A 115,343-nucleotide genomic window follows, 5' to 3' on the forward strand; every position below is an offset into this window, starting at 1 on the left:
CAAACGAGGATATCGATGAGCACTCCAGATTTTTCCACTGCAGAAAATAATCAAGAACTGGCGCAGGAAGTGACCTGCCTGAAAACGCTGCTGACGCTGATGCTCCAGGCAATGGGCCAGGCGGATGCGGGTCGGGTGATTATTAAAATGGAAAAACAGATCACGCAGATGGAAGATGAGGCTCAGGCTGCCGTATTCTCCAGCACCGTTAAGCAAATTAAACAAGCTTACCGCCAGTAACAGTCAACCGGCTGTGAGTTCAGCACAGCCGGTCCCCACGTCTGACACGCAGAACACCCTACCTGCTCAAATTAAACCGGTCGCCACCGCGTAACAGGCGATTTGCGTTTTATTTGGCGCATTGAATTTTCGTTGCATATTTTTTTGATGGAAATTAACGGTATTTTCTGAGATAGAGAGAATAATCGCCACTTCAGCCGATGTTTTTCCCTCCGCCGTCCATTTCAATATTTCCAGTTCACGGCGACTAAACTTCATTTCCGGCGGCATGACCATCGCATCTTCCAGCCGCAGTAACGTCAGCAGGCTCAGCTCGGTCAGCGTTCTTAAGCGCATCTCCTGCTCGTCTTCATGAAACGGCCCTGCGCTACGGCTGCGGCCGGAAACGGACAGAAATCCCTGAGCATGATTAGGCAAGGTCAGACACTGGGTAACCCCCTTGTTCAGCCCATGATCTCGTGCACCATCCCACAATTCCGGCGTATCACGAAAGAGTCTGTCATCCCACGGCAGATGGCCACGGAGAAAGTTTTCGGGACGCAATACCGGATCGATAGCAAAATAATTCTCAGCCTGGTAGTGTGTCATCCACGCCTGCGGGTAGGTCGATTGCAGCGTAATCCTGGGCCGGGTAAAAGGCACGGGGTGGCGTACGCAAAGCGCAAAATAGTCATATTCCAGCCCTTCCGTTTGTTGTTGCAGGAGATTATAAACTTCCCCTCCCGTGGTGATTGACTGAAATTGTTGCAGCATTTCCCGCCGCCAGCTGAAAAAATCAATGTCCCTCATAACCGACCAAATAACTCCTGAGTAATAATCATTATTAGAAATACAGAAAACTAACACATAAATCTTATTTATATGTATAAAATATCGTATGCATCGCACTTATTAGACCATGACTGGCGCTCCTCACCCGTTACAGGAGAAAAGTATGTCGGATCCTTTATCGCTAAACACGATATATTCCCGGCTATGGCAGGCCTTTAGTTCCCACCCGGCCCCGGAAGTCGAATTTACCCAGGCGGGGGCGCTGCATTCCTGCTTTGCCGTCACCGATTTTGCCTCAGCGTCTATCGCCGTCGCCGGCGCTCAGCTGGCACAACTCTCAGGTAATCCCTCGCCGCTCCGGGTCGACCGGCGCCTCGCTTCTTACTGGTTTAATCATAGCCTGTATCCTGTAAACCGGCCGCCCCAGTCGCTGTGGGATCCCCTGGCCGGCGACTACCCGACTCAGGAAGGCTGGATCCGTTTGCATACCAACGCAGCCCACCACCGCCGGGCTATGGCACGTGTTTTAGGTGAACACGACTCCCGGGCTTCTCTGGCATCAGCGGTTCGCCTGTGGCAGGCTGAAGCGCTTGAAGAAGCGGTCGTCGAAGCAGGCGGTTGTGCGGCGGCAATGCGCAGCGCCCGACAATGGCAGGCGCACCCGCAGGGCGTGGCGGTCAGTCAGGAACCGCTGCTCATCGAAACACCTTTACCGCCAGGATCCCCCGTCGACTGGCGTTTGGCTCGCAGCAGACCGCTGCTTGGCATTCGAGTACTCGATCTGACGCGGATTATTGCCGGACCGGTGGCCACCCGTCTGCTCGCCGGCCTCGGAGCGCAGGTGCTGCGGATCGATCCGCCAGACTGGTGTGAGCCGACGCTCGCCGAGGAAATCACGCTCGGCAAGCGCTGCGCACGACTGAATATTAAAACAGCGATCGATAAGCAACGTTTAATAGATTTGCTCTGTCAGGCTGATGTTATCGTACACGGCTACCGTGCCGATGCGCTGGACACCCTGGGATTAGATAGTGAGACGCGGGCTCAACTCAGACCAGGGCTGGTCGATGTGTCGCTGAATGCCTGGGGATGGAGCGGTCCATGGCGCAACCGCCGCGGTTTTGACAGTCTGGTGCAGATGGCCTGCGGGATTGCCGCAGCCGGTCAGCGGTGGCGGCAGGCGGATAAACCGGTGCCTCTGCCGGTTCAGGCCCTGGATCATGCTACCGGTTACTTAATGGCTGCCGCGGTACTCAAAGGTCTTTATCGCCGCGCGACCTGCGGCGAGGGTTATCGCGCGCGCCTGTCGCTGGCTCGGGTGGCGGCATGCTTAATGCAGTATCCCACGCCAGACAGCCCCCTCTCTTTTCGTGAACCGCAACGGGGCGATTTCCAGCCGGCGCTGGAGTGGTCAGCTTTCGGCCTGGGCGAACGTCTGCGCTTTCCGTTACAGCTGGCGGGAACACCGGTGGTCTGGTCGCGGCCGTCCTCGCCGCTGGGGACGGCCGCCGCGAGCTGGTAAAAATTACTGCATCAGAAATTTTTCAAGGAACTGGCGGGTGCGCGGCTGCTGCGGGTTGGCAAACAGCGCTTTCGCCTCGCCCTGTTCGACGATACGCCCCTGGTCCATAAAAATCGCGCGGTCCGCGACATCGCGGGCAAAGCTCATTTCATGAGTCACGATGACCATCGTACGCTTCTCCTGCGCCAGCTGGCGAATGGTGTTCAGCACCTCGCCAACCAGCTCAGGATCGAGAGCCGACGTCGGCTCATCAAACAAAATCACATCCGGGCGCATCGCCAGCGCACGCGCGATGGCCACACGCTGCTGCTGACCGCCGGACAGACGACGAGGATAGCTGTTTTCTTTACCGCTCAGCCCCACTTTCGCCAGCAGCTCCCGGGCGCGAACAATGGATTCGTTTTTATCCTCACCCTTGACGATAACCGGCCCTTCAATGATGTTTTCCAGTACCGTACGATGCGGGAACAGGTTGAAACTCTGGAACACGAACCCCACATGCTGGCGCAGGCGGCGAATCAACCCTTTTTGCTGGCTGAAACTGCGCGCGGTATCAATGGTCACATCGCCCACCCGGATGGTCCCGCTTTCCGGCTGTTCCAGCAGATTAATACTGCGCAGCAGCGTCGTTTTACCGGACCCGCTGGGGCCGATGATCGCCACCACTTCCCCCTCCTGGACATTGAGGTCGATACCGTGCAGTACCGTCTGACCGTGAAATTTTTTCACCAGGTTTTTGACTTCAATGGCACTCATTTTGGATCACGCTCCTGGCGATTCAGCTGGTTTTCAAAATAGTTCTGCAATGAGGACAGCACCGTCGCCATCACCCAGTAAATCAGCGATGCGGCCAGATACATGGTGAACACCTCCAGGGTGCGCGAGGTGATCAGCTGCGCCTGACGGAACAGTTCCGGAACCTGAATGGTAGCCGCCAGCGAGGTATCTTTTACCAGACTGATAAAACTGTTGGAGAGCGGCGGCAGCGCCACGCGCGCAGCCTGCGGCAAAATCGCCCGGCGCAGAGTTTGCCACGGCGTCATACCGATACTGGCCGCCGCTTCCCACTGCCCTTTGTCAATCGAGGCAATCGCCGCACGCAGCGTTTCCGCCGCGTAGGCCGCGGTGTTAAGCGACAGACCAATCATCGCCGCCGGGATCGGGTCAAGCTCAATACCAAACTGCGGCAGACCGTAATAGATCATAAACAGCTGGGCAATCAGCGGGGTACCGCGGAAGATGGAGATATACATTCTCGCCAGCCATTTCACCGGCCACAGAGGCGACATCCGCATCAAAGCGAGGATAAAGCCCAGCACCAGGCCAAAGAACATACCGCCGATGCTCAGCTGTAACGTAAACACCGCGCCTTTCAGCAGATAAGGCGCGGAATCGATAACCAGTTGGATACTCTCTTGCATTCTGTATGTTCTGCTTTAGATATGGGGATGATAGGCAAACAGCGCCGGCGCTCCACCCGTGTGGATAAATAAAATCGGCCCTTCATCCTTAAAGCGCTTCTGATTAATGCCGTCAATCAACCCGGCCATCGCTTTGCCGGTATAAACCGGATCCAACAGAATGCCTTCCAGCTGCGCCAGCAGCTTCACGGCTTCCATTCCTTCGTCGTTCGGCGTGCCATATCCCGGCGCAAAATAGTCATCCCACAGCTTAATCTCCGCATTGGCCTGCAGCTCCAGGCTGTTCGCCACCGCCTGCTGAAGCGCGACGACTTTCGGCAACTGATCCGCCACCTTGCGTGATACGGTAACGCCAATCAGCTCAGCGCCAGGCATCAGCTGTTCCAGTCCTACGGCCAGCCCGGCATGGGTACCCGCGCTCCCGGAGGCGACCACCACGGAAGAGAGTTCGACGGCGCCTTCGCACTGCTGGGCGATTTCGAGGGCACTTTCGACATAGCCCAGCGCGCCAAGCGCATTGGAGCCCCCCACCGGAATAACGTAGGGCCGATAGCCCTGCGCTTCAATGCGGGTTGCCAGCTCTTCCAGCTGAACATCGGGTTGGGTCAGCGCATCGCACATCTCAACCTGAGTATTAAACAGATCCAGCAGCAGGCGGTTACCGTTGGTCAAATAGTTCTCGGCGCGAGTGCCGATAGGGTTTTCCAGCAGCGCCACACAGTGCAGACCCAGTTTTGCGGCCACCGCCGCCGTTTGACGAACGTGGTTCGACTGAATCGCGCCGGCGGTGATTAACGTATCCGCGCCTTCACGCAGCGCATCTGCCGCCAGAAACTCCAGCTTACGCAGCTTATTGCCGCCCATCGCCAGCGGGGTCACGTCGTCACGTTTAATAAAAATCTCGCGGCCCAGATGATCGGACAAGCGCGGTAGATATTCCAGCGGCGTCGGCGCGCCAATCAATTCCAGGCGCGGGAAGCGCGTTAAATTTTGCAGTGACATGGTACCTCCTGACTGAGTTATCTTTATTATGCACACACTGGCGTACGAAATAAAAAAAGGCGCTATCAATAGCGCCTTTTTTCACCGCCAGCCGTTACATCGTCACGTCGGCGCCAAACCATTTTTCCGACAGCGCTTTCAGGCTGCCATCTTTCTGCATATCAGCAATAGCGCCATCAACCGCTTTCAACAGGTCTTCGTTGCCTTTACGCAGCGCCACGCCAGACTCCTGGCGGGAGAACGCTTCGCCGGTCACCGCCAGGGTATTGCCGGTTTTCTTCACCAGATCCAGCGCCGCCAGGCGATCGACCAGAATCGCGTCAATACGACCCACGCGCAGATCCTGATATTTAGTCGGGTCATCATCATAGGTACGAATATCTACGCCCTGGACGTTCTGGCGCAGCCACTCTTCGTAGTTGGTACCCAGACCGACGCCGACTTTTTTGCCTTTCAGGTCAGCCGCGGTTTTGATAATGCCTTCGTTGCCTTTTTTCACCAGCGCCTGAATACCCGACACCGTATAGGGGGTAGAGAAGTCATACTTTTGCTTGCGCTGATCGGAAATGGTGACCTGGTTAATCACCACGTCAATACGTTTGGAGTCGAGGGAAGCCAGCATGCCGTCCCATTTGGTCGGTTTCAGATCGGCCTTCACGCCCAGATGTTTCGCCAGCTCATTAGCAAAATCAACCTCGAAACCGGTCAGCTTACCGTCGTCGCCCTGATAGCTGAACGGCGGATAGGTCCCTTCCAGGCCTACGCGCAGCGTCCCGCGCTCTTTAATCTGCCCCAGCAGATTTTCCGCAGCAAACGATTTTGCGCTGACGCCGGCCATTAAAACTACAGCCATCGCGCCCATCAGCGCCTGACGACCCAGAAGTGCTAATTTCATAGATGCCCCTGATAAGTGATATTTTCCAGTAGTGTAAGGCGTTTAGTTTCGCTCACCAACACCTATACGCTACATCTTATTCCGAAACATTATATACGCAGCGATTTAAGACATAGCGAAAAGAGAACCAAAATTCATCGGATTTGCTGGAGATATCTCATACTGCAAAGGTCAGCTTGATGACGTCTGGAGCATGGAAGATGAAAAACCCCACGTTACTACAGTGCTTTCACTGGTATTACCCCGCCGGCGGCGAGTTGTGGCGCGAGGTCGAAGCCCTGGCCCCGAACCTGAATGAAATTGGCATTAACATGATTTGGCTACCGCCGGCTTACAAAGGCGCGTCCGGCGGTTACTCCGTCGGCTACGACAGCTACGATCTGTTTGATCTCGGTGAGTTCGACCAAAAAGGCTCCCTTGCCACGAAATATGGCGATAAAGCCCAGCTCCTTGCCGCCATTGCGGCCCTTCACCAGCACGATATCGCGGTGCTGCTTGACGTGGTGGTCAACCACAAGATGGGCGCAGATGAGAAAGAGCAAATTCGCGTGCAGCGCGTCGATGAGCAGGACCGGACGCAAATTGCTGAAGAGATTATCGAATGCGAGGCCTGGACACGCTACACCTTCCCCGTCCGGGGCGGGCAGTATTCTCAGTTTATCTGGGACTACAAATGTTTCAGCGGCATCGATCACATCGAGAATCCCGACGAGGACGGCGTTTTTAAAATTGTTAACGATTATACCGGCGAAGGCTGGAGCGATCAGGTCGATGATGAAATGGGTAATTTCGATTACCTGATGGGCGAGAATATTGATTTCCGCAATCATGCGGTCGCCGAAGAGCTGAAGTACTGGGCCCGCTGGGTTATGGAGCAAACCGGCTGCGACGGTTTCCGTCTCGATGCGGTTAAACATATTCCCGCGTGGTTTTATAAAGCGTGGATCGACCATGTCCAGGAAGTGGCGACAAAACCGCTGTTTATCGTGGCTGAGTACTGGTCGCATGAAGTTGATAAGCTCCAGCAATATATCGAGCGCGTCGACGGTAAAACGATGCTGTTTGACGCCCCTTTGCAGATGAAGTTTCACGAGGCGTCACGCCAGGGGCGCGACTACGATATGAGCCAGATTTTTAGCGGCACGCTGGTTGAAAGCGACCCGTTTCATGCCGTTACGCTGGTGACCAACCATGACACCCAGCCCTTACAGGCGCTGGAGGCCCCCGTCGAACCGTGGTTCAAACCGCTGGCCTATGCGCTCATTCTACTGCGCGAAAACGGCGTTCCCTCGGTTTTTTATGCCGACCTCTTCGGCGCCAGCTATGAAGATACCGGTGGTGATGGCCAGACCTATGCCATTGAGATGCCGGTGATTGAACAGTTGCATGAACTTATTGACGCCCGCCAGCGTTTTGCTCACGGCGTCCAGACGCTGTGGTTCGATCATCCCAACTGTATTGCGTTCAGCCGCAGCGGCACCGATGAAGATCCGGGATGCGTCGTTGTATTGTCTAACGGCGATGAGGGAGAGAAGCTGCTGACGCTGGGTGCCAACTATGGCAATAAGCGCTGGAAGGATTTTCTGGGCAATCGTCAAGAGGTGGTGGAAACCGACGACGAAGGCTGCGCCACCTTTACCTGCAACGGCGGAAGCGTCAGCGTTTGGGTCATTGAGGAGGTGCTGTAGTCGTTGGAAGCACGCGGGCTGAACGTCGCCTCAGCCCGCAGCGGCATTAGTTCACGCTTTTCCCTGCCGCGGCTTTTTTCCACGCCTGCTCGCACTCGGCGGTCAGGCGGTCAACGCGGGTCAGGGTCATGCGATCGTATTGCAGCGTGTTACCTGAACGCTCAACAGGATACACATCAAGTCTGGAGGTGACGTTATAGACCTGCTCATCACGCAGCATTAATTTACCCGGCGTGGCGATGACGCGCTGCCACTGGCGACAATCGAGGGTATCGCCATTTTTCGTCACAATCAGGCTGGCAATCGCGTCCGGGCTCATCATTTCGCTCTGCGGGCCTTTTGACTGCCAGTATCCCTCTAACCCGGCGGGCGCTGGCGCTTTGACGACGGTATCGTAATTATCAACCTGGACACATCCCGCCAGCATCAACAGCGCACCGGCAATCACTAACTTTTTCATCATCCATCCCACAAACCGATAAAAAAGTATTGTGGCATTAAAGCGTTAAGCCCGCCACCCCTCCCGCTGACCCGCGTCAAACTGGCCAACATGACCCTACGCAAAACGCCACCGTCGCCCTCGGAAAAAATGCCGCCGCATTATTAATTAATAACGATAATGAAGCAGTGATGACAAAATGCTGGCTATTTACGCAATCAACATAAGGAAAATCCTAAAAATATTTATTATTTGGGGCCCACGCTCTCCGGGAAAGCGGCAATTTTGCTTTTAATTCCCTCACATAACCCGGACCGCACATTACTTTGGGAGTATTCCTGGCAAATTATGGGCAATATTACGGAATAGTTTAGACTCTCTGATGGTTCCTGTGCTGAACCGGGTTTTTATTACCCACTTAAATGGATTTCATCGCACTTGTCGGCGAGGGATAAATTGTCGTTACGTGTTGATTGAGGATGGGTCATGTCAACGATTATCATGGATTTGTGTAGCTATACCCGACTGGGATTGTCCGGGTATCTGACAAGCCGGGGAATAAAAAAGCGCGACATTAGTGAAGTACATTCTGCGGAATGCCTGAAAGAAGCCTGTGAATTCATGCATCCGGCAGTGGTATTTATCAATGAAGATTGCTTTATTCATCATCCGGACAGCAATCAGCTTATCCGGCATATCATTAACCAGCACCCTGGGACGTTATTTGTTATCTTCATGTCGTTAGCTAACATTCATTTTGATCACTATCTGCTGGTGCGCAAGAATTTACTTATTAGTTCCAAATCGCTGACACCAAAAGACCTTGATGAAATTCTGGGTAATCGTCTTAAATACGATAATTACAGCAGCGCCCGCATCAATATACCGACACTTTCGCTAAGTCGTACCGAATCGAATATGTTGCAGATGTGGATGGCGGGCTATGGTACGGCGCAGATTTCAAGCCAAATGAACATCAAGGCGAAGACGGTTTCGTCGCATAAAGGAAATATTAAAAAGAAAATTCAGACTCACAATAAACAGGTGATTTACCATATCGTGCGCCTGGCGGAAAACATTACCAGCGGAATACACGTTAACCTGCGCTGAACCATGCGCAGGCAAAACTGGCGGTGCTCTCCGCCAGTTCAGATGCCTCACGAACTAATCTTCTCTCTCAACAAAGATCCCGTCCGGATGCCCTGCTTCGTTAAAAAACCAGATCCCCAGCGGGTAGTCTTCCAGCGAAACCAGATACATTGTCCCTTCACTAAACGACTCTATTGCCAGAACTACACCCGATCGACGTGGGCCACCGTCGGTCTTCACCGTGACACGATCGTTCACCTGCATAACTTATCTCCTCTATTTTTGAGCCAGTGTAGAACAAAACTGCCCGCTGTGCAGCGCCCTGCCCGGTGAGTGGCGTTTTTATAGACCATCCGCCATTGCGGCTGCCCCTGATGCTGCGCCGACCATCCTCTGATTTTATGCCTATACTTAAACAGGCACGATCTGAGCCAAGCGAGGTAGCCATGATGAAAACCGCCAAAGGTAGTGGATATGAGGGAAGTCGCGGGGTGAATGTCGATGTAGATGCCCTGCTGGCGGCGATTAATGAAATCAGCGAGAGCGAGATACGGCGTTCGCGGGACGATCCGCATCACGTCAGCGTTGATGGCCGCGACTATCACACCTGGTGCGAACTAGCGGAAGCGTTTGAACTCGATATTCATGACTTTAGCGTCACGGAGATCAACCGCTAGGTACAGGTGAAAAAAATCCCGACTCGCAGGAGTCGGGATGAAACTTGCTAATGCAAGAAGCACTTGAAAATTCGTTACACCGGGATATCCGTTGCGGGAAAACATTATCCTCAATTATTTTGCATGACAAGAGCTATTCATGAAGAAAATAATTGAGAAATGGGATGAACTTTCTGTCACTCACCCAGGATGCTGATGGCGCAAGGGTTTATTGCGTTCTTTTTCCCCCGATCGCTCACTGACCTCGGGTGTTTTTTTAAGATAAATCTCATTTCCCAAAAGCGACGCACTACAGCAAATCGGTAAAGCAGACCTGGTTGCGTCCATTTTGTTTGGCGAGGTAGAGCCGGTGATCGGCCGTTGACTGCAGGTTTTCAAAATTAAACCCGGCAGAATCATCGCTGCTGCTCACCCCCAGTGAAGCACTGATCCGCAAACTGGTGTCGTTGCAGAGGAGAATTTCACGGCTGTAAATGCGGATGCGGATACGTTCGGCGATGGCTGTCGCCATCTGTAAGGTGGTGTCAGGCATCACAACACAAAACTCTTCACCGCCGACACGTCCAGCCAGATCGCCTTCACGGATGTTGCTGGCAATGGTACTGGCAACCAGCGACAGCACGCGGTCACCCGCCTGGTGTCCATGCTGGTCATTCACCTTCTTAAAGTAATCGAGATCGAGCTGGATCACCGAGATCGGCCGACCTGTCCGCTCGCACATTCTGGTGGTGGCAATCGCCCTTTCAAATAAGGCGCCGCGATTCAACAGGCGGGTTAACGCGTCATGCCAGGCCTGCCACTCCAGCGACTTTTGCAGAACACTCATGTTGCGCACCATCCGCAAAATCACCTGCCAGGAGATGAGCAGCATCAGCGTAAAGAGTAGCCACATCAGCGTCAGCGCGATAGTAATGGTCCCGAAAGCACCGCGCACGCCTTCCTGGAGCGTATGGATTCTCAGCAGCATGCCATCAAAGTTGTTTAATTTCTGCCAGCTGATATAGCGCGTTAATAAGCGAATCCCCCCCTGGTTTTCATGCAAAAACGCGTAGCTAAGCATTGCCCGTTCACGGGCAGACAACAGGCTCAATACATTCCCCGACGCTGAGGAAGCTATCAGGTTCAACCGACTGTCATACAGCTGGTATTCCCCCTCCTGGCCTCCCTTAATAGCGCTGACCAGAAACGCTTTCATCTCTCGCACCGAAAAATCCATCGACAGCACGCCGAGCCAGTCATGTCGGAAATCAAGGGGAATAGAGGCCGTCACCACCGAATCATCGTTTTGCGCGCGCTCATCGAAAACGGTCTGCCAGATAACCCCGCGATCGGGATTGTTCCGCTGCGATTGCCGGATAAACCACGAGGCGGCGATCGCATGGGTATAGAGCGTCTGGGCCTGTACCGCGCTCTTTGGCAATTCGGTGCTGGTAAAAAAACCGCTGCGCGAAATGTACAGCATGCGTTCGTTAAAGCCACGATTATCGTTGACCAGACGCAGGAGATACCCCAGCTCCAGAACCGCCATCAGCTCATTACCGGTCAGGGCATCGTTACGCGAGAGCGCGCTCTGACTGTCGACAAAGTCATCGGAGACGCCATACACCGGGAGAGTACGCCGGTTATGTAACGCCACGGACCAGATAGGTTCATGGCGTTTGCTCATGTATTCCTGCTCTGCATGACGCAAAATCTCAAAATCCAGCGGCGTTTCAAGCGCCGACTGCATCCCGTTGCGGAAAAACACCATTCTGTCGATGTTGAACAGCAGCAGACTGTCCATTTCATGGGCGACGTTTTCAAGATTGTTGCGCTGGTTGGTAACGTAGGCCCCTTCCAACACCATCACTTCACGCCAGATCAGGAGCGTAGAAACAAAAAGTACTGCGACAAAACAATAATTAACCACATGTCCCGGGCTAGAAACACGGCGAAGTTTTCTTACCCACTGTGGTTTATCCATTGTTCTCTCGCAGTACCATCAAAACAACAAACGTCATCAACGCTCCCTGTTGGTTAAATAAGCAGTATAACGACAAAGCGCCCGGCTTTTGCCGGGCGCTACAGGAGTCAGGCACTCTTCTGTCGCTGCCCTTCCCCACGAACTAACTCATCTTCGCGGAACGCCTCGCGTTTAACGACATAACCGTCATACCAACGACATTCAACCATTCCGCTGGCGAAGCCCGTCACAACCATGCGCGGCCCTCCGCTCTTTCGCCTCACTTCATCACTGACCAACAATACCATTTTTTAGTCCGTCATCTGGGAGAAACTGTTTCACCATAGACGAAGCTGAGCGATTTTGCATAATCAGCGGCAGATTTTACTCCGCCGTAGCGCGAAACCCGGTGATAACCTTCACGCCAGCCAGCACCACCGCGCCGACGATAAAGCCTAGCACCAGGTTGACGCCGGTCGGCAGCAGTGAGGCAATGAGAGCGGACTGCTCCCCTGCCCAATGTTCAACCGCATGATGAAGGGGCGCGATGCCGTGTACGATAATGCCGCCGCCGACCAGAAACATCGCCAGTGTCCCGACGATGGAGAGAAGCTTCATCAGGCGCGGCGCAACCGCCAGTAACCCGTTACCGACCCAGCGCGCCAGCGCGCTGCTCTTCTTCACCAGCCAGTAGCCCATATCATCCAGCTTCACGATAATCCCGACCAGGCCGTACACGCCAACGGTCACCAGGATCGCAATCCCGGAGAGAATCAGAATCTGATTGAGCAGCGGCGCATCGGCCACGATACCCAGCGTAATGGCCACGATTTCAGCGGACAGAATAAAGTCTGTGCGTATCGCCCCTTTCACTTTATCACGTTCAAATGCCAGCGGATCTTGCTGCGCCAGCGCCTCCAGACGCTGCTGACGGGCCTGCGGATCTTCCTTGTGTTTGCGCGCCTGCAGGCTGTGCAGCACTTTCTCAACGCCTTCATAGCACAGGAATGCGCCGCCCAGCATCAGCAATGGCGTAATCGCCCAGGGAATAAACGCGCTGATCAGTAAGGCCAACGGCACTAAAATCACTTTATTGACGAACGATCCCTTTGCAACGCCCCAGACAACGGGGAGCTCACGATTGGCCCTAACGCCCGTCACCTGCTGGGCATTAAGAGAGAGATCGTCTCCCAGCACGCCGGCCGTTTTTTTCGCTGCCAGTTTCCCCATCATGGAAATATCGTCCAGCAAGGTGGCGATATCATCCAACAGCGTTAAAAGACTACTTCCTGCCAAAATTGTATTCCTTCATTTATTGAGGGTTAATCCCCAGGCGCTCCGGCTGCAGCCTGAACGCTTAGCGACCATGTCCGCATAAGTATGAGGTAAAAGTGCTTTTTCGCCCAGAGGTGCACAGAGTCAATATAAATTTAACAATTATCGATCAATTAAAGCACTCGCCAGCGCAGTAGTTTTCACGTTTACTATATGTCTCCTTTCTATCTCTGTACCGTCGTGAGGACGTATGTCTACCCGCCAGCTTCTGCCCCTTATCGGAGCCCTGTTTGCGCTTTATATCATCTGGGGATCGACCTATTTTGCCATTGCCATTGGTGTTGCCAGCTGGCCCCCGTTGATGATGGCCGGTATCCGCTTTCTCTCCGCCGGCGGGCTACTGCTCGCTTATCTGCTGGCAACCGGTCACTCGCTTCCGCCGCTCCGACCTCTGCTCAATGCGGCACTGATCGGCATCCTGCTGCTGGCCGTCGGAAATGGTTTTGTCACCCTGGCCGAGCACCAGCATGTGCCTTCTGGCATTGCAGCGGTCATGGTGGCGACTGTGCCGCTCTTCACGCTCTGCTTTAGCCGTTTTTTTGGTATCACCACCCGCAAGATTGAGTGGCTGGGGATTGCCATCGGTCTGGCGGGCATCATTCTGCTTAACAGCGGCGGGAATCTGAGCGGTAATCCGTGGGGGGCGCTGTTGATTCTTATCGGTTCCATGAGCTGGGCATTTGGTTCCGTTTACGGTTCCCGGATTGAGCTTCCGACAGGCATGATGGCCGGTGCGATTGAAATGCTCGCCGCGGGAGTCGTCCTGGCGGTCGCCTCCTGGGCGACCGGCGAAACCCTGAGCCAAATGCCGTCGTGGTCAAGTATTTTTGCCGTTGCCTATCTGGCGATTTTTGGCTCTCTTATCGCCATTAACGCCTACATGTATTTAATTCGTAACGTCACCCCCGCCGTCGCCACCAGCTACGCTTACGTGAATCCCGTGGTGGCGGTCCTGCTGGGGACCGGATTTGCCGGAGAGAGCCTCTCGTCCATCGAATGGCTGGCGCTGGGGGTAATTATTTTTGCCGTTGTGCTGGTCACGCTGGGGAAATACCTGTTCCCCGCCCGAGCTGAAGTTACGCCTTGTGAGGTGGAGAAGTAAGCTGTAGCTCACCAATGCCCAGCGTGTCGATCTGCGCGCGGTCACCACCGCCGCAGATCCACTCTTCCAGGCGCTCAGTCAACGCCTTATCGCTCAGCTTTAATCGCCCGCGCAGCGCACATTCCCAGACGATCAGCACCCGCCACCCTCGCTCCTGCAACCGCAGGATATCGCGGCTATCGCGCGCGACGTTCTTGCCGATTTTATCCAACCAGAATTCCGTGCGCGTCGCGGGCACTTTAAACAGATAGCAACGATGGTGATGCCAGAAACAGCCGTGGGTAAAAATCACGCAGCGGTACTCTGCCACGACAAAATCCGGACGCCCCGGCAAAGTCGCATCCTGAACAGTAAACGTAAATCCGCCCTGAGCGAGCAGCGCGGCGAGCCGTTTTTCGATCGCCGTATCGCGCTGGCCAATCGCCCGCATGTTTTTACTGCGCGTGTTTTTATCGTGGACGTCCACCGTCTTGATCCTCGGATTCACGCTGCGCCACGGCCTGCTCGATTCGCGGCGCAAGTAATTTCGCGACGGCCGCAAACACCGGCACCACGACTGAATTACCGAACTGGCGATAGGCCTGGGTATCGGAAACCGGAATGCGGAAGCGATAGCCCTGCGGACTTTCAAACCCCATCAACCGTGCGCATTCGCGCGGCGTCAGCCGACGCGGACGACGAAGCTGATTTTGCGTATCGTCGAAGTGTTGTTCGCCCAACGGGCGATCCCAGCCGCGATCGACCAGAATCTCGGCACCGTCTTTGTAATAGCGCGCGGATAGCGTGCGCGCCACGCTCTGAGGATTGCGTGGATCAACCAGTCCGTAACCAAACCCGTTGCCCAGCGCCTGATGCTTGCGCGCATAGTGATACAGATACTTCCACAGCACCGGCGTCAGAATAAATTTAGCATCCACCGTCGGTTCCAGCAGATCGCCAAAGGTCGGGCGCGCGGTCGGGTAAAATTTTGAGATATCGCGCAGGGTAAAACCGTCGTGCAGCTGGAGATCGCGACGGAAGCCCACCAGCACAATACGTTCGCGGTGCTGGGGTAAGAAATGACGTCCATCGATCACTTTCGGATCGTCGGCGCCGCTGTGGTCGGCATCGGAGACTTCATAACCCAGCTCATCCAGCGTCTGCATGATAATGCGGAATGTCCGTCCTTTATCATGGCTTTTCAGGTTTTTAACGTTCTCCAGTACAAAGATGGCAGGCCTGCGGGCAGCGATAATTCTGACCACATCAAAGAACAGCGTTCCCTGGGTTTCACACGCGAAACCGTGGGCCCGGCCCAGCGCATTTTTCTTCGATACTCCGGCCAGCGAAAAAGGCTGGCAGGGAAAGCCCGCGAGCAGAACATCGTGCGGAGGAATCGTATCGCGAATATGCTGCGCGGCTTGTTCATCGCTCACATCCGGGCGATGGCTGAGGGTAATATCACGAATGTCTTCGTTGAAGCGGTGTTGATTCGGGTCACAATACCAGTTGGCTTTGTAGGTGCGCACCGCATGCTTATTCCATTCACTGGTGAAAACACACTGTCCGCGGATCGCCTCAAAGCCGCTGCGGATCCCGCCGATTCCGGCAAACAGATCGACGAACCGGAAAGCATAATGGGGATGGTGGGCCGGCGGTGGCGGCAGCAGCGTTGCCAGACGGGCATACTCTTTGGCCGTAATACGGTTAGCCGCCCGCTCAACCGTCGCCACGCGTTTTAATATAGCCGGGCTCCAGTGACGATCGCCAACGGCCAGCAGAAATGCCACCAGCATTTTCACATCGTATATTGCCATCAGCTGGCGCAGCAGCGCCTGAGCCTCTTCCCCGGCATGTTCCGGTGGCAACAACAGGCTCTTTTCCTTCGATAAATTTTGCGGCATACCCTCAACCAGCCCGAACAATTTTGCAGAGATTACCATAAATCATGCGGGCAGTTTCAGGCCAGTGGCTCAAAGCGCCTTAAAACCGCCTCATCGACCGACTGCGGGTCGCCGCGAAGCTCAGCGCTAAGCTTGGCCATAAATTGCACGAGGAAGCGCGCATTGTGTAGCGCCATCTCTTTGCCTTTGTCCGTTTGCATCGTCTCGGGTAAACGCAACAGCTTGCACTGGAAATGGTACAGCGCATATTTTTTGTCATCCAGCTTACGCCGGTCAGCAAAGGGATCGTCAGCATCAAACAAGATGTTGTTCAGTGCCCCGGACACCGCGAAGACGCGGGCCAGTCCAATTGCGCCGAGTGCCTCCAGCCGATCGGCATCCTGGACAATTTTCGCCTCTGCGCTTTGCGGGGAAATACCGGCACTGAAACTGTGCGCTTCAATCGCGTGATAAACGGCAGGATAGCGGTCGCACGGAAAGTCCGGGAATGACGACTGGAGAATAGCCAGCGTTTTTTCTGCCGCCATCACCGAGGAGCGGCTGCGCTCGGGATGGTTTTTCGGCAGGCTAATAATGTCATGAAAATAACAGGCGGTCAGAATGACCAGACGATCGACTTGACTCTCTTCAGCCAGCCGCTGTGCGGTTCCCCACACGCGCCGGAAGTGCGAAATGTCGTGCGCCGAGTCGCCCTCGGTGAGATGTCCCGCAAGCCAGGCTTCAAAGCGTTGCTGCCAGTCAAGTTGTTGCATACACGTTCCTCTGAGAGAAGGTCAGCGTTGAGCATAGCAACTTTAATCGTGTTGTTCATGCATCCCGGGGTCAGGGCGGGTGTACCAGGCTATCGCCCCGAGGATGGCGCCGACAACGCTCAGCACAAGAAAACCGAGCAGAGCACCAAGCCACTTACCTGACGTCGATCCCAGATCGCCGTCAATTGTTGCGCCGGGGACACTTTCAATTTTACCAACGACCCACCAGTAGCGCGCCATTGCCCACAGAAAGTAACCACAAAAGGCATAAAAGACCCACAGGGCAAGTTTCCCGCCCGGGCTTCGTTTCGCTTTCTGCTCCATTAACTCCTCTCCTTTAACTGACAACGAAACCGCAGCACATGGCCAAAAAAAAAGTGATGCGCGTCACATTATACTGTGAAAAAGATAACGAAACAGCACCTTCCTCCCATGAACAACCGCGTTTAACCATCGCGAGATAGCGATGCTTTCGCGCCAGCATCTCAGGATTTATTGTTCATCGTCGTAAAGCCGCGACGGAGAATAATAACAAGATACCTGAGGGATATTTTTCCATCGTCAAAACCTGCATCAATCCGAACGCGTATTTCAGCCTGGGTTATTACCCATGAGTTAAATAACCCACCCAAATCATTCAAACAACAATCATAATTCATAGAAATAAAATTAGCGACATAAATATATCAACAGAAACACTTAACTTATTGTTATTGAAAACAATAAACAACAAAAATACATCATTCCAAAATGATAACTTTTTAATATAAAAATTCAAATAGAAACATTTTGTAATATTGGATATAACTTATTTACATTTTTATTTTAAATAAAAGTGAACCTTACCGATAGTATGAAATTGTTTTCTGCAATACTCATCTCCATTCATATTAATGATGATTAAAAGGGAATATATAATGAAAAGAAAAACACTGGCACTTCTGGTTCCGCCATTACTATTGGCCGGAGCAGTTAATGCGGCAGAAATCTACAATAAGAACGGAAACAAGCTCGATTTCTACGGCAAAATGGTAGGTGAACATATTTTCACCGACACCGATCGCAACAACAGTGACAACAACTCCAGGGATACCACTTACGCCCGTTTCGGCGTCAAAGGTGAAACCCAGATTAACAGTGACCTGACTGGCTATGGCCGGTTTGAGTACAACATCAAAGCGGATAAACCAGAAGGCGAACAGGGTAGCGCTACGCGTCTGGCGTTTGCCGGTTTAAAATTCGCCAACTACGGCTCATTTGATTATGGTCGTAACTATGGCCTGGTTTATGACGCGGCGGGTTACACCGATATGCTGGTCGAATGGGGTGGCGATGGCCTGGTGGCGACCGACAACTTTATGACGGGTCGTACCAACGGGATCGCCACCTACCGTAACAGCGACTTTTTCGGCCTGGTTGACGGCCTGAATATCGGGCTGCAATACCAGGGTAAAAATAATAACCGCGATCGTTTAAAAGCTAACGGTGACGGCTATAGCACATCGGTCGATTACAGTATCGATGGATTTGGTTTTGCCGCCGCCTACAGTAATTCAGACCGTACCGACGAGCAGACGGCAGACCGTAAAGGTGAAAACGCAGAAGTCTGGAGTTTAGCCGCGAAGTATGACGCCAATAGCATTTACACGGCGGTGATGTATGCCGAATCGCATAACATGACGCCAATGGCCAACGGCGTTTTCGCCAACAAAACGCAAAATATCGAGGCCGTCGTTCAGTACCAGTTTGATTTCGGTCTGCGCCCTTCTCTCGGCTATGTCTATGCTCAAGGCAAAGATCTCGGCACAAACGGCGGCAAGGATGCTGAAATTATGAATTATATCGAACTGGGTACCTGGTACTACTTCAACAAAAATTTCAATGTCTACAGTGCTTACAAATTTAACCTGATCGATCACAAAGACAGCATCATCACGGGTGCCGCCGAAGACGATCAGTTTGCTGTCGGTATTACCTATCAGTTCTGATACGATTTACGCTTTAAAGCCCGCCGTGTGCGGGCTTTGTTTTTCAGATTCGACTTCTGCTCTGCCCGCCGCGTCTTCCCTTAACGTCAGTAAACGCCCTTCTCTTCTCGATAGTGATGAGGACAGAAATCTTCCGCTCGCAGGAAGCATTCCGATATCATCGAGGTGAGCTCTTCCCGTCAACGAGAAATCAGAGGATGATGATTGATGGACATTCGACGCTCGGTTATACCAACACAATAGAAGTGTGTGACGCGGGTCGTTGAAAGGAATTGTCGTAAGTGTTTGAATAGTGGCGGAGAGAGGGGGATTTGAACCCCCGGTAGAGTTGCCCCTACTCCGGTTTTCGAGACCGGTCCGTTCAGCCGCTCCGGCATCTCTCCGCTGAGGTTGCTATAATGCCAGGTTCTTTGGCACTTTAATAGTTCCTGTCTCTTTAATGATGTTCAAGTGACGACTTTGCGAGCAATATGATGTTTAAATGGCCCTGGAAAGTAGATGAAGAGTCCGGCAACGCAGAAATGCCCTGGGAACACGCGCTTGCCATTCCTGTTTTAGCCAATCTTTCTGCACAAGAACAGCAGGAACTGGTGCAGATGGCGGCACGCTTTCTGCAACAAAAACGTCTGGTTGCCCTGCAAGGGCTTGAACTCACTCCGCTGCAAAACGCCCGCATTGCAATGTTGTTCTGTTTGCCGGTTCTTGAGCTTGGCATTGAGTGGCTGGATGGCTTCCACGAGGTGCTAATCTACCCTGCCCCATTTGTGGTTGACGATGAATGGGAAGACGATATTGGTCTGGTCCACAGTCAACGGGTCGTCCAATCCGGCCAGAGCTGGCAACAAGGGCCCATTATCCTGAACTGGCTGGATATTCAGGACTCTTTCGATGCATCTGGTTTCAACCTTATCGTGCACGAAGTTGCACATAAGCTGGATACCCGCAATGGCGATCGCGCCAGCGGCGTGCCGCTGATTCCGTTGCGCGAAGTCGCTGGCTGGGAGCACGACCTCCACGCGGCGATGAATAACATTCAGGATGAGATCGATCTGGTTGGGGAGAGCGCCGCCAGCATTGACGCCTATGCGGCGACCGACCCGGCCGAATGTTTTGCCGTGTTATCTGAATATTTCTTTAGCGCACCAGAGCTGTTTGCTCCGCGCTTTCCGGCGCTTTGGCAGCGTTTTTGCCATTTCTATCGTCAGGATCCCTTACAAAGATTACGTGAGAATGGCCAGCTGGATACAGACGACGGGCATCTTGTGCACTAAAACAACGAGTTGATTTAAATTTAGCCATTTGAATCAGTGAGTTAATTTTAGTGTTGACACAAAAATGCCAGGCCAGTAGTATGCGCCTCGTTCACACGATTCCTCTGTAGTTCAGTCGGTAGAACGGCGGACTGTTAATCCGTATGTCACTGGTTCGAGTCCAGTCAGAGGAGCCATATTTAAGAAGCCCGCTTAAGAAAACTTAAGCGGGCTTTTTGCTTTTCATTCTTCTTCTGAAGAAAAATCAGCTGCTAATTTTGCCATACTGAGGCTCTGGATGACGGAATACTTCTTTATGCCCGGGGCTGAGAGACATGGCGGGCGGCAGCTTCATTCGCCCGAAATACCGCATCGCTAAGCACCTCTCCATGCATCAGGCTGGTGCATAAAACCCCCATAAAACAATCACCAGCGCCATGAGTACTCACCAGCGTTATCCGCCTGGCGGCTAAAGTCGAGCCCGCAATGCCCGCTTCACAAAACGCGACACCATGTTCGCCGGCTGTGACAACAACCTGAGAGAAACGTTTAGCCAATAATTCCGCAGCTTCCAGGGCTGAGGAAAGGTCGTTCACCGTCACTCCACACATATCACGTGCCTCTATAGCATTAACCACCAGCAACGTGATGCAGCTTTCCAGCTGCGGGCTCAGTTCTCTGGCCGGCGCCGCATTGATACAGACAGGAATCCCCCGCTTGCTGGCTTCGATGGCCGCATACAGATTTATCGTTTCCGGAACTTCGTTCTGGAGAACCAGCATTCCGGCATCTTGCCAGATGTCACCCTGTTGAAAGAGTTTTGCAGGAATATGCTGATTCGCATTTGAGACGACAACCGCACCATAATCACCATCGACATCAGAAATCGCCACGCTCATCCCGGAAGGGATCTCATCTATTGTGGCGACCGATCCGATATTGACTCCGGCATCACAAAGCGTCTGCAGAAGAAACGCCCCTTGCGCATCAGCCCCTACCGCACCAATAAAAATGACGTCCCCTCCCGCACGAGCAGCGGATATGGCTTGATTGCCCCCTTTACCGCCAAATTTGTAAGTGCAGCCCGAGCCCATTACCGTTTCACCTTTTTCCGGACGATGGTGCGCATCCAGCATAATGTCGTAATGAAGGCTCCCCGCTACAACAATTTTACTCATGGTTAATATTCCCGCAGGTCCTGAACCGCATGCTGGGTTTTCATCAAATTCTTCTCCGCCTGCTTCAGATCTTTCTTGGCAATGGCCACAAACAATGCATCCAGAATATTGAGCTGAGCAATGCGTGACGCGGCGTTTTCCCCTAACAAATGCGATCCCTGAGAAGTTGAATTGAGTACCACATGCGCGTTACGCGCAATAGGCGATTCGGCATAATTCGTAATCGCAATCACTTTGGCACCATTGCGTGCCGCCAGTTTTACCGGATCGTTAACGGCACGCGTTGCGCCAGAGTGACTGATTGCAAGTACAGCATCGTCGTCAGATAGCACCGCAGCGGACATCAACATAATATGGGCGTCATCATATACCGTCGACTTAATACCAATTTTTAAAAGCTTGTGGGATAAGTCACGTGCTACCGTGGCGGAACCACCGACAGCATATAAGTCAATATGTCGAGCCTTGAATATAATATCCGCAGCGCGGTCGAACTCTGCAATATTCAGAATAGACATCGTCTCTTCAATAGCCTGAATTGATGTTCTGAATACTTTTGACAACAGTTGTTCCGATGAATCATCAGGCTCAATTTCCGCGTGTAAACTTGCCACCTCAGATTGGTTATAATAAATCAAACCAGTTCTGAAATTTCTAAAACCTGAAAAGTTAAGCTTCTTGGCTATTTTGACAATCATCGCCTCTGAAACATTATTCTCGAGGGCAATTTCTTTTAGAGAAGTTTGCTCAGTAATATCAGTTCGGGCGATGATAGCCTCAACCACACGTCGCTCTAAAGGTGTCAGCTGGGGTAGTCGCATACGTATTTGAGCACCAATGGCTCGTGGATCCTGCTTCATTACTTGCCTCTGGTCGCTCTGTCAATCAACATCGCTATGATAATAATAAGACCAGTCGCAAGCAATTGGTAAAAAGCCTGGATATTAAGTAACGTCAGGCCATTGCGTAGCGCACCAAGAATGATGGCGCCGATAATTGTACCTACTACGCTACCTTTCCCTCCCATCAGAGACGCGCCGCCAATAGCCGCCGCGGCAATGGCATCCAGTTCCCACAGATTGCCAATCGTTGGTTCCGCTGCACCTAACCGACCAATCAAGATCAGTGAGGCCAGAGAGGCCAGGGTTCCTGAGATAACAAATACCGTGACTTTGGTTCTTTTCACCGGCACGCCGGCAACGCGAGCCGCTTCTTCATTGCCGCCGACAGCCAGAATATATTCTCCTAACGGCGTTTTATTCATGACGGTCCACAGTACCAAAGCAATAACGGCAACAATAACGATAGGCGTTGGAATGCCAAAAATTTCACTGTTAATCAGGCTACGAAATTCCGTCGGGATACCAAATACCGGATTGCCGCCGGTATAAATCAGTGCGATAGCACGGAACAGCGACAGCCCCCCGAGGGTAACAATGAAGGGTTGCAATCCGGCATAGGCCACCAGCGAACCGCTAAAGACACCGCAGATAGCCCCAATTCCCAGCGTTGCCAGAATGGCCAACGGCACGGGGACTCCGGCAACCATCATGGTTGCCCCTAAAACCGCTGATAATGCTGCAGCCGGACCCACCGAAAGATCGATACCTCCGGAGATAATCACCAGGGTCATCCCGAGCGCAATTAATGCGTTAATGGATGATTGCTGTAAAATATTCAACAAATTAGGAATAGTGAAAAACACCGGTGATAAAAAAGAAAACGTAATAATGATAATAAGCAAACCAATTAAGGTTCCGGCATCGCGAAGGTTAAATTTAAACGGCAGTGCACGAAGCTTTTCTGGCCGGGAATTACTTTGTGAAATCATGATTATGGCCTTTCAAATTAATAAAGGTAAGAAATTCAAATGGTCTCTTCGACATCTTTAATGGCATAGCGTGCAATATTATCTTCCGTGATGGCGTCACCTTTCAGTTCCTTAGTAATCTTCCCTTCACGCATAACCAGTACTCGGTCAGAAATACGAATAATCTCTGTCATCTCTGAAGAGACAACAACAATTGCCTTGCCTGAACGGGCCAGTTTTTCTATCAGATTATAAATTTCTGATTTCGCCCCAATATCAATCCCTCGGGTTGGTTCGTCAAACAGAAAAACCTGAGCATCTGCGGCAACCCAGCGTCCAATAATAACTTTCTGCTGATTACCGCCACTTAATGTGCCAATCGTTTTATCAATGTTCAGTGGTCGTAGCTTCAAATCGCTCATGACTTCATGCGCAACCCGGTTAAGCTTAACTTTGCCGATCATCCCGGCAATGGTGAAGTTACGCATCGAAGGCAGTGCCATATTCATCTTCACCGCACGCTCTTTGATAATCCCTTCTTTCTTACGGTCCTCCGGGACCAGGCCAATGCCTGCCCGAATCGCGGCACTGACGTTGTGATTACGCACCGCCTGGCCATTAACAAACACGTTACCGCTGCTGCGTTTATCAATACCGGCAATCAGTTTCATCAGTTCCGTACGCCCGGCGCCGACCAGACCCGCAATACCGAGCACCTCACCCGCACGGACGGTGAAACTGGCATCGCGCACAGCGCCACCACGCGAGAGATTCTCAACGCGAAGAACTTCACGGTCGGTCACATATGAGTTGTGCTCAAGTTTCTCAATCTTGCGTCCGACCATTTTTGAGACAATGCTTTCTTCATCCTCATCACAAATGTTCACCACCCCAACCTGCCTGCCATCACGCATAATAGTGGCCCGGTCGCAGACTCTGAAAATTTCGTTCATCTTATGAGAAACATAGATAAGCGATACCCCCATAGACTTCAGATCCGAAATCAGTTCGGCCAGCCGGTCAAACTCTCTCGGCGTCAGACTGGATGTCGGCTCGTCCATGGCGATGATTTTTGCATCGTCCAGCATGGCGCGAGCAATCTCCACGATCTGCTGCTGTGAGACTTTCAGGTTCTTGATCGGCTCATTGGGATCAATTGTCGGATCCAGCTGTTTGAGAATCAGCTTCGCTCTTTCCAACTGAGCGTGTTTATCCACCCATAAACCTTTTGCCCTGGTGAGCGGCCGGCCAAGAAACATATTCTGCGCAACGGAGAGTTCCGGAACATGCTGTAATTCCTGATGAATCATGGCAATACCGGCATGACGGGCGCTGAGCGGATTCTTCATCTGAACGGTCTGTCCGTTCACGCTAATCTCGCCGCTATCGGCCTCTCGTACACCTGAAAGAATATTTAACAGCGTGGATTTTCCGGCGCCGTTTTCACCAATCAGGGCATGAACCTCGCCAGGTTTGACCGAAAAGTCCACGTCCTGTAATGCCGCCGCGTTACCGTATGTCTTACTTATCCCACGCATCGTTAAGCGATACTGTTCCATACACCCTCCGCCTGACTTACTGTTGAGCCAGCAGCTGACGCAGCTTGTCGTTATCTTTGGTCGAGAAGGCATCCGCGTTATCTTTCGTGATCAAGGCCTGAGGTGTAGAGACCACGCGGGAAATTTTCTGCCCGTCAATCAGGCGCAGCATAACTTCCATTGCGACTTCCCCGGTCAGTACCGGGAAGCTGTCCACCGTACCCGTCAGTTCGCCGCGTTTAATCGAGGCATAGGCATCTGAGATACCATCGGTACCAAATACAGCCACCTGCCCGGCTTTATTCAGCGAACGAACCGCTTCCACCACGCCCAGCGCCATGGTGTCGTTATTTGCGTAAAAACCAATCAGATCGGGATGCTGCTGCAAGATTGTTGAGGCCGCATTAAACGCCTGTTCGCGACTCCAGTTCGCCGGTACGCTGGCAACAATATTGAACTTGCCGTTGGCCTGTAGCGTCTCGTTGAAACCGCGGGTTCGCTGGCCAGCGGCATAGACGCCAGGCTGCCCCTCGATCACTGCAACTTTACCGCCCTGCGGATGGTGTTCGATGAACCATTTCGCCACCCGCACACCGTTATCTTTCTGCACGTTCCCGACGTAATACGGTGCATTTGGCATCACCGCATCGTTAACATTGACCACGGGAATTTTTTTGCTGGTGGCACTTTCCAGAGCGGGTTCAAGGTTGATATCGGTCTGAGGTGATACCAGCAGCCCGTTAAAGCCCTGGGAGATAAGCGTTTCCGCTATTGATAACTGACCCAGTTGATCGTCTTCATTGGCGGCAGCCTGATAAGCTACGGTGAAACCATATTTTTTACCGACGTTCTGGTAACCTTCGCCGAGTGAACGCCAGTATTCATTGGTCAGCGTTTTCGATACGCCGCCAATTTTAAGTTTGCTGTCGACTTTCGGCATTGGACCATATTTGCTGCTGAGCTGCGTCCAGTCTGTGCGATCCGGTTCAGTATCCGATTTTAGCGGGGCTAAATCAGCGGCGTAAGCCATCGAGCACAGTAAAGAAGAGGCGAGTACAGAGAGTATGAGCTTTTTCATTTTTCAGCCTTTTATTTTTGCGTCAGGGTATTTTTCTAATGTTTGCTTATTTTTTGCGCTATCTGGCTAGCATAATGTCATTAACTATCCGCTGAGAGGCAACGGCATCCTGGCGGCTAATGGCCGCTGCCAGTTCATCATTGCCGTCCAGTTGTTGGCACAGTTTGAGTAATCGGGTAACGGTCGCAATATTGATTTCAGCTTCACGAACCGGATCCAGGCCACTGGCATCCGGGAATGTGTCAAAGTAATAGGCCCCCTGATACCCATCACGCTGCATCTGCCAGAGGAATTCCAGCGTGGCGCGCGGGTTAACCGAGCCCACCATCAAACCATCATCACGTTTCCCCCAGCCGTCATTGAGATCAAGCCCCAGCAGGCGTGAACGGCGGGCTACCATCGCCGCAGCATAAGCCGGAATTTCATTGGCAAACAGCACGTGAGCAAAATCAAGCGTGATCCCCAGATTCGGACAGCCGGCTTCTTCTACTGCCAGTAAACATGTCGTGGCATTGGGGAAAATACTGTAAGCACGCGGCTCATTCGGTTTGTATTCGATACTGATATCCACGTCCGGCGCATATTCGGCAATTTCACGGACTGCGCTCACCGCATCGTTCCAGATTTTTTTGTAATCCGCCTGGAAGCAGTAATCATAACCATCCTGCCCCATCCACAGCGTCATCAGACGTGATCCAAATTCGCGCCCGGCATCAATCCCGCGTTTTGTCAGCTCAATGGCCTCACGACGGATCTGTGGGTTGGGGTTAGTAAAAGCCCCAATCTTAAATTGCGGTGCATCCCAGCGCATTTGCATACCGTTGACCGCCAGTCCCGCATCCTCAATGGCCTGGCGCAGCGTTTGAATATCAGTCGTGATGTGCTGCGGGTAGTTCAGATCAAGATGGGTTAACCCTTTTACCTCACCGGCACGGGCAATCATCTGCAGCACAGAGGGTTTCCCCTGAAGATCCGGCCAGTAGAGGTTCGCTCCTGAGGCAAAAGAGTTTAAACGCGTGGCAAATTTCAATTCCGACATGGGGGTGGATCCTTCAAACGAGTTTGTGATGTACTTTCCTTCTTCACAATTATTTGTGAAGTTATGCTTTAGACTACACTCCGCCACATAGTTATCAAGCGTGACAATTCGAATAATGAATAAAATGAGAGATGAATCACGAAATAAAGGAGAGTATGTGTCGATGAAATGGGCTTGAGGTGAAGAGCGAAATACAGGCAGTAAGGGTTTACTTCATCAGATGGGTCAGGGAAAAAGACTATATGTTATTGTTTATCATCACATTTAAAGGAGGACAGCGAAACCGGCAGCCCCTGCGGAAGCGTTGCTCTGCACAAGGCAGTACGACCGTTTCCGCTGTGTCAGCGTAAGCACACCCGTTTTATTTTGAGGTTTCCGGGAAGAGATCACTATCGACTCAAAGGGCAATTCAAAAGCACAAGCGTACAGGGATAGTGATACGGGGACGGTAGGTCTTACATGTCTGTCGCCTCTCTTTGACCACGGCATATTTTCACGATAAAAATTAACTCCATTTGTAATGGGGAAAAATCTTATTCGCGGCCACTATTCCCGCTCATCATAAAATCAATTCAATCCATTAATTGATTTTAAAAATCAAATAATTACAAAAACAACCTGGCAAAACTCAAGTGTAATAAAGAGAAATATAATATGTGCGTTTTGTCATAAAATTCAGTTTGTCACACAAAAACAGATTGATAATTCGCGTCACAAAAAATAATGTATTCATGCTTATTAAGGGGTTTATACCGTTTATTATTGGCTTATTTTTTTAATTTCACGCGGTCTGCCTTTCCCGCGTTTTAAATGTCAAGAGGAAATTCACATGCATATCTTTACTGGAAAACGTAATACCCCAGCGCTGGCAATTGACGCGCCAGGCTGGATTATTTTTCCGCAGGCTAACGCCGAAAGTTTCTCTGCTGATTCCAGCATTAACGTGCAGTGCCAGTGCCGATAATCATTAAGGAAAATGACATGAAATCATTAAAAACAGGCCTGCTGGCAACCGCAGTTGCTGGAATAATGGGCAGCGGAACAGCCTTTGCCAATCAGCAAACTGTCGATCAAATCAGTCAACTCAAGATTAACTATACCGTCGTGGATAACCACGCGGCGCTGCATGGCGTTGATTGCGCCAGCCTGGGCGCGGACTGGGCATCCTGTAACAAGGCCACCATCAGGTTAACGAATGATGGCGATGCAATTACGGGTAAAGACTGGGCGATTTATTTCTCCAGTATTCGCCGGATTCTGAGCGTGGATAATGCCCGGTTTAAGGTTACGCATATCATCGGCGACCTGCACAAACTGGAACCTACTGATAAATTTAGCGCATTCCCGGCAGGACAAGCTGTGGACATCCCGATTATTAATGAATACTGGCAGCTGTTTATGAGTGATGTGATCCCGCGTTGGTACGTCACTTCCACGGATGCGCAGCCCAAAGTCATTGCCAGTACCGATACAGAAGATCTCAATCAGATTGTCACACCAATTCGCGGTGATTTATGGAAAAGCACGGCCGCCGACAACAATGTCCTGATGACGGCCGAAGTACGCTTTGAGAAAAACAGCGATGTGAAATTGCTCAACGCCTCATCCCTGCGCGGCCAAATTGTGCCAACGCCGCGGGTGGTTAACGTGCATGATCGGGATGTTGATCTGAGCCACGGAGTTAAGCTGGATCTCTCTGCCCTGCCGAAGCCGTCGGCAGAGGCGATTACCGAGCGCTTCTCCCTGCTGGGCTTGAAAACCGATCGAGGTTACCCGGTGCGTACCGAAATTTCTGCGCCAGCTTTCCAGGGTAAGGAAGCGGTACCGGGAGCTTATACCCTTAAGATTGACGAAAAGGGGGCACTGGTAACCGGTTATGATCGGGCTGGGGTCTTCTACGGCCTCCAGTCAATTCTTTCACTGGTTCCTGCAGAGGGGCCGATGAAGATCGCCACTCTTGAAGCCAGAGATGCGCCGCGTTTCCAGTATCGTGGTTTGTTTATCGATGTTGCGCGTAATTTTCACAGTAAAGCGGCTATCTTGCGGGCACTGGAACAGATGGCGGCGCTGAAGCTGAATAAATTCCATCTTCATCTCAGCGACGATGAAGGCTGGCGTATTGAGATCCCTGGGCTACCTGAACTGACGGAAGTCGGAGGAAAGCGCTGCCATGATTTGACGGAAAAAACCTGCCTGCTGCCGCAACTGGGGTCAGGCCCGGATAGCACTACGAACGGCAGTGGTTGGTTTAGCCGTGCTGATTATATTGAGATACTCAAGTATGCCAAAGCGCGGCAGATTGATGTCATCCCGGAAATTGATATGCCCGCGCATGCCCGAGCGGCAACCATATCGATGGAAGCCCGCTACGATCGTCTGATGAAAGAAGGTAAAGAGAAAGCAGCGAATGAATTCCGTCTACTCGATCCTGACGATACTTCGGTGACTACCGGGGTTCAGTTCTACGATCGCACCGGTTATCTGAACCCATGCTTACCGTCGTCTCGTCATTTTGTCGATAAGGTGATGGGCGAAATCCAGAAAATGCATGAAGAGGCGGGACTACCGCTAACGACCTGGCATTTTGGTGGTGATGAAGCGAAAAATATTTATCTGGGCGCCGGATATACCGATAAAAACAATCCGCAGGAAGGTAAAGGTCAGATTGAACAGCGCAATCAGGACAAACCGTGGGCGAAGTCAGCGGTCTGCCAGGTCATGCTGAAAGAGGGAAAAGTGGCTGATATTGAGCATCTGCCGAGCTGGTTCGCCGTGGAAGTCAGTCAACTGGTCAACCAGCATGGTATTGCGAAAATGCAGGCCTGGCAGGATGGATTAAAGCATGCTAAGGATGCGACCGATTTTGCCACCCAAAAAACGGCGGTAAATTTCTGGGACACCTTGTTCTGGGGCGGTGCGGAGTCGGTTAATGACTGGGCAAACAAAGGCTACGAAGTGGTCATTTCCAACCCGGATTATGTTTATCTGGATCACCCATACGAGGTTAATCCTCAGGAGCCAGGCTTCTACTGGGCAACGCGCTTTAGCGATGAGCGTAAGATCTTTGGATTCACACCAAATAACCTGCCGCAAAATGCAGAAACTTCACTCGATCGGGACGGTAACCCGTTTGAAGGCAAGGCAGATAAAGAGTGGCCGGGCGCGTATGGCCTGTCGGCTCAAATATGGAGCGAAATCGTCCGTACCGACGAAGAGATGGAATATCGCCTCTTCCCGCGGCTGTTCTCCGTTGCCGAACGCGCATGGCATCAAGCGGCGTGGGAGCAGGATTACCTGAAAGGGAAAAGCTATAAGGCGGGCGTAACGCACCATGTTGATGCGAAAGCACAGAATAAGGACTGGATTCGTTTCGCCAATATCCTGGGCAGCCGGGAACTGGCGAAGATGGAAAAAGCCAGTATAGCGTTCCGTTTGCCGGTACCGGGGGCGAAAATCACCAACGGCAAACTGGAAGCAAACACCAGTTTCCCGGGGATGATCATTGAGTACTCCACCAATGGTGGCAGCAGCTGGCAACGTTATGATGACAATGCGCAACCACAGGTGCAGGGCGCAGTGAACGTACGTACTGTCAGCGCCGATGGTAAACGTTTTAGCCGCATCGATACCGTCAGGTAACGGGTTAACCGGTGAGGATACTCACCGGTTTCTTATGCCCTGCTGGTAATCGTGTGGCGTTGTTCAATGCCAATGTTCATCATTTTCGCCCCATTGTCGTAAAACAGGTGAACACAGAAGGGAATAATGTCCAATAGCAGGACGGGATACACCGGTTTCGTGCGGCAATATGCAACGCACTATTCTTCCAGAAAAACTAGCCTCTGCGTACTGTCAATGCCGCAAAAACCTGTTTCCAGTGCTGGTTCATAAATTTCATAAAGCGCCAACAGCCGCTCAAGAGACAATAAACGAATGATGCCTGCCCATTAGGCGATATATTTTGTCACTAATGAAATACCCCCCAGTGAAGTACATTTAATACATGATCAGCTAACGTCTATCTTTTACCCGGCATAACGATTTCACATTTCGTACCAAATAAAAAAACAACATCGCCTTTATCTAATCACTCCATTATTAAGAATCTCACGCATAGTTAACCTTTGTCGTAACGTCGACCACCAACGAAAAACCGCGAAGGCGGGGCAATATGTCTTTATCATTTGTGAAGCCGCGGCAGAACGCCTCAGGATAAGATTTTTTCACATTTTCAAATGCGCACTTCATGTTTCATCAGATTAAATCACTACACAATTCCAGCCCTCAACACCAAGATACTCCGGCAAACTAAAAAGCGCTTTGCGTTTATTTTAGTTGCATTGATGTTGAAATTTAACTCCGCGGTTATTTTATGCGCCAACCCTTAGCATGCGTATAAAACGAAGCGTAATTTCAACATTAACTTTAAAGGAAGAAATTACACTCACCAGCCTAATACATGTAGGCTGATTATTTTTCTAAAGGATATTTTGCAATGAAAAAAAGTTTGGTGTTGATCCCTGTTACTGCGATGTCTCTTCTGATTAGTGCACAGGCGTTAGCTGCTGATAATACCGTCACTTTCCTTGGGGAAGTCACCTCTGAAACCTGTACCGTGGCGATTAACGGCAACAAAGTTAGCCCGGTAGTTCTGCTGCCGAGCGTTAATAAATCCGAACTGCTTACTGCGGGTAGCGTTGCGAAACCAACCACCTTCGACATCAGCGTAAGCGGCTGTACTGGCAATCCTACACAACCAACGACTATTTCCAGCAAATTTGCAGGTAACAGCATCACCGTAGGCGGCAACCTGGGCAACGTGGCAACGGGTACTACTGCGGCAACAAATGCTGAAATCCAGATTCTGGATACCGCTGCAGCGCCAATCAACTTTACGACTCCCTTTACTGCATCTGGCGATCTGACTCTGGCGGCAGCAGCAGATTCTGCCTCTGCGACCTACACCGCGCAGTATATCAGTGAAGCCGGCGTTGCCACCCCAGGCGCGGTACAGGCCTCGATGCAGTACGCGGTTAGCTACAACTAATCAGGCGTTAAAACAGGGATTCAATATCTCTTAATCGATATTTAGATAAATTAAGACCAGGGATGGTCTTAATTTATTCTTTCCGGGTTGTCAGAAAATAATTTCCAACAGGTGACTGATATGTCCCGCTTACAATGGCGTAGCATTTTCTTATTTATATTATCCCTCTATTTTTGTCAGTCAGCATTGGCCAGTGTGGTCATGACCGGCTCGCGGGTAATTTATCCCTCTGACGCAAAGTCCGTTGATCTAAAACTAAGAAATGATGATGATTTTCCTTATGTGATTCAGGCCTGGTTCGACAGTGGCGATCCCTCCTCTACGCCTGAAACAGGAACGGCCCCTTTTATTGTTACGCCGCCAACGTTTCGCATTGCGGCAAAAGAAGGGCAAATTTTACGCGTTTTCTTTACGCAAGATAAACCGTTGCCGCAGGACCGGGAATCTATATTTTATTTCAACTTCCTTCAGGTACCTCCGGCAAACATTGGCGGCGATAAAGGTAGCAAAATCGTTGTGATGTTGAAAAACAGAATGAAAGTGTTTTATCGACCCACGGGTTTAAAAACTAACCCAAAAATGATTTTCGACTATCTGACGGTCAGTAACACGTCAGCAAATAGCATCCGGGTTACTAATACCTCTCCCTATTACATCTCATTAAGCAAGGTGAGCGTTAACGGTGTTAATGCAAAGCATAAACCACCAATGATTGCGCCTTTTACCGCTGTAGACATTGCGCTTAATGCCGGAAAGGTGACTGACAGGAGCGCTAAGGGAATAGAGATCGGTCTGGTTAATGATTATGGAGCAACGGTAAGCCATGTATATCCAATTCAAAAATAAGGAAGTTTATTTTCGTCTTGCATTAATAACCTGCATGATTAAAGCCTCTCTGTTTTCGCATTCGGCCTTTGCAGAAGAGTATCGTTTTGACAACAATTTACTCGCTGGATCAGGGTTTGCTAAAGGTATCAGCCTGGAAAAATTCAACGATACTGAGGTTATCATTGCGCCGGGGCAGCAGAATTTAGACCTGGTACTCAATGGTACTAAAATAAAAAGCCAGGTTCCGGTTAAATTCCAGAAAATCAATCCGACGGACAAAAGTGCGCAGCTGTGTCTTGATGCTGAGCTAATTAAACTGTTACAGCTAAAAATCCAGCCCTCCTCCCTACCCCAGGTCCCGTGTTTATCTTTAGCGGATATTACCCGGCAGGGAAGCTGGCGGATTAAACCGTCAACGCTGTCGGTGGAGTTTTCCATCCCACAAATTATGCTCAACCGCCCGCCTCGCGACTATATCCCGGTTGCCGAATGGGATGCGGGGGCGCCGCTGTTATTTTTACGCCATAACACCAGCTACACCCGCAATATTCTGCGTGACATTCACTACAGCTATCTGTGGAGCATGATCAACGCCGGCGCAAATATGGGGATGTGGCAATTACGTCACCAGGCCAATCTGCGCTACATGCAGAGCAGCACTGCAGGCAATGCCTATAAATGGAACTCGGTGAGAACCTGGGTACAGCGCCCGCTGCCCGCCATCTCCAGCGAGCTGATGGTCGGCGACACCTATACCGACAGCGCCATGTTTGGCTCAATCTCTTTTAACGGCGTCAAGCTGTATACCGATCAAAGCATGTGGCCACAGGGAAAACTGGGCTACGCGCCCGAAATCCGTGGCGTGGCCAATACCAATGCCCGGGTTTTGATCCGCCAGGCAGGCCATCTTATTTACGAAACGCAGGTTCCTCCGGGCCCCTTTCTGATCGACGACCTCTACAATACCCGCAGTCAGGGTGATATTGAGGTGCAGATCATTGAAACCGACGGAAAATCGTCCTTCTTCGTTGTGCCTTATGCTGCCGTGCCGGGCTCCATGCGTCCGGGCAATATGAGCTATCAGTTGGCCGCAGGTAAAGTCAGGAATTATTACTCCGTACAGAATGCTTTCGCCGAAGGCGTCTTGCAGTACGGGGTGAATAACCGTTTTACCGCCAACACCGGCGCGCGGTTCGCCAACAATTATCAGGCATTGCTCGCCGGCGGCGTTTTCGCCTCTGAACTCGGCGCGTTATCGCTCAATACAACCTGGTCACATGCGCAGGTGGAAAACAATCAGTCCAAAAGCGGCTGGCGCGCCGAGGCGGCATACAGCAAAACCTTCCCGAGCAACACCAATATTGTGCTGGCAGCCTACCGCTATTCCACCGCCGGATACCGCGATCTCCAGGATGTTCTCGGCGTGCGGCGCCAGCAACAGAACGGGGCTAATTATTACTCCGACACGCTTAAGCAACGTAACCGCTTCACCGCGACGTTAAGCCAGAACATGGACGAGTACGGTACTCTCTCGCTCAGCGGCAGCAGCACCGACTATTACAACAACCGTTCGCGTATCACTGAGCTACAGCTGTCCTACAACAACATATGGAAAAAGCTCAGCTACAACATCAACGTCGGCAGGCAGCGTTCCAGCTGGAGTAACACGAATTATATCTATAGCGTCAATGACGCTGAATATGATTCCAGTCGTTATCAGAAATATACCGAGAACGTCGTTTCCATCGGGTTTTCCATTCCGCTCGACTGGCGTGACTCTCGCTCAAGCGTGTCGTTCGACATGACGAAGAATAAAAATACCCGCACGGCGATGACCACCCTTTCCGGTTCCGCAGGCGAAGAAAATGATTTCACCTATTCCCTGTACGCCAATCACGACAAGTACACCGCACTGGAACAGGGCCGAAGCCATACCATGCGCTGGGGCGCGAATGTGCAGGAGCGTACCCGTTCAGGAACAATGCGAGCCTCTTACGCTCACAGCGGCAAAGATCACCAGCTGGGTCTGGGAACCGCAGGGACTCTGGCCCTGCACAGCGGCGGCGTCACCTACGGCCCGTACGCCAGTGATACCTTTGCTCTGGTTGAAGCCAAAGGTGCCAGCGGCGCGCGCATTAACAATGCGCAGGGAGCCAGAATTGATGTCTTCGGCTATGGGATTGCGCCTTCTCTGGCGCCATACCGCTACAACACCATCAGCATTGACGGTAATTCCCTGGACCAGGATGTCGAGCTGGAAGGCGGAAACGTACGCGTGGTCCCGGTTCGGGGCGCGGTGCCGAAAGTGGCTTTCAACACCCTTGGCGGTACCCCTGCCCTGATCGCGGTCATGATGCCCGATGGCTCTCCGGTACCGATGGGTGCGGAGGTTCAGGACCGGGATGGGAAAAACATTGGGATGGCCGGCCAGAATGGACAGGTCTATGCGCGCTTGCCCGATGCCTCCGGCACTTTATTCATTCGCTGGGACAGCAAGCAAACGTGCCGCGTCAATTACCAGATGCCCGCACGGAATAAAGCATCAGGCAATAACTTCATCCATTTAAATGGCATCTGCGTACAGTGAGATAACACATGAAATTTCCAGTTATTCAGTTAAAACACGGCCTGATTGCCGCACTCATGATAGTCAGCGCCCCCTGGGCTCAGGCGGAGTGTCGCAGAGTGACCTCAATCGGTACGGGAATCAACGATATTCCTCAGGAAGTTGCCGATATGGGCTACACCGCCACCCCGCTGGTCACGAATGGTAATAACGCCCCTATTTCTTTCGGGGTACTCAGTATCGGCACGGGGTCGGTATCATTAAACCCACCCGGTACGTTACTGGGCACTGCAAACGTGGACGTGATTAGCTCCGGGCTGCATGCCCCCTATGCGGCGAATCAAATTTTATACAAATGCCCTTTGTCCGATGCGGATTCGCTCTATGAAATGTACGCCACGGCTAACTCAAACTTTTATGGTGGGATTGAGGTCAATGATATTGACAGCGGGTATATTACGCCGGCAAAAAATGTCGCTTTTCGTATTACGAACCAGAAAGCAGGGGCGTATTACACAAAATCTTGGCAGGAGCGTAAATTAACCGCCGCGGATTATATTACCGTCGGTTCCACTATCTATGTTCCAGCTTCCGCGTTCAGCAATATCACCTTTGAGCTACTTAAAACCAACGATTCCGGCAATATCTCATATGCTGATCCACGTAACGCATTTAACACCCTGACCCAGGCGCAAGCCACCGTGCGCTTTAAACCGGTTTTCGGTATGACCAGCCCCATCGCGGGGGCGCAGGCAACCAGCCCCTCAGCTTCTGCTACAAACATAGTGGCGGTATGGGGGATGAGAGGAGGGAGTACCACCATCATCCACGGCGAGACCTGCGTGGTCAGTGATTTTGATCAGGTTGTTACTCTTCCCCCGATCGGCGCGGCTGAACTCAACGCCAGCATGACCAGCACCAGCAATTTTAATGTCGCGATTGAATGCGATGCCGGCGCGGTATCCGGGACGGTGACAAACACCACCACACCACCCGTGGCCATGGGGTTTCTGGTCACCCAGCCCACGGCGCTTGCCCAGGCCGCTACACTGGGGCTGAAAAACGCTTCCGGCGGCATCAGTCATTTGCTGGACAATAGCTACGGAACAAGCGGCGTGGCTTCAGGCGTCGGCATCCGCATTTACCCAGAGGGATCGAGTACGCCGCTTACTCTGCTGTCCACCAATACCACCACCGGAACAGGCAATGCCGCGGGCTGGTACGGCTTTAGCGATTATCTGGACAACGTTGGGGCAACGGGTACAGGTGGCAGTCGATATAGCGGATTATTCACCGCTTCTCTTGAGCGGCTTCCAGGGTTACAAGCAACGGCAGGGTCGGTCCATGCGCAAGCACAGATTTTTGTCAGTCTTCAGTAAGACCTGCCTGATGATGACACTCTTGCTGAGTACTGGCTACGCAGGCGCGGTGGTCAACAGCACGCAGAGCCGGCTGGTGTTTAATGAAAACAGTATCGCCGAGACGTTGGTGCTGGTGAATTCAGAAAGAGCGCCAGCGCTGGTTCAGGTCTGGAGCGATGATAACGATCCGCTTGCTCAGCCGGATAACCTCCATACGCCTCTGGTTGTGGTGCCGCCGCTGTTTAAGCTGGAACCGGGAGAATCCCGCAATCTGCGCGTCATGCTCTCCTCGCGTCAGGAAATTGCGGCCGGGCGCGAGCGCGTCTACTGGCTGAATATCTATCAGATCCCGCCGAACACGCAATCTGACGGCGAAAAGGGTAAAAAAATCATTTTGCCTCTACGTATCCGCTTAAAAGTTTTTGTCCGCCCGGCCGGTCTGAAAGCACCGGATGAGAACATCGGAGAGTCGCTGATATTTACGCTTAAAAAAGGCAGTAGCACAAACCGGTCGCTGCTGATTACCAACCCTACGCCCTACAACATGACGTTAGGAGAGCTACGTCTGGGAGGAAAACAGCTGACCACCATGATGATTGCGCCCGGAGCTTCCACCGCAGTGCCGCTTTCGCCAGCGAGCGCTTCAGGGCTGTTGAGCTGGTCAGTCATCGATGATTACGGCAAACAAATCGCCTATACGCGCCAATTATGAAGTCAGGCCTCTCTCCCCCACCCACTATCGATGGCTGGGGGAGAAGCGCAGATGCGATGTAACACGGTTTATTAAATTCGACATAATTATAGTCTCCCATGCAAAACATGACGCTTAACATTACCTACTTTCATAAATATTTCATGACCTATGACCTCATCACCACCTGTTTACAGCGTGAACTGCAAACACATTATTTAAGGCTACATCATTTACCCAATCTGAACGCACTGTTAAGCGCGGTTGAAAATAATAAAATAGATATTCTGCTGATTAATTCATCCTGCCTTTTCGATGGTTTTTTCCACGAAACGGAAATCAGAAAAATGCTTTCCGTTATTTGCCCTCATCAGCGAACGGTGACCGTACTCTTCGCCCAAAATATGAAGCCAGTGTTGCTGAGGAAAATGGTGAGTTCAGGCATGAATATTCTGATCAGCCCCCATGATACTGCTCATGAACTGCTGAGCGCATTGACGAAGGCGATCGCCTCACCTCATGCAGAACCTTATATATCACAGACGATTAAAGAACTTCTGCAACATTCATCGGATGAACTGACCACCAAGGAGTGGGAGGTTCTCAACCTGATCAATCAGGGTTATTCGCTGTCACAAATAGCCTCGAAGAAATGTCGTGCCATGAGCACCGTCTCGACGCAGAAGCGTAAGGCGATGGATAAACTGCATCTCGCAAACGAAAGTGAATTACAGCGTTTTTTACATCAGAACACCTTTTTTAATCACTAAGTCCTGTGGAACACCATGTTTAACAAAATACTTATTTCGCTTATCGTCGGATTATTGTTGTCCGGCAGTGCTTGTGCGCTGTCGCTTCAGCAAGCCCTGCTGGCAGCCAGCGCTTATAACGCCGAATTTAATGCGGCGCGCAGAGCGCATGAAGCTGATGCACAAAAAAAATATCAGGGATTTGCCGGATTACTGCCGGTTGTCACCCTCAACGCCGCCTGGAATAAGACCGATCAGCCGGACGCCGCCTATTCCGCAGGCGTCACCCGGCATAATTACAGTTTTAATCTGACGCAGCCTGTTTTTGACGTCGCCAGATATGCTAACTGGCGGAAAACCGTGGTCATCAGCGATCTAGCCGATGTGAATTACCTGATCGCGCAGCAAAAAATGATCGCTGACGTGGTAACGGCTTATTACAGCGTGGTGTATCAGCGCAGCGTCCTCGAAACCCAGCGCAAAATCCTTGCCGCCTTTGATGCGCGGCTGAAACAGGTACAAAAATCGTTGAAGTTAGGCGATGGAACACGGCTGGATGAAGCGGAGGCGCAGGCTAATTATGACAAAGCGGTCGCTGATGAACTGGCATCCGAAAACACCCTTAATGATGCCAGAGTGACTTTTCACCAGCTGACCGGTCTGGACGCTCGGTACATCGCCGATCGGAGCCTGGACTGCGTTCGCTATGTTGATGACATGAATCCAGAACAATTAAAGCGCACGGCGGCGGCGAGCAATCTTGATGTTCTCGCCGCCCTACAAGCCATTAAAGGCAGCGAAGCCGATCTGGTCACGGCCACTGCCGGCCATCTGCCGGTTGTTACCTTACAGGCCGGTTATGGCAAAAACTGGAGCCGGGCGGAAGACAGTAACGTACTTGATGACCTGTTCGGCACCACCGCCAAAACAGATAACACCACCGTTGGCATCAATATCTCCATTCCCCTGTTCGCCGGCGGAAGCCACATTTCGCAGAGTCTGGAAGCGGCCCATCGCTTTGAACAAAGCAAAGATCTGCTGATTGATGCGCGTCGCAAAGCGGAACAGCAGACCTTACAGGCAATGTCGGGGGTACGAAACGCCCGCTCGCTGATTAAAGCTTACCAGCGAGCGATCGGCTCGGCAGGTAAACGGTTGAACGCAACCCGCTATGGGCGGGAGCTCGGCCAGCGGACGCTGATCGACGAATTTAACGCAGAAAATGAATATTACCAGGCTATTCAGGATCTTGCTCAGACTCAGAACGCGCTGATCCAGTCGATCGTCAACTTAAAATCAGCCACTGGATCGCTGGATTACGCCGCGATGCGCAGTCTTGATTGCAGTGCCACCTAACCGGAGCTTTCGACAATGAATCACGACTTATTTCGTCAGGAATCGCTGGACGCGAACAAAACCAAAGTGTTAGGTCCGGTAGCACTTTACTGCCCTCCTTTCCGCTGGCTGATCGTGGCGATGGTATGCGCCCTGACTATCGTGCTGGTCGGCTTTTGTAGCCTGGGAAGCTACACAAAGCGGGAAACGGCGAAAGGGGTTCTGACACCGGAAAGCGGCATCATGACCATTACCGCCCTGACGGCGGGCACCGTTACCGCCCTCCCCGTCCGTGAAGGCGCTGGGGTAAAAAAAGGCGAACGTATCGCCACGGTGTCTTCCGAAATCTCTACCGCACGCTATGGCCAGACGCGCGAGGCAATAGCCAGACAGCTCGAGATCCAGTCCCAGGGATTGACTCAACAGTTAACCAATCTGGAACAACGTAACGCTGAGGCGCTGAAATCCTTACAAGAAAGAAGCAGCCTGCTGGCACAACAAACGACGGAGCTGGATACCATTTACCGCCAGCGTCAGCGGCAAATTGCGCTGAGCCAAAAGCAGGTCGATAAAATGGCGGCGATGCGCGCCGAAGGCTACGCCTCTAATACCCAGGTCGAGCAGCAGGAGAGCGATCTGCTGGATGCCAAAGTACGATTACAGGACGTCGCCCGTCAACGTATCGAAATCAGGCAACAGCACGCGCAAACACGCCAACAGCTACGTGAGCAGCCTCTGACCTACTTCCAGCAAAAGAATGACCTGCAGCAAAAACTGTCGGATATCACGCAATCGATGATGGAAAATGAATCACGCCGTTCGGTGGATCTGCGCGCGCCGGAAGAGGGTACGGTGAGCGCCGTGCTGGTGAAGCCGGGGCAGATTGTCAGCGCCGGGCAAACTATCGCCATGCTTCTTCCAGACAACGCCCATCTACAGGCAAGGATCCTGCTCAGCAGCCGGGCCATCGGTTTTATCCACACCGGTCAGCGGGTGGTGCTGCGCTATGAATCCTTTCCCTGGCAAAAATTTGGCCAGCACTCTGGCGCGGTCAGCGAAATCTCGACATCCCCCCTGTCACCTCAGGAAATCGCCGGTATCACCGGCAATACCCAGATTCAGGAGCCGCTTTATCAGGTCAAGGTCACGCTCGATAGCCAGTCGGTACAAGCTTACGGCAAACAGATCGGCCTGCGTCCCGGCAGCGGGCTCGACGCAGACTTTATCGTCGATAAGCGCCGTATCTATGAATGGGTTCTCGAGCCGCTGAATGCGCTTGGCAAAATGACCTCTTTATAATTTCAAATGTTAACTCAGGTTGATCATGGATCTCTTTCACAAACTTAATTTGTCGTTTCGCCATAAACTCCCCGTCCTGCGACAAACCCAGGCCGCAGAATGCGGGCTGACCTGCGTCGGTATGATTGCCGGCTATTACGGCTATCAGATAGACATGGTGTCCCTGCGTCATCGTTTTCCCTCATCACAAAAAGGCAGTACGCTGGCCGACGTCATGTCCTTTACGCAAAAGTTAGATATGGGCTGCCGGGCGGTACGCCTTGAGCTGGATGAGCTCAATAAGCTGAAGCTACCCTGCATCCTGCACTGGGATATGAACCATTTCGTGGTGCTGAAAAGCATTAACAAAAATACCCTCACTATTCACGACCCGGCGCGCGGCGCGCGTAAGGTGGCGATGGATGAGGTATCGCGATCCTTCACCGGCGTAGCGCTGGAACTCTATCCTGCCGCCACATTTGAACGGAAGGATGAGAAAAAATCGATCTCGATGCTGAGTCTGATCCGTAACGTCTCTGGCATCGGTTCAGCATTTATCCAGGTGGCGCTGCTCTCGCTGGCACTCGAGTTCTTCGGCATCATTACGCCCTTTTATATGCAGTGGGTCATTGACCAGGTGCTGGTCTCGGCCGATCGGGATTTACTGACGCTGCTTGGCGTGGCGTTCATTTTTATTACGCTGTTCCAGAATCTGATTGGCGCACTGCGCAGTTGGGTAACGACCTGGTTCTCCAGCATGCTGAGCGTACAGTGGTCCAGCAACCTGTGTGCTCACCTGCTGGGTTTGCCGCTAAGCTATTTTGAAGATCGCCACGTAGGTGACATCCTGTCACGCTTTGGCTCCATCGCGAATATCCAAAGCACGCTGACCGGCCGGTTTATCTCCTCTATCTTCGACGGCATCATGGCCCTGGTCACCCTGGGGGTGATATTTGCCTACAATACCTCCCTGACGTTTATCGTTATTGGCCTGTTTCTGCTCTACGCGCTGATCCGCTGGATCTCATTCGAACCTTTCCGCCAGGCGAGTGAAGACCAGTTGCTGGCTTCGGCGCAGGCACAGTCGCAGCTGCTGGAATCCATTCGCGGGGTTCAGGCGATCAAGCTCAACAATAAACAGGATTTGCGTGTTTCAACCTTTACCAATGAAACCGTACAATCCACCAACAAAGGGATTACTACCCAGAAACTCTCTATCGGTTTCAGTACGTTACAGGGCACTATTTCAGGTGTGGGCAAAATCGTACTGATTTGGCTGGCCGCCGCGCAGGTGCTGGATGGCAACTTTACCAGCGGGATGCTGGTCGCCTTTATCAGCTTTTCTGACCAGTTTATTTCGCGATCCGCCGGGCTGATTAACGCACTGATTGATTTCAAAATGCTGCGTTTGCATGGGGAACGTCTCGCGGACATTGTGCTGAGCGAAAAAGAACCGGACCTGGCAAGCAGCGCCTCGCTGCCCGATCGGGAGGGGCCGGTGCATCTGGCCATCCATCAGCTCTCGTTTCGCTATTCCGCCACCGATGGCGAAATTTTTACGGGCTTCAACCTGGAGATCGAAGCCGGCGAATCGATCGCAATTATTGGCCCTTCCGGACAGGGTAAAACGACTCTGGCAAAACTGCTGTTAGGGTTACTTAAGCCAGAGAATGGCAGCATCTGTATCAACGGTATCGACCACAGAAAACTCGGGATGACCCTCTACCGCGATCTGATCGGCAGCGTGATGCAAACAGACCAGCTCTTTGCCGGTTCAATCATCGATAATATCAGCTTCTTTGATGCCAGCCTCGACCGGCTGCGGGTTGAACGCGTGGCCAGAATCGCGCAGATTCACGATGACATAATGGCGATGCCGATGGGTTACAACAGTATGGTCGGCGACATGGGTTCTTCCCTCTCCGGCGGGCAGATACAACGCGTTATTCTCGCGCGAGCGCTGTATCGAAACCCACGGCTATTGATCCTTGATGAAGCGACGAGTCACCTGGATATTGCCCGGGAAAGCGCCATCAATGACGCCATCAGGCATATGAATGTCACTCGTATCATCATTGCTCACCGTCCGGAAACCATTTTAAGCGCAGACCGTATTATTGAGATCCATAGCCGCGGCGTCATTGAAGTGGCAAAGCATGATTTTATCCATGCCATCAAAAACTCACAGTCAGTCCTGCGGGTTTGATTTGTGATTAAAACTGGCAACCCTTCCCCCTTATCCCCATAGCCTTACATACAGGAGAGAATATGGCTAACCGTTTAGTATGCCTTGAAGGCACCGTAGATTTTGAAGAAGAGATTAGAAACCAGGCTGTGAATATCATCTCATTCCACCAGGGGCAGCAAATCACGATTAATCGCGACCGTATGCTGCCCGGCAGGTCTTTCGCTGAGCAAATATCATTGCAACTGGACAATGCTCAAAAAATATTTAAACAATTTAATTTTGTCAAAATGGAAGAATGGAAAGACGACGATGTATTTGGTGAGACAATAGAAATTATATTTACTTTCGTATCAGCAAGCGGGCAACGCGTCTGGCAGGTTACTCTGGCATCCTGCATTGCAGGTCAGGATATTATCAATTTTACCAGCGTATACCCTGACAAAGGGAGCATGGAAAGAGAGATTGTCCGGCTTCATCGTTGCGTGAAGCGCTTCATTTTAAACACCTAGTACTATCGCCTGCTGTTTTTACATGAAAACCAGCACCTTGAAATTACAAAAACCAGTAATGAACCAGGTAAAATAGAAGTAATTCTATTTATTTAAACATATACCATAGGCATAATTCATACATCAGAAATGACCGGCAGAAATTAATGCCGGGATATTTCTGTAATTACACTTTATTTTTAACTAAAGGAAGAAACAAATGCGCGAATTAAACGTAATGGAAATTGATGCCGTCTCCGGCGCGGGTCTTTTTAGCTCTCTGACCAGCGCGATTCTCGGCGCAACGGCGGCCGGGTTTGCTGGCGCGATCATTGGGGGGATGCACGGTGGTGACGGCGGCGGTGTCCTGGGCTTTGGCGCCATCGGCCAGCTGGTGGGGATGATTGGCGGCGGCCTGATCGGCGTCGTTGGCGGGGCCGTCGGTGGCGCGGTGATCGGCTGGGATGACCCGGGTTCAGTGACTTCTAGTGTGCTCCAGTTTGTCAATAACGTCAGCAGTGGAGATTTCATGCGGGCCGCATGATTGCCTGACTAACCACAAGGTGCAGATCATTCTGCACCTTTTTCTTTTCTGCAACGTATTAATCAGCGGCATTACAGATATAGGTAGGTAGCGCTGAGATCATAAAAAGATAGTTGCCATTTTTTTGTTGGTTTATTCGAATATGAAGACTCTTGTCCGGGTACACGAAAAAATCAGGTTGGTACTGACTCAACCAGCCATCGTCCACATTATCATCCGGAAACTTAATATTTTTCTCTGATGTCATATAATAGATATCCTGATGCCGGCGCATGCTAAACGATATTTTACGGTTAAAAATATTCTGCGAATCAGATCGCGCACGGCCATTAATACTCACCACGCCTGCCTGACCGCTAAACATAAAACGGAGTGAAACATCGATATTTTCATTTGCATAATGCTGAGAAAAGCTGGCAACGCAGGAAAAATCATCAGGCCCTTTTTTACTCCATAATGAATAAATGAACACCGCGGCAGTCGCTGCCGTTAATACCGGCAGCAGTACCTTTAATTTACGGCTAATTCTCACTTACTGGTCCTCAAAAAAATAATCAGAAACACAACTATTGGGTTCGTTCATCTGCTTATCACAGCGAATAACGGAGGTTCTCGGCAACAGCGGAAAACGAGTAACGTATACCCAGGGATAATTTGTGCAGTTCTCCAGGAACTGGCTGGCTCGTCTGAGAGCGGAGGAACGCTCTTTATCAGAGATAATGGCGCCCGAGAGATGGATGTGACAACCCTCAATGGTTTTCAGGAAGTCGTAGTGAGAAAAGTACTGGTTTTGCCCCTCAACATAACGACTCGTCGCGATAAATCCTACGCTAAGAATAATGGTCAGTAGCGCCCCGGTCATCACGCCTGGCAATGAGTGACGGCATCCTGTCTTGCGCCTTGTTTCCGGGTGTTCCGGTGGTTGTATTTCTTCGTTCTCGGTTATCGCCGATTCGCCATCAACCTGAATTGATAATGGAGGTTGCGTTTTAAGTGTCCGTTCCTGCAGCGTTTCATCAAAATTGATACCGTTAGAAGGCATAGGGCTGGTTTCAACCTGCTGTTCGGAGGTCAGTTTTTTAATATATACGCCACTGGCCAGCGTTAACCCCACGCGCGAAATCGTCACCACCAGCTCTTCATCAAGGCCCATCTTTTTAAGGCCTTTACGCAGGATAGAAATGTTTTGATAAAATGTATTAGTGGATACCTGCATACCGCATTTTGTCCAGACAATATCCAGGAATTCTTGCTGGGTAACGATACTGCCAATCCGTTCAATAAGAAGCAATAAACACCGACTGGCTGGTGAATTTAAGATAATAACATTGTCATGATTATTAAGGTCGCGCAACGTACTGGTTGCCGGATGAAACTCAACGGTTCCATTTATAATATAATGGTTATGCATACGTTTACGTCAAGGCTCCTGGTAAAATTCAGGCACTGGCAATAATCCACTACGTACAATAACCCCACCAGAGATTGTTTTATTGTTTGGGTAGCGGGTTATGAGACTTCCTGATACAACATGACTAATAACGAACAGATGGAAGCGAGACAACTATAATTAATATAATCTACTATGGATTTAACATATCTTATTCATCAAGAAAACCAGCAATAAAATATGCGCATTAGATTTCCTGCCATCATTAACAAATTAAAGCACGCATTTAATTCTTAATAAACATTAAGACAGTCCCAGTATAATCACAGCTCCGAGGAGCAGACCAACTGTTTTTAACCAATAGATATTCATCATTTGATAGGCAAAACAAATCATCCAAAATATAGTCAGCACTGTTATATTTTATCCAGCAATCGATATAATTCTTATATTCTGATTTATTGAGATAATTTCATAAACAGAATTCATTGATGCTCTTGATTTTAATCATTATTTTTTCACGCATTGATTTAAATCAATTATGACTTATCTAAAAAATTAAATAAATCAATCAGGATTCTTTATCTTTCCTTAAAAAATCATCCACAAATCTCACGCCAGGGCTCGCCCCCACGCTTAAAAATATTCAGCGTATAATGTGCCAGTTGTGATGATTCATAGAGGAGAAATAAGAATATTCCCTGATTTTAAAGGACCTGATGATGAACGAAGATTTTTTATTTTTACTTAAATGAGGGGGGCCTGCAGATTTTCATTTAGCTAACTCATCAGCCAGTGAGTGATGAAGGCCCCCAGTCAGAGGAGCCTGATTTAAAAAGCCCGCTTCAGGAAACTTAAGCGGGCTTTTTGCTTTGCTGCTTTTGAATTCACCCGCAATGGGTTATTTCCACGCCAACGATCGCGCGCCGCTAGCTCCCGATATGGCTTTGGGTGCCAGCCTCGCTAATATTAACCGGCATGCCGGAGCGTCGTTCGAGAGCCTGCTCCGCCCGAATCACATTGACACCCACCCCCTTCACAAACGCCTGAATGCCTGCGGTCAGGGGTAACGGCACTTTTCTGTCCGATTCGTATTCTGCGCGGTTACGCGACAGCGGCTCATGAACTTCAACCCAGCGACTACCGTCCGGCTCTTCGGTAAACTTCACCGGCTGATCGATAATCTGCACGCGGGTGCCAACCGGGACGTTGTCGAACAGATATTTAATATCGTCATTCCGCAGGCGAATACACCCCTGACTGACGCGCAGCCCGATACCAAAATTAGCATTGGTGCCATGAATAGCGTACAACCTGCCGATATAAATCGCGTACAGTCCCATCGGGTTATCCGGCCCGGCCGGAACGAACGCCGGCAGACTTTCGCCTCTGCGGGCATATTCACGCCGCGTGTTGGCCGTTGGCGTCCAGGTCGGCGCTTCCTGCTTACGTTCTACGGTCGTGACCCAGTTACGCGGCGTTTCACGCCCCGCCTGGCCGATACCAATTGGCAAAACCTCAACGGTGTTGCCTTCCGGCGGATAGTAATAGAGGCGCATTTCCGCTACGTTGACCACGATGCCTTCACGAACCGTAGCAGGCAAAATCAGCTGCTGCGGGATCACCAGCGTCGTCCCCGACCTCGGTAGAAAGACATCAACGCCGGGGTTCGCTTCCAGCATATTGCTCAGCCCCTGCCCGTATTGCGCCGCAAAGGCTTCCAGCGGTTGAGTATTATTGTGCGGTACGGTAATCAGCTGCGGGCTTCCCACCAGGCGGCTTCCTTCCGGCGGCAACGGATAACTTACGGCCAGCGCACTCTGGCTTGAGAGAATAAATAAAAAAGAGCAAAACCATTTCACACGCCGCACCATTTATTTCCCTTCCTCAGTCGCGACAATCGTGAATGAATTATAGCGTTTTTCTCACCTCTTCGTGGCAGCGGACCGCTGTTCCTTTATCCGCCACCGCGAAAATCTTTCAAATCTGATAATCAATGGCCGCTTCTTCCGGCTCCATTGCCTGACGTTTAATTTCATCCAGCGACAGCCCGGCGTTGCACAGCTCGATAAACCGCCAGACATAATTGCGCTGCAGTTGCCCGCGTTTAAGCCCTAACCAGACGGTATTCGCATCGAAAAGGTGCCGGGTTTCCAGGCGGGTAAAGGTGTCTGACTCCCGGGCATCGCCCGATTGTTCCGCCACCAGCCCGACGCCGAGTCCCAGCTCAACATAGGTTTTAATGACGTCGGAGTCCTGTGCGCTAAGGACAATATCCGGCATTAGCCCTTTACGGTTAAAGGCTTCATCAATACGCGAGCGCCCGGTGATGCCCTGCCGATAGGTAATTAACGGCCAGCGAGAAATAGCTTCGAGAGTTAAAGGGGTCGTTTGCACCAGCGGGTGATCTTTCGGCACCAGCAGGCTGTGATGCCAGCGGAACCAAGGAAAAGCCACCAGCGTCGGATCGTTACTCAGACGTTCACTGGCGATACCGATATCTGCGCCACCGTTATGCAATAGCGCTTCAATCTCCTGAGGGGTGCCCTGAATCAGTTCCAGCCGCACATCGGAAAAGAGCTCCCGGAAAGCTTTAATCACCGGCGGCAGGCTATAGCGCGCCTGGGTATGAGTCGTCGCAATGGTGAGCACACCGGAGGCATCGTTGGTAAACAGGTCGGCAAGACGGCGGACATTGCTGGCTTCATTGAGAATGCGTTCCGCAATGGATAAGAGCGCTTTACCCGGCTCCGTCATCCCCAGCAGACGCTTACCGCGTCGGATGAAGATCTCGATCCCCAGCTCTTCTTCCAGTTCACGGATATGACGGCTCACGCCCGATTGCGATGTATACAGCATATTTGCGACTTCCGTCAGGTTGTAATCCTGACGGGCAGCCTCACGAATAATTTTTAGTTGCTGGAAATTCACCCTTTCCTCCGGGCTATCAGACATAACATATGCTCTATTGTTAAAGTCTGTCGTCCTTACTAACAAATAATAAAAACCAGCAACTTATTCCTTTCGGGAATATAGATTAACTTACCAGCAACAATTCACGATTTTCCAGCGAAGGACGACTCACCAGCGAAAGCAAAATCTCTTTCACCGCCTGTGCCTGCGGTGACAGACTGCCCTTCGCCGACATATTCAGCGATAACGACAGACTCATCGAGGGCGTACTGATCCGCGCCATCCAGCCGTTTGCCGCTCCGCACAGCGATCGCGCGGCGGACTCTGGCAGGACGGTAACGCCCATTCCACTGGCAATCGCCGCGGTTAGCGTCGTAATGGATTCAATTTCACCGATAATTTTCGCCGACAGACGACGCAGGGTGAACGCTTCCGTCACCCGCGCACGTACCGCGCTGTAATCGCGCGGCAGGAACAGATTCATCTCCGCCACCGCGGTCAGATCGACGCTCTGTCCCGGGCAATCGCGGGTCCCCACCAGATAAAGATCTTCTTTCAACAAAGGCTGGCTGATGATGCCAGCTACCGGCGAACGCTCGTAGAGCACGGCCATATCCAGCTGGCCGCTGAGCAGTTTATCGTTAAGGATTGTCCCGCTACTTTCCTGCAGATAGACCATCACTTCGGGCAGCTCATTGCGCACCGTCTGCAGCAGCGGCATGGTAATGGCAGAAGCCGCGGTCCCCGGCGCAAGGCCAATCGAGACCTGGCCGCTGAGCGTATGACCCACGTTATTCACCGCCAGCTGCGCCTGCTCGCACTGACGCAGGATGGTGCGCGCATGGGTATAGAGAATCTTCCCGGCTTCGGTCGGGGTAACGCCGCGCTTTGTCCGAATCAGCAGCTGCTGGTCCAGTTCGCCTTCCAGGGTCGCCACCTGCTGGCTCAGCGCCGGTTGTGCGATGTGCAAGACTTCAGCAGCCTGGGTCAGACTGCCGATATCGACGATTTTTACAAAATACTTCAGTCGTCTTAAGTTCATTTTGCCTCCTGTAAGGAAAGCCAGTACCAACGCTGGCTATTGAGTTACAGAGGTTTTGCAATTTGCTTGCCAGTTTTTTTGCATCGGTGCAAAGGCCGCTACAGGCGGCGTGATAAGCGATTCTGATAGCAACAGAGTATTTATTTGCCCGGTAAGCGGATTACGCTATGCCCCATTAGGGGTATATATGCACCACAACGGTGCGCATTGATGGAAAACAGCGCAAACGCATCCCGGTTGCTGAAATTGTCAGCAATCAAACAGATTCGGGTGATTCTGCCTTTGACAAGGCCATGTGTCGCCGTTAATATGCGCCCCGTTCACACGATTCCTCTGTAGTTCAGTCGGTAGAACGGCGGACTGTTAATCCGTATGTCACTGGTTCGAGTCCAGTCAGAGGAGCCATATTTAAGAAGCCCGCTTAAGGAAACTTAAGCGGGCTTTTTGCTTTTCTGCATTTATCCCTCACATACTATTTTGTCAGCCAATCCTCAGTGTCTGAAAATGTTCGCCAATAGCTGCTCAGAATAGTGGCAGAGCGGTCTACCGTATTAAGGGTAACCATCCTGACGTAGCAGGCGCTGCTTGCGGAAAGGGAAGCTGGGGCATTCAACAACGACATGATGCTGGCGAGGTTACTGCGCCGCAAAGCACACCGATAAGAGAAAACGGCTTTTTCCTTGCGAAGGATTAGCAATGATCCTGCCAGCAGAAGGCGGGCAGTAACGGACTGTCGATACCCCAGAAGCGAATCCTGAGTATTCTGCCCACCGCTGCCACAAGTGGCTATTCTTACGCGCCGATCGCTGGCAGCCCCAGATTTTCGCGGAGGGTACTGAACTCATACTCCTCGCGGAACAGGCCGCGACGCCTCAACTCGGGGATCACCATCTCAACAAACAGGGAAAGTTGTTCCGGCATCACGGCCGGCATAATATTGAAGCCATCCGCACCGCCCTGTTCCAGCCAGCGCTGGAAATCATCGACGATATCCACCGCGGTGCCCACCAGCACGCGGTGGCCGCGTGAACCGGCCGCAATCGCCGCCAGCTCGCGTAGCGTCAGGTTTTCGCGATACGCCAGATCGGTCAGAAGCTTCACCCGACTCTGATTCCCTTCCCCCGCAGGAATTTCCGGCACCGGGCCATCGAGCGGGTACTGACTAAGATCCATATTGAAACGGGTGGAAAGCTGCCGAATACCGTTATCGATATCCACCAGCGTGTTTAACTTGCGCCACGTTGCGCGCGCTTCTTCCCGCGTGCGGCCGACAACAGGCATCACGCCCGGCAGGATAAGTACATGATCCGGATTGCGCCCCGCCTCCCGCACCTGTTGTTTCTGCGCACGGTAAAATGCCTGCGCCTCTTCGAGCGTAGCGGCAGCCGTAAAGACCACTTCGGCCGTTCGCGCCGCCAGTTTCTGCCCGTCAGCGGAGGATCCCGCTGCGATAATCACCGGCCGTCCTTGCGGAGAACGCGTAATATTCAGCGGCCCCTGTACCTGAAAATATTTCCCCCGGTGGTTCACGGCCTGAATTTTCTCGTCGACAAAATAGCGCCCGCTCGCCTTATCCGGTTGCACCGCCCCTTCCTGCCAGCCTTCCCATAATTTGCAGGTCACTTCGAGGAATTCATGGGCCACCGCGTAGCGCTCGGCGTGCAGCGGCATATTTTCGCGACTGAAATTGCGCGCCACATCGCCAGAAAAAGAGGTCACGACGTTCCACGCGGCGCGACCGCGGCTGATATGATCGAGGGATGAAAAGCTGCGCGCCAGATTAAACGGATCGCTGAAAGTAGTGGAGGCCGTCGCCGCAAGACCGATATGCCGGGTCTGCACCGCCAGCGCAGCCAGCAGCGTCAGCGGTTCAAGGCGCGCCATCGTTGATGGCAGGCGGTAGACGCTGGTTGCCAGCGCATCACCGATAAAGAACATATCAAACTTACCCTCTTCGGCCTTTTTAGCAATCCACGTCAGCCATTCAATATCGGTCGGCGATCCCAGCGTTTCGGTCAACCGCCAGCCGCTGACATGGTGACCAAGCGGCTGTACGAACAGACCAAGGCGCAGCTGTCGGGAAGTGGTGTGGCTCATTATTTTTCCTTCTCAAAAAGTGGCTGTTTCGAGCGTCAATAGCGCATGCTCAACATTTTCGGCAGCAACGGAGAACGGCAGACGCAGCGCCTCGCATGCCGGGAATTTCACCTCTCGGGCAATAGCGGCAAGTGATTGCGCACGGCTATTGCCGATATCGGGCAGCACCCGCGTCGCGTTTTGTCTGCGCACGCTGTTCAGATGCGTCATAACTGCCGCATCGGTACATTCCGTCGTCAGAAAATTCGTCTGCCAGCGGATCCCGGCATCGCGCAGGCTGTTCTCAAGCTGCGGGTTTACCGCTTTCCACGCCTGCGGACTGGTGAAGATGGCAACATGGGTCGTATGCTTGTGGAGAAGTGCTCCCACGCGGGCTCGCAGCCTGGGCTGATGGTGATAGGTTTGCGGTGATGTCATCGCGAACACGTTGCTGGCCTGTTTTTGGATAAAAAGATATATCACAATTTCCCCGACACGCCTTCCGCAATAACCGAAGGCGCGTCTCTGGATATATATTCCCCCTATCCTACGAGAATGAAAAAAAGAAACAAAGTGCTGATTCCATATCCTTATTCACTAATTCGCAATAAGATAGATGAAATTTAGCTATCTCGTTAAAAAACCTTGCATTATGCGCAGGATCAAAGAAATGATACTGCGCTATAGGGCTAATTTAACAATATCAAACCTTCTGAAAATAAAATATTCAGATGGCACAGATGATTACTGAAAATAAATTACCCTTTTAAATAATGAGATTATTATGCCTGCACATCCGATAGATTTTCTTTTACTTGGTAATAATTTTGGCACTGCGGAAATGCGGGAAATCTGGTCAGAGAAAAACCGTCTGATCCAGCAAATACACGTTGAGGTGGCGCTGGCCTTAGCCGAAGGCGAGCTTGGCGTTATCCCTCAGCAGGCAGCACTCGCTATTGGCGAACTGGCTGACGCTGACAAACTCAACATGGAAGAGATCGCCGCCGCTGGCGCGCAGATGAAACATTCGTTGATGCCAGTATTAACCGCGCTCCAGCAACAGTGCGGTACCGCCGGTGAATACATCCATTATGGCGTCACGACGCAGGATATCGTCGATACCGCCACAGTCTTACAGCTAAAACAAACCCTGGACGTTGTAGCGCGCGATAGCATCGCGGTGGCTAACGCGCTGAAAAAACTGGCCCGCGATCACCAGTACACGTTGATGGCCGGGCGCACGCATGGGATGCAGGCGCTGCCCACGACGTTTGGCTTTAAGGTTGCGGTGTGGCTGGATGAATTTATCCGCCATCTCGATCGTCTGGCGGCCATCAGACCCCGGCTACTCACCGGCAACCTCAGCGGCGCGATCGGCACTTACGCCGCGCTCGGCGAGATCGGCCCGGAAGTTGAGCGCCGTGCATTGGCGCGCCTCGACCTCAACTCACCGACTATAAGCTGGCAGTCAGCCCGTGACCGCTTTTCGGAATATGCTTCGCTGGCGGCGCTAATCAGCGGCAGCTTAGGCAAAATCGGCAACGAGCTGTATAACCTGATGCGTACCGAAATTAACGAGATCGAAGAGCCGTTCAGCGCCGGTAAAATCGGTTCAACAACCATGCCACACAAGCGCAATCCGGCGGCGATTGAGGGGTTAGCCAGCCTGACCGCCCCGCTGCTGCACAGCGTCGCTTTGATACAGCAGTCCATGCACGTTGAGCACGAACGCGATGCGATGAGCTGGCGCAGCGAGTGGATTGCGTTACCGGAAATCTCCATTTATCTCTCTGCGCAGTTGCAAAACGCCCTCGCCATTTTATCCGGCCTGACGGTCAACAAAGTCCGAATGGCGGCCAATTTGCAGATACAGGACGGCCTGCTGTTATCTGAAAAAGTGCTGTTTGAAGTCGGTAAAAAGCTCGGCAAACAGAGCGCCCATCGTCTGATCTACGACTGCGCCATGCAGGCCTTTGAACAACAGTTATCTTTTCAAACCGTCCTGCTCGCCCATCCCGCCCTGGCAACCAGCATCAGCGCAGAGGAGCTGTGCAGCTGGCTGGATCCGGCAAACTATCTTGGCTGCGCACCGCAGAAGGTTGATGAAGTCATCCGCTTAGCTGAGCAGTCCGGGCATCTCTCGCCACCGGAGACACACGTGTTATGACCCACCATTTTCGCCGGCTGACGCTGGATGACAGGCACGACTACCTGGCGCTGATGCTCGCCGCCTATGCGCCGATTAAAGCACTGGGGATTCATTTTGATGCCGCCACCGCCGACCTGGCGCGGGTCACCCGGCATCTTACCGACCACGCCGTCTTTGCCCTGTTTGACGACCAACGGATGGTCGCCTCGGTCACCCTGCGTTTCCCCTGGGGCGTGCAGCCTGGGCCGTTCAACCTGCCGCATATCGGCTGGTTCGGTACCCATCCGGAGTTCAGAGGCAAGAATCTTGGCGGGAAACTGCTGAGCTGGCTGGAACAAACTGTCCTGCTGGGGGAGCTAAAAGCGCCCGCCTGTTCGCTCGGCACCGCGGTCAGCCATCCGTGGCTGCGCGATTTTTACGGCCGGCTGGGGTTCGTCCCGATGTATACAACCGACCTAGGCAAAGGCCACATCACGCTGTATATGAAAAAAGTGCTCGATGAAACACAGCACGCCCGCTGGCTTGAACAGCAGCCGCCAACAGGAGTTTGACATGCCCGATCTTACTATCCCCCAGGAACATCAGCCTCTGGCAACCTTCCTGCAGGATTTTCGCCACCATCTGCATCGCCATCCGGAGCTCTCCAATCAGGAGTTTCAGACCACGGAGGACATCAAAGCCGCGCTGGAACAGCGGCAGATTCGCATCCTCGACCTGCCGCTGAAAACCGGTCTGGTCGCCGAAATCGGCGGCCACCGACCCGGCGCCGTGGTCGCGCTGCGCGCCGACATCGATGCCCTGCCGATTGAAGAAAAATCCGCAGTGGATTACGCCTCGCTCACCCCTGGGGTGATGCACGCCTGCGGCCATGATTTCCATACCTCGGCGGCGTTAGGCGCGGCAATTTTACTTAAAGCGCAGGAAGCGACGCTTACCGGCACCGTACGTATCTTGTTTCAGGCCGCGGAAGAGACCGGCCACGGTGCGCCGGCGCTGATCGCCACCGGTGCGCTGGACGATGCCGCCGTGATTTTCGGCATCCATAACGATCCGTCGCTTCCCGTCGGCACGATCGGCAGTAAGGACGGCGCCCTGACCGCCGGCGTGGATCGTTTCGCCATCACCCTCTCCGGTACCGGCAGCCACGCCGCCCGGCCGCATGAAGGTAACGATCCGATTATCATCGTCGGACAGGTTATCAGCGCGTTGCAGACGCTGATCGCCCGCAATGTGCCCTCTGACCATAACGCCGTAGTCTCCATCACCCAGGTGCACAGCGGCAGTACCTGGAACGTGATCCCCGACAGCGCCTGGCTGGAAGGAACGGTACGCACCTTTAACCAGACCACCCGCGAACTGATCGAACGCCGTTTCCGCCAGCTGCTGCGGGGTATCGCGGATGCCTTCGATGCGCAAATCGAGCTCGACTGGCAGCCCGGTCCACCTTCGGTGGTCAATACCGCCAGATGGGTGGATTTCGCCCTCGCCCAGGGCGAGGCATCCGGATTCGAGGCACGGCGCGTCGAAGCCAGCCCGATTGGCGAGGACTTCGCCTTTTACCAGCAGAAACTCCCCGGCGCATTCATCATGGTTGGCTCCGGCGGTCCTTTCGCCCTGCATCATCCCGAGTTCCGCGTCGACGATCGCGCGCTGTTCCCGACCGCTAACTATCTTGCCCGGCTTGGCGTTCAGGCGCTGGAGGCACTCCGCCAGCAGGACACAGGAAAATAGACTATGAGCTTAACTCAGGCGCTGGCTGCCCTGATTGTCGATACATTGCCTTCTGCCGACGCGCGCGAAAAGGCCCGGGCGGGATTACTGGATTTTCTCGCCGTTACGCTACCGGTAACGCGCGGAGATATTGATGATTCCGGACTGAAAAGTTTGCGCCAGGTTTACCGGGCGAATGATGCGCAGAGTCGCGCGCTGCGGCTCGGCTATGCCGGACACACGCTGGATTTCGATGATTTTCATGCCGATTTTCGCGGCCATCCCTCTACCGTTATTCTGCCAGCGCTGCTGGCGCTGGCGGCTGAACGCGCGGATATCGACGGCGACCGGTTTCTCGATGCTTATGTCATCGGGGTGGAAGCCGCCGGGCGCCTCGGGCTCGCTGCCGGGCCCCGGCATTACACCCTCGGCTTTCATAGCACCGCGACGCTCGGCACCATCGCCGCAGCGGCGGCCTGCGCGCGATTTGTCGGGGCTGGTGCACGGGATACCGCCGTCATTCTGGGGATTGCCGCCACCCAGGCCTCGGGGCTACGGGCGCAGTTTGGCAGCGAGGCCAAACCGCTCCACGCCGGACTGGCAGCGCAGGCCGCGGTCAGTGCCACATTGCTGGCGCTGTCGGGATTTCACGGCCAGGCAGATAAGGTACTGGACGCATTTCTCACCGCCTGCTGCGCCGGTGCGCAGCAGGCGGAAAAACTGACTGCCGGCTGGGGGGCGCCGTGGCGCATTGTTCACCCGGGGCTGGAATTCAAACCCTGGCCGACCTGCGGCGGAACGCACGGCGCCGCCGATGCCGCGCGCGCTATTCGCCAGGCGTGGTTGCAGCGGGGAAAAAACATCGCGGGGCTGCAACAAGAGCTGGAAAGGGTCGAAGTCTCTTTCCCACCCGGCGGTGATATTGCGGCCTCAGTGCGCCAACCGACCAACGGCATCGAAGCCCGCTTCAGTCTGGAATATGTGATTGCCGCCAGCCTGCTGCGGGAGACACTGCTGCTGGCCGATTTTTCGCAAGGCGCGCTGGATGAGGAAATTGCTGCGCTGGCGCAGACCGTCGCCCGCCGTCCCGACCTCACCGCCCCGTCAGACGAGCTGAATCCCGCGAATCGTTTTCATCAGGTGACGATATTTCTGCGCACCGGTGAGACGCTACAAAAACGCTTTACCCGCCAGCAAAGCCTGGCTATTCCTTTCGATTTAGCGGGTAAAGTAGACACTTGCCTGTCGCACGCGACGGATACTCAGCGAGAAGAAGTGGTGGCGCTGAGCCGGCTGGAAAGCCGTGACAGTCTGCCACGGCTGACTGATTTACTTTTTACAGAACGGTAGACAGGAACTCCCGGACACGGACGTTTTCGGCATTATCCAGCACCGTTTTACTCGGCCCTGAAGCGACGATTTTACCGCCCTCCATAAAGACGATGTTGTCGGCGACTTCACGGGCAAAACCTATTTCGTGGGTGACGATGACCATTGTTATCCCGGAATGGGCCAGCTTTTTAATCACCTGCAGAACTTCCCCCACCAGCTCCGGGTCCAGCGCGGAGGTGGGTTCATCAAACAGCATCACTTCTGGATCCATCGCCAGCGCCCTGGCAATCGCCACGCGCTGCTGCTGCCCGCCGGAGAGCTGCTGTGGCCAGTCATCCTCGCGGTTGGCCAGTCCGACCTGCCGCAGCAGCGTGCGGGCCTTGCTCAGCACCTGTTGACGTTGTTGTCCCTTCACCCGCAGCGGCGCATCGATAATGTTCTGCAGTACGGTGCGGTGCGGAAACAGATTAAATTGCTGGAATACCATGCCGGTGCGACTACGCTGTTCAGCAATTTTCCGGCTGCTCAACTCATACAGCGCATTGCCTTTTTGCTGGTAGCCCACCAGTTCACCACCGATGCGGATTGTGCCACCGTCCAGTTTTTCCAGATGGTTGATGCAGCGCAGCAAAGTAGATTTGCCCGAACCGGAAGGCCCGAGGATCACGGTCACTGAACCGGCCGGAATATCGAGATTAATGTCATCAAGAACGGTATTTCCCGCAAAACGTTTGGTCACTTTACGAAATTGAATCGCCTCACCCATGGCTGGCTTCTCCTGGATTAAGCCTGACAGCGACGGTGTGCGGTCGGGATTTGCGTTTTGCCTTACGGTGGCTGCTACGGCTGAAATAGCGTTCGACGTAATACTGCAGCACCGAAAGCAGCGAGGTTAGCAACAGATACCACAGCGTGGCGACCAGCAGCAGCGGAATCACCTCATAGGTCCGCTGATAGATAATCTGCGCAGAAAACAGCACATCCTGCAGGGAGATCACCGACACCACCGCCGTGGTTTTCAACTGACCAATCACCTCATTGCCGGCCGGTGGCAGGATCGCGCGCATCGCCTGCGGCAGCACGGTGTGGCGGAAGATCTGCGCCGGACGGTAGCCGAGCGCCCGCGCAGCCTCAACCTGGCCTGCGCCGACGCTCTGGATACCGGCGCGGATAATTTCCGCCGCATACGCCGACTGGTGCATCACCAGCGCAATCACCGCCGCGCTAAACGGGCTGATGAGCGAATTGGCCGACGCGCTCCAGATTTCCCCTACCCACGGCAGCGAGAGCGAGATGGTGGGATACAGCGCAGCGATGTTGTACCAGAGGAACAGCTGAACCAGCATCGGTACGCCGCGGAAAAACCAGGTGTATCCCCAACTGACGGCCACCAGAACCGGATTGGAGGAGAGACGCATGAGCGCCAGCACGGTGCCGCCGGCAAAACCGCAGATCACCGAGATGGCCGTAAGCTGCAGGGTCATCAGTACGCCCTGCAGTATTGACGGTCCGGTAAAGTTTTCGGCGATGATCGCCCATTCAAAGCGCGGGTTGTGCAGCATAGAGTTCGCGATAGCAAACAGCGCCAGCATCACGATCAGGGCACTGATCCAGCGCCCGATATATCTTTTACTGACGATCCGCAGCTCTTCGGGCTGCTGACCGCGGTGGGTATCGCTGCTCATCCGAAAATCTCTTCGTTACGTTTTGACTCTTTGACGGCACCGAAACCAATTGACCATTTGTCGAGGATCTTCTGATACGTTCCATCGTTGATCAGCGAATTGATCGAAGCCTGAATAGCCTCTTCCAGCGGCGACTGTTTCTGCAGCGCGACGGAAACCGGCGCATCATCAACGTGAATGGTTCCACTCAACGCCAGCGTTTTTATCCGGTTGACCTGCCAGGTTAGCCCCTCATACGGACCAAAGAACATCGGCACCCGGCCGCTGACCACCGCCTGGACTCCCGAAGGCCGATCCGGGAAGACCGCGATTTTAATCGGTTTTTTGTCGACATCCGTACAGGCTTTGCTGGCCGCTTCAAGCCGGGCGATTTGCGTGGTGCCGGCGCCGGCGCCGATCTCCGCGCCGCAGACTGCATCAAAGGAGGTAAACGGTGCGATACTGGCATCTTTCCGCGAGATGACGCCAAGGCGCGAAGCGTCGTAATAGCTGACAAAATCAACCTGCTCAAGGCGCTTTCTGGTGGCGTTGATGTTAGACAGCGCTACGTCATAGCGGCCAGATTTGAGGCCGGGGATAATATTGTCGAAACCGCCGGTATCCTGCCAGTGAACAACCACGCCAAGTCGGGCGGCGACGGCATTCATCAGATCGATCTCGCGGCCGGCCAGCGTTTTATTGTCTTCCTGAAAAAAGGTGGTCGGCGGCGTATTGGGATTCGTCCCCGCCACGATATACCCACGTTGAATAATGTCATCCGGCAGTTTGCTTTTCAGGGTTTCATCCACACTCACCTGAAAAGTCGAATAAGAGGGTACATTTTGCTCAGCAGCCCAAACGGTAGATAAATTTCCGGCAATCAGCGCCGGGAGTAATAATTGGAATAACTTCATGGCGAGACCTATTCGTGGTTGCAAAATCCTGGCGAAAAACCGCTTAAATATCGCGGCTAAAGAGACAAGGCCCGTACCGTTTTCATTTCATACTTAAAGTAAAGTTACGTCTGACCTGCCTTAGAACCAATTCTGCAAGGACAGCCCTCTGACTGGCAAATGACAATATCAGCTAAGTTTTTTAAAAAGTTAGCTAAGGGAGGTGTGCTTTAATCAAGCGTAACGGAGCGGCTTCAGATGACAATTTTGTCCTCAAGATCCTTCATCTTTTTGATACCTGAGCCCTCAGCGATCCTCTCTTCGCCGAACGACAGCATGGCAATCTTCCGGTGTTTGGTGAATCGGACTTTACGCCGGGCGATCTTCGCAGGGGACGTCAACAACAGCTCGGAAGATCAAAGGATTCGCTTTGCAGGAATACTGACACTTTGCTTATCGCACGCTGTAACCGGAGAGATCTGAGCCCACTCAATCTCAGCCCTCCTCCGTGACTCGTCGCGCTCCGAACGACAATATGCCGGGAACGAGTCTCCTGGCGGCCCCTCGCGCTTTTTATCCCGAGCAGGGACTATCCGCGGACCCGCGCTCGACAGACCTGTCCATTTTTCATCCCTTCCACGGATAAGCCGCAGCGTTCATCGAATAATGCCCGGGGCAAACATAAGTTTTATTTTAATAATAATCCCCGAAATATGATTTTCTTATTTACACCACAATAATAGCCCGGTGCGGCGCGAGCGCTACCATTAAGGCGTATCATTTCCGTCTGACGAGGATTATGATGATGGCTATTATCATTTCGCTATTCGGTGCTTGAGAGTTAAATGGATCTTATCGGCATTATTATGTCGGCGGGAAAATCCTCCGTTGATGTCGCGCTTTATACGCTATTACCCATTATGGTCGTCATGCTGATGATCATGAAATATCTGGAAGTCCGCGGGGTACTGGACGTTATCGTCCGCTGGGTCGCGCCGCTGCTCAAACCTTTTGGCCTTGGCGGGATGAGCGCATTCGCGTTGATTCAGATTAACTTCGTCAGTTTCGCCGCACCGTTGGCGACGCTGGCCATTATGGATAAGCGTGGCGTCTCAGATCGCCAGATGGCCGCAACGCTCGCCATGGTCTTTGCCATGGGTCAGGGCAACGTCTTTTACCCTCTCACCCCTTTCGGACTGCACTGGATGGCCTCGATTTGCATTTCGATTATCGGCGGTCTGTGCGCGGGGGCGGTCACCTGGCACGTCATCGGACGCCGTCTGTCAGTGATAGAGAATGCCCGGGCGGAGGTGTTACCCAACGCCGAACAAAACAGCCAGGGCGTGATTGCGGTCATTAACAATGCGGGATCGGATGCCATTCGTCTTGCGCTCGGCGCGGTGCCGATGCTGATCCTGTCATTAACCATCGTCGGGGTGATGCAGGCGGCCGGCATCATCGACATGCTCCAGCATCTGCTGATGCCGCTGCTACAGTGGCTGCATATTCCAGTCAATTTTGTCCTTCCTGCGCTGGTCAAATGTATCGCAGGTGGTACGGCCTATTTTGGCGTGGTCTCTGAACTGGTGCAGCAAGGCAAAGTCACCATCAGCCAACTCAACGCCTCCGCCGGACTCTTCATCCAGACCTTCGATCTGCCCGGCATTGGTATATTCCTTGGCGTGAGCTCGCGCTTTGTTCGGCTGTTCCGCTTTGCCGCCCCTGGCGCTATCATCGGTATTCTTATTCGGACCATTATGCACGTGACGATATTCTGAATCTTTTCAGATTAAACGCATCCTAAACCATTAGGCTATTCTTATTGTAAGAAAAAAGGTAACGGGCAATTATCGCCTGAAATAACGCTGAACAGGGAATGTCTTATGGAGTGGTGGGTAAAAAAAGTACAATCATCTAAGCAAACGCAAGATTATTGCGCAGTATTACAAAGCGCACATTTAATGGTTATTGCCGAAATCACCACCCGGCAATGCGCTTTACAGTGCGGAGATAAACTCACGCCGCTGGCAAATGCCCTGTATTGCCTCAATGACAATCCTGCGCTGACATTAAAAGTGATAAAAGCCACGCACTTCAGCAGCGAACGCTGGGCGGAAATCGCCAAATCTGATTAATAAATCAGCGACCGGCCCTTCAGCAACAATATTTAATTCAATCACTTTCACCGCCGAGCGACTGAAATTCCCCTTCGCTCTTTTCCGTCTGTGACATACTATCAAGCATGTCAGCAGACCTGAAAAAAGGAGCAAAGATGAACCACAAGGCCGCCAGTCTGACCCCGGAACAAGCACTGAATCAGCTTGAACTGCAGTATGAGCGTTCGGTCAATGCATTACGTAAAGCCATCGGCGAATATATCAACCACAGCATTCTCCCGGATGACGACGCGCGTGCTAACGGCTTGTTTGTCTATCCGCAGCTGTCCGTTTCATGGGACGGCGCTGACCATAAAGCGCTAAAAACCCGGGCCTGGGGCCGCTTCACCCATGCCGGTTGCTACACCACCACCATTACCAATCCTAAGCTGTTTCGCGCCTACCTGCTGGAGCAGCTCACGTCGTTGTATCAGGATTACGGTGCGCATATCAGCGTCGGGTTATCGCAGCATGAAATTCCTTATCCGTATGTCATCGACGGCTCTGCCTTAACGCTCGATCGCTCGATGAGCGCGGGGCTGACCCGCCATTTCCCGACCACCGAACTATCGCAAATTGGCGATGAAACCGCCGACGGGCTGTTCCATCCCACCGAACACCACCCGCTTTCCCATTTTGACGCCCGCCGCGTCGATTTCTCACTCGCGCGCCTGCGGCACTATACCGGGACACCGGTCGATCATTTTCAGCCGTACGTTCTGTTTACCAACTATACCCGTTACGTTGATGAGTTCGTGAGCTGGGGGTGTAGCCAGATTCTCGATCCTGACAGCCCCTATATCGCGCTCTCTTGCGCCGGTGGGATCTGGATAACAGCCGATACGGAGGCGCCAGAGCAGGCCATTTCCGATCTGGCGTGGAAAAAGCATCAGATGCCCGCCTGGCATCTGATCACCAAAGATGGCCAGGGTATTACGCTAATTAATATTGGCGTCGGCCCGGCGAACGCCAAGAACATCTGCGATCATCTGGCGGTGCTGCGCCCTGACGTCTGGCTGATGATTGGCCACTGCGGCGGTCTGCGTGAAAGCCAGACCATCGGCGACTACGTGCTGGCCCACGCCTACCTGCGTGATGACCACGTTCTGGATGCGGTGTTGCCGCCGGATATCCCGATTCCCAGCATTGCCGAAGTACAGCGCGCGCTGTACGACGCCACCAAGCAAATCAGCGGCATGCCTGGCGAAGAGGTTAAACAGCGGCTGCGTACCGGCACGGTGGTCACCACGGATGACCGCAACTGGGAGCTGCGCTATTCCGCCTCAGCGCTACGCTTCAACCTCAGCCGCGCCGTGGCCATCGACATGGAGAGCGCCACTATTGCCGCCCAGGGCTACCGCTTCCGCGTCCCGTACGGCACGCTGCTCTGCGTCTCCGATAAACCGCTGCACGGCGAAATTAAGCTGCCGGGCCAGGCCAACCGCTTTTATGAAGGGGCGATCTCCGAGCATCTGCAGATAGGCATTAAAGCTATTGATCTGCTGCGTGCGGAGGGTGACCACATGCATTCGCGCAAACTGCGTACCTTCAACGAGCCGCCGTTCCGCTAACCTTCTCCCCTCTTTTCCCGACGCGACGACGGACAAAGAGAAAGCGACAAACCGATCTCACGACCGACCACCGTCAGCCCGCCCACAGGCGGGCTTTCCCCTCAGCACCGGACTTCAGCCACGGTATAACTCATTGCCTTCCGTTATAACGCCTGCGCGCCAAAGCGCGATAACATCGTTTCTTTGTATTGGGAGTGGATATGCGACCACTTACGCTGGCATCACAGGGACTCTTCTCCTCGGTAAAATATGTTCTGACCGATATGGATGAAACGCTCACCTTTAACGGACGGCTTTCCGCCGCCACCTATGGGGCATTAGAGCGGCTGCAATCTGCCGGTATTCGGGTTATCCCCGTCACCGGCGCCCCGGCAGGATGGTGCGATCAGATGGTCAGAATGTGGCCTGTCGATGGCGTCATCGGTGAGAATGGCGGCTTTTTCTTTCAGCGTGCCGCCGATGGCCACGGGATAAACCGCCATTTTTGGCATGCGGACAAGCAGGCCGACGTGCACAAAACACTCACCGCGATTGCGCGGAAAATCGCCGGACAATACCAATGGGCAACCCTTGCGGCAGACCAGCCTTTCCGCCTCTCCAGCCTGGCCTTTAACCTGCCCGCGCATAGCGCGCACATTGACACGCTGCGTGAGTCGTTGCACGAGGCCGGGTTAAAGACCACGGTGAATAACTTATGGGTGCTGGCCTGGTCCGGGGAATACGATAAGTTAAGCATGAGCCGTCACGTCCTCAGGACCTTTTACCATCTGGATGAACGGGCCGGACAGGAGAGCGTCTTTTATAGCGGAGATTCTGAAAATGACGCCCCGATGTTTGCCGGATTCAGGCATACCCTTGGTATGAGTACCCTGCGACATCACCTGGCGGCCATCCCGACGCTGCCTGCGTGGATAAGCGTGGGTCCCGGGGGAGACGGTTTCATCGAAGGGGTGGATAAAATACTGGAGCACAAAAAAGCACAGGCGTCGTGACTTAATGCAGAGGTGTCATCCGCCAGCAGGCAAGAAGAACGCTTAGCTTCCCGCTGAGCGGAAATCGTTTTACTCCGGCTGGTCACTTTGGGGGCAGGTGTCGACACTCTCTTCTAGCCGCCCAGGATCCAGCAGTTGCCCTGTCAGCCGCTGCATATTCTCCTCACATGAGATCCCATCGGGCCGCTCGGCGATGCTGGCGATCAGATTCAGCAGTTCTGCCTTACTTTGCGCAAGCTGCTTTTGCATCAGATCAATCTCCGCTATACGCCCCTGTAGCGACTGTATCAGCGCCTCGTGATCCCACCTTTTCTGCCGTTGCGGTAAAAAGCGGCGAATTTGCTCCAGAGAAAACCCCGCACGCTGCGCACGATCGATAATCTTCAGCAGATCGGCCACATCGGCAGAATAATTTCGGTAGCCATTTCCCTGGCGCGGAGGTGGCGTAATCAGCCCTTCGCTTTCGTAAAAGCGAATCCGCGAGGGGGTTATCCCCGTCACTTTTGCCAGCTCACCGATTCTCATACCTTCCCCCTCTTGACCTTAAAGTTAACTTTAAACTTATACTCGTTAAATGGTCAACAGAGGCATGCTGCCGAATCTGTATGTGGACCGGGTTCAGGATCAGATTATGCCTTTGATGGCTGACTGAACCGGCGCGACATACCGTACAGCATGCCAATTGAAATGAGGAACTGATATGCAAACCATTCTGGGAGCCAGCGGCCAGATTGCCCAGGAACTTGCCCGTGAGTTGAAACGCTCATATACCGATGACCTGCGACTGGTCAGCCGCAGTCCCCGAAAGGTAAACGCCAGCGATGTTACCGTCGCGGCAAATCTACTTGATGCGGAACAAACGCGAGAAGCGGTCAAGGGCAGCAGTATTGTCTATTTTGCCGCGGGGCTACCGACGAACTCGGCCCTTTGGGAGCAACAGTTCCCAACAATGCTGAAGAATGCGCTCGATGCAACTCGCGCGGCGGGCGCCAGGTTTGTCTATTTTGACAATACCTATATGTACCCACAGAACGGCGATCCGCAGACGGAAGAAACGCGCTTCGCCCCCCGAGGGCGGAAAGGAAAAGTGCGTGCGCAGATGACAAGCAGGGTGCTGGAGGAGATGGAACGCGGAGCCATTCCGGTCATTATCGGGCGCGCGCCAGAGTTTTATGGACCGGGAAAGACGCAGAGTTTTACCAACGCCCTGATCATCGACAGACTGAAAACAGGCGAACGGCCACGCGTACCGGTACGTGACGATAAGCTGCGTACGCTCATCTGGACACCTGACGCCAGCCGCGCCCTCGCGCTCCTCGGCAACACGCCGGACGCTTTCGGTCAAAGCTGGCACCTGCCGTGCGACGACGATCGCCTCACTTATCGCCAGTTTGTCACCCTGGCTGGTGAGATTTTCGGCAGAGAGGCGGAGTATTCCGTTCTCAAAAAGCAGATCCTGATCGCCGCGGGACTTTTCGTGCAGAGGGTCCGCGAGCTGCGGGAACTGCTGCCGCGTTATGAGTATGACAATCTGTTCGAGTCGGCAAAATTTAAGCATCGCTTCCCGGATTTCACCGTCACAACGTACCGCGAGGGTCTGGAACAGATCTGCCGGGAATGGCGAAGCCAACGGACGAAAGCCCGATAGCTGCCTGAACCCGGGTTACAGCCTCTGGGGCCTGCCGTCGCGTGGGTATGGGCGACGCGGGATTCTGGTTGGCTATCTGGGACAGCGTCAGAAAAGCAAAAAGCCCGCTTAAGTTTCCTTAAGCGGGCTTCTTAAATATGGCTCCTCTGACTGGACTCGAACCAGTGACATACGGATTAACAGTCCGCCGTTCTACCGACTGAACTACAGAGGAATCGTGTGAACGGGGCGAATATTAACGGCGTCGCCTGGCCTTGTCAAAGGCTGTTTTCACAATTTAAATCGTTTGCCGATTTATTCTCCACTTTGGGCAAAAAGTACCGTTTCGCCCGAAAAAAGGTTATGTTTCGTCGACTTGAATCTTGCTGCGCGGATATTTCCATAGCCAGCGCCCGCTGACCATTCGACAATAGAACAGCACGCCACGCACCGCCCAGTCGAGCACCATTCCCAGCCAGACGCCAATCACCCCCATTCCCAGCACAATGCCCAGGGTGTAACCCGCCACCACACGGCAGCCCCACATTCCCAGCATCGATACCCACATGGTGTAGCGCACATCGCGCGCGCCTTTAAAGGCACAGGGCAGGATCCACGACGTGGCCCAGATAGGCATAAAGAAGGCGTTGAGCCACAGTAGCTCTTTGACCACCACTTTGACATCTTCTTCGCTGGTGTAGAAAGAGGCGATAAGATTGGCAAACGGCGCCGTCCCCCACGCAATCACCGTCAGAACGATGGTGGATAACCAAAAGACGTGCCACGCCTGGCGCTCTGCCTGCCCGATTTGCCCTTTCCCCAACCGTTTACCGGTAATAATCGTCGACGCGGAACCCAGCGCGTTCCCCGGCAGGTTAATCAACGCGGCGACGGAAAAAGCAATAAAGTTGCCGGCGATAACGTTGGTCCCCATCCCGGCAACAAACATCTGCGTCAGCAGTTTACCGCCGTTGAACAACACCGACTCGATGCTCGCCGGGATGCCAATGCCCATCACTTCCCAGATAATCGCCAGGTTGAACGGCTGGAAGTAGCTCTTCAGCGAGATACGCAGCGCCGGGTTAAAACCAATTGCCAGCACCCAGACTATCGCCACGGCACCAATATAGCGGGCGATGGTGAGCCCGAGACCGGCACCGACAAACCCGAGGCCCGGCCAGGAAAAAATGCCGTAGATCAGGATGCTGCTGATAATAATGTTGAGGATATTCATCCCGCCATTGATCAACAGAGGGATTTTGGTGTTCCCCGCCCCGCGCAATGCGCCGCTGCCAATCAGCGCAATGGCCGCCGCCGGGTAGCTCAATACCGTCAGCTCCAGATAGGTCAGCGCCATGGCCTTCACTTGCGCCGAGGCATCACCGGCAACAAAATTAATGATCTCGCTGCCAAATGCATGGATCGCGACCGCCAGCAGAACAGAGAACAGCGTCATAATCGCCAGCGATTGTCTTGCCGCCGCCCTCGCCCGCCGCCGGTCGCGTTTGCCGAGGCTAAAGGCGACCACCACGGTCGTACCGAGATCAATGGCGGCGAAGAACGACATAATCACCATATTAAAACTGTCGGCCAGCCCCACCCCGGCCATTGCCTCTTTTCCCAGCCAGCTGACGAGGAACGTACTCAGTACGCCCATCAGCAAAACGCAGGTGTTTTCGAGGAAAATCGGCACCGCAAGCGGGCTGATTTCACGCCAGTAAAGTACACGATAACTTTTACGCTTTTTGAACCAGGAAGTGCGTCCGAGGACCTGGCTTACTGCGGAGGTGACGTTCAAAGGAGACCTTAGTGAGAAAAGTTGAAACTACATTTCAAATAATGATAGAGAATGATGGTTCCTGCAAAACATTTTTCCTTATTAATTGTCGGTAATAGCAACAAATTGTTGATGGAAGCGGCAGTTGAACCTTTGCGGGCAAATTGATGTTTGACAAAATTTTTTTCGCCGCTAAGATACGACTCCACAACGATTCCTCTGTAGTTCAGTCGGTAGAACGGCGGACTGTTAATCCGTATGTCACTGGTTCGAGTCCAGTCAGAGGAGCCATATTTAAAAAGCCCGCTTAAGGAAACTTAAGCGGGCTTTTTGCTTTCGTACATCCTTACGAATCCTGATACGGCATGAATTCAACAGGTCAGGTGAAAGCGCTTCCCGGGGCGTTGAGACTTTACCCGCCATATCGGCAAACATGGGGAGTCAAATGCGCAATCAGTGGTGGTGCAGTTATAGCAGAGCCAGCGGGCGGTATTTCATAGGAACTTCAGGTGGCGGGATAAGAAAATAGTAAGGTATCGAACAGACTACACGAAGCAAAGGCTACAGATTCGTCACCCGATTATGGCTGCCCGGAAAGCATGTTTAGTCAATAAGCGGATGTCGTCGAAGATGTGCTGAAATAGCGATGAAGGGGTCATATTGCCTGACAGGCATCACTTAAAACACGACATGTTTCCCAGGTCAGAAGAGCCGGAGTCATACCTGGAAAAGCCCGGTTTGCTTTTCTACTGTCAACAAACCAGCCGCTCCTGCCATCGGCAGAGAAATCTCCCCACGGGTACAAACTACCTTCGGCGGCGCGGCTGAAATAGCGCTCCGCCGCCCGCTCCCCGACAACGCGCCAGAATGGATGCCTCGCGGAGTCAGCCGTGTATGTCGCACCTCTTTTCGCTGCGCTCACCGGCCGCAGCGAGATGCAGTAAAGCGCTCTGGAAGGAGGCATTAAACATCGGTCCGTGCGTGAGCCCAGGATAATGCCAGTAGGTCGCGGCCAGCCCGTTAGCGCTCAGGACGGATACCGTCTTGCGCACCCTGCTCAGCACCTCGGTCGCGCCGGCGGCGGCGCTTCTTCCCGACGGATCGTCGCCCTCCATCAGATAGAGCTGCTTGTGACAGCCCCCCTGTTGATTAAGCGATGTCATTCTTTCCAGCAGGACGAAATTGTCTCTACCCAGCGAAGGGCTGGCCGCGTAATAAAAGTGGAAAAAAGAGGAGGTTAACCAGCTGTCCAGCACGAACAGCCCGCCGAAGGAGTGTCCCCAGATGCCCCGTTTATCGGGGTCGATGTTAATGTTTTTTTCGACCGTTGGCGCGATGCGCCCTTCCAGCAGCTGGCGGAACGTCGCGCTGCCGCCCCCCTCGCGCGCATAATGTCCGACGGCAACGGCCCCGCGCTGCTGCTGCGCCACGGGCGTATAGTCGTAGGCTCTGGCGTGGGTGTCGAAGGGCAGCGGCGTCTGGTAGCCAATCGCCACGATCACCGGCGGCGTTTTTTGGGTCAGTTGTTTCAGTAGATCTTCCGACAAACGGTCCATCAACGCATTACCATCCAGCATATACAGCACCGGATAGCCCGATGGCGGCGGCGATCTGTCCGGTACGCCGGTCCAGACCCGGTAGTGTCTTTTGCCATCCGCAGAGTCAAACTGATGCACGCTGAAGTGATAAACCGCAGACCCGCGATCGGCAATATTCGGCCCCAGCGGCTTCATATCCGGTTTCGCCGCGCTTTTTCCGGCGTACAGCAGCGCCATACAGGAGAGCATGCAAAACGCCGAGATGCGCTGAACTCTGTTTCGGGACGGATGATCCTTCCCCTGTTGATACTCTCTCTTCACCTGTTTTTCCCGTATCACTCTGGCGGATAAGCCTTATTCACATAGCGCCATAATGATAATGGTTAGCAATATCATTTTCAATTAGACAAAAAATGACGGCACAGGCGCGCGTGGCACTCGACACGACGTATTGTATCGCCGGTCTTTTTTATTCATTATGCGGCCCATTATCTCCCCCGCCTTTGAGCGTCGGGAGCGGCAACAGTGAGAAACATCGATGATCGATGAAAGTCGTAAAATTCAGTCCGTAGAACGGGCGATGAATCTCCTTGAGATCATCGCTGAGCTGGGTGGCGATGCCCGATTAGTCGATCTGGCCCGCCGGTCGGAACTGCATAAAAGCACGATATACGGGTTGCTGAACACTTTAGCAGCAATGGGGTATATCACCCGTAACGGCACCCGCTACTCGCTGGGTCTACGCTTAAGAACCATTGCTCAGACGCTGATTGATGCCGATCAGGATGTGAAATCCTTTTTCGCCCCCTTGCTACAATACGCGGCGGAGATCAGCGGCGAGGAGTGTTATCTGGCGGTGCCGTGCGGAACGCGCGAATACCTCTACCTGGACGCCATCGATGCTAACGGCCCTCTACCGGTATTCAGCGCGCGTGGTCGCAGAGAAGGCATGACCACCTCAGCCATCGGCAAGGTGCTCCTCGCGGATAAAGCGGAAATTATTCGCAGCCTGCGCCGGGCGGGCGTGTTGTCCGCAGAGCTGGAAAAGGAGCTGCAGGCGATTATCCGTCAGGGCTATGCCATTGATCTCGAAGAAGCCGAATGCGGATTGCACTGCCTGGCGCTACCGCTACGTCAACACGGGAAAATTGTCGCCGCGCTGGGTATTTCCGGCCCCTCTCAGCGCCTGAACGCAGAGCGAATCAGCCATCTCGTCACACAATTGATGCGGTGGAAAGTTTGACATTATCAAACAATAAGCGGATATCTCCCGCCCCTGTTTCTTCACCCCGGTAGTTCTGGAATCATCAAAACACCTGTTAAAACGAGGAGTTTTGAAAATGAAATTAGAGCAACTTTCCCGGGATGTTATTTTACGCGCCTCAACCCTGGCCCGTGAGCGAGGTTTTTCGGTTTCAATTTGCGTCGTCGACGATTCAGGCCTGCTGCGTCAGTTCCTGCGTATGGACGGGGCGGTTGCCGGAACCATTGACGTGTCGATCAAGAAAGCGCGAACCGCCGCCTTGTTCGGCGTCGACAGCATTGACCTTGGCGAACACGCCCAGCCCGGCGGGGCCATCTACAGTCTGGAACACACCAACGGCGGATTAATCAGCTTTGGCGGCGGTGTGGTATTACATGATACGAATGGCGACATCCTGGGCGCCGTCGGTGTCGCTGGCGCCACGGTTGAACAGGATCAGTCTATCGCCCAGGCCGCTGCAGGTGAACGATGAGTCAGAAAACGCCAATACATCCGGGGATTTGGGCCCTGGCGGTGACCTCTTTTGCCATTGGCGTAGCGGAGTTCATTGTTGTCGGGGTTCTTCCGGCCATCGCGCGAGATCTTCACGTCTCTTTGGCCGCGGCGGGTAAACTGGTCGGACTCTATGCGCTCGCGCTGGCGATTGGCACGCCGCTGGCGGTGCTGGGTCTGGCGCGGTTAGCGCGCAAAACGGTGCTGTTGAGCCTGATAACGCTGTTCCTGGCCGGTAATATCCTCTCCTCGCTGGCGGACAGCTACCCGCTGCTGCTGGCAGGCCGGGCCATCACTGCGGTGGCGCACGGCAGTTTCTTTGCCATCGGCGCGACCGTGGCCAGCCGCCTCGCGCCACCGGGGCAAGGCGGACGCGCGATTGCCCTGATGTTTTCCGGCCTGACGTTAGCCATGGTGATCGGCGTGCCGCTAGGCAGCCTGATCGGTAACAGCGTCGGGTGGCGGCTGCCGTTTTACGCTGTCGCCGGGCTGGCCGTGATGGCGTGGGTCGCCACGGCAATCTGGGTACCCCGGCTGGCCGTGCCTGAGGCGGGTAAAACCGTCACCCAACTCGCGGCGTTACTGCGGCCGGAAATTCTGGCTATGATGGCGATAACCATCACCGGCTTTGGCGCCAGCTTTGCCGCGTTCACGTTTATTACGCCGATCCTGACCGACATCAGCGGCTTTTCATCGCAAACCGCGAGTTTGCTGCTGATTATTTTTGGCATCGCCACGCTCATCGGGAATCAACTCGGCGGCAAATTGACGGTGACCCAGGGCTGGACACCCGCATTACGCCGGATGCTATTGCTGCTGGCAGTCACCCTCATGTTACTGGCCGTGGCGTTACCCTGGCGCCTGCCGATGATGGTCCTGTTATTCCTGTGGGGAGTGCTGGCGTTCGGAATGTCGCCGGCTTTTCAGGCCGGCATGCTGAGCACCGCTGAACGCTGGACGCCAAAAGCCGTCGATTTTGCTTCGGCCTTAAATATTGCGGCGTTTAATTTGGGGATAACCCTCGGTGAAACGCTGGGCAGCGCTATCGTGGCGAAGGGGCTGATGGCGATGACGCCCTTAGCCGGAGTACTCCTGGCGACGATAGCTCAGCTTCCGCTGTACTGGTTAAGCACCCGATTGACCCGGGATGTGCGCCGCGCCCATCAGGCGTAGGCCGCTGCTTTTTCCGCGTTCCCCTGCTGCCGGTAACGGCGTGACTGGTGGTTAATGAAATGTGATCCACGATCAAAAGTAACTAACAAGTTGGTTACTTTTGAATATCAGTGAACTATGGTACTGCGAACTCGTTACTCAGATAACAGGCGTATATCATGGCAAGAACAATCACGTTAAAACACTATCTCAGCTACGGCTCAGGGGATTTTTTTGGTATGGGAACGACGGCACTCACCGGTGCCTGGCTGCTGTTCTTTTATACCAACTTCTGTCACCTGAGCGCGGTTGAAGCCGCATCCATTTTCGCCATTGCGCGCGTCTTCGATGCCATCGCCAGTCCATTAATGGGCTATATTACCGACAACTTCGGCCACACTTTTCTGGGGAAAAAGTTTGGTCGCCGCAAATTCTTTATTTTGTCAGGTATCCCCGCCGTCTTTTCCTACTGTTTTATCTGGGTCAGCGATATGGGTTACCTCTATTACCTGTTGACCTATCTTGTCTTCGAACTGGTCTACAGCATGGTTCTGGTGCCGTATGAAACCCTGGTTCCGGAAATGACCGATGACTTCAAAAAGAAGACCCGCTTCTCAGGGGCGAGAATCTCTTTTGCCCAGCTGTCGTACATCATCACGGCCTACCTGCCGGCCCTGTTTTTTAGCTGGTATGGAAAAGATAACCCCCACGCCTTCTTTTATGCCGGACTGGTGATTGCCATCCTCTGCGCCATCGCCCTGACCCTGGTGTATTGCAATACGTGGGAACGAGAGCGCAGCGTTGACCACCAGGCGCCGCCTGCCGCGTCCGGATCTTTACTCAAGCGTTTTTTCAGCGACGCGCTCTCCACCCTGAAAGTTAAGGCCTTCCGCACCCATCTTGGGATGTACCTCGGCGGGTTTATCGCCCAGGACGTATTTAATGCCGTTTTCACCTACTACGTCATATATGTCCTGTTCCAGACCGCCACCGTCTCCTCCGAATTACTCGGCATCATGTCCATCATGCAGCTGATCGCCGTGCTCTGCATGATCCCACTGTGTATTCACTGGGGGCCAGCCCCGGCCTATCGTCTGGCGGTGGTCTTTTTTGCGCTTGCCTGCCTGACCTACGGTTTTTTATGGCTCGGGGATTTTACCCATCTTGCCGTATTGATGCTGGTCTCGGCGGTGGCGGGCTTCGGTCGCGGCGGCATTAACTATATCCCGTGGAATACCTACACCTATATGGCCGACGTCGACGAGGCGATCACCGGTCTGCGGCGCGAAGGTATTTTCGCCGGCGTCATGACCATGACGCGTAAGGCATCGCAGGCAATAGCGGTGATGCTCGTCGGCGTTCTGCTGCAGCTGGCGCATTTTAATCCCGGGCAGCCGCAGCAGCCGGAGTCGGTGCATTACGTTATCCTGGCCGTACTCAGTCTCGGCACCACGCTGCTACTGATTGCCGGTTACCTGGCGTCACGTCGCTTTACGCTGAATATCAAAACGCATGCGGTACTGCGCGAGGAGTGCGACAGAATGCGCCTCGCCGGCGGGCCATTCGCCCCCGCAAACCCGCAAAACCAGCGTATTCTCGAGGAGATTACCGGTCTGCGTTATCAGGAACTGTGGGGGAATAACTCGATTTCACGTCTTAGCCGCCGGCCGGACGCTGACACGGTCACATGGTCCAAATAAACAATAACGGGGAAGGCGCTACTCGCCTTCCCCGTCAGATAGCGCGTTGTAACCCGGCTTACAAGGTTACAACGCGATAGTTGGCACTTTTTAATTCGGCTATCTGCTGCATGTGGATATGGGAGAGGGTGAAATCGAGGATCGCGAAGTTCTCAGCAATTCTCTGCGGATCGGAGGACATGGTATTTGACTGCACGCCCGACTGTAAAATCCAGCGCAAAATAATTTGCGCCGGCGTACGGGCATAATATTCCGCCAGACGGTGAATAAGCCCGTATTTAAGCACTTCCCCCCGGGCTATTGAACAGTATGAGGAGAGCGGGATTTGCGTAGCGACCGCGGCCAGCAATAAGTCGCTTTGATCCAGCAGCGGATGGAACTCCACCTGATTGACAACCAGCGGCGTGGCAATAACTTCACGTGCCCTGACCATCTGCTGGGGAGAGAAATTACTTAAGCCGATACATTGCGTCAGCCCCTGCCGCTGCGCCTGTTCCAGCAAACGCAACGTGGCGCTGAAGTCCTGCTTTGGCGGACTATGCAGCAACAACACATCCACCTGTTCAACATTCAATGCCGCCAGGCTTTGCGCCACCGAAGCCATAAACCGGTCGGCGGGGTAATTCGCCGGCAGCACTTTGGTGGTAATACAAAGTTCGCTGCGAGCGACGGGATGATGACGCAGGACTTGCCCAATCTCCCGTTCATTTTCGTACATCTGCGCGGTATCAATCGCCCGATAGCCCACGCTCAGCGCCTGTTCGAGGGCCGTCATTAATCTCTCTGCGCGCAGTTTATAGGTGCCAAAACCGCGGATAAATTCAGGCCGATAAAGAATATTCATGTTTTTTCCCTCAACGGAGGACGCAGGTGACAACCCGATTGGCTCGCCGCCAGATGCCATAGCGAGGCAATATTGAACGCCGTCGACTCCAGCAGAGCAGCGGCTTCGCGCAGCGCGCGCTCGTAGGAAATAATGCCGGGAACCAGCGAAAACGCCGAATTGAGTCCGATAGCGTACAGCGCTTCATAACCACTGCCGAGCGACCCGGCCAGCGCAATACTTGGGCAACCGTGGGCATGCGCACGGCCGATCACCCCGGCAGGCCCCTTACCGCTGCTGGTCTGGGCGTCAAGCCGCCCTTCGCCGGTAATCACCAGATCGGCCTCGCGCACCTGCTCATCAAAATTCAGCGTGTTAAGCACAAGATCGATGCCGCTGGACATTTCAGCACCCAGTATCCCCTGCAGCGTGGCGCCCATGCCGCCGGCCGCACCGCCGCCCTTGAGGCTGGCGATATCCGTTCCGGAGCGGGCGCTGAGAACGCGGGCGACCCGGGCGAGGTTGTTTTCAATCCTCAGCGCCGTGTGCGCGGTCACCCCTTTTTGCGGACCAAAAACCGCAGTAGCGCCCTGCTCGCCGAGCAGCGTATTGTTCACATCGCAGGCCAGCTGAAGCGTTACCCCGGCTAATCGCGGATCGAGACCGGCGCACTCAATCTCAGTCAGTTCATCGAGTCCCGCAGCGCCCCACGAGACTTCGTCTCCGCTGGCGGTGGTACAGCGACAGCCCAGCGCCTGCAGCATGCCAATCCCGCCCTCATTGGTGGCGCTGCCCCCCAGACCAATAATAATTTTGTCGACGCCTCGGTCCAACGCCGCCTTAATGAGCTCTCCGACCCCATAGCTGGTCGCGATTAGCGGGTCCCGGTCTTGCGGTGCCACCCACTGCAAACCGCAGGCGGCGGCCACTTCAATGACCGCCGTTTTCCCATCCCCCAGCAGGCCAAAAAAACCGTTCACCGGCCTCCCCATCGGCCCGGTGACCGGTACGAAAATCAGCTGTCCGGCGGTGGCATTAATCAGCGCGTCAACCGTGCCTTCGCCGCCATCGGCGATCGGCAGTTTTACATATTGCGCATCAGGCAGCGCTCTGCGCAGACCCCGTTCGATAGCATCCGCCACCGCGCTGGCGGAGAGGCTCTCCTTGAAGGAGTCCGGGGCAATAATTATTTTCATCGCATTTACCTGCTTAAATCAGAAACGGGGAACCAGCATGCCGCCATCGGCGCTAATCACCTGACCGGTTAAATAGGGCATTCCCCCGCTGGCGAGGGTGGTCACGATGGTGCCTATCTGCGCGGGAGTCCCCAGCTCCGGCAACAGGGTTAAGCCTTCATCGACGCGCTGTTGATACATGGCCAGCGAAGGCTGGGTCATTTCGGTGACAATCAGCCCCGGCTGGATATCAAAAACCTGCACTCCGGCCTGCGCGAGACGCGCGGCAAACAATTTCGCCACCATCGCAGCCCCGGCTTTCGACACGCAATACTCTCCACGATTGATAGAGGCCGCGGAGGCATTCGAAGAAGAGACCACGATCAGGCTGTAGTGCAGTTCTGGCAAGCAGGTGCGGGCGAGCAGGCGTCTGGCAAATGCCTGACAGAGGAAGAACGTAGCGCGGGCGTTAATCGCCTGGCAGCGATCGTAGCTTTCCGGCGTCACGTCGAGGAGATCGCCGCGGCTGGTCACCGAGACACCGGCGTTATTCACGAACGTCGTCAACGGCCCGAGCGCATTTTCCGCCCGCGCCAGCATCCTGTCGTGCAGGCTGATATCCGCCACATCCCCGGGGATCGCGACCGCTTTCACCCCCCACCCTTCTAGTCGCGCGACCGATGCCTGTAGCGTGGCGGAATCCTGATAATCATTCAGCGCAATATCAAAACCGGCCTGCGCCAGCTTCGCAGCAATCTCAAAACCAATGCCGCGAGCCCCGCCGGTGATAAACGCAACCTGTCGTGTTTTAACCGTCATTTTTTCGTCCCATTGTTGGTTGAGCATACGCCGAAATCATAGCGACGCCTCTCGCCACTTGTAAATAAATAGTTACTTACAAATATCAAATATGCGATCCAGGTAGACACCGGAGTTGAGGGGCTGATCGCCAACAAAATCTTTGTGACTGATCTCCCAAACGCAAGCAAAACACCGCCCGCAGAGACAGAGCAACAAAATCAATATAAATCATATAGATAATATTCATTCTCTGGCAAAAGACCGGCTCACGGGCACTGACGCATTTGCCAATAACGCATTCATAAATAATCATTAAAAACAAATAATTAGATAATTTCCTGCCAGATAAAAACGCCAGGCAAACGACCTACCTTCCCCTTCATTGCCAATTACTTTCGTGGATGATATATCCTCAACTTGTAAGTAATTAGTTATTTACATGTTACGTGTTTTATCACCAGAAACGATTCTCCATGTGAACCGAAAAGACAGGAAATATCGCTATGTCATTTATTAAAAAATTCGTTGAAAAAAGCGTGATTAGCCGACGTGAATTCCTGCTGAAAAGCGCCCTTGGCATCGGCGGCATGGCTGCGCTCCCGCTTATCAGCCCACTCTCGAAAGCCATGGCTGCCGAAGGGGGGAATTTCACTCTGGCCTGGGGCTACCGCGATCCTGATAACTCCTACTGGAACGCGATTGCCGCCGGCGGGCAATCTTATGCGAAGAGTCAAAACTCGCCGATGGTGAGTCTGATTAACGGCGGTAATAACGAGAAGGTGCTCTCTGATATCAAAGCCCTGCTCTCGAAAACTGAAGGGAAACTGGCGATCGGCTGCGATCCGAACGATGCCCCTAACGCCCGGGCGGTGGTGACCGCCTGTCAGCAACGCGGGGCGTTTATTACCACCATCTGGAACAAAACCGAGGATCTGCATCCGTGGGATTTTGGCGACAACTACGTCGCCCATATCAGCTGGTCTGATTTCGAACCGGCGCAACAGTGCGCGCAGCTGCTGTTTGACGCGATGGGCAAAAAAGGCGGGATTGTCGGGCTGGGCGGCATCGCCTCTAACGTCCCGGCGATTGAACGCAAAGCGGGGTTGATGCACAAGCTGAAGGAGAATCCGGATATCAAACTGCTGGACTGGCAGGATGCGGACTGGAGTACTTCAAAAGCCAACGACATGATGTCGACGATGCTCACCCGCTTCGGGGATGATATCAAAGGCATTTTCTCCTCCAACGACAGCATGACTCTCGGCATTATTGAGGCGCTGCGCGCTGAAGGCCTCGCAGGGCAGATTCCGATCGTCTCCTACGACGGTACCCCGGATGCCGTTAAGCTGTGCATCAGCGGTGAAATACTCTGCACCGTCAGCACTGACCCCTACTGGGCTGGCGGCATCGCGCTATCCCTGGCGCACCATGCGGCTATCGGCAGCTTCAAACCTTCCGCCGAACCGCATGAGCATCGCGAATTTTATGGCCCGACGATCATGATAACCAAAGACGATGCGCAGAAGTGGTATCAGGAAAATATCGTCAATACGCCGGTAGTCGACTGGAACAATTTCTGGCAGGCGTCGAAAGGCCCCATTCAGTATCGCAAATTATAGTATCCCCCCTTCAGCGGATATTTATTCTCAATGAAGACGTTATACATTCAATGAGTGAAGGTCGAACATGTCATCACATTCCAGCTATAAAGAGTTTTTGCGCAAATGGGCGCCGCTGATGGTGCTGCTGCTCCTGTGCACCATCATCAGCGTGATTTATCCCGGCTTTTTATCGGTGCGTAATTTCTCGCGTTTACTGACCGCCAGCGCCGCGCCGTTAATGATCGCCATTGGCGTGACGTTTATCATCATTATGGGTTCGATCGACCTGTCAATTGAAGGCATTATGGCTTTCTGCGGCTCGATGCTGGCCATTATTATGGTGAAACTGGGCGGCTTTAGCGAACTCGGTTATTTAGCCATCCCCGCAGCGATTCTTATTTCGGCCGCCTGCGGGCTCATTAATGGTCTGATTCACGTCAAGCTTAAAATCCCCTCATTTCTGGTCAGTCTGGGGATTGGTTTCAGCTTAATTGGCGTCACCATGGTGATTACCGGCGGCGAACGTATCCCCCTGCCCGACCGGACATTCCGGCTCCTGCTGACCGAGCGCATTTTTGATTTCCCGCTGATGGTCTATCTCGCCGGGGCGGCCCTGCTGTTTGCCTGGTTTATTCAACGCTATACCGCGCTGGGACGTAATTTTTATGCGGTCGGCGGCGGCGAGCATCTGGCCTACGCTTCCGGTCTGTCGGTAAAGCGTATTCGCGTGCTCGGTTTTGCGCTGGCCGGGGTCTTTTACGGACTGGGCGCCATCTTTGCGGTAGCCCGCCTGGGGTCGGTCGCCAGCAACCTGGGGGACGGTTATACCTTTATCGCCATCACCTCCGTGGTCGTCGGCGGTACCTCCTTAATGGGCGGCAACGGCGGCGTATGGCAAAGCCTGATCGGCGTGCTGATTATCAACGTGATTAATAATGGCATGGTGCTGGTCGGTTTCCCGACCTATATCCAACAGGGCGTTTTAGGTGCGTTAGTTATTCTCTCGGTGGCCTTAGTCACTAATCGTAAACGTCTGCAAATAGTGAAGTGACGATTATGCTTGAATTTAAAAATGTTGGTAAATCGTTTCCGGGCGTTCTGGCTTTGCAAAATATCAATCTGCAAATTAATCCCGGAGAAATTGTTGGCTTAGTCGGTGAAAACGGTGCCGGAAAATCAACGCTGATGAAAATTATATACGGCGCCTATCAGCACGATAAAGGCGAAGTGCTGATTAATGGTCAGCCGGTGGTATTTCGCTCACCGCGCGATGCCATGATGCAAGGCATCGGGATGGTGTTTCAGGAGCAGTCATTAATTTCCAATCTGAGCGTAATGGAGAATATTTTCCTCGGCTTTGAACAGCCGTTTAAAAAACTTGGAGTGATTAACTGGAAAAAGATGGCGGCGGCAGCCAGAAAACAGCTGGCGAAAGTCAAACTGGATATCGACCCGAAAACAATCACCTCCGAGCTGTCGTTTACCCAACGTCAGCTGGTGGAGCTGGCGAAGGTTTTAACTCTCGAGGAGAGAAGCAGCGGCCATTTAATTATCCTGCTCGATGAGCCGACCTCGGTGTTACCTGCCCAGGAGATCGAGCTGCTGTTTGCGCTGGTCAGAGAGCTGAAAAGCCGGGCCTCTTTCATTTTTGTTTCGCATCGTCTTGATGAGGTGATGACCCTTTCCGACCGCATCTACGTGATGAAGGACGGGCAGGTCATGGATATGCTCACCCGCGACCGGTTTGATGTGGTGAATATTCAGCGTCAGATGGTCGGTCGGGATATCGATGAACGCTATTACCGCGAGCATCGCAAACACGGCATCCATAAAGCGACCACCCTGGTCGAGTTAAAAAATATCTCATTGCCGGGCCATTATCAGAATGTCTCGCTGTCGCTGCACGCTGGCGAAGTGCTGGCGCTGGTTGGCACCGAAGGGGCGGGGACCGAAGAGATCATCCGGACCATCTTCGGTTTGCTGCAGCCCGAGCAGGGAGAAGTGATTCTCAACGGTAGACCGGTCCGCAAATTCAGCCCCACGCACAGCATCGCTGAAGGGGTAGGATATATCCCGCGCGAGCGCAAAATCGAGGGCATCGTCGAAGGGATGTCGGTGGTGGAAAACATCACTCTCGCTAACCTGCAGGACTATTCCCGCGCCGGACTGCTGCAGGTGCATCACGAGCGCCAGCTGGCCAATGAGTGGGTTAAAAAGCTGTCGATAAAAACCGCCAGCATTGATACACAGTGCGGCAAGCTCTCCGGCGGCAATCAGCAAAAGGTGGTGCTGTCTAAATGGCGAACCGCCGAGGCGAAAATCATCCTCCTCGACCACCCTACCCGCGGCCTCGATATCGGCGCCAAAGAGGATGTCTACGACCTCGTGCGCGACTTCACCGATGAACAATGCGGCGTGATTTTGATCGCCGATTCTCTGGAGGAGGCCATCGGTCTCGCCCATACCATCGCTATTTTTAAGGACGGCCAGCTGAGATATCAGTTTACCGGCTGTGAAGAGAAGCGTCCGGAGCAATATGAATTATTGCAGCACTTCGTCTAGGTTATTAAGGCAAATCTCCATGAAAATCACCCGTTCTGATTTATTAGCAGTGCCGACAAAAAATAACACCGGTAGCCCGACCCGGCCGCCATTAACCGGGCGTGAAAAAATTACGCGTTATTTACCCATTCTGACTCTGGTGGTATTAGTCGCCCTGGTCAGCCTCTATAACCCGGATTTTCTTAAACCCGACAATATATTCCAGCTGCTGCAGGATGCGTCGACGCTGTTTATTATGGCGATTGGCATGACCTTTGTGATTTATATCGGCGGCATAGATTTATCCGCCCAGTCGATTGCCAGTATGTCGACGGTGGTGCTGGTCATTCTGTTGTCGCAAATTGGCGCGCTGGCGATTCCGCTCACCCTGCTCGTCGGCGCGCTGTTCGGCGCGATCTCCGGCTGGGTGCATACCCGCTTCAAAATATCGTCATTCATTACCACGCTCGCCGTCGGGGGCATTGCCTATGCCACCGGGCAGGTGATATCCGGACAACGCGCGTTCTATATCCCGGGCGATATTCGCAGCCAGACGGTTGGCTGGATGACCAGCACCGTCTTTACGCTGCCGATGGAAATCATTATCGCGGCGGTACTGCTGCTGTTGGCCCTGCTGATGGAAAGACGCACCGCGCTGGGACGCCACATGAAGGCGATTGGTGCCGGTGAATCCGCAGCGATCGCCAGCGGCGTGAAGGTCATCAAGGTGAAGATTATCACCTTCGCCATTGCCGGGGCGTTCTCCGCCGCCGCCGGGGTGCTACTGGCAACCCGTCTTTCCGGCGCATCGCCGACCATGGCCGACCAGTTCCTGCTACCGGCCATCGTTGCGGTGCTGCTGGGCGGCACCCCGCTGACCGGGGGCGTGGGCGGCGTATTGAGCACGCTTATCGGCACCCTCATCGTGGCCGTTATTCGTACCAGTATGACTTACCTGAACGTCGAAGCGCAGGCGCAGCAGATCTTCTTCGGCGTGCTGATGATTGTGGCGATCGCGATGACCATCGATCGCGCCAAAATTTCCACCGTTAAATAACCGGAGCGGGCTATGATCCCCAAATTAATGAAGGCCGCGGTGCTGACGGCGCCCAAAACGTTCGAAATTCGCCAGGTTCCGGTCCCCGCCTACGGCGACGACGAGGTACTGATTCGCGTCACCCGCTGTTCAATCTGCGGAACCGATATCCATATCTATAATGGCCATTACTCCCAGGATAAGCTGCCGTTAATTCCCGGCCACGAGTTCAGCGGAGAAATTGTTGCCGTTGGTCGCCAGGTCTCGACGCTGACGCCGGGCCAGCGGGTAGTCGCCGACATCAATATCGGCTGCGGCCACTGCTATTATTGTCGGCGGAACGAACTGCTGAACTGCCCGAAGATCCGCCAGCTCGGCATTCACACCCACGGCGCGTTTGCGCAGTACGTGGCGATTCCGGCCCGCCTGGTGATTCCGCTCGGCGATGAGATTGCGGATAGCGTTGCCTGTCTGACCGAACCGTTCTCCTGCGTGGTGCGCGCCAGTAAAAAAATAGGCCTCAGCGTGGCAGAGTCGGTGGTAGTGATTGGCGCGGGCCCGGTGGGCAATATGCATATTCAGATGGCGCGTTTGCTCGGCGCCGCGCCGATTATTGCCGTAGAGCTGAATCCGCAGCGGGCCGAACTCGCCAGACAGTGCGGAGCGGACAGTGTCATCACCGACCCCGAAGTCGCGCTGGAGCAGATCAAGGCGCTCACGGAGGGACGTGGCGCCGACGTGGTGATCGAAAGCGTCGGTCATCCGGAATTGTATAAACAGGCCCTGACGTTTATGCGCCCCGGTGGACGGCTGCTGGCCTTCGGTTTAACCGATGCGCAAACCGAGATAGCCATTAAACCGCTGGAGATCATTTTAAAAGAACAGAGGATTCAGGGCAGCGTGGCCGGAATGGGAGAAGATATGCACCAGGCGCTGCATCTGCTGAGCCATCAACGTTTTATTACCGCCCCTTTCCGCGAATCCGTCCACCCGCTGGAGGATATTCAGCAGGTTTTCTCCACCCTGCTCGCTCATCCGCAGCACCTGAAAATCCAGCTGCATATTGCCCACGAGTAAGATTTTAGCCACGCGGATAAGACGGCAGAATAAAAAAAGGTGCTCCTGAGGAGCACCTTTTTACCTTCCCGCATCGCTCAGATGAGGCGATCGGCCGGCGTTGGCGCCGCTTCATCCAGCAGCCCCTGTTGTTGCAGCGTACGCCAGAAATCATCCGGGATCGGCGCGGCAATCCACTCCAGGCAGTTTTCCAGCTGCGCTACCGTGCGGGTGCCAGGAATAATCGTCGGCACCGCCGGGTGAGCCAGAACAAACTGTAGCGCGGCCGCTGGCAGACTGACGTGATAATCGCGGCAGACGTTTTCAATTTTGCTGACCTTTTGCAAAATCGCCTGGCTGGCCGGGCCATAGTTATATTTCGCGTTCTCAACCGCCCCGGTCGCCAGTATCCCGCTGTTGAATCCCCCGCCGATCACCACCGCCGCATTGCGCTCTTCGCACAGCGGCAGAAACGCTTGTAATGCCTCCTGTTCCAGCAACGTATAGCGCCCGGCCAGCAGGAAACAGTCAAAGTCGGCTTCCTGCAGCGCCGCATGGCACACCTGCCATTCATTGACGCCCATCCCTACCGCTTTAATCACGCCTTCATCGCGCAGCTGCGCCAGCGCGCGCCATGCGCCGTCCATCGCCTGGCGAAAGTGGTGCGGCTGCTGATCCCCGTGGGTATAAAAATCGCAGTCGTGAATAAACGCGATATCGATATGCTCCAGCGCCATGCGCTGCAGACTGTCCTCGATGGATCGCATAGTTGCCGAATAGGAGTAATCAAAGACCGCCTCAAACGGCAGCGGATTGACCCACACCCCGGAATCAATTTCACTGCGTTTTTTCGGCTTCAGCAGACGACCGACCTTAGTGGACAACACATACTCATCGCGGGGATACCAGCGCAAACCGTGGCCAACCCTCGCTTCGCTCAGGCCATGGCCATACAGCGGCGCGGTATCAAAATAGCGCAGACCGTTGTCCCACGCCTGGCGAATCATGTTCTCCGATTCTTGTTCACTGATGGGGCGGAAAATATTGCCAATTGGCGCGGCGCCGTAACCCATTGCCGTGACCTGAATAGCGGTACGGCCAAACGCATTTTGCTGTGATGGATCCATGTCTGTACTCCTGCAGGCTGATGGTTTAATTAACTAACAAGATAGTTATATCAAAACGAATGTTGTGAAAATGTTACCTGGATAACAAAGCGGCATTAATGACGTTGATCCGGCTTTTACTTTCTGCAATTGTAACTAACTAGTTAGTTTATTTTATACTGAGTTCAACGAGGATAACGAGCATGCATGGCAAACTAAAAAGCGTCGAAGAAGCTGTTGCTTTGATCAAAGACAACTCCACCGTTGCCTTCACCGGCTCCGGCGGCGGCCTGCTGGAGTCTGACTACGTCATGGCGGCCATCGCGACGCGCTACCGCGAAACCGGACACCCGCGCAATCTCACCCTGATTCATGCTTTAGGGATCGGAAACGGCAAAGGATCCGGACTTGGCCGCCTCGCTATACCGGGGCTGGTGAAACGGATCATCGGCGGCCACTGGTCATGGTCTTCCGAGCTACAAAAAATGGCCCGCGACAATCAGATAGAAGCCTACTGTTTACCCACCGGCATCATCATGACGCTGTATCGCGAAAGCGGCGCCGGGCGCCCGGGGGTCATTTCCAGCGTCGGGCTAGGCACTTTTGTCGACCCGTTGATAAGCGGTGGCAAATGCAATGACATCACCTGCGAGGATATCGTTTCGCGTATTGAACTCGACGGTAAAACCTGGCTGCATTACAAACCGTTTAAAGTCGATGTTGCGGTGATTCACGGATCGCAGGCGGACGTCGTGGCGAATATCTCCACCAGCGAAGAGCCCGCGGACCTGGATACTTATGCCGTCGCCTTAGCGGCACACAACAACGGCGGGATGGTTATCGCCCAGGTGAAATCCACCGCGGATGAACACTTTGTCCCGGCCCGTAAGGTCACCGTTCCCGGTGTGATGATCGACCATATCGTTAAGTGCCCGACGCAGTGGCAGAGCTATCTTGCCGAATACGACCCGGCCATCTCCGGACAGGTCGCCCCGCCGGATGAACACCCGCTCGACGCGCCAGCAGAGGGCATTCGCCGCCTGATCTCGGGCCTGGCGGTACGGGAGCTGAAACCGAATATGCGGGTCAATTATGGATTCGGCATCCCCGGCGGGATCTCCGCCATGGCCGACAAATCGCTGGTCGACTCCTGCTGGCAAATGGTGGAACAAGGCATTCACAACGGCCAGCTTCTCGACGGCGCGCTGTTCGGCGCGGCTAAATATCCGCAGGCCATTGTCAGTTCGCTCGATCAGTTCGATCTGTTTAGCGGCGGCGGGCTGGATATCACCTTCCTCGGCATGGGCGAGATGGATGCTGAAGGTAACGTCAACGTTTCGCAACTCGGCGACACTATCGTTGGACCGGGCGGCTTTATTGATATTACCTGCGGCGCCAAAAAGGTCGTTTTCTGCGGCACCTTCGAAGCAAAAGGCCTACAGGTGTGCCAGCAGGGCGAGCGTTTACAGATTGAGTCTCATGGGCAAATTCCCAAGCTGGTGCAAAAGGTTCGCCATATCACTTTCAGCGGGCCGGAAGCCATAAAACGCGGGCAGGAGGTGCTGTACGTCACGGAGCGCGCCATTTTCAGGCTAACGGAAGAAGGGGTGGAACTGGCGGCGATTGTCAGCGGGGTTAACCTCGAGCAGGATATTTTGCAGCGTATGCAATTCTGCCCGAAAGTCGATCGCCCCGCGCTGGTTTCTCTCTGAATACATCACGCAATGCGGATATCAGGGCTGCAGTATCCGCATTATCGTTTCGACGTTAAAATCAAGGCGCTGCTGAAGGGAATCAGCATCCATGAAATTGCGATCGAACAGAATGGCGCCGGTATATTTATTATTGAAGTAATAATAGTTGACCGCCGCAATGGTGATCACCAGCTGTTCCGCATCCACGCCCGCCCGGAAAACGCCCTGCTCCACACCGCGCTGCAGAATGCCTTCCATCAGGGTGACCATCGATTTCTGCGCCGACTTGATCGCCACCGATTTTTTCAGATGTACGGCGCGATGCAGGTTTTCGCTGTTCACCAGCGTCAGAAACTCCGGGTTTTTCAGGTAGTAGTTCCAGGTAAACCTGACCAGCGCTTCAACCGCTTCTTTCGGTTCCAGACTTTCGAGATTTAATTTTTTTTCCGCGGCACGAATATCAAGGTAGGAATCTTCGACAACTTTCTGGAAAAGCTGCTCTTTGCTACCAAAATAGTGATAAATCATACGCTTATTTGATTTTGCCTTTTCAGCGACAACGTCAATGCGTGCGCCGCCGAGTCCCTTTTGCGCGAACTCGCGTTTCGCGGCTTTCAGGATCCGATTTTGTGTCGCAACAGGGTCACGGACCTGTACTGTTTTTTCCGTAGCTGATTTAGTCATTACATCGTTTTGGTTGCGGATCTGGCTGATGATTAACCCTTACTCATTGGCGGAAATCAAGAAAAATTTTTCGCTAATCTCCTTTCTGCTAGCCGCTTAACAATTTCATTACAAGGGCTGGCGTTTCCTTATTCAATCCAAAAACAGCATGCTAATATATGTAACCATATAGTTATATATAAACAACATTATACTTATAAAACATAAAGTTAAAATCAAACACAACCAACCCATCTTGTCGGCATCTAAAAATGCATCGGACAGGATGACAACGATCACTCGCTGGCTCTTACCGACCGGTAAGGAAGGCTATGAACGATGGGAAGAGGACGATGAGTAATACATTTCACCCTGTAGACGTTAACCACCCTTTGCTGCCTGAAAAAGCGCGTGAATTTCAGATGTTCATCAATGGCAAATGGACCACGGGCCACAGCAGCGAAAGTTTTGTCCGTAAAAGCCCGGCCCACGATATTGTCGTTAGCACCTATCCGGCGGGGACCGTTGAAGACGTTGATGAGGCGGTAAAGGCAGCCAGAGACGCCTTTGATTGCGGAAAATGGTCGCGCATTAGCGGCGCGGCGCGTGCGGCGGTATTGCTGAAAACCGCCCAGCTCATTCGCGAGAACCTGACGGAACTGGCGCTGCTGGAAACGCTGGAAACCGGTAAGCCTGTCGCCCAGTCGCGCGGCGAGATCCAGGGCGCGGCCGATATCTGGGAATATGCCGCCGGCCTGGCGCGCAGCGTCAATGGCGACAGCTTTAATAATCTCGGCGACAACATGCTGGGCCTGGTGACGCGCGAACCCATCGGCGTCGTCGGCGTCATCACGCCGTGGAACTTCCCTTTCTTTATTGGCGCAGAACGCTACCCCTACATTCTGGCCGCCGGCTGTACGCTGGTGGCGAAAGCCGCCGAGATCACATCCGGTACGACTCTGCTGCTGGCCGGCATTCTTAAAGAGGCCGGGCTGCCCGACGGCGTATTTAACGTGGTCACCGGCAGCGGTTCGGTCGTCGGCCAACGGATCACCGAACATGCTGATATCGATATGGTCTCTTTCACCGGATCCACCGCCGTCGGCCAGATGGCGCTGCACGCGTCGGCAAAAAATATCAAACGCCTTGGTCTGGAGTTGGGTGGTAAGAATCCGCAGGTGGTTTTTGCCGATGCCGATATTGACGCCGCGTTGGACGGTACGCTGTTTGGCTTCCTGTTCAATACCGGGCAGTGCTGCGTCAGCGGCAGTCGTTTACTGGTTGAACGTTCTATCCATAAGGATTTCTGCCAGAAGCTGGTTGAACGCGCGCAGAAAGTACGCAGCGGCGATCCGCTGAATGAAAACACCCAGATTGGCGCGATTATTACTGAGAAGCACTACCAGACCGTGCTCGGCTATATCGAACAGGGAAAAAATGAGGGTGCCACCCTGCTCACCGGCGGCAATGCGGTTCCCGCCGGGAATGGGCTGTTTATCGAACCCACCATTTTCGATGATGTGACCCCAGAAATGACCATTTTCCGCGAAGAGATCTTCGGCCCGGTGCTCTGCGTCACCCCGTTCGACAGCTATGAAGAGGCGATCGGCATTGCCAATGACACCTGCTACGGGCTGGCGGCCAGCATCTGGACGTCGAATCTGGATAAAGCGGTCCAGGGCTTCCGCGATCTGAAAGCGGGCAGACTGTGGGTGAATACCACTATCGCCGGCGGCCCTGAGCTCCCTTCCGGCGGCTTTAAACAGTCCGGTATCGGGCGCGAAAGCGGCAGCTATGGTCTGGATGAATATACCGAGATTAAATCCGTACATATCCAGTTGGGCAAGCGCGCTAAATGGCTCGCTGAGTGATGTTGGGGCGAGGATCAGACATGTACGACTACATTATTATTGGCGGCGGTTCGGCGGGCAGCGTCCTTGCGTCGCGCTTAAGCGAAAACGCCGACTGCAAAGTGCTGCTGGTTGAGGCCGGCCCGAAGGACAGTAACCCCTATATCCATTTACCGGTTGGCTTTAGCAAACTCACCGCCGGGCCGCTGACCTGGGGTTATAAAACGGTACCACAGCCCCAGCTCGGCAATCGTGAGCTGCTGTTTGCCCAGGGGCGAGTGCTGGGAGGCGGGAGTTCGATCAACGCCGAAGTGTTCACCCGCGGCACGCCGGCGGACTATGACCGCTGGGCGGCGGAAAAGGGCTGCGACGGTTGGTCATTTGCCGATATTCAGCGCTATTTTATTAAATCCGAAGATAACGACACCTTTTCCGACGCCTGGCACGGCGTCGGCGGCCCGCTCGGGGTCTCCAGTCCAATCGGCGCCAATCTGATGAGCAAAACCTTCAGTAAAGCCTGCCAGCAGGCGGGACTGCCCTATAATCCCGACTTCAACGGCGCGACCCAGGCCGGCTGCGGTCTGTATCAGACCACCACGCGCAACGCCCGTCGCTGTTCTGCGGCGGTGGGCTATCTGAAAGACGCGCGCCAGCGGAGCAATCTCACGATTAAGACCGGCTGCCATATTTCCCGGCTGCTTATCGATAACCAGCGCGCCGTCGGCGTAGAGATCTATCAGGATGGCAAACCGCAACGACTACATGCCAGCCGTGAAGTCATCGTCAGCGCCGGAGCCATTGGTTCTCCGAAACTGCTGCAGCTTTCGGGCATTGGCGCCGCCGATGAGCTGAGTAAAAAAGGCATTCCGGTGGTCGCCGATCTCCCGGGCGTCGGGGAAAACCTGCAGGACCATCTGGGTATCGACCTGATCTTTGAGCTCAGCAACGCGCTGAGCTATGACAAGTACAAGAAGACGCACTGGATGCTGTGGGCCGGGCTGGAGTATCTGCTGTTCCGCAAAGGGCCGGTGTGTTCAAACATCGTCGAAGGCGGCGCGTTCTGGTATGCCGATAAACAGTCCGTCAATCCCGATACGCAAATTCACTTCCTGGCGGGCGCCGGGGTGGAAGCCGGTATCGAACCGGTGCCTTCCGGCTCCGGCGTGACGATTAACAGCTACTTCCTGCGTCCGCGCAGCCGCGGTCGGGTAACATTACGCTCGGCAAACGCCAGCGAGGCTCCGCTTATCGACCCGAACTATCTCAGCGATCCTTACGATCTAAAAATGAGTGTCGAAGGCTGCAAGCTGATGCGCGATATCATGCAACAAAGCGCCTTCTCGCCCTATATTCGCCGCGAGCATATGCCGGGACAGGAGGCGCAAAGCGATAAAGATCTGGAAAACTACATCCGCCAGTTTGCGCGCACCTGCTATCACCCGGTGGGCACCTGCAAAATGGGCGTCGACGAGATGTCGGTGGTCGATACCCAATTGCGCGTTCGCGGTATTGAAGGGCTGCGCGTGGTGGACTCGTCGGTGATGCCCGATCTGGTCAGCTCCAACACCAATGCCCCCACCATTATGATCGCCGAGAAAGCCAGCGATCTGATTATCGCGTCGCACTGATCACAAATTGTCGCCCATGTTCGTTTTCATGGGCAAAAACCGGTTGAATAAATAACTAAATAGTTATTTACTTAAGACCAGAAAGACATGTCAACATCCCGAGAGGTAACGATGAAAGTTCTCGTCCCCGTAAAACGCGTTGTCGATCATAACGTTAAGATCCGCGTACGAAACGATGGCAGCCAGGTTGATCTGACCAACGCCAAAATGGCGCTCAACCCGTTCTGTGAAATTGCGGTTGAAGAAGCCATTCGCCTGAAAGAGCTCGGCATCGCCAGCGAGATTGTGGTGGTCACCATCGGTGAAGAAGTGGCCCAGGAGCAGCTGCGCAGCGCGCTGGCGATGGGAGCCGACCGCGGATTGCTCATCGCGACCCCTTCGTCCCTCGAACCGCTCAACCTGGCAAAGCTGCTGGCGAAAGTGGTCGAAAGTGAGCAGCCGTCGTTAATCCTGATGGGGAAACAGTCCATCGATGGCGACAATAACCAGACCGGACAAATGCTAGCCGCGCTGTGCGGTTATCCGCAGGGAACGTTTGCCGCCGAGCTGCGTATTGAGCATGGTCAGGCGATGGTCACCCGTGAAATTGACGGCGGCCTGCAGACCGTGTCGCTGACGCTGCCGGCGGTGGTCACCACCGACCTGCGCCTTAACCAGCCGCGCTATACCTCCCTACCCAACATGATGAAAGCCAAAAAGAAACCGCTCAGCATCCTGCCGGTGGAGGAATTTGGTCTTGAGCTACGCCCGCACACGACCTTGTTAAAAGTCGAAACTCCGCCAGTGCGCGAAGCCGGCGTGCGTGTCGGGAGTGTGGATGAACTGTTGAACAAGCTGAAAAACGAAGCGAAGGTGATTTGATATGGCTACTTTACTCCTTGTCGAACATGACAATAACCAGCTCAACGCGGTAACCAGAAACGCGGTCAGCGCCGCCCGGGAGCTGGGTGACGAGGTGACCCTGCTGGTGGCGGGCGAAAACTGCCGCCCGGTGGCGGAACAGGCGGCGCGCATTGCCGGGGTGGCGAAAGTGCTGCTCGCCGACGATAGCGCCTTTAAACATCAGCTGGCCGAAAACGTCGCCGCACTGATGCTCTCGCTCCGCGGGGATTACAGCCATCTGCTCGCCGTCGCCAGCGCAAACGGGAAAAACATCCTGCCGCGCGTGGCGGCCCTCGCCGACGTCGCACAAATCTCCGACGTGATTGCGGTGGTCGGCCCCAGGGTCTTCAAACGTCCCATTTATGCGGGCAGCGCAATCGCCACCGTCGAAAGTCTCGACCCGCAGGTGGTCATGACCCTGCGCGCCTCCAGCTTCCCGGCAGCGCAAGAAAGCGAATCCGCCGCGCCGATTGAGCCGGTAGCCGGCGTCGATCGCCAGCCATTATCCCGCTTTATTCACGAAGAGCTGGCGCAATCCGATCGTCCGCAGCTTGCTACCGCCCGCGTGGTGGTTTCCGGCGGCCGTGCGCTGGGCAGCCGCGAAAACTTTGCCCTGATCGAACAGCTTGCCGACAAACTGCACGGCGCCGTCGGCGCATCGCGCGCGGCGGTCGATGCCGGCATGGTCGCCAACGATCTGCAGGTTGGACAGACCGGTAAAATTGTCGCGCCGGATCTGTATATCGCGGTGGGGATTTCCGGCGCAATTCAGCACCTGGCCGGGATGAGCAATGCCAAAGTCATCGTGGCGATCAACAGTGACGAAGAAGCGCCAATTTTCAAAATCGCCGACTACAGCCTGGTGGGCGATCTGTTTGAGATAGTACCGCAACTGGTGGCGAAACTGTGATGAGCAAGGGGCAGGCAACTGAAGATGGAGGTTATGGTGGAACGTGAAACGATGGAATTTGACGTCCTCATTGTCGGTGGAGGGCCCGCCGGGCTATCGGCAGCCTGCCGGTTGATGCAAATGGCGCAGCAGGAGCAACGTCAGCTGAGCGTTTGCGTGATTGAAAAAGGGGCTGAAGTTGGCGCGCATATTCTTTCCGGAGCCCTGTTCGAACCCCGGGCGCTCAATGAACTCTTTCCCGACTGGCAGTCGCTCGGCGCACCGCTGAACACCCCCGTGACGCAAGATGAACTCTTGCTGCTGCGCGATGGCGAAAAAGCGTGGAAGATCCCGGCGGCTTTAATCCCTGCCCCAATGCATAACGCGGGCAATTACGTCATTAGCCTGGGTGATTTTTGCCGCTGGCTGGCCCGCCAGGCAGAAGCAATGGGGGTAGATATCTTCCCCGGTTTTGCCGCCGCCAGCATCCTGTATGACGATGCTGGCGCCGTCGCCGGTATCACCACCGGCGATATGGGGATCAATGCCCAGGGAGAAGAAAAACCCGGTTTTACCCCAGGTATGAACCTGCTGGCGAAATATACGCTGTTCGCCGAGGGCTGCCGCGGTCATCTGGGCAAACAGCTGATCGCGAATTATCAACTTGATGCCGGCCGGGATCCGCAACACTACGCGCTGGGTATTAAAGAGCTGTGGGAGATCGCGCCGGAAAAAAGTCGTCCCGGGGAGGTCATCCACGCTTCCGGCTGGCCGCTTAGCGAAGGTGCGTCGGGGGGGAGTTTTCTGTACCACACCGGGAATAACCAGGTGGTCGTCGGGTTGATTGTCGATCTCAACTACCGTAACCCTTATTTAAGCCCGTTCGATGAGTTTCAGCGCATGAAACACCACCCGGCATTCCGTGCAACCTTAAGCGGCGGAAAACGTCTCTCCTACGGCGCGCGCGCCATAACCAAAGGGGGTATCAACGCGCTGCCCAAAATGCATTTCCCCGGCGGGCTGCTGATTGGCTGCGATGCGGGAACGCTCAATTTCGCTAAAATTAAGGGCAGCCACACGGCGATGAAAAGCGGGATGCTGGCCGCCGAATCGGTCTATCGGGCGCTGAGACAACCCCCCGATGACAAACGGGACCTTGCGGATTTTGCGCAGGCGTTTCATGAATCATGGCTCGGGGAAGAGCTACGCCAGTCACGTAACTTTGGCCCGCTGCTGCACCGCTTTGGTACGCTGGCAGGCGGGGCGCTTAACTATATCGATCAGAACTGGTTTAAAGGCAAGCTACCGTTCACGCTGCATGACCGCAAAGCGGATCACTTACAGCTGCAGACAGCGGAACAAAGCGCCGTCATTCACTATCCCAAACCGGATAACCAGCTGAGCTTTGATAAGCCCTCCTCCGTCTATCTGGCGAACACGGCGCACGATGAAGATCAGCCCTGCCATCTCAAGTTAAAAGACCCCGAGCTGTCGGTACGAGAAACGCTGCCGCGTTTTGCTGAACCGGCGCAGCGTTATTGCCCGGCGGGCGTTTATGAAATCATCACCCTTGCCGGAAAGCCAAAATTACAGATTAATGCGCAAAACTGCGTGCACTGTAAAACCTGCGACATCAAAGATCCTCTGCAGAATATCGTCTGGACGGTGCCCGAAGGGGGCTGCGGCCCCAACTACCCGAATATGTGATCTGTTTTCCGCCCCGGCAGCGCCGGGGTTTTCTGTGCCTGCGTTCTGCCCCCTTCCCACCATATGCCGGCTACCGGCAAAAAAAAGCACCCCGTCTGGGGTGCCTGTTCTGTCGGGCAATAGGGATTACGCCAGTAAATTGCGGCCGATAATCATGCGCTGAATCTGGTTAGTCCCTTCATAGATTTGAGTTATCTTGGCATCGCGGTACAGGCGTTCCACCTCCACGCCGCGAATATAGCCGCCGCCGCCAAAAATTTGCACCGCATTGCCGCTGTGCTGCACCGCGACATCGCCGGCAAAGCATTTCGCCATCGAGCAGGCAATCGAAGTATCTGGCGCATCGGTGTCAATTTTATAGGCCGCGCTATGCACCAGCAGGCGAGCAGCCTCGGTGTCTTTGGCGATATCCGCCAGCATAAACTGTACGCCCTGGAAATCAGCAATCGGTTTGCCGAACTGTTCGCGCTGTTTCGCATACGCGATCGCCGCTTCCAGCCCGGCGCGGGCAATGCCGACCGCCAGCGCGCCGATGCCCACCCGACCTTTATTCAGCACGCTCATCATAATGTGGAAGCCGCGGTTTTCCGGCCCCAGCAGCGCCTGTGCCGGCAGCCTGACCTGGTTGAAATGCAGTTCGCCCACCTGTGATGAGCGCTGACCCATTTTATGCTCTTTCGGGCCACGGGAGACACCGTCGCGGGAGCAATCGACAATAAAGATGCTCATACCGCGGTGACCGGCATCTTTATCCGTGCGCGCCAGCACAAAGGCCACATCGGCCACCGGCGCATTATGGATCCACAGCTTACTTCCGTTCAGCACCCAGCCATCCGCAGTACGGGTCGCGGTGGTTTTAATCCCTGAAACATCGGAACCGGCCCCGGCTTCGGTGATGCAGTAGGCCCCTTTCAACGATGCATTCAGCAGGCCCGGCAGCCACTGGGCGCGTTGCGCATCATCACCGTATTTTGACAACAGCGTTCCCAGCAACTCGACCAGGCCGCACTGATCGGCAATCGAGGCGTAACCGCGCGACAGTTCTTCCATCACCACGGCATAGGCAACCGCATCCAGTCCGACGCCGCCGTACTCTTCCGGAACGGTGATACCGAACAGCCCCAGTTCCCCCATTTGTTGGTAGATCTCCGCGGCAAAACGCTCTTCTCTGTCCAGCTCTTCCGCCTGAGGCCGAATGACCTCGTCGGCAAACTTACGGGTCATCTCGCGGATCTGTTGATGGGTTTCAGTCAAATACATGGTCATCCTCCTGCCAGCTATTAGTCATGCCGTCTGTTTTTCACGACATCCGAACACATTAATTAAATAACCAGATAGTTACTACAATGGATAAATATGGTTGTCAATCCTGTTAAATAATTGTTGTTAACTAGGCGACAAATATTGCAATGACAGGCAGCGGCCAGCTCACCATTGGCTGCCCGGCTTATCACTTTAGCCGTGAGTATCTTGACTTTTCTGTGGGCAAAAAGTACACCTATAAGTAACTAAACAGATACTTAACTAAGGAGTCAGTATGCTTAACATTCACCTGCCTACCCTACAAGGGACTATCACCGATTATCAGCTGGTGACCACAGAAGAACGCCCGACGGTTATCACCCCCGCGTTTAACCGTATCGCCTATGCCGCCGCCCACGTGGTGATCGACCCGCAGCATCAGGGGGCGGACTGGCTGAACAATCCGCGCATAGACTGGGATTCGACGCTGGCCTATCGCCACCATCTCTGGCGCCTGGGGTTTAATATTGCCGAAGCAATGGACACCGCGCAGCGCGGGATGGGAGTAAGCTGGGAGATCGCCAAAGAGCTGATTATCCGCTCGCTGCAAGAGGCGCAAACCGTACCCGGTGCCGACCTTGCCGCCGGCGTGGGAACCGATCAGCTGGAGGCGGCCCACGCCACCACGCTGGAACAAGTTATCGCGGCCTATGAAGAGCAGATGGAACTGGTCGAAAAACATAACGGCAAAATCATTTTGATGGCCAGCCGGGCCTTAGCCAAAGTGGCCAAAACGCCGCAGGATTATCTTGCCGTCTATAACCGTCTGCTGGAACAGAGCCAGGATAAAATTATTCTCCACTGGCTGGGAGAGATGTTTGACCCGGCGCTAACCGGCTACTGGGGATCGACGGATTTTGCCGCCGCCGCGGATACCGTGCTTGAGATCATCGCCAACAACGTCGATAAAGTGGAAGGCATTAAGATTTCGCTGCTGAGTAAAGAAAAAGAGGTCGCCTTCCGTAAGCGTCTGCCTTCGCAGGTGAAAATGTACACCGGCGACGATTTCAACTATCCCGAACTGATTGCCGGAGAGGATGGCCATTACTCGCATGCGCTGTTAGGTATTTTCGACGCTATCGCCCCGGTTGCCGCCGCGGCGCTCAACGAACTGGCGCAGGGCAATAGCGGGGAATACTATCGTCTGATGAACCCCACTGTCGCCCTGTCGCGGGAAATCTTTAAAGCGCCGACGCAGTATTACAAAGCGGGCATTGTATTTCTGGCGTGGCTCAACGGCCACCAGAGCCATTTCTCGATGGCCGGCGGGATGCAGGCGGCACGCGAGATTAGCCACTATGCCGAGATTTTCCGCCTGGCGGACCAGGCCGGTCTGTTGCAAAACCCACAGTTGGCTACCCGGCGAATGAAAAATCTGCTGACGGTTTATGGCCTCTGAGGATTATAAGACGAGGCGTTGATTTCCCAGAGTAACCGCTCTGGGAACCCCCTCCCCTAGCCAAATTCGCGGTGGCGTTGCTTGCAGATGGCCAGCACCTCATCCGGATCCCGCTGCCACCAGTTGTTACTGGAGAAGATCTCCACTTCGTGCAGACCGGTGTAGCCCAGCGCCTCGATAGCCTGGCGATGGCTACGGATGTCGATAACTCCGTCCCCCATCATGCCGCGATCCAGCAGCATATCCGTAGTGGGCACTAACCAGTCGCAAATATGAAAAGCCAACAGCCGCTCGACGCCGGCCCGTTCAATCTGCTGCTGAAACTGCGGATCCCACCAGGTGTGATAGAGATCCACGGCGATACCCAGCCCCTCGTCGCCCAATTCGTCGCAAAGATCGTTGGCCTGGGCCAGAGTATTTACGCAGGCGCGCTCGGCGGCGTACATCGGATGCAGGGGCTCGATCGCCAGCGGCATGCCGAGCGGGCGCGCATAGTCCAGCAGCTCGCTCAGGCCATCGCGCACCTGCTGCCTGGCGGCGAGTAAATCTTTCGATCCCGCAGGCAGCCCTCCGACCACCAGCACCAGGCAGGGTGCGCCAAGCTCCAGCGCTTCGTCCACCGCCCGTCGGTTATCCAGCGCTTTTTCCCTGCGTTCCTCCGGGGTGCTACCGGGAAACATCCCGCCGCGGCAATAGCCGCTCAGCAGCAGGTCATGATGGCGGATAAGACGCGCAGACTCTTTTAGCCCCAGCGCCTGCACCTGATCGCGCCATGGCGCAATGCCACGGATCTCATGCCGGGCGCACCCTTCAATGATCTGATCAAGTTTCCATTTCTGCCGCACCGTGGCGGTATTGAGGGATAGTTTACGGCTGTCGGGTTGACTCATCTGTGTGACCTCAGTGTTTTATGCCTGAAAAACGTTAAACCAGATAAATTGAGCATCAACTTTCTCAACAAAGCATTATATAAATTAATATTTTGGGTAAATACGACGACAATCACATAACCAACTAGTTAGTTATATAAACAAACGGAGACGCGCATAAAAACGAGGGAACAGCAGGCGACGGGACCGTACCGGGAACATAAGCCTGTCGTACGAAAATCTATCCGAAGGAGCGTCAGATACGGCTTTTCAGATGACAGAGGTAAGCGCGGAAATGACAAGATCACCCGCTAAGATGGGCTGGCCGGTGAAGAAAGCAGACACCCAGGGTGTCTGCCCGATGTTTCGCGTGTAAACTACCAGCCGCAGACGTTGGTCTCTTCATCCGATTCATAACCGCGCACGATATTAATCAGATCTTTGACGGCATCGGCAGCCACGCCCGGCGCCTGCAGCTCATTCAGGGAGGCAAACTCTTTATCCACCGATACGCCATTATTATTATTGGTCACCGACAGCGTGAACCCCTTTCCCTGCGTATTGTCAGAGGACAGCGGGGCAACAAGTTCTGCCAGCGCCTGCTCAGCCATGGCGGGAATATATAGCGCCATCGGCTTCAAATAGACTTTCTCTTGCCTGTCATTATTGTTGCCGTTAGCAACAGCCAGGGAATAACCTCTATTTTCGTTGTTCATAGGTGCAGCCTTATCCCTCTATCAGAATTTGAGGATCGACATAAAAATCCACATTGAAGACGGTGTCTTCAGTCAATGCTTCAATTCGGTGCCATTTCTCCGGCGGAAATACGCCAAACTGTCCGGCTTCAATCGTCAGCGTTGCCACCGGCTGCGGGCTGGTCTCATCGGCATAGCCGTAATAGCGGATAGCCCCCTGCATCACAGCCAGACGGGGATAGACCCCCTGCCGCGTTCCTGCATCAAGATGCCGCTGCCAGATAGAGGCGGGCGCCGTCTCTTTCGTCCACAGGGGCGTGGTTCGCGTATGAACATAATGGGTGGGAATAATAATTCGCTGCATGATTCGGCCTCGCTTTCCGCACCCTTGCGTGCGGTGGGAACGGTGAAATATGTTGCATATGATATACCCCTTTTAATCACTGAGGGTATTATTTTTAAAGATGATAAGTTTCTACCCCTGTTAATACTCAATAAGGGTTAGTTTTTTTGAAATATAAGAATGGACGGACCTGTGAATCAGATCCGCGATAAGACAGGAGAGGCGATAATTTATTTAGCCGGTGTGTTCAGAGGGCCAGGTTTACCAATTAGATAACCCTGAACCAGATCGCAACCTAATTGTTGCAGCGAATGGAGTTGTTCTTCTGTTTCGACGCCTTCGGCGACAATACGCATATGTAAACTTTTCCCCATGCTGATGATCAGACGCACAATATCGAGATCGTCTTTTTGCAGAGGAATATTAATCACAAACGAGCGATCGATTTTTATCTTATCGAACGGGAAATAGCTCAGCCGCGACAATGACGAGTAGCCGGTACCAAAATCATCAATCGAAATCTGAATCCCGAGCTCACGCAGTTGGCTGAGGATCTCTAAGGAGCGGGTGTTTTCATTGAACACATCCGACTCGGTAATTTCCAGATCCAGACGATGCGGGTCGAGGCCGGTTTTTTTCAATACGCTGACAATCACATCGGTCAACGAACTGTTAATCAACTGAATAGGCGACACGTTTACCGAGACCTTAAGCGGCGATGACCAGCGCGCCGCCTCTTCGCAGGCGGTGCTGAGCACCCACTCGCCGAGGGCGTTTATCATGCCCGTTTTCTCGGCAATCGGAATGAAGGTGCTCGGCGGAACCACGCCGCGCACCGGATGGAACCAGCGCACCAGCGCTTCATAACCGTAAATTTCGCCGCTGACCGTGTCGGCTATCGGTTGGTAATAAACCCGGAATTCACCATTACCGAGCGCCTGCAGCAGGTCATCCTCAAACGATTTATTCTCCTGCAGACGTTGCAGCATGCCGGCACGGAAGACCTTGACGGTACCTGCGCCCTCTTTTTTCGCCTCATACAGCGCCAGATCGGCGCATTTATATAAATAATCGGTGCGCGTTTCGCGATCGGAAAGCACGATGCCGATGCAGGCATCAATGTTGATCATCGAGTCATAGATTTGATAGGGCTGGATGATTTTTTCCCGGATCACCATCGCCCGTTCCAGCGCCATCTCTTCGCTCAGGTCGCAGGAGATCAGGGCGAATTCATCGCCTCCCAGACGATAGAGCGTTTCCGCGGTTTTACGGAAAAACGACAGGCGGCTGGCCAGTTCCTGCAGCAGTTTATCGCCGGAATCGTGGCCCAGCGTATCGTTTACATCTTTAAAATTATCGAGGTCGAAAAGCATCACCACGGCACAGCCATCGTAAGGCCTGACCTGATTGACAATTTCCTGCAGCTTTTGCCAGAAGGAGAGCCGGTTAGGCATCCCGGTCAGCGAGTCATGGTAGGCATCGTACTGCAGACGGCGGTTTTGCACCTGCAGTTTCTCTTTTGACAGCTGCAGATCGTCGGCCAGCAGCTTCATTCGCACGTGGGCACGCCGCAGATTGTTATTCTGTCGCAGCATCAACAGCCCCAACGTGATACAGGTTGTAATCAACAGGATGGAGATAATTGAATAGATGTAATACAGATTCTGAATTTTATCGTGCGTATGATTAACAACGTCAATCCCCTGCACCAGCGAGGTGGAAGCAAGCGAGGTCATCGGGCCGTCAATCTCTCTCATCTTGCCTAACACCGCCTTAATCTGAGCAGGTGTCATTTTATCCAGCCCGCTATCGAGCTGCTGCAAAATAGCGATCAAACTATCGACGGTGGCCTGGCGCCCGGCATCTTTATGAATAAAATTCTTCAGTTCGCCCTGCTGCAACAGCTCTATCTGGCTCAACATAATATCGAGACGCAGACGTACCTGATCGCGGTCTGCGCTCTCCACGCCAAGTGCGAATGCGCCTAAACTCGACTCCAGCCGCATATACTCGGAAACTATCTGGGCGACTGACCAGGAGTCCGTATAGCGGGTTAATTTCTGTAACTCACTTTGCCGCTCATGCACCAGATACGTAATGTATCCGGTGATGATGAACAGCGACAAAATAATCCCGGTAAGTATTCGATTCAAGATCAAACCCTTACTCAATGATAATTTTTGAGACTTGCCACGCCGAACGGGAATAATAAACCTGGTTTTGCAGTTCAGGGCTGCTATCGTACGGATAAACAATAAATAAAGGGCCTTTATCGCGGATGTGCATATATTCGCCATTTAATTTTAGCGCGAGGATAACAGGGAACTGGCGAAAATCATCGAGCGGGACCATCGTCGTATAGTCGTTTAAGGCAATGACCTTGGCCGTCTTGCCCCTGGCACCGACTAAATCCATGAGTTTGCTAAGGGAAACGCCCTCAAAACGCACTTTTCCTGAGTACCAGGGCGTGGTGGTGACAATAGTCTCCATCCCCAGTTTTTCTAATGCCGCCAGGTCAAAAACCGCGGTATCGCCTGCATTTGTATTTCCAATCAAGCCGGAAATGGTTAAAACGGGCTTCCCCGTAGGGGCAGGCAGTTTTTCTGCAAAAGCATTAGGCAAAACCATAACACAAAATAAAACTGCGAAAAGTAGACGCATTTAGCTCACCATTCCGGAATTGGAGATAAGTTAATTGTAAACCATTAAGGTCAATTCTTAAAAGACGTCAGCAGCGGGTTGTGAGGTTCTCGATTAAAAATATTTTCTCTTTCCAGAACACTCTGAACCTTTGTTTACACCTGACGATAAAAAGCACATTTTTTGCCATTAAGGCAGCACTTTCGGTAAAAATCTTTTCTCTCATCCTGGAGCGCGGTAGTCTTTGTACTGACGCCGCTAAGACTGCGTCTCATTCCAATAATGATAAACACGGCAACAGACAGGACAGGTATGGACTCAACGCTTATTTCCTCCCGCCCCGGCAAGGAGACATGTTCACTCAATCGCGCCAGAAGAGCGGCCTGGGGCAGCTTTGCCGGCGCCGTGGTTGACTGGTACGATTTTTTACTCTACGGCATCACCGCCGCGCTGGTGTTTAACCGCGAATTTTTCCCGCAGATTAGCCCGGCAATGGGCACGCTGGCCGCCTTTGCCACTTTCGGCGTCGGCTTTCTGTTTCGTCCCCTCGGCGGCATTATCTTCGGTCATTTCGGCGATCGCCTTGGCCGCAAACGGATGCTGATGATGACCGTCTGGATGATGGGAATTGCGACCGCCTGCATTGGTCTGCTCCCTTCCTTCAACCAAATCGGCTGGTGGGCCCCCGTGCTGCTCGTCACCCTACGCGCTATTCAGGGCTTCGCCGTCGGCGGAGAATGGGGCGGTGCGGCGCTGCTGGCGGTAGAAAGTGCGCCCAAAAATAAAAAAGCCTTCTACAGCAGCGGGGTTCAGGTGGGTTACGGCGTTGGCCTGCTGCTTTCCACCGGCCTGGTCTCGCTGATCAGCGCGAACACCACTAACGAGCAGTTTCTCAGCTGGGGCTGGCGCCTGCCGTTCTTGTTCAGCGTGGTGCTGGTGTTAGTCGCGCTGTGGATCCGCAACGGCATGGCCGAATCTGCCGAGTTTGAACATCAGCAGCAGGAAGCGCAGCTAAAGACGGCCAAAAAGCGCCTGCCGGTCGTCGAGGCCCTGCTCCGTCACCCCGGCGCGTTTTTACTGATTATCGCCCTGCGTCTGTGCGAACTGCTGACCATGTATATTGTCACCGCCTTCGCCCTGAATTACTCAACGCAGAACCTCGGCCTGCCGCGTGAACTGTTCCTTAATATTGGTCTGCTGGTCGGCGGAATCAGCTGTCTGACAATCCCCTGCTTCGCCTGGCTTGCGGATCGCTTCGGCCGCCGGCGGATCTACATTACCGGTGCGCTCATCGGCACGCTCAGCGCGTTCCCGTTCTTTATGGCGCTGGAAAGCCAGTCGTACTTCTGGATCCTCTTTTTTGCCCTGATGCTGGCCAATATCGCCCATGATATGGTGGTTTGTGTTCAGCAACCGATGTTCACCGAGATGTTTGGCGCCAGCTATCGTTACAGCGGGGCCGGCGTCGGATATCAGGTCGCCAGCGTCATTGGCGGCGGCTTTACGCCATTTATTGCCGCGGCATTGGTCACCTTCTCCGGTGGCTCCTGGCACAGCGTGGCGGTTTACCTGACCGGCGGCTGTCTGCTCTCTGCCCTCACCGCCATGTTGATGAAAAAGAACCCTCACCCCTGATTGCACGGTGCGCGGCGGGAAACCGCCGTGAACATGGAGACCTTATGACTCAGGACAACCGCCCGGCCTGCTGGCCCGCACAGTTTCATCCCCAACCGCTACCGCTGCTCTATTGCCCTGATCCGACGCTGGCTGAGCAGCCGCTGTTTGAGCAAGCTCGCCGCGGCGAAGCGGTGGCGCAACTCTGGCAGGCTCCACAAGGACTGGTGGTGCCTGGCAGCTATCGTAAATTCAGTGAACTCAGTGCCGTCAGCGCGCTTTTTTCCCGCCGCGGCTGGCCGGTGTGGCTTCGCCGCTCCGGCGGTGGACTGGTCCCACAGGGCCCCGGGATTATCAATCTCAGCCTCGCCTGGCCGGTCACGCAACCGCTGGGCGAAGCGGCAGAACCTATCTATCTGCAGCTCTGCGGGCTACTTCAGCGCACGCTGGCGACGTTTGGCGTCGGGAGTCATTATCAGGCGGTGACGGGGTCATTTTGCGACGGCCGCTACAACCTGGCCTGCGGCGAGGGCGATCATGCCCGCAAAATTGTCGGTACAGCCCAGTACTGGCGGCCGCTGGCCGAGGATCGAGGACATGTGGTCCTTGCTCATGCGGTGATTTTAGTGGATACCGATCTGATCGGCGCACATCAGGCCGCGAACGATTTTGAAGCCCACCTCAACAGTGGCCGGGTCTATCGTACTGATAAGACCGTGACGCTGGCGCAGCTGCTGCCCGGTGAAACAGACTTACTTCCCCGCTTTCACCAGGCGTTGACGGAACAGCTGGCGCTTTTCAGCTGAAGGTATGCTTCAAATAGTGGCTGAATGTCTCTACCGCACGTGACACGCGCGGTGCATAGGGCCGAATGACGTACAGCTGTGGCGCGAAAACCTCAACCGGCCGCCAGCCTGGAAGTAACTCCTGCACCAGCCCGCGGCCGATGGCCTCCCGGGCGCTGAAATCAGGCAGCAGCGCAATACCCAGCCCTGCCAGCACCGCATCACGCAGCGATTCGCTGTTGTTGGTGGCGAAGGGGCCATGAACCTTGACACTCACCCGTTCGGCCGGTTGCTCGCGGGACTCAAACGTCCACTGCGGGCTTTGCGCCCCGCGCGGATAGGTCAGACACTGATGATGGCGCAACGTCTCCGGGGAGTCCGGACGACCAAAACGGCGGATATACTCTGCCGAGGCGACGATCAGCGTCGCCGTACTGCACAGCGGCCAGGCCACGTGGGTCTCCGGCAATGCTTCGCGGCGGCAGTGACGAATCGCCACGTCAAATCCCTCGCTGGCCAGCGATACCAGCCGGTCGGTCACCTCCAGCTGCAGTTGAAGCTGCGGATGCTGGTGCAAAAATGGCGTAATCGCCGGGACCAGCTGTTGACGGGAAAAGGCGACCGGCGCCGTGACCCGTAGCGTTCCCCGCAGCGGTCCGCCTTCATCACAGGTACCGGCGAAAATATCGCGCAGCTGCCCGAAAGGTTCGTTCAGCTCCGCCACCAGCCGCAGGCCATCCTCGCTGAGCGTCACATTCCGCGTGGTGCGATGCACCAGCTTTTTGCCGGTGATCCGTTCCAGCTCGCTAATTTTCTGACTGATCGCCGACTTGCTGACCGCCAGTTTTTCCGCCGCGCGGGTATAGCTTTTTTGCTCTTCCAGCACCGTCAGCCAGTACAGATGGGTCCAGTAACTCTCCGGGCGAATTTCACTCATCTCGATTGTTCACCTGTATAAACAATGAATTCCACTATAGCGGTTTTTGCCCGGCAGAACATGGATTAGCATCGCGGAAGTCAGCTTATCCACCCTGGAAGTAAGGAGTACCTGCCATGCCGTTACTGATATTTGATGTGATTGAAGGTCGTAGCGAACACGAACTTACCACCCTGCTGGATGCCGCACATCGCGCGGTTATTCATGCGTTTAAGGTGCCGGAGCGCGATCGCTACCAGATTGTTCACGAAAACAAAGCTCACCATATGGTGATTGAGGATACCGGACTGGGATTCACGCGCAGCAACAAGCTGCTGGTCGTGCGGGTGTACACCAGCCCGCGTAGCGAAGAACAAAAGCAGCTCTTCTACGCCACCCTGCTCGCTGAGCTGCAGGAACATTGCGGACTGAGCGCTGATGACCTGATGATTTCCGTGATCGGTAACCAGAAAGGCGACTGGAGTTTTGGCCGCGGCGTCGCCCAATATATGACCGGAGAGCTTTAACCTTCCCGGGCCCCGTGCCGTTATGCCTTCGGCGCGGCGGCCATCCGCATCCGTGCCTTTTGCTCGATATTTTCCAGCAGTTCCTGCACGTCATCCTCATCAATATCAAGGAACTGACCGTCGAGTAACGCGGCATGAATATCTTCACGAGTCACCGGTAGCCCCAGCGGCACCACTTTGGGCTTAACCTCTTCAGCCGCCAAAGAGTGGGGATAGCGGCGCCCGACCAGGTTGTTGAAGATGATTGCCAGTAGCGCCAGCATCGCTGAATTTAGCAGTACCGGCGTCAGCACAAAGTGGTATCCCGCGCTGTGAACCCCCGCTCCGCCGAGGATCGCCGTCAGCGCAACGGCGCCGCCGGGCGGATGCAGACAGCGCAGAAAATACATGGCGGCGATGGCCAGTCCGGCTGCCAGACCGCAGGCCAGGGCAAGCTGAGGCACCCACATCCCGACAGTAACACCGATCAACGCCGAAACCACGTTGCCCCCGACGATTGACCACGGCTGCGCCAACGGACTGCTTGGCACGCCGAACAGCAAGACCGCAGAGGCTCCCATCGGCGCAATAAACCACAGATTCATCTCACCCAGCAGCCAGTGACTGAACATGCTGGTGACGGCCAGCCCCGTACCGGCACCTATCGAACCGAGGAGGATATGTTTTCTGGCAACGGGCAGAGCATGCGGCTTTAATCGCCCAAGAAAAATGCGGACCCGCGAAAACAGTGCGGTCGGTAAAACGCTTAACATCGAATGACTCACTCACGTCATATAAATTACTTATATTTTATTTTCATTTTTTAACCATATTTTAACAACCATATCTTTCGCAGGGCTACTTCCCCCCCACTGAATTTAGCGATACGCCGCCGTTATGCGATCCCGGAACACTACGTTAGAATCATTTCCCCACCGGGATTTAACCCACTCTACGGATTGAAGGTCACAATACAGTGAATAATAAGACAAATTTAGTGAAAGACGTGGCATGGGCCAGCCAGAATATGCCGCGCACGCTGCGTCAGGTCGCCGCCCTTCCCGATCTGAGCCATGTCCGACTGGCCTGCTGCATGCATCTGGATATGAAAATGATCCCGCTGGTGCAGGGGATACTGGAGAAAGGGGCGCAAGTCTTTCTGACCACCTGTAACCCCACCACCGTTCAGGACGACGTTGTCGCCTGGCTGGTAGAGCGCGGCGCACAAGCCTGCGCCTGGCGCGACATGAGCGATGCCGACTGGCAGCACTCCTGGGAAAAAGCGATCGCCTGGGGCCCGACCCATCTGTGTGAAATGGGCGCCGATATCACCACTCTGCTGCACCAGCGCGGCGAATTTGGCAACATCGTCGCCGGTCTGGAAGCAACTGGCTCCGGCGTCAGCCGCCTGGGCGATATTCGTCCCGGCTACCCTATCTTTAACTGGGACGATCTCCCGGTTAAAGAGGGACTGCATAACCGCCATATGGTGGGTCTTACGGCCTGGCATACCTTCTTCCAGACGACTCATCTGACGCTGCATGAGAAGAAAGTGCTGGTCATTGGCTACGGTCTGGTGGGACAAGGCGTTGCCGCGGCAGCAAAAGCCTTTGGCGGACAGGTGATGGTGGCAGAGATCGATCCCGCCCGTCGCCTGCAGGCGGCCTATGATGGCTGGCATGTTGTTGATTTACAGGATGCCATCGCCTCGGCAGATGTGGTCGCCACGGCAACCGGTGCGAAGAAAGTGGTCAATAGCACGGCGCTGGATAACGCCAAAGATGGCGTATTTATTCTCAATGTCGGCCACGTTGCGGAAGAGATTGACTGCGGCTACCTGCGTCAGTTCAGCCACGATGAGGTGATGCCGTATATTAATGCGTACCGGATGGGCGATAAAACCGTCTACCTGATGGCCAACGGCTCAATGCTGAATCTGACCGCGGGATTTGGTGACAGCCTCAACGCCTTTGACGTGACTCTGGCCGTCATGGCCAGCGGGATTCATCACATCGTAACGGACGGCATGAACGCGGAAGCGAATGTCTATCTGCTGCCGCAAAGCGTATGGCAAAACGCGCTGTAAATCCGCAAAGATTCAGGGCGACGGCCGTCGCCCTGAGACCGGCTTAGCGGCTTTCCGGCAGGACGATATTACTCTCCGCCAGCGTCCCCATTTCGTTAAATACCGTGCACGCCGCCTGCACAAGATGCATCGCCAGCGCGGCGCCGCTCCCCTCTCCCAGCCGCATATCCATATCCAGATAGGGCTTCAGCTGCAGATGTTCCAGCGCAATACGCGCCCCTTTTTCCGCCGACAGATGTGAAGGGATCAGATATGAATGCACGCCAGGAGCCAGACGACAGGCTGCCAGGGCGGAGGCATAGGAGAGGAAACCGTCCAGCACAACCGGCAGTCCGCAGGAGGCAGCGCCCAGCATCACGCCGGTCATCCCCACCAAATCAAATCCGCCGACTTTCGCCAGCACGTCCAGGCCATCGTCTGCCTGCGGCTGATTCACAGCAATTGCCCGGCGGACGACATCGGCTTTGTGTCCCAGCTGCGATACCGGCAGGTTAGCGCCGATGCCCACCACATCCTGCGCATCGTTACCGGTAAGCACGCTGACGACCGCCGCCGCAGGCGTGGTGTTCGCCATCCCCAGTTCACCAACGCCGAACACGCGTACGCCCTGCGCCGCCAGTTCTCGCGTATAGCGAATGCTGGCCAGCAGCAGCGCCGTTGCCTGTTCCCGGCTCATTGCCGCCGTCCGGGCAATATTGCCGCTGCCGCGCGCCACTTTCATATCCACCAGACCAGCGATCGGATCCGCGTCGATACCGGCATCGACCACATGCACCTGCGCGCCCGCCTGGGCCGCCAGTACGCAGACGCCGGTATTTTTGCGGGTCATGTTTATCGCCTGAATCGCCGTGACGGCCTGCGGCGAGATCGCCACCCCTTCGTGCCAGACGCCGTGATCGGCGCACATCACCACAATGGCTTTTTCCGCCAGCTGCAGCTGTCCCCGCAGCCCCGGCATTCCGGCCAGCTGGACTGCCAGCGCCTCCAGTCGCCCCAGGCTGCCCGGTGGTTTTAATAAACCATCCAGATGTTGTTGCGCCTGAGCCATCGCCGCGCGGTCCGGCAGCGGAATGTCGGCGATCAAGGCCGAAAGATTGTCCATCATGTTCCTCGTAGCACTTTCAGGTGATTTGCCATAGCCCGTTGTGAACGCGGTCGCGCATGAAAACTGGCGTGACGCCGCGGTTCGCCGCCGGGAGAAGGAGATAAATCAGAGAGGGGATAATTCCCGACGGCGAGAGCCGCCGCCGGGCAGGTACGATGCGATTACTCTTCGACCTTCGCTTCGCCCATGACTTTCAGCTTTTTGGAAATGTCACGACGTTCTTTCGACAGTTCGGCATTTTTGATGATGTAGTCATCAACACGATCTTCGTAATCGCTTTTCATGCTGGCGATGATGCCCTGAATAGCTTCAACGCTCATGCCCGGTTTGATGTAGTCACTGAGGTTGTCCAGCAGCAGTACGCGCTTCTGGTTATCACGGATCTTTTTCTCAACGTCCTGAATTTCACGCTGCAATTTGTTCTTACGACGATACAGACGAACAAACTCCAGTACGTCCTGGAAAGAAGGCTTAGTTGTTTCCATTTTTACACCCCTAATATTTGAGATTCGGATTCGCTAAAGCGACTGCTATATAGGGCTAACATAACTGTTAGCAGCCGCGGATGACAATGTTTTTTCCTTTACGTTTATCATAACCCTAAATGCTGCTGAATCGAAGCAACCTGTGGGCAAATTGCGCGCATCTGGTTTTTATTTACGCAAAGCCCGGCAGATTAAATTCGACAGCAGTTCAAGCTGGCGCGCCAGTTCTATCGTCAGCCAGACGTAGCCGTGGATCGGGGTTTCCGCCAGGCTATCTCCCTGGTGCTCTTTCATGAGTTCGCGCAGTTCGGCGACGATATCATTGAGTTTTTCCGTGTTGGCGCGAATCGGCTGTGGATTACCTTCATACAGCGCATGCGCAATCGTCAGCAGCGTTTGCTGGGTCATCTGCTGGGTCTCACGCAGCGTGTGGGCGTTCAGCATCACAAAATGACCGGGACGCGAGCTCCAGTATGCATTGATCTGCAGTTCCAGCATGCAGACCAGGTTACGACTCACGGTTTGAATGGCTTCAAAAATGGCTTTCTGGATATGGGTTTCTTTACTCGCCGGGGTAATCAGCCCGCGCATCTTCACCACATCGTTAAGCACTTTTTGCAGATGTTTTTCCAGCCGCGGTCTTTCCACCAGATTAGGGGAGAACCCGGCCTGATAAAGCCGGTTGAAGGCGGTGACGTAATTTGCCATCTGGATTCGCCAGTGCAAGAACGCCCGCTGCGGCCAGATGCCGGTGAACAGCATGGCCAGCAGGGAACCAAAGATAACATCGCCGCTTCGCCATAGCGCGGTGTGCATATCGCCAGGCGGCGCGCCCACCACCACCGCCAGCGTAATGCCGATGAGCAGCGCCTGGTACGGTTTTTTCCCTAACGCCAGCCAGCCGCAGAGGAACATCGCCACCGCGCACCACAGCACCATGACGGGTAAGGAGATAAGCTCAAGCTTTAACGCCACCAGCCCGAGTGCCGAGCCGAGGATAGTGCCGCCGATACGCTCGAAGGCACGCGGCACCACGTTGCCCCAGAACGAAATCGGCCCCATCACCACCACCAGGGTGATCAGAGGCCACGTCCCTTCCGGTACATTCAGCAAACGAACCAGTAAAAAAGTGAGGACAAAGGCCAAAGCAATTCGAATGCCATGCACCACGCGATAGTGGCGATACAGACGGATTTCGAAAGGCTTAAGTGATTTATCAGCGCGCACAGACCTCTCCAGCAAGCAAACGGCGGCAGGAAGCAAAGGCCAATTGTAACTGCTTTTTCAATGTAAGCAGTACGCTAATGTAAAAAACCTTGTCCACTGCGGGGGTAAACGCTTATTTCACCACCCGTTCGACCGCGACATACATTTCGATGTCCCAGTAACCGTCCTGATTGCCGTCGTTGAGATAGACCTCAAAACAGGGTTTTTCCGCCAGCTGATACTCTTTGCTCTGCATCAGGCTATTGAAGAACGCCAGCCACGGCGTCGAGAAGTCGTGATTCTCCACCCGCGCGCTGGCGACTGCATACTCTCCCCCGGCAATCTCAGTGAGAATGACCCCTTCGCTGTTGGGTGGAATGACGAAATCGTCTGCCACGGTGACCACCGTATCGCAGCGCAGCTTCTCCGCTGGAACCCGATCGGGATTGTCATAGTAAACGGCTACCCACTCCTGTGCCGGAATCTGACGGCCGCTGACCCATGCCATGAGCTGCTCAAACCCCTGTTTAACGGTCTGATCCCAGGGTCCCACCATATGAAAACCGGCAATGGTACGTTTGCCGACGGACTTCACGCTGTAGTTCATATTGCCTCCACCAGTGATAACAACTGTATAAATGTACATATACTGTAGCCAGGTGATGCACATCAGTATGTGCGCTGATTCACAGAGTGGCCAATGGAGGGGAGCGAAAAATGAGCCAAAAAAACGCCCCGTGCGGGGCGTGGCGGTTACAGCACGTGATGCAGATAATCGCTCATCCGCGAGAACACCCCGCCCTTGCCGACGCTTTCCAGCGTCACCAGCGGCCAGTGCGCGACCACTTTGTCGCCGTCATAGAGTGAGATTTCCCCGACCCGTTGATTTGCGGCAATGGGCGCCTCGAGATCTTTTTTGTCCAGCACGTACCTGGCTTTAATACGCGGCACTTCCGACTTCGGCAGCGCCAGCCAGAAATCCTGATCGGTGCCCAGCTGGATTTGTTCTTTATCACCGTACCAGATACGTTCGCTGCCGACCTTTTTGCCCTTTTGCAGCACCTGAACGGTGTCGAAATTTTGCTGACCCCAGTGCAGTAGTTTTGCCGCCTGCTGTTCGCGCCCTTTCGGGCTATCGGCGCCCATCACTACGGCAATCAGGCGCCGCTGGCCGTCCACTGCGGAGGCAATCAGGTTAAAGCCGGCGCCGGAGGTATGCCCGGTCTTTAATCCATCAACATTCATGGTCTTATCCCACAGCAGCCCGTTGCGGTTTTGCTGGGTAATCCCGTTCCACGTCAGACTTTTTTGGCTGTACATGTGATAAACGTCAGGCTCGCCGTGAATGATAGCCCGCGACAGCACCGCCAGATCGTACGCCGAGCTGTGTTGGCCCGGCGCATCCAGGCCATGCACGGTTTCAAAGTGGGTATCCTGCAGATGCAGTTTTTTTACGTACTCGTTCATCATCGCCACGAACTGCGGCTGGCCGCCCGCGACATAATCAGCCAGCGCCACGCAGGCATCATTGCCGGAGTCGACGATGAGGCCGCGGCTTAAATCACGTACGCTGACCCGATCGCCGGCCTTAAGGAACATCAGCGACGAGCCGTCGAAGACAGGGTTGCCTTTCGCCCAGGCGTCGCGGCCGACGGTCACCATATCGTCAAAGGAGATGCGATGGCTGTCGATGGCGCGATCGACGACGTATCCGGTCATGAGTTTGGTCAGGCTGGCAGGGTTGCGCTGCTGGTGTTCATTACCCGCAGTCAGGATCTGCCCGGTCGTGTAATCCATCAGTACCCAGGAGCCCGCCTGAATGGACGGTGGCGGCACGGTGACGGGGAAATCATTGGCAGCAAATGCGCAAGAAACGCTCGAAGCGAGCAAAGTTACAGCAATAAAAAAACGGCCTTTCAACGGCATATCCTCTAAATTGACAGATTCGCCGTCCTTTTTACGGAAGTTCTCCTTTCAAATCAGGGTTTAATTGCAAGAAAATATGACACGGCGGAAGCGCCGCGCAGCCAACGCCCTTCTGATGCCCAGGTAAATCGTTTACCATAACGGGTGCCAGCCACCATGGAAAATGAACAGATTATGCAAGATAGCGCCAACCAGCCCGGATTTTTATTCCACGATTACGAAACCTTCGGCACCCACCCTGCGCTCGATCGACCGGCCCAGTTCGCCGCCATTCGTACCGATGCCGAACTGAATATCATCGGTGAGCCGGAGGTTTTCTACTGCAAACTGGCCGACGACTATCTGCCGCAGCCGCAGGCGGTAATGATAACCGGGATCACTCCGCAGGAAGCGAACGCCAAAGGCGACAATGAAGCCGCCTTTGCCCGCCGGATTCACGATCTGTTCACGGTGCCGAAAACCTGCATCGTCGGCTATAACAATGTGCGCTTCGATGATGAGGTCAGCCGTAATATTTTCTATCGTAACTTTTACGATCCCTACGCCTGGAGCTGGCAGCACGACAACTCGCGCTGGGATCTGCTGGATGTGATGCGCGCCTGCTATGCCCTGCGCCCGGAAGGGATCAACTGGCCGGAGAACGACGAGGGTCTGCCGAGTTTTCGCCTTGAGCATCTGACCGTCGCTAACGACATTGAACACAGCAACGCCCACGACGCGATGGCCGACGTTTATGCCACCATCGCCATGGCAAAACTGGTCAAAGCCCGGCAACCGCGTCTGTTTGACTATCTCTACAGTCATCGGAACAAGCGCAAGCTGGCGACGCTGATCGACGTTGCGCACATGAAGCCGCTGGTCCATGTCTCCGGCATGTTTGGCGCGGCGCGCGGCAACACCAGCCTGGTGGCACCGCTGGCCTGGCATCCGGATAACCGCAATGCGGTGATCATGGTCGATCTGGCCGGCGACATGACGCCGCTGCTGGAACTGGATGCCGATACCCTGCGCGAGCGGCTGTACACGCCAAAAGCCGATTTGGGCGAGCTGGCGGCGGTGCCGGTTAAGCTGGTTCATCTCAATAAATGCCCGGTACTGGCCCAGGATAATACGCTACGCCCGCAGGATGCCGACCGTCTGGGGATTAACCGCCAGCGCTGTCTGGATAACCTGCAGCTGTTGCGCAGTCATCCGCAGGTGCGGGAAAACGTGGTGGCTATTTTCGCTGAAGCGGAGCCGTTTGTTCCCTCCGACAACGTCGATACTCAGCTTTATAACGGCTTTTTCAGCGATGCCGACCGCGCGGCGATGAAAATTGTGCTGGAAACCGAGCCGCGTAACCTGCCGGCGCTGGATATTACTTTTGCCGACCAACGGATAGAGCGTCTGCTGTTTAACTACCGCGCCCGTAACTTCCCCGGCAGCCTTGACGAGGCCGAGCAGCAGCGCTGGTTAGAGCATCGTCGCGAGGTGTTTACGCCGGCGTTTTTGCAGGCCTATGCCGATGAGCTGCAGATGCTGTATCAACAGCATCAACAGGACAGTGAAAAGCTCGGGCAGTTGAAGGCGCTGTGGCAGTACGCGCAGGAGATTGTCTAAGTTGCGGGAGTGCCCGGAGGCGGCGCTTGCTGCGCCTTGTCCGGGCGATAAACCCCCATGCCGCACGGTCCCGTCGCCCGGATCAGGCGAGAGCCGCAACCCGGAAACGGTGATTTAGCCTTTGGCGCGGCTGGCGATAATCGTGTCTGCCACGTTGCGCGGGGCTTCCGCGTAGTGATGGAACTCCATACTGTATGTCGCTCGTCCCTGCGACATCGAGCGCAGCGTAGTGGAATAGCCAAACATTTCCGCCAGCGGAACGTCCGCGCGGATAATCTGGCTGCCGAATCGCTCTTCCATCCCCTGCACCATGCCACGACGAGAAGAGAGATCGCCCATAATATTCCCGGCGTACTCTTCCGGCGTTTCCACCTCCACATGCATCACCGGTTCGAGAATCACCGGATCGGCTCTGCGCGCCCCCTCCTTGAAGCCGAAAATCGCCGCCATGCGGAAGGCCATTTCCGATGAGTCGACATCATGATACGAACCAAATGTCAGGGTCGCTTTGACATCGACCACCGGATAACCCGCCAGCACGCCGGTGCCCATCGCTTCGCGCAAGCCTTTCTCCACCGAAGGAATGTACTCGCGCGGCACCACGCCGCCTTTCGTTGCGTCTTCAAACACAAAGCCGCTCCCCGGCGCCAGCGGTTCGAGGGTCAGTACAACATGACCATATTGCCCTTTCCCGCCGGACTGACGGACAAATTTCCCTTCCACCTCTTTCACCGTTTTACGCAGTGTCTCGCGGTAGGTCACCTGTGGACGGCCGATATTCGCCTCAACGCCGAACTCACGCTTCATCCGGTCGACGATAATTTCCAGATGCAGTTCGCCCATCCCGGAGATAATTGTCTGCCCGGACTCTTCATCAGTATGCAGGCGGAAAGAGGGATCCTCAGAGGCCAGGCGCTGGAGGGCAATCCCCATTTTTTCCTGATCCGCTTTGGTTTTCGGCTCAATCGCTAACGAAATCACCGGTTCCGGGAACTCCATCCGTTCCAGGGTAATGATCGCATTCGGATCGCACAGGGTGTCGCCGGTGGTGACATCTTTCAACCCGACGCAGGCGGCAATATCCCCGGCATGCAGCTCATCCACTTCGTGGCGATCGTTGGCATGCATCAGCACAATACGCCCGATGCGTTCTTTCTTACCTTTGACCGGGTTGTAAACCGCGTCGCCTTTTTTCAGGGTGCCGGAATAGACACGAATAAAGGTCAGCTGGCCGACATACGGGTCAGTCATCAGTTTAAACGCCAGCGCCGAGAATGGTTCGTCGTCGCCAGGATGGCGTTCCGCCGGCTGCCCTTTCTCATCAACGCCGTCAATCGCCGGCACATCCTGCGGCGAAGGCATCAGTTCGATAACCGCATCCAGCATCCGCTGTACGCCTTTATTTTTAAAGGCGCTGCCGCACAGCACCGGCTGAATTTCGCCGCCAACGGTACGTTTACGCAGCCCGGCCACAATATCGGCCTCGCTCAGTTCGCCGCTCTCAAGATATTTATCCATCAGCTCATCGTTAGCTTCCGCCGCTGCGGAGACCATTTTCTCTCGCCACTGTCGGGCGGTTGCCAGCAGCTCGTCCGGTACCGGCGCATAGCTGAAGGTCATCCCCTGGGTCGCGTCATCCCATAAAATGGCGCGCATTTTGATGAGGTCCACCACGCCGGTGAAATGCTCCTCGGCGCCAACAGGGATCACGATCGGCACAGGATTTGCCTTCAGGCGGTCAATCATCATCTGCACGACGCGGAAGAAATCAGCGCCCGGACGGTCCATTTTATTGACGAAGGCCAGCCGCGGAACGTGATATTTATTCGCCTGTCGCCACACGGTTTCCGACTGCGGCTGCACGCCGCCGACGGAGTCATAGACCATCACCGCACCGTCCAGCACGCGCATCGAGCGCTCCACTTCGATGGTGAAATCCACGTGGCCCGGGGTGTCGATAATATTGATGCGATGCGGCTCGAAGCTACGGTCCATGCCGGGCCAGAAACAGCTCACCGCGGCGGAGGTAATGGTAATTCCGCGCTCTTGCTCCTGCGCCATCCAGTCAGTGGTTGCCGCGCCATCGTGTACTTCACCCAGTTTGTGGCTCATTCCGGTGTAAAACAGAATGCGCTCGGTGGTGGTGGTTTTACCGGCATCGATATGCGCGGAGATACCGATGTTGCGATAACGTTCGAGAGGGATGGGTCGGGGCATGATGCGTCCTTAGTCATTTTGACTGTCAGTAAGCGGCCAAATTGTGCCGCAGAGTGGTTAACTGCCGCCATCATAGTACAATTGTACGAGTATATTCGAACTATTTTTACTATCACTGTCATTGGTGAAGCGGCGGCTTGCACGCGTGGCGTTAGACCCTCAGTTTGGATATATTACCTGCCAGCCGCCGATACGGGCTGCGACTCCCGGGAGCCGCGCAACCGCCGACACAGGAATATTATGATCGCCAATCACCCCGAACGTGAACACATTCGCCTGGAAAATGTTCTTTTTGCCCTTGGTAACCCGATGCGCCTGGAGATCGTTCGCATCCTGGCCGACGGCAGCGAGCAGAGTTGTAACGCATTGCGTCATGAAGACATCGCCAAGTCGACGATGACCCACCACTGGCGCGTCCTGCGCGATAGCGGGGTCATCTGGCAGCGCCCTCAGGGACGGGAGAATATGATTTCCTTGCGCCGGGAGGATCTCGACGCGCGCTTTCCCGGGCTGCTGGATGCGCTTTTGAAGGTGATGTAGCAGGTGAAGTCAACCCTTCGGGATATGTGCCCGCATTTCTACCGGCTGGCGGCTGACGCCTTTCCCGGCCTACTGGCTCTGTACTAGCGACCCGGTCTGTCGCTTCTTTCCGGCTACCGGACAGCTCTCCCCTGTAGCCCCGGTAAGACGTCAGCCATCACGGGGAAATCCGCGAGCGTCGGAAACAAAAAAGCCGGAGGTTTCCCTCCGGCTTTTTGAATCACTACGGGCGATGGTTACGCCACGTCTTCGTACTGCGGTACCGGGTTGCGGAAGCTTTTGGTCACGCAGGCCAGGTATACCAGACCAATACCGCCCCAGATCAGGCCCAGAATCATTGAGCTCTCTTCCAGGTTAATCCACAGCGCACCCACGGTCAGGGCGCCGCACACCGGCAGGAACAGGTAGTTAAAGTGGTCTTTCAGCGTCTTGTTACGCTTTTCACGGATCCAGAACTGGGAGATCACCGACAGGTTAACGAAGGTAAATGCCACCAGCGCCCCGAA

The 115,343-nt window shown here is 54.1% G+C and carries 107 protein-coding genes and 5 tRNA genes (1 of these 112 running past the window's edge); 56 read left to right on the top strand and 56 right to left on the bottom strand.

The annotated features are described in order from the left end of the window. Positions 1 to 15: 15 nt before the first annotated feature. Positions 16 to 240: a DUF2594 family protein gene (locus MC50_RS25500; RefSeq protein WP_004864152.1), complete on the top strand. Its 225-nt coding sequence runs from the start codon at positions 16 to 18 to the stop codon at positions 238 to 240. A 66-nt stretch (positions 241 to 306) separates the two neighbouring features. Here MC50_RS25500 and sdiA read toward each other — a convergent pair whose 3' ends face one another. Further along, positions 307 to 1,029, bottom strand: a complete 723-nt coding sequence (gene sdiA / locus MC50_RS25505; protein WP_032686892.1) for a transcriptional regulator SdiA — start codon at positions 1,027 to 1,029, stop codon at positions 307 to 309. Between the two features lie 145 nt (positions 1,030 to 1,174). Between sdiA and MC50_RS25510 the strand changes: the two genes are divergently transcribed. Next, a complete protein-coding gene (locus tag MC50_RS25510; protein ID WP_047665250.1) occupies positions 1,175 to 2,533 on the top strand; it encodes a CoA transferase in 1,359 nt (452 codons plus the stop codon). A gap of 3 nt (positions 2,534 to 2,536) precedes the next feature. Here the strand turns inward: MC50_RS25510 and tcyN are convergent, their stop codons facing one another. From tcyN to tcyJ, 4 genes are all read right to left on the bottom strand, one after another. Next, complete coding sequence (gene tcyN / locus MC50_RS25515) at positions 2,537 to 3,289, bottom strand: L-cystine ABC transporter ATP-binding protein TcyN (protein WP_032686889.1); 753 nt, start codon at positions 3,287 to 3,289, stop codon at positions 2,537 to 2,539. After that, positions 3,286 to 3,954 carry a cystine ABC transporter permease gene (tcyL, locus tag MC50_RS25520; RefSeq protein ID WP_004864166.1) on the bottom strand — a complete coding sequence of 223 codons (669 nt, stop codon included), beginning with the start codon at positions 3,952 to 3,954 and terminating at the stop codon, positions 3,286 to 3,288. The genes tcyN and tcyL overlap by 4 nt, the downstream gene beginning before the upstream one ends. Before the next feature lie 15 nt (positions 3,955 to 3,969). Further along, positions 3,970 to 4,956, bottom strand: coding sequence for a D-cysteine desulfhydrase (gene dcyD / locus MC50_RS25525; protein ID WP_004864169.1), 987 nt, complete (start codon positions 4,954 to 4,956; stop codon positions 3,970 to 3,972). 94 nt (positions 4,957 to 5,050) lie between these two features. Continuing rightward, positions 5,051 to 5,851: a cystine ABC transporter substrate-binding protein gene (tcyJ, locus tag MC50_RS25530; RefSeq protein WP_004864171.1), complete on the bottom strand. Its 801-nt coding sequence runs from the start codon at positions 5,849 to 5,851 to the stop codon at positions 5,051 to 5,053. Between the two features lie 200 nt (positions 5,852 to 6,051). Here tcyJ and amyA point away from each other — a divergent pair, with 200 nt between their 5' ends. After that, positions 6,052 to 7,539 carry an alpha-amylase gene (amyA, locus tag MC50_RS25535; protein ID WP_032695309.1) on the top strand — a complete coding sequence of 496 codons (1,488 nt, stop codon included), beginning with the start codon at positions 6,052 to 6,054 and terminating at the stop codon, positions 7,537 to 7,539. Positions 7,540 to 7,585: 46 nt separating this feature from the next. Here the strand turns inward: amyA and yedD are convergent, their stop codons facing one another. Beyond that, the gene (gene yedD / locus MC50_RS25540; RefSeq protein WP_162180082.1) at positions 7,586 to 8,002 is read right to left on the bottom strand and encodes a lipoprotein YedD; all 417 of its coding nucleotides are present in this window, start codon (positions 8,000 to 8,002) and stop codon (positions 7,586 to 7,588) included. Between the two features lie 462 nt (positions 8,003 to 8,464). On the opposite strand from yedD, the gene rcsA reads away from it, so the two are divergent. Then, positions 8,465 to 9,088, top strand: coding sequence for a transcriptional regulator RcsA (rcsA, locus tag MC50_RS25545; RefSeq protein WP_032699325.1), 624 nt, complete (start codon positions 8,465 to 8,467; stop codon positions 9,086 to 9,088). A gap of 54 nt (positions 9,089 to 9,142) precedes the next feature. Here rcsA and dsrB read toward each other — a convergent pair whose 3' ends face one another. Continuing rightward, complete coding sequence (gene dsrB / locus MC50_RS25550) at positions 9,143 to 9,331, bottom strand: protein DsrB (RefSeq protein ID WP_004864183.1); 189 nt, start codon at positions 9,329 to 9,331, stop codon at positions 9,143 to 9,145. Positions 9,332 to 9,516: 185 nt separating this feature from the next. Between dsrB and yodD the strand changes: the two genes are divergently transcribed. Further along, positions 9,517 to 9,744, top strand: coding sequence for a YodD family peroxide/acid resistance protein (gene yodD / locus MC50_RS25555; RefSeq protein WP_032686881.1), 228 nt, complete (start codon positions 9,517 to 9,519; stop codon positions 9,742 to 9,744). A 289-nt stretch (positions 9,745 to 10,033) separates the two neighbouring features. Here the strand turns inward: yodD and dgcQ are convergent, their stop codons facing one another. From dgcQ to MC50_RS25570, 3 genes are all read right to left on the bottom strand, one after another. Then, positions 10,034 to 11,707 (bottom strand): cellulose biosynthesis regulator diguanylate cyclase DgcQ, encoded by a 1,674-nt coding sequence (gene dgcQ, locus MC50_RS25560; protein ID WP_032695310.1) that lies wholly within the window; start codon positions 11,705 to 11,707, stop codon positions 10,034 to 10,036. Positions 11,708 to 11,814: 107 nt separating this feature from the next. Continuing rightward, positions 11,815 to 11,994 carry a YodC family protein gene (locus MC50_RS25565; RefSeq protein ID WP_015583987.1) on the bottom strand — a complete coding sequence of 60 codons (180 nt, stop codon included), beginning with the start codon at positions 11,992 to 11,994 and terminating at the stop codon, positions 11,815 to 11,817. Between the two features lie 76 nt (positions 11,995 to 12,070). After that, positions 12,071 to 12,982 carry a DUF808 domain-containing protein gene (locus MC50_RS25570; protein WP_032686879.1) on the bottom strand — a complete coding sequence of 304 codons (912 nt, stop codon included), beginning with the start codon at positions 12,980 to 12,982 and terminating at the stop codon, positions 12,071 to 12,073. Between the two features lie 229 nt (positions 12,983 to 13,211). On the opposite strand from MC50_RS25570, the gene yedA reads away from it, so the two are divergent. Continuing rightward, positions 13,212 to 14,123 carry a drug/metabolite exporter YedA gene (yedA, locus tag MC50_RS25575; RefSeq protein WP_015583985.1) on the top strand — a complete coding sequence of 304 codons (912 nt, stop codon included), beginning with the start codon at positions 13,212 to 13,214 and terminating at the stop codon, positions 14,121 to 14,123. Here yedA and MC50_RS25580 read toward each other — a convergent pair. The 4 genes from MC50_RS25580 to drpB are packed head-to-tail and all read right to left on the bottom strand — an operon-like array spanning position 14,098 to position 17,082. Then, on the bottom strand, positions 14,098 to 14,553 hold the full coding sequence (locus MC50_RS25580) for a very short patch repair endonuclease (RefSeq protein WP_052135823.1): 456 nt from the start codon (positions 14,551 to 14,553) through the stop codon (positions 14,098 to 14,100). The two genes, yedA and MC50_RS25580, sit on opposite strands and share 26 nt — an antisense overlap. 19 nt (positions 14,554 to 14,572) lie before the next feature. Then, entirely contained in the window at positions 14,573 to 16,006 is a 1,434-nt protein-coding gene (locus MC50_RS25585) for a DNA cytosine methyltransferase (RefSeq protein ID WP_047665675.1), read from the bottom strand. A gap of 56 nt (positions 16,007 to 16,062) precedes the next feature. Next, positions 16,063 to 16,758, bottom strand: a complete 696-nt coding sequence (locus MC50_RS25590) for a phosphohydrolase (RefSeq protein ID WP_047665257.1) — start codon at positions 16,756 to 16,758, stop codon at positions 16,063 to 16,065. A gap of 42 nt (positions 16,759 to 16,800) precedes the next feature. After that, positions 16,801 to 17,082, bottom strand: a complete 282-nt coding sequence (gene drpB, locus MC50_RS25595) for a cell division protein DrpB (protein ID WP_032686876.1) — start codon at positions 17,080 to 17,082, stop codon at positions 16,801 to 16,803. 593 nt (positions 17,083 to 17,675) lie between these two features. Between drpB and MC50_RS25600 the strand changes: the two genes are divergently transcribed. Next, positions 17,676 to 18,746, top strand: coding sequence for a porin (locus tag MC50_RS25600; RefSeq protein WP_032695315.1), 1,071 nt, complete (start codon positions 17,676 to 17,678; stop codon positions 18,744 to 18,746). A 293-nt stretch (positions 18,747 to 19,039) separates the two neighbouring features. On the opposite strand, the gene MC50_RS25605 is transcribed toward MC50_RS25600, so the two are convergent. Then, positions 19,040 to 19,129: transfer RNA gene (locus MC50_RS25605), tRNA-Ser, on the bottom strand. A gap of 87 nt (positions 19,130 to 19,216) precedes the next feature. Between MC50_RS25605 and mtfA the strand changes: the two genes are divergently transcribed. Together mtfA and MC50_RS25615 are read left to right on the top strand one after the other, a co-directional pair. Further along, on the top strand, positions 19,217 to 20,017 hold the full coding sequence (gene mtfA, locus MC50_RS25610) for a DgsA anti-repressor MtfA (RefSeq protein ID WP_163920771.1): 801 nt from the start codon (positions 19,217 to 19,219) through the stop codon (positions 20,015 to 20,017). A 100-nt stretch (positions 20,018 to 20,117) separates the two neighbouring features. Continuing rightward, a tRNA-Asn gene (locus MC50_RS25615) sits at positions 20,118 to 20,193 on the top strand. Positions 20,194 to 20,310: 117 nt separating this feature from the next. Here the strand turns inward: MC50_RS25615 and MC50_RS25620 are convergent. Genes MC50_RS25620 through MC50_RS25645 form a run of 6 tightly spaced genes read right to left on the bottom strand, consistent with a single transcriptional unit; the run spans position 20,311 to position 26,639 of the window. Continuing rightward, positions 20,311 to 21,174, bottom strand: coding sequence for a ribokinase (locus MC50_RS25620; protein ID WP_047665259.1), 864 nt, complete (start codon positions 21,172 to 21,174; stop codon positions 20,311 to 20,313). Positions 21,175 to 21,176: 2 nt separating this feature from the next. Then, positions 21,177 to 22,034 (bottom strand): MurR/RpiR family transcriptional regulator, encoded by an 858-nt coding sequence (locus tag MC50_RS25625; RefSeq protein WP_047665261.1) that lies wholly within the window; start codon positions 22,032 to 22,034, stop codon positions 21,177 to 21,179. Beyond that, on the bottom strand, positions 22,034 to 23,005 hold the full coding sequence (locus tag MC50_RS25630) for an ABC transporter permease (RefSeq protein ID WP_032686872.1): 972 nt from the start codon (positions 23,003 to 23,005) through the stop codon (positions 22,034 to 22,036). The genes MC50_RS25625 and MC50_RS25630 overlap by 1 nt, the downstream gene beginning before the upstream one ends. A gap of 35 nt (positions 23,006 to 23,040) precedes the next feature. Then, positions 23,041 to 24,543 carry a sugar ABC transporter ATP-binding protein gene (locus tag MC50_RS25635; protein WP_032695316.1) on the bottom strand — a complete coding sequence of 501 codons (1,503 nt, stop codon included), beginning with the start codon at positions 24,541 to 24,543 and terminating at the stop codon, positions 23,041 to 23,043. Positions 24,544 to 24,559: 16 nt separating this feature from the next. Further along, the gene (locus MC50_RS25640) at positions 24,560 to 25,600 is read right to left on the bottom strand and encodes a sugar ABC transporter substrate-binding protein (protein ID WP_032695317.1); all 1,041 of its coding nucleotides are present in this window, start codon (positions 25,598 to 25,600) and stop codon (positions 24,560 to 24,562) included. A 58-nt stretch (positions 25,601 to 25,658) separates the two neighbouring features. Beyond that, entirely contained in the window at positions 25,659 to 26,639 is a 981-nt protein-coding gene (locus tag MC50_RS25645) for a TIM barrel protein (RefSeq protein ID WP_032686869.1), read from the bottom strand. A gap of 829 nt (positions 26,640 to 27,468) precedes the next feature. Here MC50_RS25645 and MC50_RS29095 point away from each other — a divergent pair. The 13 genes from MC50_RS29095 to MC50_RS25705 all read left to right on the top strand — a co-directional run bounded on the left by MC50_RS29095 (position 27,469) and on the right by MC50_RS25705 (position 43,714). After that, positions 27,469 to 27,603: a hypothetical protein gene (locus MC50_RS29095; RefSeq protein ID WP_256991496.1), complete on the top strand. Its 135-nt coding sequence runs from the start codon at positions 27,469 to 27,471 to the stop codon at positions 27,601 to 27,603. A gap of 17 nt (positions 27,604 to 27,620) precedes the next feature. Further along, positions 27,621 to 30,278, top strand: a complete 2,658-nt coding sequence (locus MC50_RS25650) for a beta-N-acetylhexosaminidase (RefSeq protein WP_047665263.1) — start codon at positions 27,621 to 27,623, stop codon at positions 30,276 to 30,278. Positions 30,279 to 31,134: 856 nt separating this feature from the next. Further along, a complete protein-coding gene (locus MC50_RS25655) occupies positions 31,135 to 31,686 on the top strand; it encodes a fimbrial protein (RefSeq protein WP_032695319.1) in 552 nt (183 codons plus the stop codon). A 120-nt stretch (positions 31,687 to 31,806) separates the two neighbouring features. Beyond that, positions 31,807 to 32,532 (top strand): fimbria/pilus periplasmic chaperone, encoded by a 726-nt coding sequence (locus tag MC50_RS25660; protein ID WP_032695320.1) that lies wholly within the window; start codon positions 31,807 to 31,809, stop codon positions 32,530 to 32,532. Positions 32,533 to 32,566: 34 nt separating this feature from the next. Continuing rightward, positions 32,567 to 35,101, top strand: coding sequence for a fimbrial outer membrane usher protein (locus tag MC50_RS25665; RefSeq protein ID WP_050500300.1), 2,535 nt, complete (start codon positions 32,567 to 32,569; stop codon positions 35,099 to 35,101). Between the two features lie 8 nt (positions 35,102 to 35,109). Continuing rightward, complete coding sequence (locus MC50_RS25670) at positions 35,110 to 36,459, top strand: fimbrial protein (RefSeq protein ID WP_052135810.1); 1,350 nt, start codon at positions 35,110 to 35,112, stop codon at positions 36,457 to 36,459. Between the two features lie 10 nt (positions 36,460 to 36,469). Continuing rightward, positions 36,470 to 37,153: a fimbria/pilus periplasmic chaperone gene (locus MC50_RS25675; protein WP_094898077.1), complete on the top strand. Its 684-nt coding sequence runs from the start codon at positions 36,470 to 36,472 to the stop codon at positions 37,151 to 37,153. 143 nt (positions 37,154 to 37,296) lie between these two features. Further along, entirely contained in the window at positions 37,297 to 37,902 is a 606-nt protein-coding gene (locus MC50_RS25680; protein WP_164887142.1) for a helix-turn-helix transcriptional regulator, read from the top strand. Positions 37,903 to 37,917: 15 nt separating this feature from the next. Beyond that, positions 37,918 to 39,237, top strand: a complete 1,320-nt coding sequence (locus MC50_RS25685; protein ID WP_047665268.1) for a TolC family outer membrane protein — start codon at positions 37,918 to 37,920, stop codon at positions 39,235 to 39,237. Between the two features lie 15 nt (positions 39,238 to 39,252). Continuing rightward, the gene (locus tag MC50_RS25690; RefSeq protein WP_032686862.1) at positions 39,253 to 40,515 is read left to right on the top strand and encodes an HlyD family secretion protein; all 1,263 of its coding nucleotides are present in this window, start codon (positions 39,253 to 39,255) and stop codon (positions 40,513 to 40,515) included. Between the two features lie 25 nt (positions 40,516 to 40,540). Further along, positions 40,541 to 42,700, top strand: coding sequence for a peptidase domain-containing ABC transporter (locus MC50_RS25695; RefSeq protein WP_032686861.1), 2,160 nt, complete (start codon positions 40,541 to 40,543; stop codon positions 42,698 to 42,700). Positions 42,701 to 42,762: 62 nt separating this feature from the next. Next, a complete protein-coding gene (locus tag MC50_RS25700) occupies positions 42,763 to 43,191 on the top strand; it encodes a DcrB-related protein (protein ID WP_032686860.1) in 429 nt (142 codons plus the stop codon). 199 nt (positions 43,192 to 43,390) lie between these two features. Next, a complete protein-coding gene (locus MC50_RS25705) occupies positions 43,391 to 43,714 on the top strand; it encodes a hypothetical protein (protein WP_032695325.1) in 324 nt (107 codons plus the stop codon). 58 nt (positions 43,715 to 43,772) lie between these two features. On the opposite strand, the gene MC50_RS25710 is transcribed toward MC50_RS25705, so the two are convergent. The 5 genes from MC50_RS25710 to nac form a co-directional block, all read right to left on the bottom strand. After that, entirely contained in the window at positions 43,773 to 44,246 is a 474-nt protein-coding gene (locus MC50_RS25710; protein WP_052135812.1) for a hypothetical protein, read from the bottom strand. Then, on the bottom strand, positions 44,247 to 45,125 hold the full coding sequence (locus tag MC50_RS25715) for a winged helix-turn-helix domain-containing protein (RefSeq protein WP_032699243.1): 879 nt from the start codon (positions 45,123 to 45,125) through the stop codon (positions 44,247 to 44,249). A 908-nt stretch (positions 45,126 to 46,033) separates the two neighbouring features. Continuing rightward, positions 46,034 to 46,978: a L,D-transpeptidase gene (ldtA, locus tag MC50_RS25720; RefSeq protein ID WP_094898035.1), complete on the bottom strand. Its 945-nt coding sequence runs from the start codon at positions 46,976 to 46,978 to the stop codon at positions 46,034 to 46,036. A gap of 106 nt (positions 46,979 to 47,084) precedes the next feature. Then, positions 47,085 to 48,035, bottom strand: a complete 951-nt coding sequence (gene cbl, locus MC50_RS25725; protein WP_015583978.1) for an HTH-type transcriptional regulator Cbl — start codon at positions 48,033 to 48,035, stop codon at positions 47,085 to 47,087. Positions 48,036 to 48,141: 106 nt separating this feature from the next. Next, positions 48,142 to 49,059: a nitrogen assimilation transcriptional regulator NAC gene (gene nac / locus MC50_RS25730; protein WP_004864391.1), complete on the bottom strand. Its 918-nt coding sequence runs from the start codon at positions 49,057 to 49,059 to the stop codon at positions 48,142 to 48,144. A gap of 329 nt (positions 49,060 to 49,388) precedes the next feature. On the opposite strand from nac, the gene MC50_RS25735 reads away from it, so the two are divergent. Further along, positions 49,389 to 49,464, top strand: a tRNA-Asn gene (locus MC50_RS25735). 387 nt (positions 49,465 to 49,851) lie between these two features. On the opposite strand, the gene MC50_RS25740 is transcribed toward MC50_RS25735, so the two are convergent. Both MC50_RS25740 and MC50_RS28960 read right to left on the bottom strand, forming a co-directional pair. Next, positions 49,852 to 51,156 (bottom strand): LLM class flavin-dependent oxidoreductase, encoded by a 1,305-nt coding sequence (locus tag MC50_RS25740; RefSeq protein WP_047665270.1) that lies wholly within the window; start codon positions 51,154 to 51,156, stop codon positions 49,852 to 49,854. 12 nt (positions 51,157 to 51,168) lie between these two features. Next, on the bottom strand, positions 51,169 to 51,573 hold the full coding sequence (locus MC50_RS28960; protein WP_223306631.1) for a dehydroquinate synthase/iron-containing alcohol dehydrogenase family protein: 405 nt from the start codon (positions 51,571 to 51,573) through the stop codon (positions 51,169 to 51,171). A gap of 346 nt (positions 51,574 to 51,919) precedes the next feature. Between MC50_RS28960 and purB the strand changes: the two genes are divergently transcribed. The 4 genes from purB to MC50_RS25765 are packed head-to-tail and all read left to right on the top strand — an operon-like array spanning position 51,920 to position 56,344. Continuing rightward, complete coding sequence (gene purB / locus MC50_RS25750; RefSeq protein WP_032695329.1) at positions 51,920 to 53,302, top strand: adenylosuccinate lyase; 1,383 nt, start codon at positions 51,920 to 51,922, stop codon at positions 53,300 to 53,302. Further along, positions 53,299 to 53,835 (top strand): GNAT family N-acetyltransferase, encoded by a 537-nt coding sequence (locus MC50_RS25755; protein WP_046852119.1) that lies wholly within the window; start codon positions 53,299 to 53,301, stop codon positions 53,833 to 53,835. The genes purB and MC50_RS25755 overlap by 4 nt, the downstream gene beginning before the upstream one ends. 1 nt (position 53,836) lies before the next feature. Further along, positions 53,837 to 55,015, top strand: coding sequence for an amidohydrolase (locus MC50_RS25760; protein ID WP_046852118.1), 1,179 nt, complete (start codon positions 53,837 to 53,839; stop codon positions 55,013 to 55,015). Positions 55,016 to 55,018: 3 nt separating this feature from the next. Further along, positions 55,019 to 56,344: an MmgE/PrpD family protein gene (locus MC50_RS25765; protein WP_047665273.1), complete on the top strand. Its 1,326-nt coding sequence runs from the start codon at positions 55,019 to 55,021 to the stop codon at positions 56,342 to 56,344. Here the strand turns inward: MC50_RS25765 and MC50_RS25770 are convergent. Genes MC50_RS25770 through MC50_RS25780 form a run of 3 tightly spaced genes read right to left on the bottom strand, consistent with a single transcriptional unit; the run spans position 56,331 to position 58,904 of the window. Then, positions 56,331 to 57,092, bottom strand: a complete 762-nt coding sequence (locus tag MC50_RS25770; protein WP_032695333.1) for an amino acid ABC transporter ATP-binding protein — start codon at positions 57,090 to 57,092, stop codon at positions 56,331 to 56,333. The genes MC50_RS25765 and MC50_RS25770 overlap by 14 nt on opposite strands. Next, on the bottom strand, positions 57,085 to 58,011 hold the full coding sequence (locus tag MC50_RS25775; RefSeq protein WP_032695334.1) for an amino acid ABC transporter permease: 927 nt from the start codon (positions 58,009 to 58,011) through the stop codon (positions 57,085 to 57,087). The genes MC50_RS25770 and MC50_RS25775 overlap by 8 nt, the downstream gene beginning before the upstream one ends. After that, positions 58,008 to 58,904, bottom strand: coding sequence for an ABC transporter substrate-binding protein (locus MC50_RS25780; RefSeq protein ID WP_046852116.1), 897 nt, complete (start codon positions 58,902 to 58,904; stop codon positions 58,008 to 58,010). The genes MC50_RS25775 and MC50_RS25780 overlap by 4 nt, the downstream gene beginning before the upstream one ends. Positions 58,905 to 59,728: 824 nt before the next feature. Here MC50_RS25780 and MC50_RS25785 point away from each other — a divergent pair. The 4 genes from MC50_RS25785 (at position 59,729) to MC50_RS25800 (ending at position 63,602) form a co-directional block, all read left to right on the top strand. Continuing rightward, positions 59,729 to 60,661 carry a nucleoside recognition domain-containing protein gene (locus tag MC50_RS25785; RefSeq protein WP_032686857.1) on the top strand — a complete coding sequence of 311 codons (933 nt, stop codon included), beginning with the start codon at positions 59,729 to 59,731 and terminating at the stop codon, positions 60,659 to 60,661. Between the two features lie 105 nt (positions 60,662 to 60,766). Further along, positions 60,767 to 61,018, top strand: a complete 252-nt coding sequence (locus tag MC50_RS25790; protein ID WP_032695336.1) for a histidine kinase — start codon at positions 60,767 to 60,769, stop codon at positions 61,016 to 61,018. 137 nt (positions 61,019 to 61,155) lie between these two features. Continuing rightward, a complete protein-coding gene (locus MC50_RS25795; protein WP_032686855.1) occupies positions 61,156 to 62,610 on the top strand; it encodes an AMP nucleosidase in 1,455 nt (484 codons plus the stop codon). A gap of 200 nt (positions 62,611 to 62,810) precedes the next feature. After that, on the top strand, positions 62,811 to 63,602 hold the full coding sequence (locus MC50_RS25800; RefSeq protein ID WP_032686854.1) for an HAD-IIB family hydrolase: 792 nt from the start codon (positions 62,811 to 62,813) through the stop codon (positions 63,600 to 63,602). A gap of 69 nt (positions 63,603 to 63,671) precedes the next feature. On the opposite strand, the gene MC50_RS25805 is transcribed toward MC50_RS25800, so the two are convergent. Next, on the bottom strand, positions 63,672 to 64,127 hold the full coding sequence (locus MC50_RS25805) for a MerR family transcriptional regulator (protein WP_032699241.1): 456 nt from the start codon (positions 64,125 to 64,127) through the stop codon (positions 63,672 to 63,674). 175 nt (positions 64,128 to 64,302) lie between these two features. Here MC50_RS25805 and MC50_RS25810 point away from each other — a divergent pair, with 175 nt between their 5' ends. Then, positions 64,303 to 65,250 carry an NAD-dependent epimerase/dehydratase family protein gene (locus MC50_RS25810; protein ID WP_102990880.1) on the top strand — a complete coding sequence of 316 codons (948 nt, stop codon included), beginning with the start codon at positions 64,303 to 64,305 and terminating at the stop codon, positions 65,248 to 65,250. 138 nt (positions 65,251 to 65,388) lie between these two features. Here MC50_RS25810 and MC50_RS25815 read toward each other — a convergent pair. The 3 genes from MC50_RS25815 to MC50_RS29310 form a co-directional block, all read right to left on the bottom strand. Further along, positions 65,389 to 65,464: transfer RNA gene (locus MC50_RS25815), tRNA-Asn, on the bottom strand. Between the two features lie 126 nt (positions 65,465 to 65,590). Beyond that, on the bottom strand, positions 65,591 to 67,027 hold the full coding sequence (locus MC50_RS25820) for an EmmdR/YeeO family multidrug/toxin efflux MATE transporter (protein ID WP_032686851.1): 1,437 nt from the start codon (positions 67,025 to 67,027) through the stop codon (positions 65,591 to 65,593). An 8-nt stretch (positions 67,028 to 67,035) separates the two neighbouring features. Next, positions 67,036 to 67,215 (bottom strand): DUF5951 family protein, encoded by a 180-nt coding sequence (locus MC50_RS29310; RefSeq protein ID WP_219637347.1) that lies wholly within the window; start codon positions 67,213 to 67,215, stop codon positions 67,036 to 67,038. 6 nt (positions 67,216 to 67,221) lie between these two features. Here MC50_RS29310 and MC50_RS25825 point away from each other — a divergent pair. Then, positions 67,222 to 67,297 (top strand) — tRNA-Asn (locus MC50_RS25825). Between the two features lie 593 nt (positions 67,298 to 67,890). Here MC50_RS25825 and MC50_RS25830 read toward each other — a convergent pair. Next, positions 67,891 to 68,793: an alpha/beta hydrolase gene (locus MC50_RS25830; protein ID WP_052135813.1), complete on the bottom strand. Its 903-nt coding sequence runs from the start codon at positions 68,791 to 68,793 to the stop codon at positions 67,891 to 67,893. Positions 68,794 to 69,082: 289 nt separating this feature from the next. Here MC50_RS25830 and MC50_RS25835 point away from each other — a divergent pair, with 289 nt between their 5' ends. The 4 genes from MC50_RS25835 (at position 69,083) to MC50_RS25850 (ending at position 73,152) form a co-directional block, all read left to right on the top strand. Then, positions 69,083 to 69,787 (top strand): IclR family transcriptional regulator, encoded by a 705-nt coding sequence (locus MC50_RS25835; protein WP_047665278.1) that lies wholly within the window; start codon positions 69,083 to 69,085, stop codon positions 69,785 to 69,787. Between the two features lie 97 nt (positions 69,788 to 69,884). Continuing rightward, positions 69,885 to 70,280: a GlcG/HbpS family heme-binding protein gene (locus tag MC50_RS25840; RefSeq protein ID WP_032686835.1), complete on the top strand. Its 396-nt coding sequence runs from the start codon at positions 69,885 to 69,887 to the stop codon at positions 70,278 to 70,280. Then, on the top strand, positions 70,277 to 71,473 hold the full coding sequence (locus tag MC50_RS25845) for an MFS transporter (protein WP_032695350.1): 1,197 nt from the start codon (positions 70,277 to 70,279) through the stop codon (positions 71,471 to 71,473). The genes MC50_RS25840 and MC50_RS25845 overlap by 4 nt, the downstream gene beginning before the upstream one ends. A gap of 158 nt (positions 71,474 to 71,631) precedes the next feature. Further along, positions 71,632 to 73,152, top strand: coding sequence for an MFS transporter (locus tag MC50_RS25850; RefSeq protein ID WP_032686833.1), 1,521 nt, complete (start codon positions 71,632 to 71,634; stop codon positions 73,150 to 73,152). A 58-nt stretch (positions 73,153 to 73,210) separates the two neighbouring features. Here MC50_RS25850 and MC50_RS25855 read toward each other — a convergent pair whose 3' ends face one another. The 3 genes from MC50_RS25855 to MC50_RS25865 are packed head-to-tail and all read right to left on the bottom strand — an operon-like array spanning position 73,211 to position 75,969. Beyond that, positions 73,211 to 73,996, bottom strand: a complete 786-nt coding sequence (locus MC50_RS25855) for an aldo/keto reductase (RefSeq protein ID WP_047665280.1) — start codon at positions 73,994 to 73,996, stop codon at positions 73,211 to 73,213. Then, positions 73,993 to 75,171 carry a glycerate kinase gene (locus tag MC50_RS25860; RefSeq protein ID WP_032686831.1) on the bottom strand — a complete coding sequence of 393 codons (1,179 nt, stop codon included), beginning with the start codon at positions 75,169 to 75,171 and terminating at the stop codon, positions 73,993 to 73,995. The genes MC50_RS25855 and MC50_RS25860 overlap by 4 nt, the downstream gene beginning before the upstream one ends. Before the next feature lie 18 nt (positions 75,172 to 75,189). After that, positions 75,190 to 75,969, bottom strand: a complete 780-nt coding sequence (locus tag MC50_RS25865) for a 3-ketoacyl-ACP reductase (RefSeq protein ID WP_032687312.1) — start codon at positions 75,967 to 75,969, stop codon at positions 75,190 to 75,192. Between the two features lie 485 nt (positions 75,970 to 76,454). Between MC50_RS25865 and MC50_RS25870 the strand changes: the two genes are divergently transcribed. From MC50_RS25870 to MC50_RS25890, 5 genes are all read left to right on the top strand, one after another. Further along, complete coding sequence (locus MC50_RS25870; protein ID WP_032686830.1) at positions 76,455 to 77,570, top strand: sugar ABC transporter substrate-binding protein; 1,116 nt, start codon at positions 76,455 to 76,457, stop codon at positions 77,568 to 77,570. A 67-nt stretch (positions 77,571 to 77,637) separates the two neighbouring features. Continuing rightward, complete coding sequence (locus tag MC50_RS25875) at positions 77,638 to 78,603, top strand: ABC transporter permease (RefSeq protein WP_047665281.1); 966 nt, start codon at positions 77,638 to 77,640, stop codon at positions 78,601 to 78,603. A 5-nt stretch (positions 78,604 to 78,608) separates the two neighbouring features. Beyond that, entirely contained in the window at positions 78,609 to 80,114 is a 1,506-nt protein-coding gene (locus MC50_RS25880) for a sugar ABC transporter ATP-binding protein (protein ID WP_046852104.1), read from the top strand. A 19-nt stretch (positions 80,115 to 80,133) separates the two neighbouring features. Beyond that, the gene (locus tag MC50_RS25885) at positions 80,134 to 81,150 is read left to right on the top strand and encodes an ABC transporter permease (protein WP_047665283.1); all 1,017 of its coding nucleotides are present in this window, start codon (positions 80,134 to 80,136) and stop codon (positions 81,148 to 81,150) included. 12 nt (positions 81,151 to 81,162) lie between these two features. Beyond that, positions 81,163 to 82,206 (top strand): zinc-dependent alcohol dehydrogenase, encoded by a 1,044-nt coding sequence (locus tag MC50_RS25890; RefSeq protein WP_047665285.1) that lies wholly within the window; start codon positions 81,163 to 81,165, stop codon positions 82,204 to 82,206. Positions 82,207 to 82,283: 77 nt separating this feature from the next. On the opposite strand, the gene MC50_RS25895 is transcribed toward MC50_RS25890, so the two are convergent. Continuing rightward, complete coding sequence (locus MC50_RS25895; RefSeq protein ID WP_047665288.1) at positions 82,284 to 83,312, bottom strand: aldo/keto reductase; 1,029 nt, start codon at positions 83,310 to 83,312, stop codon at positions 82,284 to 82,286. 182 nt (positions 83,313 to 83,494) lie between these two features. Here MC50_RS25895 and MC50_RS25900 point away from each other — a divergent pair, with 182 nt between their 5' ends. Next, complete coding sequence (locus MC50_RS25900; RefSeq protein ID WP_032695356.1) at positions 83,495 to 85,003, top strand: acyl CoA:acetate/3-ketoacid CoA transferase; 1,509 nt, start codon at positions 83,495 to 83,497, stop codon at positions 85,001 to 85,003. A 21-nt stretch (positions 85,004 to 85,024) separates the two neighbouring features. On the opposite strand, the gene MC50_RS25905 is transcribed toward MC50_RS25900, so the two are convergent. Then, positions 85,025 to 85,669, bottom strand: coding sequence for a TetR/AcrR family transcriptional regulator (locus MC50_RS25905; protein ID WP_032686825.1), 645 nt, complete (start codon positions 85,667 to 85,669; stop codon positions 85,025 to 85,027). 332 nt (positions 85,670 to 86,001) lie between these two features. Between MC50_RS25905 and MC50_RS25910 the strand changes: the two genes are divergently transcribed. From MC50_RS25910 to MC50_RS25930, 5 genes are all read left to right on the top strand, one after another. After that, the gene (locus tag MC50_RS25910) at positions 86,002 to 87,519 is read left to right on the top strand and encodes an aldehyde dehydrogenase family protein (protein WP_047665289.1); all 1,518 of its coding nucleotides are present in this window, start codon (positions 86,002 to 86,004) and stop codon (positions 87,517 to 87,519) included. A gap of 20 nt (positions 87,520 to 87,539) precedes the next feature. Then, a complete protein-coding gene (locus MC50_RS25915) occupies positions 87,540 to 89,126 on the top strand; it encodes a GMC family oxidoreductase (RefSeq protein WP_080748461.1) in 1,587 nt (528 codons plus the stop codon). Positions 89,127 to 89,237: 111 nt separating this feature from the next. After that, on the top strand, positions 89,238 to 89,987 hold the full coding sequence (locus MC50_RS25920) for an electron transfer flavoprotein subunit beta/FixA family protein (RefSeq protein ID WP_047665291.1): 750 nt from the start codon (positions 89,238 to 89,240) through the stop codon (positions 89,985 to 89,987). A gap of 1 nt (position 89,988) precedes the next feature. Continuing rightward, positions 89,989 to 90,918, top strand: coding sequence for an electron transfer flavoprotein subunit alpha/FixB family protein (locus tag MC50_RS25925; RefSeq protein ID WP_047665293.1), 930 nt, complete (start codon positions 89,989 to 89,991; stop codon positions 90,916 to 90,918). A 24-nt stretch (positions 90,919 to 90,942) separates the two neighbouring features. Further along, positions 90,943 to 92,604: an electron transfer flavoprotein-ubiquinone oxidoreductase gene (locus MC50_RS25930; protein WP_172958350.1), complete on the top strand. Its 1,662-nt coding sequence runs from the start codon at positions 90,943 to 90,945 to the stop codon at positions 92,602 to 92,604. Between the two features lie 126 nt (positions 92,605 to 92,730). On the opposite strand, the gene MC50_RS25935 is transcribed toward MC50_RS25930, so the two are convergent. Continuing rightward, complete coding sequence (locus MC50_RS25935) at positions 92,731 to 93,864, bottom strand: acyl-CoA dehydrogenase family protein (RefSeq protein WP_032686821.1); 1,134 nt, start codon at positions 93,862 to 93,864, stop codon at positions 92,731 to 92,733. Positions 93,865 to 94,141: 277 nt separating this feature from the next. On the opposite strand from MC50_RS25935, the gene MC50_RS25940 reads away from it, so the two are divergent. Next, positions 94,142 to 95,305 (top strand): dihydrodipicolinate synthase family protein, encoded by a 1,164-nt coding sequence (locus MC50_RS25940; protein WP_032695360.1) that lies wholly within the window; start codon positions 94,142 to 94,144, stop codon positions 95,303 to 95,305. Positions 95,306 to 95,361: 56 nt separating this feature from the next. On the opposite strand, the gene MC50_RS25945 is transcribed toward MC50_RS25940, so the two are convergent. The 5 genes from MC50_RS25945 to MC50_RS25965 form a co-directional block, all read right to left on the bottom strand. After that, positions 95,362 to 96,195, bottom strand: a complete 834-nt coding sequence (locus MC50_RS25945) for a sugar phosphate isomerase/epimerase family protein (protein ID WP_032695361.1) — start codon at positions 96,193 to 96,195, stop codon at positions 95,362 to 95,364. 356 nt (positions 96,196 to 96,551) lie between these two features. After that, a complete protein-coding gene (locus MC50_RS25950) occupies positions 96,552 to 96,890 on the bottom strand; it encodes a DUF1869 domain-containing protein (protein WP_032686818.1) in 339 nt (112 codons plus the stop codon). Positions 96,891 to 96,900: 10 nt separating this feature from the next. After that, on the bottom strand, positions 96,901 to 97,233 hold the full coding sequence (locus MC50_RS25955) for a DUF1971 domain-containing protein (protein WP_032686817.1): 333 nt from the start codon (positions 97,231 to 97,233) through the stop codon (positions 96,901 to 96,903). 209 nt (positions 97,234 to 97,442) lie between these two features. Beyond that, positions 97,443 to 99,365, bottom strand: a complete 1,923-nt coding sequence (locus MC50_RS25960; RefSeq protein WP_032686816.1) for a putative bifunctional diguanylate cyclase/phosphodiesterase — start codon at positions 99,363 to 99,365, stop codon at positions 97,443 to 97,445. Positions 99,366 to 99,375: 10 nt separating this feature from the next. Then, positions 99,376 to 99,873: a molybdopterin-dependent oxidoreductase gene (locus MC50_RS25965; RefSeq protein ID WP_004864483.1), complete on the bottom strand. Its 498-nt coding sequence runs from the start codon at positions 99,871 to 99,873 to the stop codon at positions 99,376 to 99,378. A 291-nt stretch (positions 99,874 to 100,164) separates the two neighbouring features. Here MC50_RS25965 and shiA point away from each other — a divergent pair, with 291 nt between their 5' ends. Together shiA and MC50_RS25975 are read left to right on the top strand one after the other, a co-directional pair. Further along, entirely contained in the window at positions 100,165 to 101,487 is a 1,323-nt protein-coding gene (gene shiA, locus MC50_RS25970) for a shikimate transporter (RefSeq protein WP_047665295.1), read from the top strand. A gap of 44 nt (positions 101,488 to 101,531) precedes the next feature. Further along, on the top strand, positions 101,532 to 102,272 hold the full coding sequence (locus MC50_RS25975) for a lipoyl protein ligase domain-containing protein (protein WP_047665298.1): 741 nt from the start codon (positions 101,532 to 101,534) through the stop codon (positions 102,270 to 102,272). Here MC50_RS25975 and MC50_RS25980 read toward each other — a convergent pair. Beyond that, positions 102,265 to 103,188 carry a LysR family transcriptional regulator gene (locus MC50_RS25980; RefSeq protein WP_047665300.1) on the bottom strand — a complete coding sequence of 308 codons (924 nt, stop codon included), beginning with the start codon at positions 103,186 to 103,188 and terminating at the stop codon, positions 102,265 to 102,267. The two genes, MC50_RS25975 and MC50_RS25980, sit on opposite strands and share 8 nt — an antisense overlap. Before the next feature lie 116 nt (positions 103,189 to 103,304). Between MC50_RS25980 and MC50_RS25985 the strand changes: the two genes are divergently transcribed. Beyond that, positions 103,305 to 103,694 carry a tautomerase family protein gene (locus MC50_RS25985; RefSeq protein ID WP_047665302.1) on the top strand — a complete coding sequence of 130 codons (390 nt, stop codon included), beginning with the start codon at positions 103,305 to 103,307 and terminating at the stop codon, positions 103,692 to 103,694. Between the two features lie 20 nt (positions 103,695 to 103,714). Here the strand turns inward: MC50_RS25985 and MC50_RS25990 are convergent, their stop codons facing one another. Then, entirely contained in the window at positions 103,715 to 104,446 is a 732-nt protein-coding gene (locus tag MC50_RS25990; protein WP_032686810.1) for an HPP family protein, read from the bottom strand. Between the two features lie 203 nt (positions 104,447 to 104,649). Between MC50_RS25990 and MC50_RS25995 the strand changes: the two genes are divergently transcribed. After that, complete coding sequence (locus MC50_RS25995; RefSeq protein WP_032686808.1) at positions 104,650 to 105,759, top strand: adenosylhomocysteinase; 1,110 nt, start codon at positions 104,650 to 104,652, stop codon at positions 105,757 to 105,759. A gap of 43 nt (positions 105,760 to 105,802) precedes the next feature. Here the strand turns inward: MC50_RS25995 and cobT are convergent, their stop codons facing one another. From cobT to dacD, 5 genes are all read right to left on the bottom strand, one after another. After that, positions 105,803 to 106,861 carry a nicotinate-nucleotide--dimethylbenzimidazole phosphoribosyltransferase gene (gene cobT / locus MC50_RS26000; RefSeq protein ID WP_032699203.1) on the bottom strand — a complete coding sequence of 353 codons (1,059 nt, stop codon included), beginning with the start codon at positions 106,859 to 106,861 and terminating at the stop codon, positions 105,803 to 105,805. Between the two features lie 164 nt (positions 106,862 to 107,025). Continuing rightward, complete coding sequence (locus tag MC50_RS26005) at positions 107,026 to 107,349, bottom strand: DUF496 family protein (protein WP_004864499.1); 324 nt, start codon at positions 107,347 to 107,349, stop codon at positions 107,026 to 107,028. 168 nt (positions 107,350 to 107,517) lie between these two features. Further along, complete coding sequence (locus MC50_RS26010; protein WP_004864501.1) at positions 107,518 to 108,576, bottom strand: FUSC family protein; 1,059 nt, start codon at positions 108,574 to 108,576, stop codon at positions 107,518 to 107,520. A gap of 112 nt (positions 108,577 to 108,688) precedes the next feature. Further along, a complete protein-coding gene (gene sbmC / locus MC50_RS26015; RefSeq protein ID WP_032686806.1) occupies positions 108,689 to 109,162 on the bottom strand; it encodes a DNA gyrase inhibitor SbmC in 474 nt (157 codons plus the stop codon). Positions 109,163 to 109,308: 146 nt separating this feature from the next. Continuing rightward, positions 109,309 to 110,445: a serine-type D-Ala-D-Ala carboxypeptidase DacD gene (gene dacD, locus MC50_RS26020; protein ID WP_228304853.1), complete on the bottom strand. Its 1,137-nt coding sequence runs from the start codon at positions 110,443 to 110,445 to the stop codon at positions 109,309 to 109,311. Between dacD and MC50_RS28970 the strand changes: the two genes are divergently transcribed. Both MC50_RS28970 and sbcB read left to right on the top strand, forming a co-directional pair. Next, on the top strand, positions 110,375 to 110,545 hold the full coding sequence (locus MC50_RS28970) for a hypothetical protein (RefSeq protein ID WP_223306675.1): 171 nt from the start codon (positions 110,375 to 110,377) through the stop codon (positions 110,543 to 110,545). The genes dacD and MC50_RS28970 overlap by 71 nt on opposite strands. A 110-nt stretch (positions 110,546 to 110,655) precedes the next feature. Next, positions 110,656 to 112,080, top strand: coding sequence for an exodeoxyribonuclease I (gene sbcB, locus MC50_RS26025; protein ID WP_032699224.1), 1,425 nt, complete (start codon positions 110,656 to 110,658; stop codon positions 112,078 to 112,080). Between the two features lie 114 nt (positions 112,081 to 112,194). On the opposite strand, the gene fusA is transcribed toward sbcB, so the two are convergent. After that, on the bottom strand, positions 112,195 to 114,297 hold the full coding sequence (gene fusA / locus MC50_RS26030) for an elongation factor G (RefSeq protein ID WP_032686804.1): 2,103 nt from the start codon (positions 114,295 to 114,297) through the stop codon (positions 112,195 to 112,197). A gap of 240 nt (positions 114,298 to 114,537) precedes the next feature. Between fusA and MC50_RS26035 the strand changes: the two genes are divergently transcribed. Then, complete coding sequence (locus MC50_RS26035; RefSeq protein WP_004864510.1) at positions 114,538 to 114,837, top strand: ArsR/SmtB family transcription factor; 300 nt, start codon at positions 114,538 to 114,540, stop codon at positions 114,835 to 114,837. Positions 114,838 to 115,073: 236 nt separating this feature from the next. Here MC50_RS26035 and MC50_RS26040 read toward each other — a convergent pair whose 3' ends face one another. Beyond that, positions 115,074 to 115,343, bottom strand: the 3' end of a protein-coding gene (locus MC50_RS26040; RefSeq protein ID WP_032686803.1) for an APC family permease. It continues 1,089 nt past the right edge of the window; the window shows 270 of its 1,359 coding nt (coding positions 1,090-1,359); the start codon falls outside the window, past its right edge — the gene reads right to left on this strand; its stop codon occupies positions 115,074 to 115,076.

Origin of the sequence: Klebsiella planticola (genome assembly GCF_000783935.2) — a bacterium.
GTDB classification, from domain to species: Bacteria; Pseudomonadota; Gammaproteobacteria; order Enterobacterales; family Enterobacteriaceae; genus Klebsiella; species Klebsiella planticola.

Excerpts from the sequence above, each read along its gene's own strand:
- MC50_RS25620 (WP_047665259.1), bottom strand. The coding sequence starts at position 21,174 with ATGAGTAAAATTGTTGTAGCGGGGAGCCTTCATTACGACATTATGCTG.
- MC50_RS25795 (WP_032686855.1), top strand. The coding sequence starts at position 61,156 with ATGAACCACAAGGCCGCCAGTCTGACCCCGGAACAAGCACTGAATCAG.
- MC50_RS25765 (WP_047665273.1), top strand. The coding sequence starts at position 55,019 with ATGAGCTTAACTCAGGCGCTGGCTGCCCTGATTGTCGATACATTGCCT.
- MC50_RS25780 (WP_046852116.1), bottom strand. The coding sequence starts at position 58,904 with ATGAAGTTATTCCAATTATTACTCCCGGCGCTGATTGCCGGAAATTTA.
- yodD (WP_032686881.1), top strand. The coding sequence starts at position 9,517 with ATGAAAACCGCCAAAGGTAGTGGATATGAGGGAAGTCGCGGGGTGAAT.
- ldtA (WP_094898035.1), bottom strand. The coding sequence starts at position 46,978 with ATGGTGCGGCGTGTGAAATGGTTTTGCTCTTTTTTATTTATTCTCTCA.
- MC50_RS25715 (WP_032699243.1), bottom strand. The coding sequence starts at position 45,125 with ATGCATAACCATTATATTATAAATGGAACCGTTGAGTTTCATCCGGCA.
- tcyL (WP_004864166.1), bottom strand. The coding sequence starts at position 3,954 with ATGCAAGAGAGTATCCAACTGGTTATCGATTCCGCGCCTTATCTGCTG.
- MC50_RS25660 (WP_032695320.1), top strand. The coding sequence starts at position 31,807 with ATGTCCCGCTTACAATGGCGTAGCATTTTCTTATTTATATTATCCCTC.
- MC50_RS25860 (WP_032686831.1), bottom strand. The coding sequence starts at position 75,171 with ATGAAAATAATTATTGCCCCGGACTCCTTCAAGGAGAGCCTCTCCGCC.
- MC50_RS25690 (WP_032686862.1), top strand. The coding sequence starts at position 39,253 with ATGAATCACGACTTATTTCGTCAGGAATCGCTGGACGCGAACAAAACC.
- MC50_RS25925 (WP_047665293.1), top strand. The coding sequence starts at position 89,989 with ATGGCTACTTTACTCCTTGTCGAACATGACAATAACCAGCTCAACGCG.
- MC50_RS28970 (WP_223306675.1), top strand. The coding sequence starts at position 110,375 with ATGGACGGTGGCGGCACGGTGACGGGGAAATCATTGGCAGCAAATGCG.
- MC50_RS25920 (WP_047665291.1), top strand. The coding sequence starts at position 89,238 with ATGAAAGTTCTCGTCCCCGTAAAACGCGTTGTCGATCATAACGTTAAG.
- MC50_RS25880 (WP_046852104.1), top strand. The coding sequence starts at position 78,609 with ATGCTTGAATTTAAAAATGTTGGTAAATCGTTTCCGGGCGTTCTGGCT.
- MC50_RS25965 (WP_004864483.1), bottom strand. The coding sequence starts at position 99,873 with ATGCGTCTACTTTTCGCAGTTTTATTTTGTGTTATGGTTTTGCCTAAT.
- MC50_RS25680 (WP_164887142.1), top strand. The coding sequence starts at position 37,297 with ATGACCTATGACCTCATCACCACCTGTTTACAGCGTGAACTGCAAACA.
- dsrB (WP_004864183.1), bottom strand. The coding sequence starts at position 9,331 with ATGCAGGTGAACGATCGTGTCACGGTGAAGACCGACGGTGGCCCACGT.
- MC50_RS25930 (WP_172958350.1), top strand. The coding sequence starts at position 90,943 with ATGGAGGTTATGGTGGAACGTGAAACGATGGAATTTGACGTCCTCATT.
- tcyJ (WP_004864171.1), bottom strand. The coding sequence starts at position 5,851 with ATGAAATTAGCACTTCTGGGTCGTCAGGCGCTGATGGGCGCGATGGCT.
- MC50_RS25855 (WP_047665280.1), bottom strand. The coding sequence starts at position 73,996 with ATGAATATTCTTTATCGGCCTGAATTTATCCGCGGTTTTGGCACCTAT.
- MC50_RS25910 (WP_047665289.1), top strand. The coding sequence starts at position 86,002 with ATGAGTAATACATTTCACCCTGTAGACGTTAACCACCCTTTGCTGCCT.
- MC50_RS25670 (WP_052135810.1), top strand. The coding sequence starts at position 35,110 with ATGAAATTTCCAGTTATTCAGTTAAAACACGGCCTGATTGCCGCACTC.
- MC50_RS25935 (WP_032686821.1), bottom strand. The coding sequence starts at position 93,864 with ATGTATTTGACTGAAACCCATCAACAGATCCGCGAGATGACCCGTAAG.
- MC50_RS25900 (WP_032695356.1), top strand. The coding sequence starts at position 83,495 with ATGCATGGCAAACTAAAAAGCGTCGAAGAAGCTGTTGCTTTGATCAAA.
- MC50_RS25980 (WP_047665300.1), bottom strand. The coding sequence starts at position 103,188 with ATGAGTGAAATTCGCCCGGAGAGTTACTGGACCCATCTGTACTGGCTG.
- MC50_RS25500 (WP_004864152.1), top strand. The coding sequence starts at position 16 with ATGAGCACTCCAGATTTTTCCACTGCAGAAAATAATCAAGAACTGGCG.
- MC50_RS25705 (WP_032695325.1), top strand. The coding sequence starts at position 43,391 with ATGCGCGAATTAAACGTAATGGAAATTGATGCCGTCTCCGGCGCGGGT.
- MC50_RS25760 (WP_046852118.1), top strand. The coding sequence starts at position 53,837 with ATGCCCGATCTTACTATCCCCCAGGAACATCAGCCTCTGGCAACCTTC.
- MC50_RS25940 (WP_032695360.1), top strand. The coding sequence starts at position 94,142 with ATGCTTAACATTCACCTGCCTACCCTACAAGGGACTATCACCGATTAT.
- MC50_RS25840 (WP_032686835.1), top strand. The coding sequence starts at position 69,885 with ATGAAATTAGAGCAACTTTCCCGGGATGTTATTTTACGCGCCTCAACC.
- purB (WP_032695329.1), top strand. The coding sequence starts at position 51,920 with ATGCCTGCACATCCGATAGATTTTCTTTTACTTGGTAATAATTTTGGC.
- MC50_RS25835 (WP_047665278.1), top strand. The coding sequence starts at position 69,083 with ATGATCGATGAAAGTCGTAAAATTCAGTCCGTAGAACGGGCGATGAAT.
- MC50_RS25770 (WP_032695333.1), bottom strand. The coding sequence starts at position 57,092 with ATGGGTGAGGCGATTCAATTTCGTAAAGTGACCAAACGTTTTGCGGGA.
- MC50_RS25785 (WP_032686857.1), top strand. The coding sequence starts at position 59,729 with ATGGATCTTATCGGCATTATTATGTCGGCGGGAAAATCCTCCGTTGAT.
- MC50_RS25675 (WP_094898077.1), top strand. The coding sequence starts at position 36,470 with ATGATGACACTCTTGCTGAGTACTGGCTACGCAGGCGCGGTGGTCAAC.
- dgcQ (WP_032695310.1), bottom strand. The coding sequence starts at position 11,707 with ATGGATAAACCACAGTGGGTAAGAAAACTTCGCCGTGTTTCTAGCCCG.
- MC50_RS29095 (WP_256991496.1), top strand. The coding sequence starts at position 27,469 with ATGCATATCTTTACTGGAAAACGTAATACCCCAGCGCTGGCAATTGAC.
- MC50_RS25685 (WP_047665268.1), top strand. The coding sequence starts at position 37,918 with ATGTTTAACAAAATACTTATTTCGCTTATCGTCGGATTATTGTTGTCC.
- MC50_RS25640 (WP_032695317.1), bottom strand. The coding sequence starts at position 25,600 with ATGAAAAAGCTCATACTCTCTGTACTCGCCTCTTCTTTACTGTGCTCG.
- MC50_RS25650 (WP_047665263.1), top strand. The coding sequence starts at position 27,621 with ATGAAATCATTAAAAACAGGCCTGCTGGCAACCGCAGTTGCTGGAATA.
- MC50_RS25635 (WP_032695316.1), bottom strand. The coding sequence starts at position 24,543 with ATGGAACAGTATCGCTTAACGATGCGTGGGATAAGTAAGACATACGGT.
- MC50_RS26035 (WP_004864510.1), top strand. The coding sequence starts at position 114,538 with ATGATCGCCAATCACCCCGAACGTGAACACATTCGCCTGGAAAATGTT.
- MC50_RS25955 (WP_032686817.1), bottom strand. The coding sequence starts at position 97,233 with ATGCAGCGAATTATTATTCCCACCCATTATGTTCATACGCGAACCACG.
- MC50_RS25865 (WP_032687312.1), bottom strand. The coding sequence starts at position 75,969 with ATGACGGTTAAAACACGACAGGTTGCGTTTATCACCGGCGGGGCTCGC.
- cobT (WP_032699203.1), bottom strand. The coding sequence starts at position 106,861 with ATGGACAATCTTTCGGCCTTGATCGCCGACATTCCGCTGCCGGACCGC.
- MC50_RS26005 (WP_004864499.1), bottom strand. The coding sequence starts at position 107,349 with ATGGAAACAACTAAGCCTTCTTTCCAGGACGTACTGGAGTTTGTTCGT.
- MC50_RS28960 (WP_223306631.1), bottom strand. The coding sequence starts at position 51,573 with ATGACATCACCGCAAACCTATCACCATCAGCCCAGGCTGCGAGCCCGC.
- MC50_RS25510 (WP_047665250.1), top strand. The coding sequence starts at position 1,175 with ATGTCGGATCCTTTATCGCTAAACACGATATATTCCCGGCTATGGCAG.
- MC50_RS25810 (WP_102990880.1), top strand. The coding sequence starts at position 64,303 with ATGCAAACCATTCTGGGAGCCAGCGGCCAGATTGCCCAGGAACTTGCC.
- MC50_RS25700 (WP_032686860.1), top strand. The coding sequence starts at position 42,763 with ATGGCTAACCGTTTAGTATGCCTTGAAGGCACCGTAGATTTTGAAGAA.
- MC50_RS25590 (WP_047665257.1), bottom strand. The coding sequence starts at position 16,758 with ATGCAACAACTTGACTGGCAGCAACGCTTTGAAGCCTGGCTTGCGGGA.
- MC50_RS25975 (WP_047665298.1), top strand. The coding sequence starts at position 101,532 with ATGACTCAGGACAACCGCCCGGCCTGCTGGCCCGCACAGTTTCATCCC.
- sbcB (WP_032699224.1), top strand. The coding sequence starts at position 110,656 with ATGCAAGATAGCGCCAACCAGCCCGGATTTTTATTCCACGATTACGAA.
- MC50_RS25985 (WP_047665302.1), top strand. The coding sequence starts at position 103,305 with ATGCCGTTACTGATATTTGATGTGATTGAAGGTCGTAGCGAACACGAA.
- MC50_RS25655 (WP_032695319.1), top strand. The coding sequence starts at position 31,135 with ATGAAAAAAAGTTTGGTGTTGATCCCTGTTACTGCGATGTCTCTTCTG.
- MC50_RS25755 (WP_046852119.1), top strand. The coding sequence starts at position 53,299 with ATGACCCACCATTTTCGCCGGCTGACGCTGGATGACAGGCACGACTAC.
- yedD (WP_162180082.1), bottom strand. The coding sequence starts at position 8,002 with ATGATGAAAAAGTTAGTGATTGCCGGTGCGCTGTTGATGCTGGCGGGA.
- rcsA (WP_032699325.1), top strand. The coding sequence starts at position 8,465 with ATGTCAACGATTATCATGGATTTGTGTAGCTATACCCGACTGGGATTG.
- sdiA (WP_032686892.1), bottom strand. The coding sequence starts at position 1,029 with ATGAGGGACATTGATTTTTTCAGCTGGCGGCGGGAAATGCTGCAACAA.
- MC50_RS25790 (WP_032695336.1), top strand. The coding sequence starts at position 60,767 with ATGGAGTGGTGGGTAAAAAAAGTACAATCATCTAAGCAAACGCAAGAT.
- dcyD (WP_004864169.1), bottom strand. The coding sequence starts at position 4,956 with ATGTCACTGCAAAATTTAACGCGCTTCCCGCGCCTGGAATTGATTGGC.
- MC50_RS25870 (WP_032686830.1), top strand. The coding sequence starts at position 76,455 with ATGTCATTTATTAAAAAATTCGTTGAAAAAAGCGTGATTAGCCGACGT.
- yedA (WP_015583985.1), top strand. The coding sequence starts at position 13,212 with ATGTCTACCCGCCAGCTTCTGCCCCTTATCGGAGCCCTGTTTGCGCTT.
- MC50_RS25775 (WP_032695334.1), bottom strand. The coding sequence starts at position 58,011 with ATGAGCAGCGATACCCACCGCGGTCAGCAGCCCGAAGAGCTGCGGATC.
- MC50_RS25665 (WP_050500300.1), top strand. The coding sequence starts at position 32,567 with ATGATTAAAGCCTCTCTGTTTTCGCATTCGGCCTTTGCAGAAGAGTAT.
- MC50_RS25945 (WP_032695361.1), bottom strand. The coding sequence starts at position 96,195 with ATGAGTCAACCCGACAGCCGTAAACTATCCCTCAATACCGCCACGGTG.
- MC50_RS25630 (WP_032686872.1), bottom strand. The coding sequence starts at position 23,005 with ATGATTTCACAAAGTAATTCCCGGCCAGAAAAGCTTCGTGCACTGCCG.
- MC50_RS25885 (WP_047665283.1), top strand. The coding sequence starts at position 80,134 with ATGAAAATCACCCGTTCTGATTTATTAGCAGTGCCGACAAAAAATAAC.
- MC50_RS25585 (WP_047665675.1), bottom strand. The coding sequence starts at position 16,006 with ATGCCGCAAAATTTATCGAAGGAAAAGAGCCTGTTGTTGCCACCGGAA.
- MC50_RS25845 (WP_032695350.1), top strand. The coding sequence starts at position 70,277 with ATGAGTCAGAAAACGCCAATACATCCGGGGATTTGGGCCCTGGCGGTG.
- MC50_RS25625 (WP_047665261.1), bottom strand. The coding sequence starts at position 22,034 with ATGAAGCAGGATCCACGAGCCATTGGTGCTCAAATACGTATGCGACTA.
- MC50_RS25890 (WP_047665285.1), top strand. The coding sequence starts at position 81,163 with ATGATCCCCAAATTAATGAAGGCCGCGGTGCTGACGGCGCCCAAAACG.
- nac (WP_004864391.1), bottom strand. The coding sequence starts at position 49,059 with ATGAACTTAAGACGACTGAAGTATTTTGTAAAAATCGTCGATATCGGC.
- mtfA (WP_163920771.1), top strand. The coding sequence starts at position 19,217 with ATGATGTTTAAATGGCCCTGGAAAGTAGATGAAGAGTCCGGCAACGCA.
- MC50_RS25905 (WP_032686825.1), bottom strand. The coding sequence starts at position 85,669 with ATGACTAAATCAGCTACGGAAAAAACAGTACAGGTCCGTGACCCTGTT.
- MC50_RS25805 (WP_032699241.1), bottom strand. The coding sequence starts at position 64,127 with ATGAGAATCGGTGAGCTGGCAAAAGTGACGGGGATAACCCCCTCGCGG.
- MC50_RS25645 (WP_032686869.1), bottom strand. The coding sequence starts at position 26,639 with ATGTCGGAATTGAAATTTGCCACGCGTTTAAACTCTTTTGCCTCAGGA.
- MC50_RS25990 (WP_032686810.1), bottom strand. The coding sequence starts at position 104,446 with ATGTTAAGCGTTTTACCGACCGCACTGTTTTCGCGGGTCCGCATTTTT.
- drpB (WP_032686876.1), bottom strand. The coding sequence starts at position 17,082 with ATGGAGCAGAAAGCGAAACGAAGCCCGGGCGGGAAACTTGCCCTGTGG.
- fusA (WP_032686804.1), bottom strand. The coding sequence starts at position 114,297 with ATGCCCCGACCCATCCCTCTCGAACGTTATCGCAACATCGGTATCTCC.
- MC50_RS25740 (WP_047665270.1), bottom strand. The coding sequence starts at position 51,156 with ATGAGCCACACCACTTCCCGACAGCTGCGCCTTGGTCTGTTCGTACAG.
- MC50_RS25600 (WP_032695315.1), top strand. The coding sequence starts at position 17,676 with ATGAAAAGAAAAACACTGGCACTTCTGGTTCCGCCATTACTATTGGCC.
- tcyN (WP_032686889.1), bottom strand. The coding sequence starts at position 3,289 with ATGAGTGCCATTGAAGTCAAAAACCTGGTGAAAAAATTTCACGGTCAG.
- MC50_RS25895 (WP_047665288.1), bottom strand. The coding sequence starts at position 83,312 with ATGGATCCATCACAGCAAAATGCGTTTGGCCGTACCGCTATTCAGGTC.
- MC50_RS25580 (WP_052135823.1), bottom strand. The coding sequence starts at position 14,553 with ATGCGGGCGATTGGCCAGCGCGATACGGCGATCGAAAAACGGCTCGCC.
- MC50_RS25695 (WP_032686861.1), top strand. The coding sequence starts at position 40,541 with ATGGATCTCTTTCACAAACTTAATTTGTCGTTTCGCCATAAACTCCCC.
- MC50_RS25875 (WP_047665281.1), top strand. The coding sequence starts at position 77,638 with ATGTCATCACATTCCAGCTATAAAGAGTTTTTGCGCAAATGGGCGCCG.
- MC50_RS25915 (WP_080748461.1), top strand. The coding sequence starts at position 87,540 with ATGTACGACTACATTATTATTGGCGGCGGTTCGGCGGGCAGCGTCCTT.
- MC50_RS25850 (WP_032686833.1), top strand. The coding sequence starts at position 71,632 with ATGGCAAGAACAATCACGTTAAAACACTATCTCAGCTACGGCTCAGGG.
- MC50_RS25950 (WP_032686818.1), bottom strand. The coding sequence starts at position 96,890 with ATGAACAACGAAAATAGAGGTTATTCCCTGGCTGTTGCTAACGGCAAC.
- amyA (WP_032695309.1), top strand. The coding sequence starts at position 6,052 with ATGAAAAACCCCACGTTACTACAGTGCTTTCACTGGTATTACCCCGCC.
- shiA (WP_047665295.1), top strand. The coding sequence starts at position 100,165 with ATGGACTCAACGCTTATTTCCTCCCGCCCCGGCAAGGAGACATGTTCA.
- sbmC (WP_032686806.1), bottom strand. The coding sequence starts at position 109,162 with ATGAACTACAGCGTGAAGTCCGTCGGCAAACGTACCATTGCCGGTTTT.
- MC50_RS25830 (WP_052135813.1), bottom strand. The coding sequence starts at position 68,793 with ATGCTCTCCTGTATGGCGCTGCTGTACGCCGGAAAAAGCGCGGCGAAA.
- MC50_RS25800 (WP_032686854.1), top strand. The coding sequence starts at position 62,811 with ATGCGACCACTTACGCTGGCATCACAGGGACTCTTCTCCTCGGTAAAA.
- MC50_RS25565 (WP_015583987.1), bottom strand. The coding sequence starts at position 11,994 with ATGGTATTGTTGGTCAGTGATGAAGTGAGGCGAAAGAGCGGAGGGCCG.